Here is a 115,343-nt window from a genome sequence, read left to right as displayed (position 1 = left end):
ACAGAATACTTGACAGCATCTTGGGCTAGATAGTTTTCGGTTTCAGCCTCAGGAATCTCGTTGAATTCCATGGAAGCCCTGATGGCTGATTCGTAATATTGAGAAGCGTCAAGACCTATCCAATTGCGATGTGCTGCTTCAGCAATTGTGAATGCAAGTTCAGAATACCCCATCAAAAGAGAGGATTGGTTTTCAGGATCGCTATGATATCTTGCGTCAATAGGGGATCCATCTCCTGACAATATTTGATTGGTGTTTTCTGCCAATGGTTGAGCACCGCCCATTCCTTGATAAGCGTTGAAATTATTGTCTGCAAGATTTCGTCCGTTTGCTGTTTTATCTGCATAACTGAAAAGCCTTGGATCATTTTTAGATTTTAATCTATCTACGAATGATTTTTCCATATAATAGGCTGTTCTCAGGTCGTTGGAATTGAAGAATGGATATCTATTGCCCTCCAAGTCCAAAAATCTCAAAGCTCCATTGTCATGGTTGCCTCTCATTAATGGATACAATGTAGGATTGTTGATGATTTCGGCAAATCTTCCTGCTACATTGATATTTCCTTCTTTGATAGACATACTCATCAATACTCTTAGTGAAAAGGAATTTATCAACCTTTTCCATTTATCTTGATTTCCATTGTAGATGATATCTCCGAGGATTTCCCCACTTTCTGCGCTCAATAGAGAATTTGCTGTCTTCAAATCATCAAGTACCTGAAGGAAAATACTTTCTTGAGAGTCATAGGAGGGAAGGAAGTTACCTTCCTGTCCTTTTATTGCATCACTGAAAGGAACATCACCAAAAGAGTTTGATATTTTGATGATATAGTAAGATTGGAAGAACAAGGCCAAAGCTTTGTAGCTGTTATTGTTGGTTCGTTCAGCTTCTTGGCTCAATTTTAATACTTGCCTAAGCTGGCCATAATCTCCAAAACCAGCTCTTTGCCAGCCGTAATATTGATTGTCAGAAGCGGAGTTGGTGAAAATCAATTGTCTTGATGCCAATGCCGCACCAGTGCTAATGTTGTTAAATGCATTGGCTTCAATTGCTGTCAGGATCAAACTTGGCTCTGCTTGTACAGGCCTATTTGGGTCTAGCTGTAGTTCATCAAAAGATTGACAAGAGATCAATAATGAAAAAGCCAGGATTAGCGTAAGAATGTTTTTTGTTTTCATGACTTTGTTTATTAGAAGCTTACATTGATGTTAAAACCTACATTTCTTACTGACGGTGTTTGGAGGTTGTCCACACCTGAATCGGGATCGATATTTTTCACATTAGACCAAAGCATTAAGTTTCTACCTACCAATGAAATGGAAGCGTTTTGTAGTGAAGTTCTTCTCAAAAATTTGTTTGGAAACTGATAAGTCAAACTTACCTCTCTAAGCTTGATAAAGGATGCATCAAAATAATGTGTATACTCTGCATTTAGTGTTGTCTTGTTCCAAGCGATGTAATTTACAGCTCGCTCGTTTTCAGCGTAAGTTCTGGTGTCTTCCAGAATATTTCCAAAACTATCAAAGCTTACATTTCCTCCTGTCACGACAACCCCATCAGCCACATAGCTGCTGATGCCATTGTTCGCATCATCACGGAATTGGTTTACTGTTCCGGGATGTGTGCCACCCCACCACATTTTTTCATGGGTAGTAGAGTAGATAGTTCCACCGATTCGGCCATCAAATCCAAATCCAAGTTGAAATTGCTTGTAGTTAAAAGTGTTTTGGATTCCTAGGAGATAGTCAGGGTTTTGGAATCCCATCATCCTTTGGTAAGGATCCCTGATTGGAAATCCATTTTGGCCGATAATCAATCTTCCCTCTGGGGTTCTTTGATATTGGCTATTGGAAAAAAGTTGATCTGTTCTTTCACCAACTTGTATGTTTCCGAATCTATCAGAACCATCAAAACTTTCAGTCAACACCCTCTTGTAAGTACTTAAGTTCAGGCCAATATTCCAGTTGAAATCTGTTTTGCTTATAGGATTTGCATTGAGCATCAATTCCCAACCCTTTCTGGTGAATTCGGCACCATTTTCTAATCTGGTGGAATATCCTGAAGCTTCTGACACAGGAACTGAGATCAAGTTGTTGAAATCCCTAATTTGAAAATAGGTCAAATCCAGTCCAAGCTTTCCTCCAAAAAACCTAGAATCCAATCCAAACTCGAAACTGTCAGAAGTCTCAGGTTTTACGTCGGGATTGATCAAAGCTGCAGGAAATACCAGTGAAGGGCTACCACCCCAGTTGATACCTGGATTATAGGCTTGGATATGGCTGTATGGGTTTGATGAAATCCTGCCATCAGATACCTGTGACCAGCCACCTCTAACTTTGAGAAAGTCTATGGCTTTTGGGAAAGAGATAAAATCAGAGATCGTACCTGCAAGTGTTACAGAAGGGTAAAAGAAGGAGTTGTTGTCTACCGGTAATGTTGATACCCAGTCATTTCTTCCAGTAACAGTAAGGAAAATAGCATTCATAAACTCTAAGTCAACAGTTCCAAAGACAGAGTTTATTTGTTCTCGGGTCATTCTATTGGTTCCCTGCAATGGTTGTTCTGAATTTGCAACATTGTAGAAATTTGGGATAGCCAAGCCATCGGTATTCAGACTTTCACTTCTAAACCTGATGAACCTATTAGAAGCACCTGCATTGGTATTGATAGCAAAGTTTTCACCGAGTTGTTTTGTGTAGCTCATGATCAAATCAGTGTTCATATTTATTTGAGCAGAGTTATTTATATAAAAATTACCTCTAGACACTCTGCCATACTTGACATAGCTCTTGGGCTCTTTGTCTGATCGCTCAAGTGCGTAAACATTCATACCGGTCCTAAGGGTAAAAGTCAAATCCTCATTTGCCTTATAATCCAATTTCACTTGTCCAAAAGTGTTGTCTTTATGATAGCCCCTCAGGTATTCATAAGCTTGGAAGTATGGGTTGTTGTAGTAGGTGTTGTTGAAGTGTTTTTGTTGGAATCCTTCCTGTCCAGATACCCAGTAGTCTCTCAAATCCCTCACGTCAACATCAGTACCTGTCCACAATACCAAGTTATAGAGGTAATTTTCAGGTCCATAAGGTGTCTCTGGAAAATTCTCAGTGTATTGTCTATTGTAGGTCAAAGAAGCATCTGCACTTAGTTTTTCTGACAATTTGTATCCACCGGCCACAGTGAAAGAACTATTGTTCAAATCAGTGTTTGGAACCAGACCCCTTTGGTAAACATGGGATGCAGATAACCTAAAATTTCCTTGATCATTGCCAGATGTTACATTGATATTATTGGTTGAAATCAAACCCCTTTGAAAGAAATTTTCGATATTGTTTCTTCCTCTTGAAATGAATGGAATAGGGATTCTCTCTCCAGTAACAGGGTCTATTGGACTGTTGTATTGAGGTCTTTCCACAAAGCCGCTTTCTGTATTTGGATCAGGCACATCCATCCTTGGTCCCCAAATCCATCCAAACCCTTCAGTTCCACTTCCAGAGCCATTTACATAAGCATATTGGCCGTTATCACCATTCCCATAGGTAGTTTGTACTTCTGGAATCACAAGATAACTTGGTTGAAACATGGTACTTGAGTTTACCTCTACTGTTGTACCTTTTTTCCCTCTTTTAGTTGTAATCATCAAGGCTCCATTTCTACCAATGGCGCCATACAAGGCAGAAGCAGTGGCGCCTTTCAAAACATTGATACTTTCTACATCGTCAGCATTGATTTTCCAAAAATCATTGTCAGTACTGGGAATTCCATCTATTACTATCAGCGGCACAGCACCTCTCAGCCTTATGGCAGGGTCTTGAAATAGAGCAGTGGAATTATTGATTTGTAAACCAGCAACCTGCCCTGTAAGAGAATTGATGAGGTTTGGCTCTCTTGCTTTGTTTAGTTTATTGCCATCTACTTCCTGAACGGCATATCCAAGCGACTTGACACTCTTTTCTACGCCCAAGGCAGTCACAACAATACTTTCAAGATCCGTAACATCAGGGAAAAGTTGGATATCAAATGCAGATCTATTTCCTATATTCTCTTCTTTTGTAATATAACCAATGTAAGAGAACCTCAAGACATCATAAGACTCAGGTACGGAAATGTTGAATTTCCCATCGATGTCTGTAACAACCCCAATGCTTGAATTTTTCACTAAGACGGTCACCCCAGGAATGGGGTTTCCCAAATCATCGATGACACTTCCCGCCACCATTTTGTCCTGGGCAAAAAGCTGCCTAGGGTTTGACAATACCGATAACATCGCGATTGTCAATAAGAATAAACACTTGTAGAGATTTTTCATTAGCCCTGATAATTAATAGTTCTTATACTTTTACAAATTAAGCTTCGGACTATTACTTTACAGGGAAGTGGGGTTTATGAGATTATTAATTAAATGAACTGACAATTAATTTAATGTTAATTCAATAAATTGAACAGTTGTTCAATAAATAGAATTTGATTATTTTTTGCTTATTTTACTGCCATGGGATTATCGAATATTACAGAAATAAGAAAACGGGAAATTGTAGAGGCTTTTTATCAAACAGCAATAAAGGAAGGTTTGGAAAGCACATCGATTGCAAAAATTGCCAAAACGTTGAATATTCAGCCAAGTTTGATAGTACACTACTATAAAACCAAAGATGAGTTAATCACTGCATTGATAGACCATTGTCTAGAGCTTTATCTCAAAATCTTTGAAAAGGCGTATTTGACCAATGAGGATCCTTTAGACATGCTAGTTTCCTTGATCAATAGTATGTTTTCAAAAGATTGGAATGACCTTTTCGACGATGGTGTTTATTACAGTGCTTATGCAATGGTATTTAGAGAGCCTGCATTTAGGGAAAAGTTCAGCAAAATCCATAAGGAATTAAGGGTCAAGTTTAGTAGCCTTCTCAAAGACTGCGATAATACAGGTGCGATCAATTGCAAAAACCCAAATGAAACAGCAAACAGGATTTTTTTTCTACTTGATGGGACATATTTTTTTATCAATATGCTAAGTACTCAAAAGGAGCAAGACGAACACCTTAAACAAAGTAAGTTATTGTCTTTGGAAATGTTGGGATTGAAAAAATGAAGTATGGATCGCTAAATTGTTTTCATCAAGTTGCGGGTATTACAATCGATTATGGTATAGAGAAAGGAACTTTCATCTTTATAGAGTAGTAGAAAGACTTTTTTGTGCCAAGAAAATTGAACTATAACTTTTCAAACTTATAATTTATTCTTAAATTAAGAATAAATGGTCTTTCTGACCCATAGTCACCTATAATATTGTATGAATTTCATAAAGCTGTAGACTAGGCGTAGCTAACTGTGGATTGTGGACGATTCGCTTTATTATATAGGTAAAATTTTAGATACTGGTATTACTTGCGATATGCATAAGAAATAGTTATCTAAAATGAGACCAACATGTAAATTGACTATAATTATGAAAATAGCAAACAATGGATAATCGACGTGTAAGCTACTTAAGGGTGTTCAATTCAGGAAAGAACTTATATATATGCACTATTTAATTGGCTGTTGATGTTTATCGTGATATACTGATTGTCAAATAAAATCGAAGAAAATGAGCAGGTTAGAAGATTTAAAAACATATTCTATTTTAGATACAGAGCCCGAAGAAGAATTGGATGATTTGGCGCAAATTGCAAGTGCAATATTTGATACTCCTGTTTCTCTTATTTCTTTTATTGACGATAAAAGGCAATGGTTTAAGGCAAAAATTGGTATTGAATCAGACGAGAATAAAATTGAAGAAACATTCTGTCAATATACCCTTGGCAAACCTAATGATATTTTGATCATTGAAAATCCTGAGTTAGACAGTAGAGTCAAAGATAATCCAAGAGTTACCTGCGATGGAGGAATTAAGTTTTATGCTAGTGCTCCACTTGTATCTGCAATAGGAAATGTGCTTGGGACGGTTTGCGTAGTTGATTACAAAAAGCGTGTTTATGACGAGAGCAAATATCATGCATTAGATTTGATTTCGAAAAAAGTCATGAACTATATAGAAACAAGAAAGCAAATGCTTCAAAAAAACAAGGAGATCGAGTTTAGCGCTGAGAGATTAAAAAAATTAACAGATCTTGCCCCAGGAGCAATATTTAAGTTATCATTTAATGGTGATGGAGATTTGAAATTTGTTTTTATAAGTCAAGGAATACGGAGAATTATTCCATGTCTTTGTCCTGAAGATCTAAAAAAGGAACCAAGAATAATATTGAATTATATAGAAGGAGGGAATGTACTTTATGATCTTTTTAAACATTCTTACAACACCTTAGATCAGGTAGAATTTGAATTTAAGGTCATTTTAGACGATAAAACTGAAAAATGGTGTTGGATTAAAGCAAATCCTGAAAGACGATCTAGAGAAGAAGTTGTATGGTATGGGAATATTCAAGAGATAACTCAGAAAAAAATTCATTTAAACACTCTAGAAAAAATGCTTTTTGATATTTCTCATGTTATAAGAAAACCAATTGCCAATATGCTTGGAATAGTTACCATTCTAAAGTCTCCAGAAATTTCAAATAGCGAGAAGAGAGAATTGTGCGATATATTATATGATGAAACAACTAACTTGGACGAATTTATTTCAAGACTGAATATAGAGTACTACAGCTTGAAGGATAAGTTAAAAACCACTTGGCATGAAGGTTCCTAATTATTCACTGAGGATGTTCTTATTCAAAAACCTGTAGGCTGCAATTCATTTTTGTAAAAATCAGAATCTTGATGAAAGTGGCCATAGTTTCAGACTAATGACATTTTTATCCTTTATAGATGATCTTACTTGATTGTTGATAAGTAGTATTGCCAATCATTATAATAGACTTGCGCATAGCACCGGATTTGAGTTGTTGGTTTGAAGGAAGATTCACATTTAGCTAATTACCACCCCCTAAAAAAAGTATGAGGTTTGTAAGCCATATATCGTTGAAGATCGAAAACTATTGTTCTATTTTAGCAATAATTATAAATGTTAATGACCCCAATATCAAAATTGTGGTAACATAAGTTGCAATCAAGAATAACGGCTTGTTCACGAGTAAAAAAAAGGAACAAAAACTACCAGACTTATTAAAAGATCAGGATTGATAAGGATAGGCTTGATAAAACTTTTCATAATTGTTATTAAATAATAAATACATTTCATTGGGAATAATAGCCCGACATCTGATATGTTGTTTATCAAAATGATCTACAGTTCACCAAATAAAGTATTTACACTATCTTAAGAATCTAATTTTATGATAGCTGTTATATATCTAAAGATGCATAAAGAAAGAAGGGTGCTTGTTTGCACCCTTTCTAAATAAACACCATTTGAAAAAATGCATTTTGGTAATTTAGTATGAACATTTATAAGCATTTGCACTATTCAATTGAAGGAAATTGGATAAATAACTTTTATTATTATCCGTAATGACAGCAGAATGAAATTTAATTACAAATAATCTTGGGGATACCTAATTTGATCTTACCTTTTGTTGCCCAATCATTTTTCATTGTATCCTTATCGTGCGTGATTTTATGGATTTTTTATGGCAGCAAGAGCAAAAAGAAAGTCTAGTAAGACTTCGCATAATTGAAATGACATGGTCAAGTATTTCTTAGCATTCCAAATAGTTGGGGTATCATTTACATAATTAATCACTTTGTTATCTAACATCGTTTTAAAAATTTTTCTCGTTCAAAACTTACTTTCTTTGCAATTCGGAAAGGGTTTGGTCTCTTAATTCAATAGGTTTCGAATTAAGAAAAGTGTTTCGGTACGCTTCTTCATAAAAACATCTTTATAAATGTATTAGAAAGTAAGTCCGTCGATGCTATTCAGGTGTATCACTTCTAAAATAAGCTTTCCAATTTAACTTTACATAAAAAATAAATTTTGATGATTAAATCGATTTCCCTATTACTTCTATCCTTTTTAATTTTTTCCGTATCCTGCGTTCCCAACAAAAAAATCATTTTACTTCAGAATTTAGATGCCAATAACCGCATTGCTGATGGCGAGCTAATTCCTTACGAAATTATGGAATATAGACTGCAATACAACGATATTATAGATGTACAATTGACAACTTCTGCTGATATGAAAGAGAATGGATTTAGTCCACAATCAAATCAAATGAATAATAATAGAATGATGGGCCAAGCTGGTGGTGATATTTACTATATGACTGGCTATACTGTAGATAAGAATGGAAACATCCGTTTACCATTAATTGATGAAGTAAATGTTATGCAACTTACAATTGAAGAAGCAAGACTGAAAATTGAAGTAAAAATTAAAGAATATGTAAAAAATGAACTCTATGTCAAGGTTAAGCTAGGTGGGATAAGATTTGCAACACTAGGTGAGTTTAGAAGACCAGGGAAATATGTAGTTCTTCAAGAAAGGATGACCATTTTTGAAGCTATTGCCCAGTCTGGAGATCTAACCACTTTAGCACAAAGAGATGATATCCTCTTAATTCGCCAATACCCAGAAGGGTCGAAAATTCATAGGATCAACCTTAATGATAGAAACATCATTAAATCTCCTTATTATTTTATTCAGCCTAATGATATGATATATGCCGAACCTATGAAAACAAGAGAGCTTGGTGCAGGAGAGAATGCATCACAATCGCTTTCTCTATTTATCTCCTCTATTTCTGCCCTAGTACTTATTATAAATCTCGTTACCCGATAAGATTTTATGCAATATTTGAATCAATCACCAAATCAAAACTCAACGAATCAATCTACTAAGGAGGATGATGCAGATATCAAGGCAATCCTTCATTACAGCTTAAGAAAATGGCCTTACATTTTGATTTCAATATGTGTATGTGTAGCTATTGCTTTTTTAATAAATAGGTGGAGTACACCCATTTACCGGGTGTCTTCTACTGTTATTGTCACTGATGACCAACCTTCCCTTGGCCTTGATTTGTTTGAGGCATCGGGTTTACTACAGAGTAAGTCTAATTTGGAAAATGAAATTGGTATACTTAAATCTTATGCTTTAGCTGAGCAAACAGTTTCTAACCTTAATTTAAATGTTTCTTATTTTTCAGAGGGTATAGTAAAGAAGACACAACTTTATGGCAATGATAAACCAATAGAAGTAGATGTTGATTGGACTCATCCTCAATTGTTGGGTGGGAAATTAAAGGTTACTGTTGTTGGTAAAAATCAATACCGAATCAATATCGAAGAAGGCAACTTCTTAGTTTTCAATCCCGATGTAAACAATTCAAAAGAAAGTTCAAAGCAGCTTAGTCTGCTAAATGATATTTATAACTTTGGTGAGGAAATAGAAGGAGATTTTTTTAAATTCAAAATCAATAATCAATCAGGAGTAATAGGTAGTGTTATTTACTTTTATTTAAATAGTAACGCTACTGTTGCTTCGAGGTATGAAAAAGCAGTAAGTATAGCTCCTATCAATAAACAAGCATCCATACTTAGGATAAGTATTCAAACTCCCGTAATTGAGTTGGGGAAAGATTACTTGAATCAGCTTATGACATCTTATATTGATCGAGAACTTAAAAATAAAAACAGAGCTGCTGAGAACACAATTAAATTTATTGAAAGCCAACTTTCTGGTATCACGGATTCATTAACTTTTTTTGAAAACAGACTAGAACGATACCGCTCTGAGAATAGGATATTCAACCTTTCTGAAGAGGGCTCAAAAATATTTGACCGCTTGCAGGATATGGCTTTTAGAAAGTCGGAAACAGAAATAGCACTGAATTATTATCAAACGCTTTTCAACTATGTAGAAAATGATCAAATAGGTGAAATTATAGCACCTTCGATCATTGGGATTTCAGATCCTTTGTTAAACAACCTTGTAGTTAATTTGACAGCACTTCAAGCCGATTTACTATTACTTTCTGACAATTATTATGAGCAAACTCCTGCTGTTAGAGATATTAAAAGCCAACTGGAGAATACCAAAAAGGCATTAAAAGAAAACTTAAAGTCAGCTATTGAAAATAATCGGATTTTGACTGCTGATTTGAATCGGCGTATTGAACTTGTTGAAAAGGAAGTAAACATGCTGCCTGAAACAGAAAGAAGATTGCTTGGTATACAAAGACAATTTACTATTAACGAAAACATCTATATCTATTTACTAGAAAAAAGGGCAGAAGCAGAAATTACAAGGGCCTCAAATATTTCAAAGCATTCTATTCTAGATTATGCAAAAGCTGAATCAGGTATTGTTTCTCCTAACCATTCCAGAAATATGGCTTTGGGTTTTTCTTTAGGTTTGACCATCCCCATTTTACTTATATTCCTTAAGGTATTTCTTAATGATAAGATTGAAAATCCGAAATTATTGGAGGAAAAGCTAAGTATACCTTTTATCGGTCATATCGGAAGGGAAACTGCTCAGGATGCTCTATCTGTATTACACCATCCTATGTCAAGCTTTACAGAAAGTTTTAGGAGTCTAAGATCTGATGTGAACTTTCTTGCCCCCAATAAGGAAAAGATTACACTTTTGTTTACATCAGCTATTTCTGGTGAAGGCAAAACTTTTTGTGCCGCTAACCTTGCTGGAGTGTATTCTCTTATAGGTAAAAAAACTTTACTTCTTGGTCTTGATCTTAGAAAGCCTAAGATAGCACAGCTGTTTAATTTGGAAAATACAACTGGAATCAGTACTTGCTTGAGTACAGATACCACATGGCAATCCGTAATCAACAAAACGGACTATGAGAATCTAGATGTAATACTTTCTGGTCCAATTCCTCCAAACCCTTCTGAATTACTTCAACAAAAAAAGTTTACTCAAATAATGCAAGAAATAAAAGAAGCCTATGATATAGTGATTATGGATTGCCCTCCCGTTGGGATGGTATCGGAAACTCGAGAGCTTTTCAAATATGCAGATGTAAACTTCTTTCTTTTCAGACAAGGGTTTTCTCCAATTGCTAATATTCAAATGGCCAATAGTTTAATTGAAAAATCAGTTGTAAGTAAACTCTATGCAATACTCAATGACGTGGACGCCCAATCAGGCTATGGTTATGCATACGGCTATGGATATAGTGCTGAAGAAAAAATTCCGTGGTACAAACAATTTAAACTACTTTGACCTACAAATATGGTTAGTGTAAATTATTAGCTCATTTTGAATATCCAATGGTTTTTACTTTAAGTGGGGTAGAATAAATGAGCTAAGAATGTCTAGATAGACATGTACATCATTAAATAAATATTCTTGTTCAAGATAGACATTATATTAAAAATAAAGCTATCTAAACAGTAGGATTTCAATGGTTTTCAAAGCTTGATAGACAATTTTTTATTATTACTTTAATGTGATTTATTATTTATATTTTAATATTTTTATAATTACATTTAATTTACAAAATATTGTTTTTATTAAATTAAAGTATAAAATAATTTAATTATAGGTCCAGAAATGGCCATTTTTGTATTCTAGTTAAAACTAGAAAAAAGACGAAAAAGCTGTATAGCTTCGAGGATAATGTTCCGTAGATAAACAATTTTTTCGTCGACTATTTAACGTTAATTTCTAAGAGTTCAATCGGGCCTGTAAGTGATAGTTTAATTACAATTCTAATTAAACCGTTAGCAACTTTCGCGTTGTAGCTAAATTCTAAAATTTAACGAATTAATAATAGCTAAAGGGGTAAAGCAATACAAAGGATTATTTAACGAATAACGTTGAACAATTTCTTTAAGCACTCAAGAAAATATTACCCAAAATGAATTACCAATCAGCTAGGAACCAGAAATGGGACTGAGAGGGCGAAGCTGTATCAAGTCGCTTAGGTTTAATGGTAAATTGTTCAACTGTAGGTTAAGTTTAATTTTACTACAGTTCTATTTTAACGAATAACCGATTAACGCTTTTAATAATCAACAATTTTAAACTAATAATAAAGAGTTAGTTTTTGATAATATTTCTTGCTAATAAATAAATCATGCTCAAACCCATTCAAGAATCTAAAATTGCAATTATTGGCCTTGGCTATGTAGGTCTTCCTTTGGCAGTTGCTTTTGCAGAAAAGTTCAAAACAGTAGGTTTTGATATTAATTGCAAAAGAGTAGAGGAGTTGCAGAAAGGACATGATAGAACTTTGGAGATTGAGGACAAGGAGCTACAAACGGTACTGGTTAAGAATGCAGTTGATCTAGAGCAAAAAGGGAATGGTTTACTGATTACAGATGCCATATTACCCATATCTTCTTGTAATATTTACATTGTAACTGTACCTACGCCAACAGATAAACACAATAAACCCATCCTTACACCAATGCTAAAGGCCTCAGAGGCCTTGGCTAAGGTGCTTAAGAAAGGGGATGTTGTGATTTATGAATCAACAGTTTATCCTGGTGTAACTGAAGAGGAGTGCGTACCAGTTTTGGAAAGAATATCTGGGTTGAAGTTTAATGTAGACTTTTATGCAGGCTATTCACCTGAACGCATCAATCCGGGAGATAAAGAACACACAGTTACTAAGATTCTAAAAGTTACTTCTGGCTCTACACCTGAGATAGCAACATATGTTGATGACTTGTATAAATCTGTCATCGTAGCAGGTACACACAAGGCCTCCTCCATAAAAGTGGCTGAAGCAGCCAAAGTGATAGAAAATTCACAAAGAGATATCAATATTGCTTTTGTAAATGAATTGTCAAAGATCTTTAATCTCTTGGACATTGATACGCAGGAAGTGTTGGCAGCAGCCGGAACAAAATGGAATTTCTTGAATTTCAAACCTGGTCTGGTTGGTGGTCACTGCATTGGCGTTGACCCTTACTACTTGGCACAGAAAGCACAGGAGGTAGGTTACCATCCTGAGATTATTTTAGCAGGTCGTCGATTGAATGATTCAATGGGAAGGTATGTGGCAACAGAGGTGATCAAGCTGATGATGCGCAAAGACCTTAAAGTCATTGATGCTAAGATATTGATTCTGGGCTTTACCTTTAAGGAAGATTGTCCCGATGTACGCAATACACGTGTCATCGACATTTACAAAGAACTCAAAAGTTTTGATATGGATGTAGAAGTCTATGATCCTTGGGCCAATCCTGATGAAGTGATGCATGAATATGGGATAGAGATTAGGTCGGGTTCTGATGTTCCGGATCTTAACAAGTACTCTGCTGCTATTTTGGCTGTTGCTCACAAGTCATTTTTAGAAATGTCTCTTCAAAAATCCGAAAATATGGTCGTGTATGATGTGAAAAGTATACTACCTAAAAAGTTTGTAGATGGACGTTTATAACTTTTCCTTCAGAAGAGAAAGGTTTTTACTCACACTAAAGAAAAATGTACAACAATAAGCTTTATAATACTACCTACCATAACATTGATTTAAGTAAGCATGCTTTTTTAGTTACAGGAGGAGCAGGTTTTATTGGGTCAAATTTGGTTGAATACTTACTGCGCTTTGGAGCAGGTCGGGTACGTGTATTGGATAACTTGTCCAATGGGTATTTTGAAAATATCAAAGACTTTCTTGGGTTACCAAATTTTGAGTTTGTGGAAGGTGATATTCGAGACTTAGAAACTTGTAAACGTGCCGTAGAGGGAGTTCATTTTATCTCGCATCAAGCTGCTTTGGGTTCTGTTCCTAGGAGCATATCAGACCCTTTATTATCTAATGAAGTTAATGTTTCAGGTTTTCTGAATATGTTGGTCGCTGCCAAAGAATCACCCTCTCTAAAACAAATGGTCTATGCCGCAAGCAGCAGTACTTATGGTGATAGCCCAGTATTGCCCAAGGTAGAGGGGAATGAAGGGAATCCTTTATCGCCTTATGCAGTGACTAAGTTAGTGAATGAATTATATGCTGATGTTTTTAGCAAAGTTTATGGTTTCCATACCATTGGACTACGCTACTTCAATATTTTCGGACCCAAACAAAATGCCAATAATCCATACGCTGCGGTGATACCTATTTTCTGTAAGCACTTTATCGAAGGTACCGAGCCAATGATCAATGGGGATGGAGAAACTAGTCGAGATTTCACTTTTGTGGAAAATGCTGTACAGGCTAATGTGAAAATGATGCTGATTGGCGAAGATGCAGTGAGGCTTAGGAGTGGAGAGGCAAAAAAGCCTAGAGTTGAAGAAGTGGATGTGCTGATTAGCGAAGCCCTTAGCGTTTTAGCTACCTTGCCCTTAAGCAAACATGAGGTTTTTAATGTGGCTTGTGGAGATCAAATTTCACTCAACGAAATGGTGGAGATGCTTTGTGAGATCAGTGGAAAAAGAATAAAAGCTGTCTACGGTAACGAAAGGCCTGGAGATGTAAAACACTCTAAGGCTAGCATTGCCAAATTAGAAGGTGTTTGTGGGTATGATCCTAATTTTAGGTTTAAGGAGGGTTTGGAGATTGTGTATGAGTGGTATAATAATGATTAAAGTAAGAATCAAAATCTGACACTAAATACAAAGGTGTAAATCAAATTCTAGCAAGATCAAATAGTTCTTAGTCAATTGTCAACAGACCAATGATGATTGTAAATTAATAGCTAGTTGTAAGGAAGCGTATATACATATTAAACGAAATGTCTTTAAAAGATAGGTCTTTGATAATATGAAAGTGATACTGGTAAAAGTTTGGGTTGGGCTTCGGTTAAAAAAATAAATATTTAATTAAATTAAATTGAAGCTGTATCTAATGAAATTTTTCTCAAAAAAATTCTTTCCTGATTTTTTTTATTTCTATAAGCATTTAGGATATCGTATGATATTTTTATTGCTCACAAGCATACTTGTAGGATTATTGGATGGATTGGGGTTAACAATGTTTTTACCCCTTTTAGAATTGATGGCAGATGAGAATTCCACTGCTTCTTCAGAGAAATTAGGTCAATTATCATTTTTATTGGATGGATTAGAGCTTATTGGATTTCAACTCACATTGACCGTTGTCTTGGTCACCATGTTTGGGTTTTTTGTTTTCAAAGGGATTGCGACTTTTTTTGAGCGGTATGTTCGTGTTATTTACCAGCAATTTTTCATTGCTAAGATTCGATTGGAAATTATACAAGCATTGGCCAATTTTAATTACAATGCTTTTGTCAATGCAGATGCGGGTGCCATACAAAATACTATGAGTGGTGAAGTTGAGAGAGTTATGCAGGCTTTCCGAACCTACACTACTATACTTCAGCAGTTTGTAATGATTTTAGCGTACGCTGGCTTAGCATTTTTGGCAAGTCCCGAATTTGCGGTTTTGATCACTATAGGGGGAGTATTATCTAATTTTCTATTTAGTGCTCTTTACCGCAAGACCAAAATTCTTTCGTCAGAGTTGGTTGCCCGCAATAATACTTTTCAAGCGTACATTATTCAGGTTGTTGCCTTTTTCAAGTATTTAAAAGCTACAGCATCTATACAAAATTATGTTCGCTTTCTGGAAAAGAAAGTGCTGGACATTGAAGAGACAAACCGGAAGATGGGTGTACTCAATAGTATTATGATGGGAATGCGTGAGCCTATGATGATAGGAGTGGTTGTCAGCGTTATATTAATTCAAGTGAATATTATTGGGGGCGGGCTTGGAACCATCATTTTAAGTCTTCTATTTTTTTATAGAGCACTTACTTCTCTAACAGCTCTCCAAACATCCTATAATCAATTTTTAGGCTTTTCAGGTTCTTTGGCAAGCATGTCAGATTTTGTCGATGATCTGAAAGCAAATCCTACCCTAACGGGTGTAAAACCCTATAATGGTTTTAAAAATGAAATTTCTCTGAGGAACATAAGTTTTTGCTATTTGGATAACAAGCCCATCTTAAACAATGTCAATTTAACGATAGGAAAGAATCAGTCCGTTGCTTTTGTTGGTGAAAGTGGTTCTGGAAAAACAACGCTTTTAAATATCATTACAGGACTAATTGCTCCAAATATTGGCGAATTCTGGATAGATAATACAAGAGTAAGTGATCTGGACATTCAAAGTTTTCAAAAGAGAATTGGATACATTACCCAAGACCCAGTAATTTTTGATGATTCGGTATTCAATAATGTCACTATCTGGGATGAAAAGAATGCAAAAACTTTGGCTAGATTTCAGGAAGCAGTTCGGAAAGCACACATCGAAGATTTTGTAAGTCAATTAGAAAATAGAGAAGATTCTCGTTTAGGTAACAATGGTATTAGCTTGAGTGGTGGCCAGAAACAACGCATCTCTATCGCTAGGGAGTTGTACAAAGAAGTTGATTTTTTATTTATGGATGAGGCGACGTCATCCTTAGATTCAGAAACAGAACGTATTATTCAGCAAAGTATTGATGACTTAAAAGGGCAATATACCATCATCATGATAGCTCATAGATTGAGTACAATCAAAAATGTGGATCAGGTTATTTTCATGGATAAAGGTGCCATAACGAATTGTGGTACTTTCATGGAACTGATCATTAAAGAGTCAAGCTTCAAGGAAATGGTAAGCCTACAAAGGGTTTAACATAAAAGTCTAAATAAAATCGAAATTCTATTAATGATTTAATATGATGAAAAATAAAACGCTTCTAATCACAGGAGGTACAGGTTCATTAGGGAAAGCGCTTACTTCACATATATTAGAGCATTTCCCGGATGTTAGGAAACTCATCATTTTTTCAAGAGATGAGCAAAAACAATTTGAAATGGCTCAAGATTATCCTACAAATAAATACCCTCAAATACGTTTTTTTATTGGAGATGTTAGAGACAAAGAGAGGTTGGTAAGAGCCTTTAAAGATGTAGATTATGTTATTCACGCTGCGGCCATGAAGCATGTACCGATTGCTGAATATAATCCTGAAGAATGTTTGAAAACAAATATTGATGGAGCTAGAAATGTAATTGATGCTTGTTTGCAGACTAATGTTGAAAGAGTGGTAGCGCTATCAACAGATAAAGCAGCTGCACCAATTAATTTGTATGGAGCCTCAAAATTGGCTTCAGATAAGCTTTTTGTAGCGGCGAACAACATCAAAGGATGGAATCCAATAAAATTTTCTGTCGTGAGATATGGGAATGTCATGGGTTCTAATGGTTCAGTAATTCCTTTCTTCTTGAAAAAGAGAAAAGAAGGAGTTTTGCCCATTACTGAGCCAACCATGACTCGTTTTAATATCTCTTTGCAGGGTGGGGTTGATATGGTTATGCATGCGCTTGAATATGCTTGGGGAGGGGAGATTTTTGTTCCTAAAATCCCATCTTATCACATTATGGATGTAGCGGAAGCTATTGGTCCAGAATGTGAGAAAAATATCATTGGAATACGCCCTGGTGAAAAAGTCCACGAAGAAATGATCACTAGCTCAGATTCCTTTTACACTTGGGACTTGGGTAAATACTACACGATATTACCTTCTCACCCAAGATGGAAGGTTGAGGAATTTCAAGAGTGTTTTAATGCAGTGAAAGTCCCAGCAGGTTTCCAGTATAATTCTGGGGATAATACAGAATGGGAAACTGTAGATTCACTACGTGAGCTAATAAAAGAGCATGTTGACCCAAACTTTGAAATATATGATACCGTACGGTAAGCAACATATTACAGATGAAGATATTCTAGCTGTAGTTGAAACGCTTAAATCTGATTATTTAACTCAAGGTCCGAAAATCAAGGAGTTTGAAGAAGCATTTGCAAAATATATTGGTGTAAAATACGCAGTAGCGGTTGCTAATGGGACTGCTGCACTTCATTTAAATTGTTTGGCATTAGGTGTTCAACCTGGGACTAAAGTGATAACTACACCTATTACTTTTGCCGCATCTGCTAATTGCATTAGATATTGTGGAGGTGAAGTAGTTTTTGCTGACATAGAACCAGATACGTATTTATTGGATATCAATGCAGTTCGAAATTTATTGGAAAGTGCTCCAAAAGGCACTTTTTCTGGAATTATCCCAGTCGATTTTGCAGGTAGGGCTGTAAATTTAGAGCAGTTTAGAATTCTTGCAGACGAGTTTGATCTATGGATTATTGAAGATTCATGTCATTCTCCAGGAGGACATTTTGTAGATAGTAAAGGACATCGACAAAACTGTGGTAATGGGAATTTTGCTGATTTAGCGATTTTTTCTTTTCATCCTGTAAAACATATTGCTTCAGGTGAAGGAGGGATGATTACCACAAATGATGAAGATCTCTATAAAAAGCTTTTGATGCTCAGAACGCATGGTATAGTGAAAAGTGATGAGCTTTATACAAATCCTATAGAACTAGCAGGAGGAAAGGATTTTTATCCACTTTGGTATATGGAAATGCAAGAACTCGGGTTCAATTATCGACTAACTGACTTTCAGGCAGCCTTAGGATTAAGTCAGCTAAATAGAGCTGAAAAAGGACTTGAGCGAAGACGGGAAATTGCTGAATTTTATGCTCAATCTTTTAAGGATGATACTTTCCTCTCTGGATCTTCGGGAGTAATTCAAGGACATGCATATCATTTGTATGTATTAGAAGTAGAAGACAGACTGGGTTTGTATAATCATTTGAGAGAAAAGCATGTTTTTGCTCAGATTCATTATGTACCTACGCATTTAATGCCTTACTACCAACAGCTTGGGTGGAAATTGGGAGATTTCCCTAAGGCTGAGGCCTACTATGAAAAGTGTATCAGCTTACCAATTTATCCAACTCTGACAAATGAAGAGCAGATTTACGTTATTCAAATAATTAAAGAGTTCTATGCCTAATCTTTGTATTATACCAGCAAGAGGTGGTAGTAAACGTATTCCAAGAAAAAATATTAAGGATTTTCTTGGTAAGCCTATAATTGCTTATTCTATTTTAGAAGCAATAAAGTCTAGCCTTTTTGATGAAGTAATGGTTTCTACTGACGATAAGGAAATTTCTGAAATAGCTATAAAATATGGAGCAAAAGTTCCCTATTTAAGGTCTTCTATAAACTCTAATGATTTAGCCACCACTGCTGACGTAATAGAGGAAGTTTTATCTTATTATGCTGCTTCAGGTCAATGTTTTGAATTCGCTTGCTGCATTTATCCTACTGCTCCATTTGTAAGGAGTGAAAATTTAAATGAAGGTTTTCTCAAACTAATTCAAAAAAAAGCAGACTCAATTTTCCCCATAGTTCAATTTGAATATCCTATTTGGAGAGGATTAAGAAAAAATGAAAAGGAAAATGTAAGTATGGTTTGGCCAGAAAACATCAATGAAAGATCTCAAGATTTAGAACTTGTTTATCACGATGCAGGACAATGGTATTGGTTGGATACTAAATCATTCTTGAATTCGAAACAGTTATTTTCAAGTAATTCGTTAGGATTAGAACTTTCTCCATTGCAAGTTCAAGATATTGATAATTTGCATGATTGGAATATTGCAGAGTTAAAATATGAATACTTACAAAGTATTAAGTAAACAGATTTTTGAGAAGGGAGATTATTCCATTGTACCTATTAGGTTTGAAGATAGGTACTGGATAATGAAGTGGCGAAATGAGCAAATTTATCATTTACGTCAAAACAAACCTTTGACCAAAGACGATCAAGACAATTATTTTGAGAAAGTTATATCAAGCCTTTTTCATCAAGATCAACCTAGTCAATTGCTGTTTAGTTTTTTAAAAGGAGATAAGTGTATCGGTTATGGAGGATTAGTTCACATCAATTGGATAGATAAAAATGCAGAGATTTCTTTCATTATAGATACAGAACTTGAACAGAATTATTTCGAAAAATATTGGTTAGTATTTTTAGAATTGATTGAAGAATTAGGATTTAATATTTTAAATCTTCATAAAATTTTTACCTATGCTTTTGATCTGAGACCACAATTATATTCTGTTTTAGAAAAGGCTGGTTTTATCAATGAAGCAATCTTAAGTCAACATGCAATTTTTGAAGATATGGCTATTAATGTCTATATCCATAGTAAAAATAATATTAATCTTTATCTTAAAAAAGCAACTATTGATGATGCTAATTCCACATATCGTTGGGCTACAGATGCTAAAGTGAGAAATTATTCTTTCAACAAAGATTTAATAGAGTTTGATGAACACTACAATTGGTTTGTATCTAAAATCCATGATCAAAGTTGTTACTATTTTATACTATGCTTGGGAGGTCAAAAAATAGGATCAATAAGGGTTGATGTAAATTTTAAGTTCAATGAAGGCTTGATTAGTTATTTGATTGACTCAAGATTTCATGGAAAGGGTTTTGGTAAAGTTATTCTGAAATTACTTGAAGAAAGAATTTTAAGTGATTTAAGTTTAAAAAGTTTTGTTTTAAAAGGATTGGTGATGCACGAGAATATAGCTTCAGTTAGAATATTTGAAAAATTAAATTATAGTTTTTCAAAAATTAAAAACGGGGTGTATTCTTGCTCTAAAATTATTGAAATATGAAAATTGGAACATTTGACATTTCGTCAGAAAATTCAAAAGTATTGATCATAGCAGAACTCTCAGCAAATCACAATGGTAGTTTAGAAACAGCTTTAGAGACGATTAGAGCGGCAAAACGTTCTGGAGCTGATTGTATTAAATTGCAAACGTACACAGCTGATACTATTACGATTGACTCAAGAAAAGATGATTTTCTAATTAAAGGTACCATTTGGGACGGGAGAAATTTACATGAGTTATACAAAGAGGCATACACTCCTTGGGAATGGCATTTAGCATTATTTGAAGAAGCTGAAAAACAAGGTTTGATTTGTTTTTCTTCCCCATTTGATAAAACTGCCGTCGATTTCTTAGAAAGCCTAAATGTTCCGGCTTACAAGATAGCATCTTTTGAAATTACTGATATTCCTTTAATCGAATATGTCGCTTCTAAAGGCAAGCCAGTGATCTTATCTACAGGTATAGCTACTGTGGAAGACATTGAATTAGCTTTAGATGCTTGCAGGAGAGTGGGTAACCATGATATTGCTTTGCTAAAATGTACATCAAGTTATCCAGCACCAATAGAAGAGGCTAATATGGCTATGATTAATGACTTTCAAGAACGTTTTGGAGTTATTCCGGGATTATCAGATCATACGATTGGGAGTACTGTTCCAATAGTTGCAACTTGTTTAGGAGCTAAAATTATCGAAAAACATTTTATCCTTGATAGATCAATTGGAGGTCCAGATGCTTCTTTTTCAATGAATGAGGAAGAGTTTACTGAAATGGTAAATGCCATAAGAGAAGCTGAAACAGCAATTGGTATCGTTGACTATAATCTTACCGAAAAGCAGAAAAAAGGAAAAGATTTTAGTAGATCACTTTATGTTGTAAAGGATATAAAGAAGGGAGAGATTATTACTGAAGAAAATATACGAAGTATAAGACCAGGCTTTGGAATGCATCCGAAGGAGTTAAAAAACTGGTTGGGGAAAGAAGCGCCTAAGGATTTTGATAGGGGGGATAGGTTTAAGTTATAATTAAAATACTTTAGCAATGAAAAGAAAAAAAATTTGTTTTTATTGAAGAAAATCTAATATATTAGGTTTCCCTATTAAATATATGAGTATCGTTGCTTTTTTTAATAGACTTAAAAATCATTCTTTTTTAAAGGGTTTGAGCCTGCAGATTTTTGCTAGATTATTTTCATAAATACTAACTACTCCTTGGATACACATTTATTAATTGCAATACGCCTTTCCAAAAAAAGGCTTTTGCCAGCTATTGAGAAAAGAATACGATCTAAACCATCGCGTGAATTTATTATGCGGTGGGCGAGAGTTTTTTCACCGTTAAAAGATATTCCAATTAGTATAAATCATGATAAGCGCTTTTTTCTAGATGCATTTGCCTCACCAAATTCAAAAGCCCTTTCTGTTGTTAAAGAATTTGAAAATGCTGAAATATTAAACCAAGAATTATTTACAAAAGAACAAAAAACATCAAGTCTTATACTAAGTGCTAGATTAGTTTATTATACTTTATTAGCTCTTCCGGTACTTTTAAGAGTGTTTAAAAATAGAAAATCTCTGCTAAATGAAGTTGATTTACAGGTAATTATAGGTTATGCCAGTTACAAGTTGTTTTTGAAAAACAACAAAAAAATCATTCCAATTATCATAAGCGATATTACTCCAACAGCTCATATGCTTTGGGCAGCAGTAGTATCCTTAAAAAGGGAAGTTTTTTGGTGGCAGGATGATCACCATCATTATAATGGGTTTTCTGATGAGAATTATTTTCCTTATACAAGCACTTATGCAGCAGTCCTAAATCAAAAGGGTTTAGAAACCGTCTTAGAGAAGTCGCCAAATGCTAGAATTTTTTATCGTGATCAGACGGTGGTAAAGCCCCTTCGTGAAATCCCTAATAATCCAAGAGTAGGTATTGCAACAAATGCATTTTTTGAAGCTACCCCAGAACAAATTGAATTGTTAAAACAAGTAAAGAAAAAACTAAATATTGAACTTTTGAAAATACGGCTTCATCCTAATTCAAAATTGTCAGAAAATTCTTTTCCTGCAGCCTTGCTAAGAATTGCTCCAAAAAATGAAAGTATTGAATCCTTTTCTGATAGTGTGGACATTGCTATTGTTGGGAATTCAGCAGTTCAGTTAAGGTTATTGTGTGAGGGATTGCCAGTTATTCACATTTCAGGTTTGGATATTCATGGTTATGATAATTATAAATATTGCCAAAATGGCTTTTGTTTTGGATTGGAAGGTCTAAGTTTTCTTGATTTGAATGCTCTTCAAAAATTTTATACAAATCCTTTTATTGCTAATCTTCTCTTTGAATATGTGAAAATTAAGGATGTAGCACAATACGAACCACTATCAAAATTGAGTAAAAATAACCAATGAATAATTTAAGACAACAACTTGTTCTTTTTCGTAATTTTTTAATGTTCAAAAAGTTCGATATTCTTGCAAAGATCACAGAAAGCAGAATTCCAGTTGATGAAAAAGCCAATTTTCTAGTCTCTATAGCAAGTTACCCTAATAGAGATCATCTACTACCAGCGGTATTTCAGGCACTCACACGACAAACTGTTGTACCTAAAAAATGGATTTTAGTGTTATCAATTGAAGATTATTCTAATGGTTTGCCGGTTCACCTTAAAAAATTAGAAAATAGAGGAATTGAGATTTTGTGGGTAGAAGACAACCCCTATGCGGTTAAGAAATTGATTCCAGTCATTGAAAAATATCCTCTATTCGATGTTGTTACCCTAGATGATGATATTATTTATCACAAGACTTTATTATCAAACTTATTATTTCATAATGATGGATCTACGAAAAAAATAGTAGGTTATGTTGGTAAAGCCTTATTAAAAAGGGAACAAGAACTGAATATGTATTTTCGTGATCCCAAGCCTGCCGATTTGAATACAGATTTTAATCAAGTTTTTTTAATTGGTTGGGGAGGAATTTTTTATCCAGCAAGTTCTCTTCATGAAAAAGTCTTAGATAATGATGCGATACACAGAATTGTTCCAGGAAGAGGTTCAGATATTTGGTTTTGGGCAGCTGCTCATGCAAGTAACACACCACAAATTTGTATTGGAATTCCTCAAGAATATAATTTAGGAATTCCAATACCTCAAAATAATCAAACTAAACCTAAGGATTTACCTGGAAGTGATGCTCTTTTAAAAAGATTCCAGATGGCTATTGACTACTTTGGAATCAGAGAGAAACTTTTAGAGGAACTACCCGATTTTAAAAATGATCTTTTAGATAAATAAAAATGAATAGTAAAACCAAAAACTTCCTATACCTTTCATTTTTATCACCTGTATTAGGATTGTATTTATCAGTTAGAAATTCCGATGATAGATTTATAGTTTTTGCTGGTACCCTGTTTATGGGAATTGTTGGGAGTGTGTTTATATATATTGATGGCAATGATGGTCATACTCATTTAATGCATGTTTATGATTATTATATGGACATGTCGCTTTTTGTTTTTTTTAAAGATTTAGGAAGTCTTTTATTATTTCAGCCTACAGATATTGCTAATGATGTTTATAAGCATGTTATTTCGTATTTGGCGGGTGGTGTTTTTCGAATCCCTGAGTTAATTCATCTTTTTGGAGGCTTGTTATTAGGCTATTTTTTTACAAAATCTGTTTTGTTGGTTCTAGAAAATAGGCCCAAAGAGAAGCTCGGAATTTTACTGCTCTTGTTTATATTTCTTTTTCTTATAACTAGAAGTATTTCAGCATTGAATTCACTTAGAATGTGGACTGCCATGTGGGTATTTTTTTATGGTGCTTTAGCCTATGTAAAACGTGGTGAGACAAGGTATCTATGGATTATTGGTTTATCAGTTTTGATCCATTTTTCCTATCTTTTATATACGGTACCATTGATTGGAGCCATTGTTTTAAGAGAAAAAAGGATTATTGTGGTTGGATTATTTTTATTATCATTTTTTGTCAAATTGGGTTTTGATCAAGCTTCAGAGATAGTTGAAACTACTGGTTTATATCAAGATAAAGCAAAATATACTGTTGTCGATCAAGAGACTTTAGATCGAAGGGCAGATGAACAATCTGATAAAGGAAGTGCAAATTTTTATAAAGAATTTGGTCCAACAGTATATAAAAACTATAGTACTATTTTACTTGCATTCACTCTCATTCTTATTTATTTGAAAAAAACTGACATGCCTTATTTGGACTTCTTAATTGCTAGTGGCTTACTGATTCTTGCATTATCTAATCTTTCATCCACATCTAGTCCATCCGTAGAGGGGAGAGGTTATACCATTGCATCGACTTTTTTGGTTGCTGCTGCTATTCAGGTTTTATTTTTCAAGGATTATTTCCTTTATAGTGGAATAAGGTCACGAATAATTAATATGTCACTTTACACTTTCTTAGTTTCAGCAATTCCATATGTCCTTTTTCAATTATCCTATACATTGAATACTGTTTCGTTTTTTATTTTATTTGTCCCTCTTGGATCATGGTTATTAGGATCAGGGGACTTTTCAATCAGAGATTTCCTAATCTTTAATTTTTAGTTATGAATATACTATTTGTTATTGAGCAAGATTTTGAATTCAATACAGGAGGAGTTCAAATAGTAACTGAACGACTGATCAATCTTTTTCATAAAATGGAGCATAATTTAGTTTTGGTAAGTTTATCCAGTACAGATTTAGATCTTAGTCTAGATTTTCACAATGATTTTAAAATACCTTACTATAAAATATCAAAAGGGAATGAATTTCTGAAACTTCAAAAGTTGATATTAAAATATCAAATCAACCTGTTTATAAATCAAGTTGGATATGATCCAAACGTCTCGAAGTTATTATTTAAAGTCTCTAGAAATAAGGCGAAAATCATTAATTGTTTACATATCAATCCCTTAAACTTTTATGACAATCATGAATTTTTAACATCCAAATTCCTTAATGATAACGGTCTGAAGGCCTTTGATAATAAATTAGTGCATAAGTTTATCTTATATTATCATGTCGTAAAGCAAAGAAAAGAGTTAGGATACATTGTTAAAAATACAAATGCATTTGTGATGCTTTCTGAAAGGTTTAAGGAAGAGTTGTATCAACTTGTACCTGATGTAAAAAAATTCGATCATAAAATATATGGAATCAACAATCCATTTGAAGTACCCGATTTAGATATCTCAACGATAAAAAAGAAAAATGTTATCCTTTATGTGGGAAGGTTAGAAATCTCACAAAAGAGAGTGGACTTATTACTGGAAATTTGGGACAAGCTTCATAGAGTGTTGCCAGATTGGCAATTCTGGGTAGTGGGTCATGGCTCTGAAGAGGAAAATATGAAAAATTTTTGTTTGAAGCATCAAATGAATAGAGTCAAGTTTTTTGGAAAACAGAATCCAGATGAATATTATAAGCAAGCTAAAATATTTCATTTAACCTCTGCTTTTGAAGGGTTTGGAAATGTATTAGTAGAGGCTCAGTCTTTTGGTTGTGTACCTGTCATGTTCAACTCCTATTCTGCAGCACAAGACATCGTATTAAATCAGGAAACTGGAATTCTTATTGAACCTTTTAACATTGATGTATATGTTCAAGAAACACTAGATTTAATAGCTGATAAAGACAGATTAAAAAGATATGTAGAAAACGCAATTATACATTCTCATAACTATTCTTATTCAGTAACATATGAGAAATGGGTAAATGTATTTTCTCAACTAAATTAGTTTTTATGAAAAGTAAACAATCACTTTACTAAACAACTGATTTTTGATTTTTAAATCTTTATTTTAAACAGTTCTTAAAATCAATAAAATTTTCCCAAAAAAATATCTCTTATACATCCAATTAATAACTTATACATATATCCGTTTTCATACCAGTAGAATCTAAATAATTGAATTAACCTGTAATTTCGAACCAATATCAATAAATATCCAATATCTATTAGTATCAGTTTGCCAAAAAACAATCGTTTAATTGGTTAGTGGCATGTTTGCGGATAATCATAATAACTTATTTTAAAATTTAAATTCTTTAAAATTATGTTCACTTTACTAACTCCCACATATAATAGAGCTCATACTTTAGAGAGATTGTTTAATTCAATAAATAGTCAAACCTATAGAAGTTTCGAATGGTTAATTATTGATGATGGGTCTAATGATGACACTCAAATAATTATAGAAGGATTTAAACTTAAAGCTAATTATGATATTACTTATGTTTATAAAACAAATGGAGGTAAACATTCAGCCTTGATTGAAGCCAAGAAGTATTTGTCAAATGATTATATAATTATTATAGATAGTGATGATGAAATTCTTCCTGATTGTTTAGAAGTTTTTAAACAACATATTGAAAAAAATTCAAGGATTGAAGAGGTAAGAGCAAGATGTGTTAATTCAGATTTAAATTTGATTCAGAAATTTTATTTCCCACAGGATTTAGAATATATAGACACTACCTGGCATGACATGGTTTTAAAGAAACAAAATGATGAAGAACTTATATCTTGTTTTAAGCTACAATATTATTTGAGAGCTGTTAATTTGCCCAAAAAATTAATTTTTAGTGAACATTTTAACAGTTTTAGTGAGGTTTATTTTTGGTCAAGAATTAAAAAAGTTACAATACGTTATATAAAAGAACCGCTAAGGGTTTATCATCAAGATTCCGGGAATAGTATTATGAATAATACTTCCTTCAAAACAGGTCTGTACAATGATATAATACAGTTTAAATATTTTCTTGATGAGAACTATACCTATATTTTTTGGCGACCAAGATATTTTATTTCTCAGTATATAAAGTTGACAATAGCAAGCAGATTGGTTGGCAATGGTTTTTTCAGATCACATTTTTTATATGAGCAGGTTATAAATAGAATTATTTCTTTTTCATTATCTCCAGCCAGCATTTTATTTTATTTTAAAATGAAATATTTAGACAAAGGGTTTTGGCGTTAAGAAAAAACATAAATGGTTTTGTATCCAATCTAATCGGCAAACCAATCTTTAAAAAAGTTGTCATTATCGAGTCTGACGATTGGGGTACTATACGCATGTCTTCCAAAAAGGCTTTTGAGTCATTAAAAAAGAAAGGCTATCCAGTTGATCATTGTTCTTATAATAAAAGCGATGCTTTAGAAAGCAACCAAGATTTAGAAAACCTTTTTGAAGTATTAAATAATATAAAAGGCAACGATGGCAATCCCGCTGTTATGACTGCCAATAATATAGTCGCTAATCCTGATTTTGAAAAGATAAAGGATTCGAATTTTCAAGAATATTATTTTGAGCCATTTACAGAAACTTTAAAGAGATACCCTAAGCATGACAACGTGATGGAGTTATACCAACAAGGTATAAATGCTGGACTAGTTATGCCACAATTTCATGGTAGAGAGCATTTGAATGTAACTCGGTGGATGAATGCACTTAGAAATAATGCAAAAGCTGAAAAAGATGCTTTTGATAATAATGTCTTCAGTCCTAAAATCTCTCAATCCAAAGGGTATCCAAATGAATATATGGACGCTTTAGATTTTAATTCGAAATCGGAGTTAATTTTTCAAGAAAAATCAATTATTGAAGGTTTGGATTTATTTGAGAAAATATGGGGGTTCAGATCTAAAAGTTTTATAGCACCCTGTTATATCTGGCACTCAGACTTAGAAATGACATTGTCAACTAATGGTGTGAAATATTTTCAAGGGCTTGTGAATCAATTACAGCCCAAAGATGGAGATGGATTCGAGTACAAGAAAATTTACCATTATCAAGGGCAAAAAAACAAGCATGGGCAAAGGTATTTTATTCGAAATGCATTTTTTGAACCTACTATTGAACCTGACTTTGATTGGGAGTCAGATTGTTTAAGACGTATTAAGATTGCTTTCTCCCTCAAAAAACCAGCTATCATTTCATCACATCGGTTGAATTATATTGGTTTTTTAAATCCATCTAACAGAGAGTCCAATTTAAAAAGGCTTCAAAATTTACTATTTCAAATTAAGAAAACATGGCCTGAGGTGCAGTTTATGAGTACAGATCAACTTGGTCTGTTATATGATACCTAATTATGTGCGGGATTACTGGATTTATAGATTTTAATAACAACACCACGAAGGAAACACTTCAAGGCATGGTTTCATCCATGTCTCACCGTGGTCCTGACGATTCAGGAATTGAGCTGTTTCAAGAGAATAATTGTTTGATTGGCTTTGGTCAGGCAAGATTGAGCATTATTGACTTAAGTGATGCAGGACATCAGCCAATGGAATATAATCATTTCACTATTGTCTTTAATGGTGAAATTTACAATTACAAGGATGTTAGATCGGAGCTAGAAGCTATAGGTCATGTATTTTCTACCCAGACAGATACTGAAGTTATTTTACAAAGCTTTGAGGAATGGGGAATATCATGCGTAGATCGTTTTATAGGGATGTTTGCGTTTGTAATTTATGATAAGCAAACGAAAAAAATGTATGCCTTTAGAGACAGAGCAGGTGTTAAACCCTTTTATTATTACCATCATAAAAATTTATTCTTATTTGGTTCAGAATTAAAAGCTTTGATGGCTCATCCTTTCTTTGAAAAAACTATTGATACTAGTGTTCTGCCCAACTATTTTAATTACGGCTATATTGCTGCACCTTATACTATTTTTATAAATACACATAAGTTATTGCCAGGGCATATTTTAGAATTGGATATTACTACTCAAAAAATAACTCAAACAAAGTATTGGGATTTAAGAAGGTATTATTTGAAACCTAAACTAGACCTTAGTTATCCCGAAATTAAGAGTGAGGTAAAATCTTTAATGCAATCAGCTTTTGATTATAGAATGGTTGCTGATGTTCCCGTTGGGGTATTTTTGAGTGGCGGTTATGACAGCACTGCGGTGACCGCTTTGCTTCAAGGAAAAAGCAGCAAAGCACTTAAAACATTTACGATTGGATTTGAAGAAGGAAATAACGAGGCTCCATTTGCTGCAGAAACTGCCAAATATTTAGGCACTGATCATACTGAATATATTTGTACGACAAAGGAGGCACAAGAAATAATATCAACTCTATCTTTATACTTTGATGAGCCATTTGGTGACAGTTCTGCGATTCCAACTATTTTAGTAAGTAAGTTAGCTAAAGAAGATGTGACTGTAGCCTTGTCTGCCGATGCAGGTGATGAGATCTTTTGCGGTTATGATTCTTATTTCAATCTACATGCTTTTTTGCAGAAGTTAGATAATGTGCCGAAAATCTTTAAAGGAAATTGGACTAAGACATTAACTAAATCGATACAAAAAAATGGTTTTATTAATCAATCAAAAAACGCACATCATCTTACCAGTGTTTTAGGTGTTTTAAATGAAGAACCTTTACAAAAATCAGCTGATTTGTTCCAAGCTATGGCAGAAAAACCAGTAGGTTACATAGATAGTATTTTTAAGAAAAAAATTTCACCTTACTCTTCGAGTTTTGAAATCAATACATCGGGTTTTCAACATCCTTTGGAAGTTGCTATGAATATTGATTTTAATTCTTACCTCCCAAATGATATCCTTACTAAAGTAGATAGGGCTACAATGTCCGTGTCACTGGAGGGAAGAGAGCCTCTGTTAGATCATCGTTTAGCTGCTTATGTAGCACAGATTCCTATGAAGTTTAAGTCCGATGGAATCTCAGGCAAAAAAATATTGAAAGATATAGTACATGACTATGTTCCAAAAAGTATGATGGATAGGCCGAAAGCAGGCTTTAGTTTACCGATTTATACTTGGTTAAGAGGAGATTTATCTTATTTGCTAGATGAATACTTATCTAAAGAAGCCTTGGGAATATCAGGTTTATTCAATGTTGATTTTTTAATTGGTGAAATTGAAAAATTCAAGGAAAAAAAATTACACTACAGTCCTATCATTTGGTATTTGTTGATGTTTCAGATGTGGTATAAGAGATGGATTTTAAAAAATGAATAATCTAAAAAATCTTCCAAAAGCTAAGGACTAAATAACTCATGAATTTCAAAACGAAAATTCAAAAAAACATAGTCAGCATCCCTGGTTGGAGAACTAACAGGAAAATTGTGGTGATTGAGTCTGATGATTGGGGAAGTATTAGGATGACCTCAAAAGATGTTTATAACATACTTTTAACAAAGGGGTATCAGGTTGATAAAAGTCATTATAATCAGTTTGATTCACTTGAAAATAATGAGGATTTGAGCATGCTTTATGAGGTTCTTACAAAGCATAAAGATAGAAATAGTAGTCATCCTGTTTTTACATCTGTTGCAATAGTTGGTAATCCAGACTTTGAAAAAATTAAAGCATCAAATTATAAAAAATATTTTTTTGAGCCCTTTACTGAAACACTCAAAAAATACCCTAATCATGAACATGTATATGCCTTATATCAGCAAGGTATTCAGGAACGTCTTTTTGTTCCAGTGTTTCACGGTAGAGAGCATCTCAATGTACAGCGATGGATGAAAGAACTTCAAAATGGAAATTTATCAGTTCTTGATGCATTTGGAAATGGAGTTACTGGTCTTAATAAAGGAAAGTACGGAGAAAACCTACCCGATTTTCAAGCTGCTTTTGACCTAGATCAGGTAAGCGATATTGAATATATGAAAGAAGTTCTCAATGAAGGCCTGCAATGGTTTGAAAAACTATTTGGGTATAAATCAAAGTATTTTGTTCCGACGAATGGACCATTTAATAATTCATTAGAAGTGGTATTGCATGAAAACGGTGTGCAATATGTAAATACAGGAAAGAAGCAACTTGAACCTCTGGGGAATGGACAATACAAAACCAATATTCGTTTTTTAGGTCAGAGAAATAACCTTAACCAACGATACATCACACGAAATTGTTTTTTCGAACCATCGAGCATGGAGCATGGATTAAATAAAGATTGGGTAAGCGATTGTTTGGAAGAGATAGAAATTGCTTTTCGTTGGAAAAAACCAGCAGTAATCAGCACACATAGAGTTAATTATATAGGTTTTTTAGATGAAAAAAATAGAGAAAGAGGTTTAAGTCAATTAGATTTATTATTGAAAAAAATGATAGAACGTTATCCTGATATAGAATTTATGACTTCTGTTGAACTAGGAGATTTGATCAGTGCTAATACCAAAGAGTAAATGACATTAAAATCAAAAAAAATCCTCTTTATAATTCCTACAATGAATCCAGGAGGAATAGAAACTTACCTTCTTAGATTTTTAAAATTCATAAAAGATGATAGATCAATTGAGCCATATGTTTTAATAAGAAGCCTAGACCAAGGTAAGTTGTTTGAGCAATACAAGGTGTTGGGCATTCCTCTTTTTTTCCATCCCCTCGGATATTTTAATTTAAAAAACATTTTCTGGTTTTATGATTTTGTTAAGAGAAAAAAATTTGATTCAGTCTGTGATTTTAATGCCAACTTTGCAGGCATTCCTATGTGGCTTGCTAAACAAGCTGGAATAAATAATCGAATCGCTTTTTACAGACAGGGAAAGGATCATTTTAAAGTCACATTCTTAAGAAAGTTGTACAACAGCTTGGTTAAGAACTTAGTGTTTACTTCTAGCACACAAATTTTGTCCAATTCAAAAGCATCGTTGAATTTTTTTTTCCCAGGATGGCAAAAAAGCGAACGTTTTAAAGTCATTTACAATGGTATGAACGTGGATGACTTTCATTTTCATGAGAAAAATTTGAGCATTAGAGCTGAGCTTGGTATTCCTTTAGAGGCTTTTGTGATTTGCCATTCTGGAAGATTGGATCCTGCCAAAAATCATAAGACTATGTTGAAAGTGGCAAAACAATTAATCGAAAGAGATAAAAGTATTTTTTTTATTTTCTGTGGCCTAAGTACGGAAAAACTTCAAGATGAAGTGGATTCCATGGGGATTATGGGAAACGTAAAATTACTGAGTTTCAGAAATGATGTATCTGAGATATTAAGAACAAGTAATTTGTTTTACTTCCCCTCACTCACTGAAGGACAACCCAACTCATTGATTGAAGCAATGCTATGTGGGCTTCCTTTTGTTGCTTCAAATATTCCGCCAATAGTTGAGATTATGCCTGAAAGTCTAATGTCTTATCTGATTGATCCTTTAGATGTTGAAAAATCAGTAAGACTAATTTTTGAAGTTCAAGAAAAAAAGGATCATGGATTGACAGGAATTACTCAAAATTGGGCTAGAGGATATTTTTCTCAGGATTTGAGATTTAAGGAATTTTATAATTGTTTGATAAACTGAATATGAAAATTTTATTCGTTCATGACGGGCCAATGATGAGTAACCCATCGAAAACAGTTTTTTATGGGGTACATTATACGAATGAAATTGTGGATCGCTATTCCTATTTCGGTGATTCGGTAACTTTTTTAATGAGAAATATAGTTATTTCAGAAGCTGATGGGGGTCAATTTACACCTTTAACTCATCCAGCTTTTAATTTTATAGAAGTTCCAAATTTTAAATCTATCAGGAGTATACTAAGGCAGAAAGAAGCAAAAAGCATTATAGAAAAAGCAGTATCAGAACATGATGTTATAATAGCAAGACTTCCGAGTGCTAATGGAGTCATAGCCAAGAAATCAGCAGAAAAATTGGGTAAGCCTGTCTTAGTTGAAGTGGTGGCTTGTGTTTTTGATGCTTTGTGGAATTACGATTGGAGAGGAAAATTATTGGCTCATTACAAAATGTTTCAATATAAAAGGCATATCCGATCGGCCTCTCATGTAATATATGTAACTGAAAAGTTTTTACAAGAAAGATACCCTACTCAAGGTAAATCCGTTGGTTGTTCTGATGTAGTTTTACAGTATTTGAATAAAGAAATACTTGAAAAGAGACTTAGAAAAATAAGTAATTTTTCTGGTAAAATAGTTTTAGGTACGGTGGCGGCTATAGATGTGCCTTACAAGGGTCATGCAGATGTAATAAAAGCATTGAGCAGACTCAAGAAAATAGGGAATACTAATTTCCTATATAAAATTGTAGGACAGGGAAATCCTGAAAGATTGAATGCATTGATAGAGAAATTAAATTTAATTGAACAAGTTGAAATTTTAGGTTCTTTGCCTCATAAGAAAATCTTCGATTTTTTTGATTCTTTGGATTCTTACATTCAGCCAAGCAGTGTTGAAGGAATGCCAAGATCTGTAATAGAAGCGATGAGTATGGGTTGCCCTGTTTTAGCAACAGAACTAGGTGGTCATCCAGAGTTGATTACAAAGGAAGCTTTGTATAAACCGGGCGATATTATTAAATTAACCGAACTTCTAAGTGATTTTAGTAATCTTCCTTTGAAAAAATGGGCTACTGAAAATTTTAATCGTTCCTTAGATTTCAAATCGGACATTTTAAGTCAAAAAAGAATGCAGTTTTATAGTGCTTTTAAAACATTTGCTGATAGTAATTTAATAGCACCTACTCAGAAAGATGAAACCTAAAATCCTTTTTACTGCTTCAATAGCCAAGCATATTCTTAGGTTTCATCTCCCTTATCTTCAATGGTTTCAACAGCAAGGATATGAAACACATGTTGCCTGCAATGGTGATGAACAGATACCTTTTGTAGATGTTAAACACACCATACCATTTATAAGAAGTCCTTTTCATTTAGGACATTTTGTAGCCTACAAAGAATTAAAGAATCTGTTGCATTTGGAGCAATTTGATATGGTACATTGCCATACACCTATGGCTTCTGTTGTGACACGCTTAGCGGCAAAATCTTCCAGGAAGAAAAGTAGTACCAAAATAATTTACACAGCACATGGATTTCATTTTTTTAAAGGTGGGCCTATTCATAGTTGGTTGACATATTACCCAGTAGAATTGTTTTTGGCCAGACATACAGATGCCATAATTACAATTAACGAAGAGGATTTTCAATTAATCAAGCAAAAAGAAAATTCAACAACGAAAGTATTCAAAATCCCAGGAATTGGAGTAAGTCAAAAACGTTTTTTTCCAGTTAACTTAATTGAAAAAAAAGTAATTAGGAAGAAAAATAATTTCTCTCAAGATGATTTTATCTTAGTCTATGCAGCTGAATTTATAACAAGGAAAAATCATGAATTTATAGTTTCTTCTGTAGCAAATTTGATCAATGCTATTCCTAGTATAAAAATACTTTTTGCAGGAAGAGGTGAATTGCTAGAAGATGTTAAGGGAAAAGTTAGTCATCTTAAACTACAGGATTACATAAAATTTTTAGGGTTTAGAGAAGATATTGATGAAGTATTCAAAATGTCTGATGTAGGTATATCTGCGAGTAAGCAAGAAGGATTGGGCTTAAATCTGGTAGAAGAAATGATGTGCGGTTTACCAATCGTAGCATCTGAAGATAGGGGACATCGAGAAATAGTTGAAAATGACTTAAACGGGTATCTCTTTCCACAAAATGATGTGCACTTATTTGTAAAATGTATTCAAAAATTATTTGAAAATTCATTATTGAGAGATACCATGAGCTTGAATGCAATTGAAACGGCAAAGAAGTTTGAATTGAGTAATTCTCTAAATGAAATGTCTGTCATATATAAGCAAATTTTAAATAAGTAATACTCAATATATCAATTTTTGATTAAAAGAAGTATTGATTTTGTAATAGCTGGTTCTCTGCTAATTTTTACTTTCCCCTTACTATTGGCTATCGCATTATTACTTTATACTTCTCAAGGCGTTGTGTTTTTCACCCAAGATAGACCCGGTAAAGGGAATAAGATCTTCAAATTGGTCAAGTTTAAAACAATAACTGGTTTTCAAGATAATCAATGCAATTATTACATGATGTACAGCTCATTATTAAAATAGGCTGGTTTATTAGAATTTCTTCATTGGATGAACTTCCTCATCTGTTTAGTGTCTTTACGAGGAGATATGAGCCTGATTGGGCCCAGACTTCTTTTAGTTAAATATTTACCTATTTATAGCGCAGAACAAAGTAGAAGAAATCAAGTTCGTCCAGGAATTACGGGTTGGGCGCAGGTCAATGGTCGAAATACCATTTCTTGGTAGAAAAAATTCATTTACGATGGTGTGGTATGTGGACAATATTTCTCTTAGCCTTGATTTAAAGATTCTTTGGATGACTCTTGTAAAAGTTTTCAAAAGAGAAGGGTTATCAGCTCAAGGTCAGGCTACCGTTGAGGCCTTTAAAGGACCCAATGCCCAAACTTATCCAAATAATAAAAACTGAATTAAAATTAAAGTATAAATATCATGGAATTAAAGTTTAAAGAAGTAATCATAGAAGCCTTAGAAATTGAGGACAGAGAAATATTGATGTCAGATAAGTTTAAGGAATTTGAAGAATGGGATTCTTTGGCGCAGCTGACCTTGATAGCAGAATTGGATGATCAGTTTGGGGTCACCATCCAATCGGAGGATTTTAAAAAAATTCAAACTCTTCAGGAATTGTTTGACCATATTCAGAAAGTTCAGTAATGCCATTACTTCAGTTTGATCAAGTCGGTATAGTAGGGATGGCTGCGGCTGTTCCAGAAAATAAGGTGCTGACAAGAAATTATACCCATTATTTCCCTGAAGCTGATGTGGCTGATATTGCTGATAAAACAGGGATAGAAGAACGTAGATTTGCTTTAGAAGGAACTTGTGCTTCAGATTTGTGTCAGGCAGCTGCTGAAAAATTGATACAAGATCTTGATGTGGACAAGGCTGAGATTGACCTTTTGGTATTCGTTTCTCAAACACCGGATTATAGGATGCCCGCAACTTCAGTTTTGTTGCAAAACCGTCTTGGTCTTTCCAAGCAGACCATGGCTTTTGATTTGAACTTGGGTTGTTCTGCTTTTGTCTATGCCCTTTCTGTAGTCTATTCACTGGTTCAATCCGGACATATCAGAAAGGCTTTGTTGTTAGATGGAGAGACCCGTTCCAGGGCTTATCATCCCAAGGACAGGAGAGTAGCTTTTCTTTTTGGAGATGGTGGAATTGCCGCTTTGATTGAAAAGAATTCCAAATTCGGAAAATCTTTTTTTAGCCTTAATTCTGATGGGAGTAGGGAAGACTTGATCAAAATCAAATCGGGTGGGTACAGGTTCCCAAGTTCGGCAGATTCTGTCAAAGAGAAGGTAATAGATGAACATGGAAATATCTCTACGGATGAGCATGGCACCATGATTGGTTCCGATGTCTTTAACTTTGTAATCCAAGAGATTCCTTCTGATATCAAAAACATTCTGAGCCATGCATCTACAGAAAAAGGGGATATAGACTTCTTTGTTTTTCACCAAGCGAATGCATTTATGAACGGCTATTTGGCGAAAAAACTGAAATTACCTTTGGATAAGGTTCCTTCCTGTATCCGTGACTTTGGAAATACATCATCTGTATCTATTCCTTTAACTATTGTCAGCCAACTACAAGGCAATTTGGAAGGGCGTAAAAAACTATTGTTAAGTGGTTTTGGTGTGGGTATGTCTTGGGCCTCTGCTGTGATGGAATTTCAAGATTGCTTTATTAGCGACTTAGTTGAAGTGTAAATGATAGAACGCATCACCCGTCCCGATTCTCGTGATGGCTGATAAATAAATTGACCAATGATGCTCCTGTTTGTTTATGGTTAAGTTTAATTCCGTTCGGGTTTTAAAAATATTCGTTGATTCAACCCACATTTTTCACTTGCGGCTATAAAAAAGATTGGCCCAATTCGAAATCGGGCTTTTAAAATAAATCATCAATTTAGTTATATAAGTTCGTGTGTTTAATTTATAAATAGTCTCGGGATGACTTAGCAAATGTCTCGACTTTCGGTGCTAGTCGGATAGTCATAGACAAGAAAGTAAAAAAAATCTGCGTTAATCTGTTAAATCTGCCTCATCAACATTCCATTTTAATAAACACTCATTAAAACTCAATCATGCGATCACACAACCCTTTTACATTGACTGGTAAGACAATCCTTATTACTGGCGCTTCTTCCGGAATAGGCCAAGGCATTGCTGTAGCCTGTGCATCTCAGGGTGCTAAGGTTTTACTTTTAGGAAGAGATTTGGAGAGGTTGAAAGAAACGATAGCACTTTGCGAAAATGGTTGCGATCATGGAATGATAAGCTTGGATCTAGCCGATGATACCAAGATTAAAGAAGAATTTGAATCTTTCGTCAAACCCTATGCGCCGATCGACGGCTTTGTACATGCAGCGGGGATTTCACCGACAATCCCTTTTAAAGTGATGAAAAAAAATCAAGTACTTGAAACTTTTCAGCTGAATTTATTTTCTGCCATTACTTTAATTCAAACGTTATCAAAATCTGCATTGAAATCTTCGGAAGGCATGAGTATGGTGATGATTTCTTCTGTTATGAGTGAAGTAGGTGAAAAGGGGAAGTCACTGTATGCCATGACAAAAGCTGCCATGGTCGGAATGGTAAAAAGTCTTGCCTTAGAATACGCTGATAAAAATATTAGATTTAATGCTATTTCACCTTCTGTTATTAATACACCTCTTTCGTTGAAATCCGAATACAGAAAGGATGACGCTGCCATGAAGCTAGTTCAAAGTCAGCATCCACTTGGCTTAGGAGAAATTGAGGATGTGGCAAATGCTGCAGTTTACCTTCTGTCTGATGCATCGAAGTGGGCAACCGGTACCAACATGATAGTAGATGGAGGGTATCTTGCTAGGTGATTGGTATTCTTTAATCATTCATCTAATTCATGAGTGTTATGAATGAGTTTTTCCATAATCGCTTTTCATTTAATTATACTTTCTAATCAGCTGGTTTACATATTAAAAATTAAGTGCTGTTTGATTTCTACCTTTCACTGATTACAAAATAAAATCAAATGAAGAAAGTCATTATTGTTGGTGCTGGAGGTCATGCTGCTGAATTAAACGATTATATTTACCATGATAATACTTATAAAAACAGCACTAATAAATTGGAAGTAGTTGGCTTTATTGATGATGATAAAGTGAATTACAATAACTATTCTTTTTCAGCCCCTTTTCTAGGTGACATTTTTAGTCATGAAGTAAAAGAAGATGTTTTTTATCTAATGGGTATTGCTAATCTGAAATTCAGAAAGAAAATAGTGTTTGATTTGATTCAAAAAGGAGCACAATTCACTTCTTTCATCCACCCAGATGCCTTTATTTCACCCTCTTCAAGAATTGGGATAGGTGCTGTAATTGCACCTAACGTAAATTTAGGTCCAAATACAGATATTGGTATGTTCACTATGGTGAATAGTCGTTGCAGTATAGGTCATGACAGCAAAGTCGGTGATTTTAATTTTTTAAGTCCAAATGTATGTTTTTCTGGAAATACGGAAGTGGGAAAGGAAAATCTGTTTGGGATAAATAGTGCCACAATTCCAGGTATTAAAGTAGGCAATGGGAATAAAATTATGGCAGGAATGGTTTTGGATCGAAATGTGGGTGAAAATGAAGTGGTCTTTTTTAGGTTCAAAGAGAAACTTATTGCAATTTCTAAGTAGATATGTTTATTGGCACTGATATAGAGCATGTTTCTCGAATCCAAAGATTATTAGATCATAAACCTCGAATTATTCAAAAGATATTTTTTGATTCCGAATGTAAGTATAGTGATCTAAGAATGATTACCTCTGAATCACTTACAGGTATCTGGTGTGCAAAAGAAGCAGTATTAAAGGCTTTTGCACCTGTATTAACCTTAGAATTAAAGCAGATAGAAATTACGAAAAACCCTAAAGGATTTCCGGAAGCTATAATTCATCATCCAATTGCATCATCACTTTCCTTTCACCTTTCCATTAGCATATCCCATACCAAAGATATTGCTACAGCTACAGCTCTATTACACATGTTAAAATAATTTTTTTTGAGTATCCGCAATTATGCCTTTAATCAATTAGGCGATTGTTTTTTGGCAAACTGATACTAATAGATATTGGATATTTATTGATATTAGTTCGAAATCACAGGTTAATTCAATTATTTAGATTCTACTGGTATGAAAACGGATATACATATAATATTTTTTTTGCAATCATAAATCTTCCAACTATTTAAAATCCTCTTTTTAAATACCAATCATTTACTATTTTATTCCTTTTCAAACTTGAGCTTGTTTCATTTTACCAAAATTAAAGTTCATTTTATAATTTCGTCATGATCGACTAGCCATTTGTAAATGGCAAATTCTATTACTCTTATTTATTTCAAGATGAATCATAGAAAAATAATATTATTAGGGCAGGGGAGTACAGCTTTGGAGTTTTCTGAGTATTTGGAGGATTATGCGGCAATGTTGTGTTATGATTGGAAGATTGTAGGATATCTTATGGTTGAGGAAGAGGAAAATAGACTAGAGAATAACTATTTGAATTTAGGTTTGGCGAGCATGCATATTCCTAAAGCCGATTATACCTACTTGATGGTTTGTGATCCAAGCAGTCAATTTGAGGTATTAAAGCAATTAAAAGATTTAGGAGCGAAATTCATGCGGTTTGTGCATCAAGAAGCTATAATCTCAAAAGATGTGCAAATCGGCGAAGGAGTATTGATTGGTCCGCATGCCTATTTACAGAGGGGAGCTATTGTGGGTAATTTTAATTTGTTAGAAATGTTTTCTGTTGTCTCCATGTTTTCCAAGATGGGTGATTTCAATTATATCTCACCCAAAGTCCATCTGGGCATTGATTGTAAGATAGGAAATCAAAATAGCATTGGGATTAACATTTGTATTCCTAAGGGTAGGATATTGGGAAATCATAATTTGATTCCGTCTAGAGAACCAATGATGTTACGTTGAATATTTATATCAATTTCTAATTATTTTATAATTTAAGAAATCAATTATTTTTACTTTCCATTAAATAAATATGATTATTCGCTTCTTTCAATTTAGCATCAATTTTAAAAATTTAAGAATATTTCGAATCAATGTCTATTAGTAACTTGTCCGCCATGGTGGTTCGAATATCAATAAATATTTAAATCAAGACAAACAAGGTTATTTATTTATTGGCAAAGCTTAAAATAACAATATTAATTAATTCTCTTCTTGATCAAGCTAGCTATTCATAACAGTAAAAGAGGCTTTCATTTAGCATGGATAGCCTACTGTGAAGCCAATTGCATTCCCTACAAACTAGTAAACTGCCTTTCTGATGATTTGATTCAACAATTGCAAGATTGTCATGCTTTGCTTTGGCATCATTCACATATGCTTCCAAATGATTTGATTGCAGCCAAACCTATTTTAGCAGCACTTACTCAGGCATCCTTTCCCATTTTCCCGAATTTGAATACAACTTGGCACTTTGATGATAAATTGGGTCAAAAGTATTTGTTAGAGGTTTTGGGTTTACCATTTGTTAACACATATTTGTTTTATGATGCCTCTAGCGCCAAAGCTTGGGCAAAAAAACAACCTTATCCATTGGTCAACAAGTTGAGGACAGGTTCGGGCTCTAAAAATGTAAAACTCATACAAAATTACAGAACCGCAAAACAGATTATCAACAAAGCTTTTGGTAAAGGTTTTTCAAATTATAATCCGATTGGTAGCCTCAAAGAAAGAATATATCAATTCAAGCAAGGTCGAGTATCTTGGGTTACTGTATTGAAAGGATTATTGAGGTTTTTATATTTCCCAGCTTATGCAAGGATCTTAGGTAGAGAAAAAGGTTATGTACTTTTTCAAGAGTTTATTCCTAATAACCCTTCCGATATAAGGATTATTGTCATTGGGGAGCGTGCTTTTGGGATTACACGTTGGGTTAGAGATCATGATTTTAGAGCATCAGGCTCTGGTGATTTTTCTATTGATCCTAATTTGATACCCCTGTCATGTGTGCAAGATGCTTTTGAAGCTTATGATAAAATCAAGGGGCAGTGTATTGCATTTGATTTTGTAATGGATGGAGATTTACCAAAAATTATAGAAATCAGTTTTGGTTTTGATCCAAAAGCCTTTAGACCATGTCCTGGTTACTGGCAAAAAGATTTGTCTTGGGTAGCAACTCATTTTATTCCTGAGCATTGGATGGTTGACGATTTAATAAAACAGATCAATGCTTCAAAATAGATTACGCAATTTAAAAAATAATCTACTCAATATCCCCGGATGGCGAACTTCCAGGAGACTGGTTGTTTTTGAAAGTGATGATTGGGGAATGATCAGAATGGCTTCTAAGGAGGCTTTTTTTCGTTTAGAGAAAAAGGGATATGAGGTTTATCATTCTTTCTTTGACCAATATGATGCATTAGAGACCAATGAGGATATCGAACAGCTGATAGAGGTACTAAGCAGATTCCGTGACAAGCATGGTCAAGTAGCAAAGTTTACCATGAATATGGTCATGGCAAATCCTGATTTTGAAAAAATAAAAAAAAATAAATTTATAGAATATAGTTATGAGTCCTTTCAAAGCACCTTAAGTAGGTATTCTGACAGAGATAAAGTGATGCAGCTATACAAGGAAGGAATAGCTGCCGGAGTCTTCAGGATGCAGTTCCATGGGCGTGAACATGTACATATCAACCGCTGGATCACAAAGCTAAGATCAGGAGATCAATTGTACTTAGATGCTTTCAAGGAGGAGATGTATGCTTTGGAGGGTGGACATTTGGATGCAATGGCAATGTTTGAAAGTACTGATATCAGTACAGTTAGTATAAGTATCAAGGAAGGTTTGAGGTTATTTGAAGATACTTGGGGCTTTCCATCTACTAGTGTTATTGCACCCTGCTACACTTGGGGTGATGAGACTGAGCGGGAATGGGCAGCTGCTGGAGTGAAATACATTCAAGGAGCAAGGGCTCAAAAGAAGTCCTATATAGGAAAGGATCAAACTACGGTTAGTAGGCATTATATGGGAGAGCAGTCTAAGTATGGCATGATATATATGATTCGAAATGTCAGTTTTGAGCCCGTGACAGCAGCACAGAAAGATTGGGTCAATTCAGCGCTCAAGGAGGTTGATACTGCTTTTCGGTGGGGCAAACCCGCAGTAATTAGTACGCATAGGATCAATTATATTGGGGCTTTATTACCAGAGAATAGAAAAAGAAATCTTCATTTGCTTTTTCTATTCTTGGAAACTTTGCTTAAGAAATATCCTGATGTTGAGTTTGTCAGCAGCGATGAATTGGGACAACTAATCTCAGGTGATAAGCTTTAGTCCGAGATAATTTCTTTACCATAAACAAGGTTAGTTTTGCTATTACACTTATATCATTTTATTCATGCTCTTTATAGAGTTTTTCCTGTCAATTCTATTTACTACAGGGCCAATGTAAGAGAGTTGTTTGGTTGGGTAATGACTAGATTGGTATCTCCAGCTCTCTTGCCTATACATCAGCATTGTTTTGGAGAGATTCAAGGAGAATATATTATCTCTTTGACATCTTTCGGGAAGCGAGTAAATGAGGCCTTTAAAACAATTCTTTCTCTCAAATATCAGAATGGTGCATCTGCTAAAATAATACTTTGGTTAGGTGAGGATGAATGGAACTTTCAAAATATTCCATCTTCCTTAACTCTTTTACTTGATGAGAGATTTGAAATTCGGTTTGTTGAAAATCTTGGGTCTCACAAAAAATATTTTTTTGCGATGAAGGAGCATCCAAGTAAACATATCATTCTCTGCGATGACGATTACATCTATCCGCCGTCTTTCCTCAAGCTCCTGATCGAATCTCATAAGAAATCTCCTGAAAATGTTCACTGCTATAGTGCCAGAAGGATCAAGTATTCATCAAAAGAGGGATTTCTCCCATATCGACAATGGACATACTCGAGACCGAATGATCAGAGATTTTTATTCAAATTACTTCCTTTAGGTGGTGGTGGTGTTTTATTTCCGTGTGGGATTTTTTCAACTACAGACTTGAAAGAATTGCGAATGTTGATTGAAGAGTTCAAAACAACAGATGATTTATTACTTCTGGCTTTTTTGTTAACGAAAGGGAAGTATATTTATCAGTTAGATTATATCAATAAGCTGTTTATACCTTCTTATCCTCAGGGAAAATATCAATTTTTGGCCAAAAATAATCTTCCTTTTCAAAATGACTTGAATTGGAATAAATTGAATAAAAAATTTCAATTGTTTCGTTATTTCTCAAAATAAAAAGTTATAGATTTCCGCTTTCTTTACGGTAGCCAATCAAATGATGTAATTTTAAAGTTTATGAATGCACTAGTAATTAATCGACCAATAAAAAGTAACGATTATCTGCATTATATTTTTGAGAAATATAATTGGTGATTTTATTACGGGTAGTTATTTAACAAAAAGGTAATTGCTATTTTAAAGAAATTTTTATTCAGAATAGAGGATTTACTTTCGTTAATGATTTTTTCAAAATAATTGACACATCCTGTTTACAAAAAATTACAAAAATCAAAATAGGACATAGTTCTTAACCAATTTTTTGACATAATATATTTTACTTTGATCAAATTATTTAAATAACTATCAATGAAAAAATATTTAATACTTCTTTTGGCAGTAACCTTACTTGGAATGACTTCCTGTTTAGTAGAGGAGAACAATATTGGGGAAAATCAATTGAATGAATCAACGATTGATTTCTACAAAATGAAGATACTTCCATTCTTTGACTTTAGCTCAATCACTGATGTTAATTTGAGTGTACAATTCAAATTAATGGGTGGTATTCCTTATGAAGGAGCAAGCTTTGAAGCATACAGTGGTAAGCCTACTATAACTTCAGAAGGATATGATTTTTCTAAATCTGCAAAACACGCGTCATTTCATTTAGATAAAGAAGGAAACTTCTCTTCTCCATTGAAACTTTCCAAAAATATAAATACACTATACTTATATTCAAATTCTGCGGGTATTAATCAAGTGTTTGAAGTTAGAAGAAATGCTAAAAATTTCACACTATCTTATGAAATACCTAGTAATCTGAAGGCTATCAATATAAATCCGTTAGCTGCTAGATCAGTGCCTGGCTACAATACTTTTAGTACAAATGCATGGGATAACAAGGGACTTCCTTTTGGGATACACAACAAATTTATTCAAGCTGGTTTTTTAAATAGGTTAAATCTTTTATTCAGTGTTTCATCTGCGCCAGGGACGAATGGAAATAACATAACTTTTGGAAATGGTTTTACGGCCGAAGGTCGTGGAACAATAGTTGGGTTTGATGGTGGTCCTATTTATGAATATTTTCCTTCTTATGGACAAACTGTTGTTCTTCAAAACAATTTTTTATTGCCTGAGTCAACCTCAGTGGAGCTCACTTTTCTAGATTCTGACAGGGCTTTCAACCATGCATTAGGTTACAAATACAAAAAACCTGGTGATTTGAGTTTTACAGAGGTCATTACCTTTCCTAATACTGGAAAAGATACTCAAAATAACCCAGTTCTTCTCACGGGACATTCTATAAAATTAAAAGATTTATCAAATAATTCCACAAACTTTCCTGCTGGGACTGAGATAGGTTTGTTTGTGGTAGAAAGATCATTTAATCCTTCAACTGGCAGTGTAGATTCAGGTCAATTAAAAATATCACAGGATGAAATTGCTAACATAAAGGGAAATAATCAAAATATCACAAGGCGATTTGTAGCACTCAAATATCCAGAAGAAACTGCAAATATATCTATTGATCATCCTATCTCAACGACAAATTCCATAATCATGGGGTTTGAACAGCATTATAGGGAAGATTTTGCAACGGATGGGGGGTTTACAAATCAATTTACAGACAACCTTGGTTATGGTGATGTAAAAGTAATGTTAACTTTTCCAAGTTTGAATGTAGATCAATTCTCAAACTTAGCAGTTAAAAGTGTTGGTAATCCGCTTCCTAATATGCCTTATTATGAGTCGATACGTGGTGCAGAGCAATGGAACTTTACTTATCATCCAGCAGAAAATGCTTATACAAGGGTAATGTTTGAGGACAATTGGCCTAGTTTAGGTGATGCAGATTTCAATGATATGGTAGTTGATTACAATTATGTCGTAAAGACGGGTACTCGTTCCTTGGTTGGAGAGGTTGCTATGGATTTTAAGTTAATTGCTGTTTCAGCCGCACATAACAATTCTTTTGGAGTGAGGTTAGTTGGTATGCCAGAACATCACAGTATCGGCAAAATTAACAAAAATGGTACAAACGTAGGAGATCCTTCTCCAGAATCCATACCAAGCAGTTTTATAGTATTCGGGAATGTTAATACAATTTTAGGCAATGATTGTCTTAATACGCCGGATCGAACAAAAAATGGTGCTTGTGCTGAAGCGTTTGATGATGACTATAGATCTAGATTCTCTGTGTTTTATGACAAAACAGCTCTACTTACTGACTTCTCATTCGCTCCATTTATATATGTTAATGGAAATAGAGGAAGAGAAATCAATCTTATGGGTACAGTTCCATCTGCTTTAGCTGATGCTAGATATTTTGGGCGAGATAGTGACAATACAGGTACTGGTACTTCATATTCTACAAAAGCTGATAATAGTTTAGGTTTTGGAGAAGGTCTTCCTTGGGTAATACAAACGCCAGCCAAAATTGAATTACCTCAAGACCGTGTTCAAATCAATAAGGCTTATCCAGATCTTGTGCTTTGGGCGACTACTGGAAGCGTTCCTGGTGGTGGCGAGTGGTATTCAAATAAAATACCGGAATTTACCAATAGAAATAAGGGTTTAAGACCCACACCTTAATTTCTTTAAGGTTATTTTCCCATATAGTTAATGTATTTTAAAATTTTAAAGCTATCTGATTCTTTCGGATAGCTTTTTTTATATGATTTATAGCAATGTCATGCTGGTATCTATTTAGTAAAATCAGAGTTTTTTTCTCGCTGATTTTATTTTTAAAAACTGCTTTTTGATGATTTTTTTCTTGATTTTCTAGTATCAATATCCATTGAGTATTTATTCTGATTAGATAAGATTATATATAGATGGATTTAAAAAGAAGTTTGCACCTGATTTTTTTCATGTGGGTGCTATTTATTTACTTTAAATCTCATTATTTATTATTGCTTGTGGCTAAATTAGGTTAGACTTTTTACTGAAAATATCTTTGTGAATATCTACAATTGAAATATATGTTTTTCAGCAAATCAAGAAGTGTTACATTTCTTAAAGTTTCAAAACCCTTAATCTTTCTTTTAAGCGTTGGCATCGTATTTTTTGCTTGTGCACCTATGGATGTGGACAATATCCAACCTTTCCAATATATTATCAAAGATTTCGATGGGAAGATTACTTTAGGTATAGCAAACAAAAAAAAACCTGCTTTGACTGACTTTGAGCCAGGAGGTATAGAACTTCCCCCAGCTACCCTAGAACTGGTGGAAGATATTCTTACGGCTATCTTGAGAGATAATTTGAAAGATGAAAATGAAAATATATTGCAAGATTTTGCTTTTCTAAGAGATCCTGTCGCTATGGATAATAGGCTTAAGGATATTGATGTAAATGATATAGATAATATACTTGATACCACGATTCCATTGGAGGATATTTTTGCAGACATTTTTTTTCTTGTAGAGGATGTTCCGGGTTTGTTTCGATACCTCCCTACTTATATTCCCCCAAAGATTGATGGTATTATTTTTAATTTTTACGATATACCACCTAAGGTTAAAGGGCGGATTATTCCTGTTTTGTTAAACGACTATGATCCATCAAAATTAGTTGCGGTTAATAGTTCTCTTGTGACACCATGTGCAGTAGCAGTAGATGCTGCGTATAATGTGGCTTTGGGGAATTTGATTCTTGAAAGTGAGCGTCAAATCGCAGAGGCAGGTATTTTTTATGATGGAATAAGAGTAGAAATTGCAGATATAAAAAATGACCGCTTTGACTATTTATCGGATACACTTCAAGGAAGTATTGATGAATTGAGAAGATTGGGTATTGCAATTAATATAGCATCAGAAAACCTGTTACGAGAGGGGAAGATCAATGAAGAAATTTATTACGGCATCAAATTATTTATGGTGGCTTTCTTAGTCAAGTCTAGGCAGAATCTAATTATGTTCAATGATACAGTAATAGCAGCTATTGAAAAGATTGCTGATGAGGACATTGAAAGAGTAAATCAAGCTTACAATGACTTTCTTGATGATTTAGAAGATTTATTTGGGGAAGCAATGCAAGATTTAAATGGTATTAGAAATAGTGCACTAAATAACTGTCATAATCAAGGGGGAGGTTCATAATGACTATTAAAATTACAATGTTTAATTACAAGTGGGGTTCTATTCTTCTTTTTCTTGTTTGTTTGACGAGTACGGATTTACAGGCGCAAATAAAACTAAATAATCTATCTGTAGGTTCTTCTGTCTGGTTTAGAACTTATAATACTCCAGACGAGAGAGTTGCCTTAGTGAATCCTCCAGCTGAAAATGGAGAGTTAAATCCAATGTTATTCACCTCTATTATAGCTGAGATAGCATTGGGTGAAAAATATAATTTAGTATCAAGAGTAGGATATGGTACCAATGATTACAGTACCATTTTTACTGTTGGCAATTTGATACGTACTGAGTCTATAGCTCAAGTATTGATACCTCTTAGTCTTGGGATAAACTATAACTTTATTTCATCAGAGAATAATAATGCAGATAATTATTCCAAAAAAGCACATTTCTTTGCAGGTGCTGGATTCAATAGATTATTGATTCAACACAGTATTTCTAGGGTATTGAGTTCTGGTCCCGGCGGTTTTAATGATCGTTATTTTGTAGGAAATGACTTTGGTGTATATATTCATTCTGGGATCAGTAAACCTTTGAGTAAGTCTTTTGACTTGATTTTGGATGCTCGTTATAATGCTGGATATTATATTCATAGAGTTTATCCTGATGAATTGAATGGACAATACCTTAGAAAGAGAATAAGTGCTAATGGAATTGAAGCAGGACTGCGTTTAGTTTTTAATTTCAACAATAAATGATGAAATTCTTGATGCTTAGGGTGCTGCCATTGATTTTTATAGCATTATTTAATAATTCATTTGAGCTATTTGCTCAGTTTAATTTCCTAGGAAAACCAGGTTTAGTCATGACTCCTAGAGCGGCGCATGCTGACTCCACTGATCACTTCTATGTTGGGACTTCTTATATTCCTCTTGAGTATGGTCTAAATAATTTTATGAATAGAATTGGTGCAGAGGATTATTTTGTTGCCAATCTTGATTTCACAAAGAGGCTGCGGATAAATGCTGTTTTAACTCGACCTAGGGATATTCCTAGGATAGGGATTGGTGATAGGCATATTGATATACAGTTTGATTTACTTTACCAAAGAGGCTTGATTCCTAACGTGGGGTTAATAATCACACCAACTTTTGAAGGCTCTGCTTTCTTAAATCATAATGCTATTCTTGTCTCAAGATATTTTGATTTTAAAAAGGGAATAAGGCTAGAAGTTTCGAGTGGATATGGACTTTCTAAGGTCTTCATTAAACCTTTTGATAGCAGATTATTTCAAGGGTTTGAGAATAAGTACCAATGGATTGATAAATCCGTCTACGGCAATTATTATTTAGATGAATTCTTTGGAGGTTTACAACTTAGTTTTTCTAATGTTTTTTGGCTTTCTGGTGAATATGATGGCAGATTTTATAATGCGGGAGCAAGTCTTTTGCTTTTTAAAAAGCTTCATCTTAATACACGACTGTTAGGAATGGAGGCTTTTTCTTATGGTTTTGGATATAGGTTTTTATTGAAAGATTAATATAAATGGTGATTTTGCTGAGGTTCTTGGTTTTCTTTTGTGTCATAAGTGCCTCACTTTCGTTTGAGTTATCTGCACAAGACATCCTTTCCAAGTATGAAGAAAGTCTAATTGAAAATGGATTTGAACAGGTCATTCTTAATGCAAGTAATGACAAAAAGGAGTTTATTTTATATTTTGAACACAGAGGATTAAGAAATCCGCTAGATGCACTCAAATTGGCTAAAATTCTAGCAGACGAATTTGATGTACCTATTAAAAATTATATTCCACTGCATTTGGGTGTAGCTCTTGGTAATTTTATGTATGATGGGAAGGATTTTGTTGGTGTTGATTTGGTAGATACAAATAAGAGAGAATTATCCTATGCTTATAACGCAAACAAATACAAATTTAATTTTTATATGGTACCCGAGATTCAAAGTAGGTTTGGTTATTTTGAACAACCAGTCCAAAGTAAGATTAATTGGATAGTTGGAACTACTTTTAATTTAGGTCAAGGGTTTGGATTGCATACTGGGATATTGGTTCCGCTTTTGAACAATCTGGATAATCAAGAAAGAAACGTTAGATTGGCTCCCACGTTTTTAAGTACTTTTTCTAATTTTCTTTCTTTCCACTACTTCACTTCTTACACAGGATTATTTTATAATGATAGATATGGAATTAACCTTCAATACCGATACGGAGACCCTTCGAAACTTTGGAGTTTAGGTTGGGAATTGGCGCTAACAGGTCTTTATGTTTTACCTTCATCAGGTTTTTATTTTGAGGGTTTTAATGATGAAATGGTTTTGGTAGACTTTGAATACTATTTCCCTAAAGAAATGCTAACTCTTAAAGTTCAAGGAGGACAATTTATGGCTTTTGATAGGGGTGTTCGACTTGATCTTATTCGGCAATATGGTGCTGTTGATGTTGGATTTTATGGAGTGAAAACTCAAAATGGAACCAATGCAGGCTTTATGTTTCATCTACCCTTGATACCTAGAAAGTTATTTAGGTCTAAGAAAATAGAGTTGAGAATGAGCGAGTCATTTAGATGGTCTTATTTCTTTAGTAATGAAGGTAACATTGGTTCAAGAATTAAGTCTGGTCATATGCTTTCTGATATTACTAGACAGCACAGGCATCTCTTTATTCGCAATCAGTGAACTGGTATTTATTTTATTGGTTCTTTTTCATTACTCCATGAATAATTTTATCAATTGGTTTATGAATTAACCCATATCATTTACTTTTTTGTTTGAGATTTTTTTAAAGGGCTTAACTTGGTATCAATAGAATTATTCAACTGATTATAAGTTCGTTATGGTATTGCGTTTTCTTTTAAATGTAATCATCCTAATTAGATTTCTTATTGAAATCTTTTAGCTCCAAAAGCGTTTGAAATTTTCTTGTTCAATGTATTTCTAAGGTATACTGATCGGGGATAAGATATAGGTTTCCTCTCAATTATTGGGTCATTGTTAACAAAATTTCTTAAGCCATTTGACTACGCATTTCTGTCATGTTTCTCTTTATTCTATAAAAAAATTAGTGTCGTGTAATGATTTACAAATTATATATTAAAAGGTTTCTAGACTTATCAGTTTCACTGGTTGTACTTATATTGGTGTCTCCAGTTTTTATTTTCACATACTTAGCGCTTTTAATTTTAAATAATGGTAAGGTTTTCTTTTATCAGGAAAGACCTGGTTTGAATCAAGAACCTTTTTACATCATCAAATTTAAAACGATGAATGATAGGAAGGATAAATATGGAAAACTTCTTCCAGATAAGTCTAGGCTCACAATTGTTGGGAATTATGTTCGTAAGCTTTCAATAGATGAACTTCCTCAGTTAATAAATGTCATAAGGGGAGAAATGAGCTTGATTGGTCCAAGGCCTCTTTTGTATAAATATATACATCTCTATTCAGCTAATCAAAATAGAAGACATGATGTAAAACCTGGTATTACTGGTTGGGCGCAAATCAATGGTAGAAATAGTATCTCTTGGACCAGGAAGTTTGAATTGGATGTTGAATATGTAGATAATTTAAGCTTTCAATTAGACTTTAAAATATTTTGTCTTACAATTTTTAAGATAATTCAAAGAGATGGGGTCAATCAATCCTCAGAACGTCCTATGGAGCCATTTAATGGAGTGAATTAATGGAAGGTTTTAAAATTTACAATAGCTGTTTCGAAAGTTTAGTTTTAATGCTGAAGTCATGGTGATTTTATTAAATCCATTATTGTATCTCTTATTAGGTTTAACTGTAATTTGGTTTTCTAAACATAGAACGGGTGCTCTATTGTGGTTAGTTTGTTTATACTTTTTTAGTAACCCAATCATTATTAATTCCCTAATACAAAGAAAAGAAGCAGATTTCCCGCCTCTTGAATTTATGAATTTGGATCATAATCTAACCTACCACATTCTAGTGTTAGGAGCAGGTAAGAATGATGATCTTCGATTGGCAGGCAATCAAAGACTTTCTAAAGAAGTTTTAACTAGGTTGGTTGAAGGGATTAAATGGATGAGAAAACTACCAAATGCAATTTTAATTTGTTCTGGCCCCAAAGTGAATGGAGATAAGTCTCAAGCCGAATTGGTGAAAGAAACCGCAATGCTATTGGGCTTACCAGCAGAAAGAGTATCTATTCAGGAATTAGTGTACAATACAAGAACTGAGGCCGATGTTTATATCCAGCAATATGGAATTAATACACCGCTAATTTTATGTACCTCAGCATTACATACCCCAAGAGCAGTGAGGACTTTTGAACTTGCAGGTGTAAAAAGTGTAATTGCTTCACCCTCATCCTATCTCACACCCAATAAAAATACCAATTGGGGTGATTTTATCCCCGATATCCGAAGTTTTGAGAAGTGGCAAACTTACCTTAAAGAAATTATAGGTCTGTTTATTATTCATAAAATTACTTCAGAAAAAACAAAGAATAAAGCCATTTTAATTCAATATCCCAATTAAGAATCTTTATGGAGATACAAGAAAAAAAAATAATTAAAGAAAAAATATGGCATTCTAAACCCCACATGAGTGGGAGAGAATCAAAATATGTACAGGAAGCTTTTGAGACCAATTGGATCGCTCCATTAGGTCCAAATGTCAATGGCTTTGAACAAGATATAGCGAACTTTCTAAATAAAAGAAAGGATATGCAAGTTCAAACTGCAGCTTTGACTTCAGGGACTGCAGCTTTGCATTTAGCTATGGTTATGCTAGGGGTAGGTCCAGGGGATATCGTAATGGTTCAAAGTTTCACTTTTTGTGGAACAACAAATCCTGTTGTGTATCAAGGAGCTAAAATCGTGTTTATAGATTCCGAACTTGACACTTGGAATATGTGCCCTAAGGCACTTGAAGAAGCCATAATTTATCACAATAACTTGCATGCTAAAACTTTGCAGCTAGGTGAAATTAAAGCTATTGTTCCTGTTCATTTGTATGGAATGCCTGCCAAACTTCAAGAAATACAAGAAATATCAGACAAATATGCTATTCCTATAATTGAAGATGCAGCTGAGGCTTTGGGTTCTTATTACAAGAGAAGAGCATGTGGGACTTTTGGTGAAATGGCAGCATTAAGTTTTAATGGCAATAAGATTATTACCACTAGTGGAGGAGGTGCTTTAGTATCTAGGCATAAGCAAAACATTGAGCAAGCACGTTTTTTAAGTACACAAGCTAGGGATTCAGCAGTTCATTATCAACATTCTCAAATTGGTTACAATTATCGTATGAGTAATGTAGTAGCTGGAATTGGTAGAGGTCAAATGGAAGTTTTAGAAGCAAGGGTTAAACAAAGAAGAGAAAACAATAAGCGTTATAGAGATTTCTTTCAAGATATACCAGGTGTAACTTTTCAAAATGAGCCAAATCATGACTTCTTTAGTAATTTTTGGTTAACAGCCATCTTAATAAATCCCGAAATTACTGGGTTTACGCGTGAGGATGTTCGCCTAGCTCTCGAGGTAGAGAATATAGAAGCAAGACCCCTTTGGAAACCCATGCACTTACAACCAGTTTTTCATGGCTCTGCTTTTTTTGGTCAAGGTATCTGCGTAGATCTTTTTGAAAAAGGTCTATGCCTTCCAAGCGGATCTAATTTATCAGAAGATGATTTTGACAGGATTTTTTCTGTTTTGCATGAAATGTTTAAATAAAAATATAAGTGATGAAAATAACAGTAATAGGAACGGGCTATGTTGGTTTAGTATCAGGTGCTTGCTTTGCAGAAGTTGGAATTAATGTAGTCTGTGTTGATGTAGACCAAAAGAAAATTGAGAATCTTAAAAATGGCATCATGCCTATCTATGAACCTGGATTGGAAGAAATAGTGAAACGAAACTATGCTTCGGGCAGACTACATTTTACCACCGATCTAAGCGAAGCTATCAATGGATCAGAAGTAGCTTTTATCGCTGTTGGAACACCTCCAGGAGAGGATGGTTCTGCAGACCTCAGATATGTGTTGGCAGTTGCTCATGAAATCGGGACCAGGATGACTGATTTCATCGTGGTGGCAACAAAGAGCACAGTCCCAGTTACCACAGGGGACAAGGTACGTGCTATTGTCAAAGAGGCACTGGACAAAAGAGGCTCTGAATTGCCTTTTGCAGTAGCTTCAAATCCCGAATTTCTAAAAGAAGGAGCAGCAGTAGAAGACTTTATGAAGCCTGATAGAATAGTTATCGGGGTTGATGATGAAAGAGCAAAAGAGTTTATGAAGCGATTGTATAAGCCTTTCCAACTCAATAGCGATCGTATCATCTTTATGGACATTCCATCCGCAGAAATGACTAAATATGCAGCAAATGCCATTTTAGCTACTAAAATATCCTTCATGAACGACATTGCCAATTTGTGTGAATTGGTAGGTGCCAATGCTAATCTGGTACGCAAGGGGATTGGTTCTGACCATAGAATAGGAACAAAATTCATATACCCAGGAGTAGGTTACGGAGGTTCGTGCTTTCCAAAAGATGTGAAAGCAATTATCAAAACTGGGAAGCAATATGGCTACGAACTTAATGTACTTCAAGCTGTAGAAGAGGTCAATGATGCTCAAAAGCATGTGTTAGTTAAAAAAGTCAAGCAACACTTTGGTGATGATTTGAAAGGAAAAACCTTTGCAATTTGGGGCTTAAGCTTCAAGCCGAATACAGATGATATGAGGGAAGCTCCTGCAACAATTATCATCGAAGAATTGATTGCCGCTGGTGCCAAAGTGAAAGCCTACGATCCTATAGCTATGAAAGAAGCAAAGTACACCTATATAGGGAATAAAATCACCTATGCCAAAGACGCCTATGATGCCTGTGTAGATGTTGATGCCTTACTATTAGTGACAGAATGGTCAGAATTCCGCATTCCTTCATGGGAAGCCCTCGGTAAACTTCTTATCAAGAAAATCATTTTCGACGGTAGAAATATTTATGATAAAAATTATTTGGAAAAACTTGGCTTTACGCATTATGGAATAGGTATGTAAAGGAGAATACTTGCTTATTCTTATTGCAAAGCTTTCTAAGAAAAGCGATGCAGACTGGTAACAAAGCTCTGATTTATCAATGTTTTGATGGGGGTTTTATCCAGTGTTATAAATGAAAATCATATAGTTTTTATATTTTCCAAAATAGAATTACCATGTTTAAAATTAAAAATCTAAGAACAGTACCCAGACTGTTGATATTAATGCTGGATCTGTCTCTAGTAATTAATTCTGGTCTATTTGCCTATTTCATTCGATTTAATTTCAACACTAAAGCATTCGCTTCGTACGAAATATTTCCAAGTGTCTTGATGCTAAGTCTCCACATATTTGTCTGGATGCTTTTAACAAAGACTTATGCTGGAATAGTAAGGAATACAGGTATTGAAGATATACAACGGTTAGCGGGATTGTTTGTAGGCTCATATATATCTTATATATCCATCAATCAATTTTTTGATAATTTAGGCTTCGTTTCTGATTGGTTTATGCCCAATTCTGTGGCTTTGATAGGAGTTCTATTGGCTTTCATACTTCTATTGGCTTTTAGAATGTTGGTGAAATACTTTTTTCAGTTTATGAAAGGATCTAAGAATACCATTACAAAAAAACGAATTGTAATATATGGAGCTGGAGATGTGGGTACAATGGCCTATCAGGTTTTTGAAAATAATGTTTTGTCTGATTATCAACCAATCGCATTTATTGATGATGATAATTTAAAATCAGGAAAGCGCTTGTTTGGAAAAAGAATTTATCATGACTTACATGGTTTAAAGCAATTATTAGATACAGGAAGTATTTCACAAGTAGTTATAGCAATTGCTGAAATAAGTAAATTAAAAAAGAAAGCTATTCTTGATTTATGTGCACAATATCAAGTAACCTGCAAATTAATTCCACCACCCAAAGACTGGGTTGATTCAGAACTGAGTTTGAACGATGTACGGCCCGTAAAAGTCGAAGACTTATTGGGTAGAGAAGAGATCAAACTGAGTAATGAAAAAATTGAGTTTAGCATCATTGGTAAAGTTGTACTTGTAACTGGAGCGGCCGGTTCAATAGGCAGTGAGATATCTAGGCAGCTGATAAAATACAAACCTAAATTATTGATCCTATTAGACCAATCAGAATCTCCTTTGTATGATTTGGAGCAAGAATTAAAAGGTCAATTTGAGTCCGTTTCTAGAAAAATTGTCCTCTGTGATATTAGAGATAAAAGTAAGTTGAGAAAGATTTTCGATAAATACAGACCAAATATACTTTTTCATGCAGCAGCGTATAAACACGTGCCTATGATGGAGCAATTTCCAGAGGAAGCAATAGAAACCAATATTTTTGGAACCAAAAATTTAGCTGATCTAGCGGTTGATTTTGATTTGGATAAATTCGTAATGGTCAGCACAGATAAAGCGGTAAACCCTACAAACGTAATGGGCGCGAGCAAACGTTTAGCAGAAATGTATGTTCAGGCTTATGGAAACTATCTAGAATTCCAGTATGTTGCTGGCTTTACTAAATTTATTACCACGAGATTTGGCAATGTTTTAGGTTCTAATGGTTCTGTTTTACCACTTTTCAAAAAACAGTTAGAATCAGGGGGGCCTTTGACAGTAACTGACAAGGAAATTACTAGATATTTTATGACCATTCCAGAAGCTTGTCAATTGGTGCTTGAAGCTAGTATCATGGGAAATGGTGGTGAGATTTTCGTATTTGATATGGGTGAGCCTGTAAAGATTTATGATTTGGCGAAGTCTTTTATAGAATTATCTGGTAAGAGGTTGGGGGAGGACATTGATATAGTTTTTACGGGGTTAAGGCCAGGTGAAAAATTATTTGAGGAGCTTTTCAATGATTATGAAAAGATACTCCCTACGTATCATAAGAAAATCAATATTGCACAAGTGATGCCTGAAGATCTAATTAGTCTGCAATCACATTTACAAATATTGGAAGGTATGCTATTCAAGAAATCTAAGGAAGTGCTTGTGGATATGCTATCAGAACTTGTACCAGGATTTACAAGTTCTTCTTATCCAAGAAAAAATAAATTGGAAGACTATTGAGGGATTTATATTTACTCTCAAAACAATAAAAAAGATGTAGTTATTTGGTTTAGGTATTAAAAGCTGAGCTCAATGGGTTCAGCTTTTTTATTTTTTTACTCTTTAAAAATTGATTTAAAATAATAAATGATAATTGACAATGACAACAGAAAGTGAATTTTAGCATGAATCATGCTGATAATCGTCGGCGGTTGACTGTCAATAACAGCAGAATCCAAAGCATGTACTTAATTAGATTTGTAAATTGGTATGAAAGCGGATTTACGTATAAAAAAAAAATTCTTCGAAAAATATTAATAGACTACTGGAATAATTGTTATCCTTTACTCTTAGCTATCCAATTTTCAACTTTAAATCTCTACAATGATAATGATTGCGATTGTACCTTCAATAGGAAGTTTACCTGATTTTTTTTCTTTTTTAATTACTAATTTTCAATAATTTACTTAATTATTTAAATTAAAAATTAGTTTGAATAATTTATTAATTGATTTTTAAATAACATCTGGAAACCAATTGTCTACATTCTATTAAATAAATAATCAGCTATTTTAATAAAATGTAAACAATTGGCGCTGTATTGATAAATTGTAATAATAGCCAGACATGTACCATAAATTATTGATTCATCTCTGATAATATTTTAAAGTATCCCCTCCTTATAGGAATTATAGCACCAGATACCTTCAATTCTTTTGAATTGAATGATGAAATTTTTTCAATATTGACTAAGTAGGACTTGTGAGGTCTTATAAATAGTTCTTCTGGTAACTGTGATTGAAGATCTTTTAATATGTCTCTGACAATATATGATTTGGCTGATGTAAAAACTTTAGTGTAAAGCCCATCAGCTTTTAAGTATAAAATATCTCCTAGTGGAATAGGAACGACATATCCTTTGTCTCTAATTTTTAAGCTTAACTTACCCAAATCTTTTTGGGAAATAGCATAAGGTTTTGATTTTAATGCTAAATAAACGGCTGTCTTAAGACTTTCTACTTTAAAAGGCTTTAGAAGATAGCCATCATATACCAAATTAGAAATTCTATCAAGATAGGATTGATCAGAATATGCAGTTAAAAAAATGATTGGGATATTAGTTCGATCTTTGATTTTATAGCACAAATCTATCCCATCTATATTCCCCTGAATTTGAATATCCATTAGAATCAAGTCTACTTTGAAACTATCTAAATATGCTAATACAGAATTTGCTTCTGAATAAATACCAACTACCTCGTAACCAAAATTTTCTACTATTTCTTTTATGTTAAGTGCTAGCTCAACTTCGTCTTCTACAATAAGAATCTTCTCCATACAGCGGTAATTTAGCTTTTAATTGCTATTAAAATTCATTTAAATTATGTTAAGAACATAATTAAGTAAATAAAGTGGTTTATAAACTCCTAATTAAAGTCTTAATTTGCATGTAACTTATGGTAAACAGCGAAGCGATTTTAAAGGCAATAGGAAAGTCTTATTTTATCCTGCAAAGTAAGGATAAAATAAAAGAGGCTATCCCTTCTATCTTATCTCTACTTGGGAACGCAACTCAAGTAGATAGGGTATACATTTTTCAAAATTATAAAGGTGAAAATGATGAACTTCATTTCTCTCAAAAATTTGAATGGGTTGCTGAGGGTGTAGTTCCACAAATAGATTTTGAGGAATTACAAAATGTACCTTGGTCAGTTTTTCCGATTGTTGCTGAAAAATTAAGCAAAAATCAAGTTATCAATGAAGTACTTAATGAAGAAACCAATGGGAAAGATTTTTATGATACCATGTCTGAACAGGGTATTCTCTCGTTTTTATTTATTCCAATAATGGTTGAGAATAAGTTTTGGGGTTTTATTGGTTTTGACAACTGTTCTACAAAGAATATTTACTCTGATGAACAAGCTGCTGCACTTCACGCTTTTACCTCCACACTAGGATATACCATATTATCAAAAAAACAGAAAAAGCGACTGCTTAAAGCAAAGGAAAGTTATTCTTTTTTAATAAATAATGTTAGTGAAGTCATTTTCAAACTTGATAAGGAAAGTAAATGGATCTTTATAAATAAACAATGGAAAAATATTACATCTAGAACAGTTAGCTCAACCTTAGGAAATGCTTTTAAATCAGCATTTGCAGAAGAATATAGAGAAACGATCTGTGGTTTAATGAATCAATTGACTATTGGTACTATTGAAAAATTAACATTTGAATCTGAATTATTAATGAGTGAAGGAGGCTCAAAATGGGTTAAAGTACAAGTTTCTCCTCAATTTGATTTTTCAAATGAAATAGTGGCATTTACAGGTTCTATTATTGACATAAATCGAGAAAAGGAAGTACTGGCAAAGCTTGAAGAAAGTGTTGAGCAAACTAACGCAGTTATCAACTCTGTGAAGGATACTCTATACACTTTTTCAGGCGATTTAAAAAAAGTGCTTTTCGTTTCTAAAAACATTGAAGTTCTTTGTATCGATAGGGAAAAGTATATTCAAACAGAAAACTATTGGTATGAAATCATTCATCACGAAGATAGAGACTTTGTTAAAAATGAAGTAGATAAACTTTTTAAATGTGGTGTTTTTGATGCTGTTTACAGAATTGTAAACGACCAAGGTAAAGTGCTTTGGATTCAAGACAAAGCTTGGGCAGTGAGAGATAATAAAAGTAAAATAATAAAAATTCACGGAAGGTATACAGATATAACTGAGCTAAAAACAAAAGAACTTAAGCTAAAAAGTAGTGAAGACTCTTTAAGAAAACTTAATGATTTACTTCAAGCTGTCAATGATACTCAATTAAGTTTTTATTTAGAAAAAGATTTTCAAACTCCGCTCTATACCCTTTTGACTAAAATATTAGAAATTACTGGGAGTAAATTTGGGTTTATTGGTGAGATTTTATTTGATGAAAATAATTATCCTTATTTAAAGACCCACTCAATTACCAATATTGCATGGTCTGATGAAAGTGAGAAATTTTTTAGAGACAACTATCAATCTGGTTTAGAGTTTAGAAATCTTAATACACTATTTGGTAGATCAATATGTTCTGGAGAGTTACTAATTTCAAATGATGTTGAAAATGATTTGAGAGCTACGGGAACTCCGGAAGGTCATCCAACGATCAAAAAATTCATGGGAGTCCCTGTTTATAAGGGAGATGAGTTCTTAGGATTGATGGGTTTTGCAAATAAAGACTCAGATTATACAGAATCCGATGTAGAAATATTACAACCTTTAATTTCTGGATATGCAAATTTAATTAAATCTATTAGAATACATAAGCAAAAGCAGGAAGCAGAAAGGTTACGTATTGAATCAGATGAAATGTATAGGCTTTTGTCAGAAAATACTGGAGATATTATTGCTTTGCATGCGTTGGATTTGAAGTTTGAGTACATTTCTCCTTCTATTCATAAGGTGCTTGGTTATACTCCTGAAGAATGTGTTGGTAAAGCTCCAGAAGAGGTATTTGGCTTATCTAGCATTAATACACCAAATCTTAAAATAGTTAATAATTTTTCTACAGTTATTAATCATCAGCACAAAATTACAGGCAAAGTAGTTGCATTAGAAACTATAATTACGCCACTGACTGATGATAATGGTATGGTCTATTCTTACATGGCAACATCAAGAGATGTGACTGAAAGAGAAGCAGTACTCACAGAATTAAAGGAATCACTTTCTAGGGAGCAAGAACTAAATCAATTGAAATCAAGATTTATATCCATGACTTCTCATGAATTTAGAACACCACTTGCTACAATTATGAGCAGTACTGAAATTTTGGAGATTTTACTTAGTGATTTGAAGGAAGATCATTTGGAGAGTAAGACAAAAGTGCACTTAGAAAGAATAAATAATCAAATTCAAAGGCTAACAAGAGTAATCGCTGATTTGCTTGTATTAGAGAAAAATGCCCAAGACAAAATTGTAATTAGTAAAGAACAAGTTTCAATTAATCATTTTTTGAGAAATACAGTGGATCATTATTTTCCTGATAGTATCAAAAAAATTAAACTGAATTTACCCAATGAAGATAGGATTATTAATTTAGACCCATCGATATTATCGCATGTAATTAACAACCTAATAGATAATGCAATTAAATATTCTTTTAATGCAAGTAGGAATCCTGAAATTTCTTTAAATTTAAGTGAGAAAACATATCAGATTATAGTTAAAGATTACGGTTTGGGAATTCCAATTGATGATCAAAAATATATTTTTGGATCTTTTTTTAGGGCGAAAAATGTCAATACAATTAAGGGTACAGGTTTAGGTTTAAATATTGTCAAGGAATTTATTGAAAAACTAGGCGGAGATATACACTTTGAAAGTGTAGAAAATGAAGGAGCAAAATTCATAATAACATTACCTTATGAACATTAAAATATTATTAGTAGAAGATGAAGTAGAACTTCAGCAAAACATAAAAGATATTTTAGAAATTCATGATTTTGAAGTTTTAACAGCTGATAATGGAGTGACTGCCTTGGAGCTTTTAGATAAAGAAATTTTTGATATAGTTATTTCGGATATAATGATGCCAGAATTGAATGGATTGGAATTGTTGGCTAGAGTTAGAAATGATAAGAAGTTAATCAACTTGCCTTTTTTATTCTTAACAGCAATGGTTGAGAAAGATGATTTTAGAAAAGGTATGGAATTTGGTGCAGAAGATTACTTGACAAAGCCTGTACACGCTAAAGACCTTATAAATGCAATCAATATAGCAATAGATAAGAAAAAGAGTAGAGAGCTTTGGCTTAGTGATAGTATTGAAAAAGTACTAAATGATGAAAGAAATGTGAAATATCATGAGCTTAGGACCCCTCTTTTTGGATTAATGTCAATTTTAGAATTGGTTACAACTTCTATAGATACATTTGACTATGGCCAGCTAAAAGAGATTCTAGTTACTGCATATGATGCCTCTAAAAGACTTAATGAAAGTTTATTAAATCTGGCTAGATTCAATGATCTAAAAACCTATGAACCTAAGAAATCTGATGTTATTTCAATCAAAGCTATTTTGGAAGAATCACTTGAAAATCATAAAAATGAATACGTTTTTATTTCCAACCATGATTTCTCTTGTCAATTTGATATTAACACTTTAGGCTTCATATTCAATGAAATTCTAACAAACGCAAGTAAATTCAATTCTAAAGAGCAGATTTTTCTCTCTTTGAAAGAAAAGACTTTAATTATAGCAAACCAACAAAAAATTATCCATCATCCCTGTAATTTGGATATTTCACCATTTAGTCAGATAGATAGAAAGTACAACGAACAACAAGGATTAGGTCTTGGACTCTATTTAAGTATGATTTATGCTAATAGAAATGATGCTAGTTTTTCAGCTCACATAAGTGATGATTTGAAATTTATAATCACAATTACATTTAAATGATTATTATCTATCCAGTATATCTAAGATTGTTTCGTATAGTTTTGCCAACTCAAGTGGTTTATTGAAACTTGATTCAAACAAAGACTCGTGCCCGACTAATTGATCTAAATTTCCTGCTGTAATGGCTATAATTGGAAGGTCAGGTCTAACAACTTTAATTTTGTATGCTAAATCTATTCCATTTAATCTTGGCATCATAATATCTGTTACGACAATATCATAGGACTTGTCATCATCTTGAAATTGATTTAATGCATCTTCTCCATCATAAGTAACGACTACTTCTTCATTTTTTTTTAAAAAGAAATGTTTTAGAACCGTTCTAATTATCAAGTCGTCGTCTACTACTAAAATTTTCATCTGCTTTTTATTAAAATACAAGTTTAGAAAATATATTTTATTTCAAAAGTTTAAACCATTTAATTGTAAATCATGTACCACTAATTCAAAAAAAACAATTCAAATAGTGGTTCAATACCTATCCAATCTTTTGGATGTAGTTTTTCATTTACGATTTTTATCACTAGATATCATTATTTTTTTAAACATCCTTTTATTTATTTAATTCATGCAATTAATAAATTTCAAAAAAGAATGATTGTAAATAACGTTGTTTTAGTTGAGGATGAAAACGATTTGGCACAAAATATTAAGGAGATCCTAGGTTCTCTTGGATTTTATGTCTCAGCTGTATTCGATAATTCATTGGGTGCTCTTGAGTTTATAAAATTGAACAAAGTTGATCTTTTAATCTTAGATATTATGATTAACGGTGATATGGATGGAATCTCACTAGCAATGGAAATAAAGAAAAAAATAGATATTCCAATTGTATTTATCACCGCTTATTCTGAAAATGAAATTATAAAAAGAGTTATAGATGTCTCACCAGACGGTTATTTACTAAAACCATTTACGAAAGAAAGTTTGAAAACGACTCTCTTATTATCACTATCTAATTATAAAAAAAGAAAGAGTAATGAAGTCGATATTAAAAATGACGAAGTTACAATTCAGATACGTGATAAAGGTTTTATTTCTTTGATTCCGGTTTCGGATATCCTTTATGCTCAAGCGGATGGTTTATACACTAAAATAATTACAACAAAGAAAACTTTTATGATTAGGGATATTCTTAAAGATTTAGAGGCAAGACTTCCAGCCTCAATATTTTTGCGTGTACATAAATCATATTTGGTCAATATGAATTGTATTGATTCTTTTAATGGTAAATTATTGCAAATTAAAGATGTACAAATACCAATTAGAAGAGGTTTTTATAAAATATTGAGATCTCTTTTAGGAAATCATGTGGAAAATTGAAAAGAATCAAAGAATTGACTGAATTGATTTAATCAAATCATAAGTTTTTATTGGTTTAGTTAAATACAAGTCTGCGCCAAGTTCCATGCTTAAGTCTTTATCTTGGACTTCAATCTTAGCCGACAACAAAATGAATGGTGTTTTTTCTAAATAAGGATCAGCCTTAATTTTCCTCAGAAAGTCGTGACCATCCATTCTTGGCATCATGAGATCTGAGATAATTAAATCTACACTATTCTTCAGTAAAAAACTTAAGGCATCTTCACCATTTGAAAATTCTACTACTTCAAAATCATTCAGTTCCAAAATTTCTTTAAGATTTGCTCTTAAAACTTCTTCGTCTTCAACTAATAAAATTCTCTTTTCCAATTTTTAATTTGCTTATAACATTTAAATATAGTAAATTTTAAAGAAAAATATTTATATCTATAGAAATTTATAAATGGTATGTTTAAAAAGATTCATTATAATCATATTTTTTGCACTTTAATTTACTTTATTTTGCTATTGTAAGTTTCTATTTAAATGAATGGTTTTAATTGTATTTTAAAGGTTCAATATTTTTGATATACTATAATTAAATTGATTTTATCATTTTTAAATTTAGTAATATTGAGACTATTTACTTTGATAAACTAATCAAGGGTGATCTAAATTACAGATAAGTGAAATTAATATGTTTATTAATGATTAATAGAAAAACAACTCTGCTCAGCATATTGATTTTTTTATTTTATTCTATTTGCTTTTCACAAGCTCCTATTGAAAAAAAGAGCACTTTAAATAAAATTGATAGTCTCAATGACCTTAGTAGAGATTATTCTTTTGTTGATAACGTAAAAGCACTTCAATATGCAAATGAAGCACTCGAACTTTCCCTATTTATAGATTATAAAAAAGGGCAGGCATTTGCTTTTCGAAATATGTCTTCAGTTTACTCTTCTCAAGATTCTTATGCAGAATCAATAGAATACATCAACATGGCAGTCAATATATTTGAAGAATTAAAGGATGAAGAAGGGATTGCAAATTGTAATATTTCGTTAGGACATACTTTTGGAAGGTTAGAAGAAGATTCTCTTTCTTTTGAATTTCATAAAAAAGCCTACGATTATTTTTCAAATACCAGAAATATTAATAGGAAAGCCATTACTTCTCACAACTTGGCTAGAGCCCATTATGTCTTATTACGATTTGACTCCGCAAAAATACTTTTTCAAAACGCTTTGAAATTAAGTGAAGAATCAAATAGTCCTCAATTATTATCTTCTTGCTTAAGCTATTTAGGTGAAATTGAATTCAAAGCAAAACGATTTGATGCCGCCCAGGTTCTTTTTGAGGAATCACAAAAGATATTTACAAATTTAGGTACTGATGCACAAAAATATGCAACCATGAGTGCGTTTTATCATTTGGCTATGATCTACAGTAAGAATGGAGATAAAACTCGAATGATTCAGATGCTTGAAAATGCAACTCAGATAATAGAGGAGTTTGGTTTCCCCTTTTTTGTAACTGAAGTTTATAAAGAATTAATAGACTATTACTTTGAAGTTGGTGATATTACAAAGGTGAAAAACTACACAAATCAATATGCTAGAATAATAACTGAACTGAATCAAGTTAATTTAAAGGATAAAACAAAAATTGCACTTGATCTAATTCAGAGTAGGGATCTTGAAAAAATTTATAGCGAAAAGATCAAGTCGAGTGAAATCAATGAAAAAATTGTTGAGGCAAATTCAAAAGTTATAAATGTGTTAATAGGCACTTCATTTTTTCTTATTATACTTTTGTCAGTTATTGTATATCAATTTTTTCGAAATAAAAGAAACTCCCAAGCAATTACTTCCATTTATGAAAACGCTGGGACAGCTTTGGTTTTATTAAACCATAAAAGTGAAATTATTAAGTGGAATAGAGTTTCAACTCAATTATTGGGGGAAGTTTCAGAAAAATTAGTTGGTAAAAATTTCTTTAAAGAATTCATATCTAAAGATAGTCAATTAAAGCCTTTGGATCTCGAAAACTCTTATTTAAATGAATTTGAAATAACTACAGTTGATGGTAAGGCAAAAGAAATTAGCATAAGCTGTTCTCGTACTTTTATAAATGGAAATCCATTTTACGTTTTGTTTATATTAGATGCTTCGGAATTTAAGAGGCTACAAAGGCTTAATGATTTTTACCAGATTATTTTAGAAAAAAGCAATGAAATTGCAAAAATTGGTACTTGGGAAATGAGTTACTCAAGTTTTTTACATAAAGAGATGCCAATCATTTCAAGTCAAGTATTGGAAATTCTCGAAATTGAAGATGCTGATCCAGAAATTATGAGTCAATTAACATGGACAAGTTTTTTTAACTCAGAGGAGTCAATACAAAAATTGATGGCTGTATTTGAGGATGCTACAGAGAATAACAAGACTTTTGATTTAGAACTAAATTTAACATCTTATAAAGGAAATGATATATGGATTAGATTTATTGGTAGTCTGGAATTTGTTTCTAAGTCAGATATTAAATTGTTTGGTACAATTCAAGATATTACAGAAGTTAAAAATGGAATCAAATTAATAGAAGAGAATTTAAGTAGAGAACAGGAGTTGAATAAACTAAAATCACGTTTTATTTCTATGGCTTCCCATGAGTTTAGAACTCCTTTAGCTACTATTACAACGAGTGTTGAGCTTATTCAAATGAATATTGCAAAAATTGGAACTCCAAATACTAATGTTTTAGATAAACATGCTTATGGGATTTTGAATCAAGTAGATAGACTAGAAAAGACACTTGATGGAATATTGATGCTTGAAAAAACAATACAAGGAAAAATACAAACGAATATTACCGAAGTAGAGATAGAAAAGCTTCTGATAGAATTAATTGAAAATATTAATTTACCAGGAGACGAAAGAAAACCTATTTTAAACATTAAATCTGATTTATCCGCATTGTATTCAGATGAACACTTGCTTCATCATATTTTAGAAAATGTTATTTCAAATTCCTTAAAGTACTCTGTAGGAAAAGAGAGTCCTATAATCAGTGTACTCCAAGATGATCAAAATATTTGCGTAGAAATTCTGGATTTTGGAATTGGCATACCAGAATCGGATAAATCAGGTCTGTTTAATTCCTTTTACAGAGCAAAGAATACAACAGGAATCAAGGGCACTGGCTTAGGATTAAGTATAGTAAAAGAATTTGTTTCACTAATCAATGCAGAAATTGAAATTGACTCTGTAGAAGGAGAGGGGACAAAAGTTACTTTATTGATCCCATTTGACTCTTTTAATTACAATTAATATTATAAACCGCAATAATACCCAGTTTTTGATTTTGTAACTAATAATTTTGCTATTTTTCAGCTGTCGAAGGCTAATTAAACAAAGTGAATAAATATAGAAGTTAAATTATTTTAATTGGCTATTGGTGTAAAAGACGATATACATAATAATTCATCTGTTATCTGATTATTTTTTCTGCTTGTAAATGTTGTTTTGTCATTGGTAATAGCTACTCCTACTTTTTCGTTGAAAGCATCATATAATTCGAATTCATCAATTAGATATAGACCTTCACTCGCTAAAGCGTTTGAGTGATAAATTATTTCAATAGTACTTCCTCCCTTAATACTACTTGCTATGATGTCTCCTACATATGACGATAATCCTACTTCTGGTATTATGATAATATGTACGTCAATTCGTGATCCAACGAGTCTATTTATCTTCTTATAAATGTGGGTTTTAAAATATTCTCCAATTTGCCTTCTAATTTTTGCATCTTTGCTAAGGTTTGATTTACTGGCGAAGGCATCTTTGACTTTTGTAGGGCCTTCATAACTAGGTTCAGTTAAATGTTTAGCAAGTCCTTCACCAAGACTATAAGCCTGGTTTTCCCTTTTCAAGGCAGGATTGAAATAAATACCTTCAAAATCTTCTAAACCAAATTTCAAAACGATAAACTCTTGTTTATCTGAGATTTTAGATAGTGCATAGGCTGAAGCATATATGTTTGGAAATATTTCAATATTTACTATTTCGTATATTTTAGAAACCTCTTTTTCTCCATTAAAATATCTTATTTTTTTTTGTTTTTTTACTGAAAGATAATCTTTTATGTTTTGGTAATAGTCCCTGAGATTTAAACCTAAATTCAATTTAAATCTACTTCTTTTAAATTTAAACTTTAGAAGTCCAGCATAAACTACATAGCTAAGCCATGAAACTAGCACCTTATTTTCGGAAGAATTGAACTCACCAATTTTATAGGAATATAAACTGCCGAAATAAGTATTTGATAAATCGCTAGTATTGATTTGTAGGTTCTCCAAATCAAGGTTTTCTATGGTAACGTGGTTTGCTAACTCAAGACTTTTAAAGTTCGATTTGAATATTTCCATTGTTTTTTTTTATATTAATTTAAGAGTAAATAAAGACCAAAATATAAAAAGGTAAATGAACAAAAGAATAAAGCAAAGGAACTGCATCATAGTCTTTTAAAAAGCAATAAAACAAATATGAATAACATTAGTTCTCCTGAATTTGATTTTAAAATTTACGCTGTAATATTCATTTAATCCGTGTTAATATTTCACTTTTTTTGTATTACTAAGTAAATAAAATGACAAATTATGCTAATCATTTGAAACTTGAGTATCATAAAATTTTATTTAACATCAACTATTATTCTTTATTTTTCCTTGAATTCATGCATTGAAAAATAGATTTTTATGAATTCATATGTGAAGGTTGATTCCTTCATATACAATTTTTTGCAAACTCATATCAATTAGGATGTATTACTTTTTTAAGAGTGTTCTAAGCGATTTCTTTGTAAAAATGATAGATTTTAACATTTTTATTTATGTGCGGAATAGTAGCTTATGTTGGACGGCAAGAAGCGCTGTCAATTATTATCAAAGGTCTTAAAAGGTTGGAGTACCGCGGATACGACAGCGCCGGTGTAGCTTTGATTGATATTGAAGGCCTCAATATTTACAAAAAGAAGGGCAAGGTTTCTGAATTAGAAAATCATCTTTCAAATCAGAGGCCTTTAACTTCGAAAATTGGAATAGGACATACACGTTGGGCAACACATGGAGAGCCTAATGATGTAAATGCACATCCGCATTATTCTTCAAACGAGCGATTAGCAATGATTCACAATGGTATAATTGAGAATTACAATGTACTCAAAAAAGATTTAATGAATAAAGGCTACCAATTTCAAAGTGAAACAGACTCTGAGGTTTTTATGAAGTTCATTGAAGATTTTCATAAAAACAACAATTGTAGTCTAGAGGAAGCTGTCAGGCTTGCACTAAATCAGGTTGTAGGTGCTTATGCAATAGTAATAATAAACTTAGATGAACCTGATACGCTAATCGCTGCTAGAAAGGGCTCTCCATTAGTGATAGGTGTTGGAAAAGGAGAATACTTCTTAGCTTCAGATGCAACACCGATAATTGAATATACAAATCAGGTTATTTACTTAGATGACTACGAAATCGCAGTAATTCGTAATAACAACCTTCAAATCAAAACTATTGAAAATGTGGAAACCAACCCATATATCAATAAGCTTGAAATGGAACTTGAAGCAATCGAAAAAGGTGGTTATGAGCATTTCATGTTGAAGGAGATCAATGAGCAGCCAAGGTCTATTGCTGATTGTATGCGTGGTAGATTGGATGCAAAAAATGGCAGGTTAGTGCTTGGAGGTCTTAGAGACTATATGAACAAGTTCCAAAATGCGGATAGAATTATCATTACCGCATGTGGTACCTCTTGGCATGCTGGTTTGGTTGCAGAGTATCTTTTTGAGGAGTTTGCGAGGATTCCTGTTGAAGTAGAATATGCATCGGAATTCAGATATAGAAATCCAGTAATCAGTGATAAGGATTTTGTAATTGCTATTTCCCAATCAGGCGAAACTGCTGATACTTTGGCGGCCATCGAACTGGCAAAATCTAAAGGTGCAACTATTTTTGGTGTTTGTAATGTGGTAGGTTCTTCCATTGCTAGAGCTACGCACGCAGGATGCTATACACATGCGGGGCCTGAGATTGGAGTTGCTTCTACTAAGGCATTTACAGCACAAATTTCGGTCTTGACCATGATGGCGCTAATGCTTGGCTATCAAAGAGGAACATTGACAGAAAGTAAATACATACAGCTTCTCAATGAGCTGGAAGGAATTCCTTCTAAAGTTGAAAAAGCATTGACAATGAACAACAACATTGAAAAAATTGCTGCGATCTATAAAGATTCTAGAAACTTCCTTTACTTGGGAAGAGGATATAATTTCCCTGTTGCACTTGAAGGAGCGTTGAAGTTGAAAGAGATTTCTTACATCCATGCGGAAGGTTATCCCGCTGCAGAAATGAAGCATGGTCCTATCGCTTTGATTGATGAAGAAATGCCTGTAGTATTTATTGCTACTAAGGATACCTCCTATGAAAAGGTGGTTTCTAATATTCAGGAAGTAAAAGCGAGAAAAGGAAAGATCATCGCAGTTGTCACCGAAGGTGATATTGTGGTAAGAGGAATGGCGGACCATGTTTTGGAAATCCCCGAGACTGCAGAGGCTTTTGTGCCCTTGCTTTCAGTGATTCCACTACAGCAGCTGTCATATCACATCGCTGTGATGCGAGGATGTAACGTGGATCAACCACGAAACTTAGCCAAATCAGTAACAGTGGAATAAAGTGGTTGGTATAGATTATTTAGTAACATATAAATTGCTGGTTTATATGTTACTAAATGGAGGAGGGCGTTTGACTTTACGTTTTTATTTTTGATGTTTATAATTGAATTTTAAGTTATTAAATTTCTATTTAGTCCATCCATAGGATAATTGGACAAAATTTTCAACTTTTTTTCTTGTTTTTTTTTGTTTTTTTTCAAGTTTCACATTGCCATATAAAGTTATTTTAAATCTGCACACATCTAAAAACATATATAATTAGAATCCTAAATAGCATTAACTATTATCGTAATTAGGTGGACTTATAAACTTCTTAATAATTCAGGTTGACAAGAATAAAAATAGTACTTGCCATTATCCTATTTTGGGTATTTGGATCAATAAGTGCTCAAAATCGCTCATATTCAATTGAAGTTTCAGCGGTGGTCGTTGATAATCTTCAGCTCATTACTGTACGTGATCTAGATCTGATCAACCCTGCTTTGCAGGGGGATTTGATAATTGTCAACCCCCTTACCAGTACTTTTGCAGGACAGTTCAAAATCCTAGGAAGCCCAAATAAGTCAATTCGAATCAACTATACCATAAGAGAATCATTGGTAGAGCAAAATGATGGTATAGGTGTAGTGCAAGCTGTTTATTCAATGACGACTGCTGTAGAAGATGTTCAGGCCGCTAGCTTCTTGTTGCCACAAGGCACTGCGAATGTATCTATCGGACCGACAGGAGAGGTTTTCATTTGGTTGGGTGCTGAATTTGATATTTCCCAAGCCACACAGGGAAATTATCTTTCTCAATTTGTACTGGAATTTGAATATATATGACTGCAGGAAAAGCTATTCTTATTTTCTCATTTTCATTCATCCTTTTTGGATTTCCGGGAACTTCCTTTGGACAGCGGACAACTATTTCCACCTGGTCAGGAAGCGATGATGTTACAATTCGACCTATTGGTGTTGGCTATAGTAGTTTGAATTTTAATCAACGTTCGAATAAGATTACTTCGAATTCGGGTGCCATTTATGTTCGAAAAGAAGACGAAAACGTTGCGGTTTTCGAAATAGAAGCTCCAAGTGAATTTCATCTTGAAATAAATATGGATTATACCCCTTACATGGCTAAAGAGGGAGATTTTTCCAAAGGACAGTCTATTCCGATGTCCCTTTATTTAGCCTATAACAATCAAAATGCACCAAATGAAATCGTTGCAAAAAAAGAAAGTATTGATCTGCCTGTAGGGGTTACAAGTATCACGATTCCGGTAAACAGTAAGTATGTGGATGCTTTTATGGCCTCTAATTCGGAATATGGGATGAATTTCGAAAAACCCAAATCGCTGGTATACCTTTTTGTCTTTGGAACTTTGGGTCCGATCAGGTCAGTCTCCGCTGGAAATTATCATAGTCAAATTTCTATAAATGTAAATGTAGCCGGTGGGACGAATTGAGCATATTTTTCCTTTTATGATCTTAGCCTTTTTCATTTCAGGATTTGGAATGGCTCAAAATCAAACTCTTCGCATCAACATCGAATTACCCGCAGGTGTGGAGTTAAGATCAATGACAGGTGCGGAATCTGGCGCAGGCAATGAATTATGGTCGGATTTGTATGGGAAAAACTATGCTATGATAGCAGAGGACGGTTCTTTATTACCTTTGAGATGGATTATGATTCAGACATATGAAAACAGCCAATTTTTGCTCGAAATAAAAAATCAGGATGTACCTGGCAAGCCGACATTCATCTATTTTTTAAATGACAATACAAACAATTTACAGAGTGCTCAATCCTTGAAAGAGTTTCCAGCTTTGTTGAATTTTAATCAAAAGGGCCTGTTGATCAGAAATTTCAAGCCACGAAGAACTACTCTCAAAGCATGGTTAGGCTATTACGGAGAAAATCAACTTGAGTCTTTGCTTTTAGAGTATTTTTAGATTCCGATGTCCTATTGGGATCGATGGCAAAGGTTTACCTCTTGCGAAATTCATCAACTCAGATGGCGGAGTAGTTTAAAACCTTCCATTCTGTTCAAAAAGTGATTTTATTTACATTTAAATGCATTGTCTATTTTTACCTTTTTTAAAATCAAAAGAGGGAATTCTAATTTTTCTAATATTGCATCCCTGTTAAAAATAATTGGCAATACAGGACAGTTTACACAAAAAGCACTGTCTTTTGAGGTGTTAATTGTATAATCTCAAATCCAATTCGATTTCAAGTAAAAATAAAATGGCTGAAGGTTCAAAAATTCTTCAGCCTGGAATACCCAAGGCAGCCTTTCCCCACTTATGGACTACAACTTATACATTTTTGCTTCCGGTTCATTTTTATTATTGGGTTTTTCTATTCATATGCTTTTTACGAACATTGGTAATACCTATTTGAATAAATTGTTGGCTTCCATGATGCTGATGCGTGGGCTTCAGATGATATATTTTATTGCTGTCAATACTGAGCAGACCCTCATTGTTTCTGTGTTATTTAACTCTTTAGGGCCTTTTCTATTTGTATTTGGTGCTTTTTTGTATCTTTATGTGAGAGGTTTTATCAGAGATGAAAGCAGATTACAGAAAAAGGATTTGATTCATTTTATGCCGTTTTTATTTGCTTTCATTGATTCCATACCTTGGTATTTATTGGATGCTGCCACACGAGCTGATTTTATTTCCGATATGATCACCCATCGAGCTTTTTTTATCAAGAATACTTTTGTGATTTTTCCATATCATACGACTTCATTCATTCGAAACGGATTATTGTTGACTTATTTCATTTTAGTATGGCGCATAGTCCTCCGATCTGGGATTATAAAAAATAGGCGAAATAATCCGGTTTTAACGAATTGGATTTTATTCTTTGTGGTAATAACGACACTGTCAAATTTGAATTTATTGGTAAATTCTTTCATAAACATCTTCATAGGGTCTACAGCGAGCAATCTGTTTTTGAGTAATTTTAGGGTTTTTATTCAATCTACTATTTTGTTAGGTTTCCTTGGGTATCTTTTTTACAACCCTAAAGTATTGTATGGTTTTGTTTTCGTCTCAAAAGAATATGCTGTCCCAGGGAAATTAGCGGTCATAGAAACAGTTGATCTGAAACAGGAAAAAGAGCTTCTTGAAAATCAACAAACAGAAATCTTAACAAATTCCCGAAAACAAACTCCAACTATCCATGAAGAAGAAATAGATAGGCTAAAAGCGCAAATGATCTCGATAATGGAAACTGAACAGCCATTTCTCAACCCTGATTTTTCCTTGGGAGATTTAGCCTATCAAATGAGTTTACCTCAGCATCACTGTTCCTATATTTTAAATGAATATGTTGGCAAGAATTTTAGGGAATGGGTCAACGAACACCGTGTGAATTTTTTCATTGAACATTACCCAAGTTTGATAAATACTCAGACTATTGTTTCGATTGCATTAGCATCGGGATTTAAAAATAAAAATACATTTTACAGTGCTTTTGAAAAAGTGACCGGTCAAAAACCATCTCAGTATTTCAGTAAATAAAATTTAGTCTGTTTTTATCTGGAATATCCAGCATTCTTATCCCTCTTTTCCTTGACTCCGGTATTTCATTGATTCTGAATAGCTATCAGAAATCTTAGCTTTTTCACGAACTGGTACCCATTAGACAATCACAGATTGCATTTGTCTTTTTGTCCAACTATCCAATAGTTGGACAAATCTTGGCTGCTATTTCAATTTATTTCAAACTGACTTATTGACTTTTGTACATCCCTTTTTTCCTATTCGTGACTCACATGAAAATAATAAGGGGAACAGAAAGTAACTCCAATAATCAATTAAAATTTATTTCAAACTATGAAAACAACAATCAAAACCTTTATCGCCGCCATACTCACAATAGGCTTCGGTTCATTCGCCATCGCACAGTCCGCGTCAATCTCTGCCAATGCAACGGTAATCAGTGAAATTGCAGTTGCCAATGTAAACAACCTTAGCTTTGGTACAGTGGTGACTGGACAAACCAAATCAATAAATAGCTTTGGTGATGTATCTGTATCCAATGGGCCTGCTCTAGGTACTACCAATAGGGGTGAATTTACTGTCGCTGCGTCAGCAGGTTCGGATGTAAGGTTGTCATTTACTCTACCCAATAACTTGACTGGACCCGGTGCTGCAGTTTTGCCTATTGCTTTTACTTGGGAAGAAGGTGATTTTATGACCTTTGAAGAATACGGGATTAGGGTCATAACGCGGAGTGATGCTTTTTCATTTGTTGTTGACAACACATTCAGCTTTCCTGGAAATAGTTTCCCTACTTTTGAGGCGATACCGGGAACAAATTCAGTTAGGGTTTTCATAGGCGGTCGGGTAGATGCGACAAGCGCTACTGCAGGTTCCTATACAGGCACTATAACGCTAAACGCTACTTATAACTAAAATCTAGTCAAAAAAGACACCGATGGAAATACTGTCTTCTATCGGTGTTTTGATATTTATATCCCATGAAAATTATACTACTTTCTTCCCTTTTTGTATTGATTATTTGGTCTGCCGTAGCCCAGGTATCCTTAGCACCCACGACCGTATTTGCTGATGCCAATGGGATCGGTACGATGTATGTCTCCAATGGATCGGACAAGGCACAAGAGGTCAATATCAGTTTTCTATTTGGCTATCCCGGCAATGACCCCGAGGGAAATGTGGTGATGGTATATGATGATTCTATCCGGGCAGCGCAATCGGGTTTGGGAGATCGGATACGTACCTTTCCAAGGTCTTTTGTACTTGATCCCGGACAGCAGCAGACGGTGCGATTTCAGATCCGTCCTGATCGAAGCAAGCCTTCTGGGACTTATTTTACCCGTGTCAAAGTCCTTTCCGGTGAACAGACCTCTGCCGTAGAAGACCAAGCCACAGAAGGCATCAGTGCACAAGTCAGCTTCAAGTTGGAGCAGGTGATTTCAGCTTTTTATAAGACTGGTGAGACCAGTACAGGTTTGGACTTCAGTAAGTTTGAAGCCGCAAAAAAAGAGGACGCCATTGTAGTGCATTCGGAATTTACTGTTTTGGGAAATTCTCCCTATTTGGGAAGTATTGAGGCACAGGTACGTTCTACAGATGGAAAAGAAGTTGGTAGGCAAGAACAAACTCTGGCTTTATATTACGAAGGAATAAGAACCTTTAGCATACCTATTCCGGAAGACTTGGCATCAGGTACCTATGAGGTAGCACTCACTTTCCAGACCAAGCGTTCTGATATTTCCGTTTCCGATTTGGTTTTTGCAGAACCAATCGTTAAAAAGCTGACGGTCAGTTTTTGACCTTTTTATTCAATCAAAGAACCGGTAAGATTCTTAAACAGAGAGGAACTAGTGCCAATATCAAAAGACCGTGCTTTGCAGTACGTTTATGTACTAGTGCTCTTTCTCGTATTTTTTGCCCTACCCCATAGGAGCTATGGTCAGCGTCAACCGGATGAAGAGGCTCTTTTGACATTTTCACATCCTTCGATCGGACAGTACTATATCAGTGTGGTGTTTTTTGGGGAGGTCGCGTACCTACCCCTTGGAGAACTCCTTAGCTTGACGGGTATTCCATCCACACCATCAACCAATAAATTTGGATTGCAGGGATTTTACCCGAGCCCCAAGGAAACATGGATGATAGATCCCGTGGCTGGATTGATCAGTCTTCAGGGTAAACCCGAAACCCTCCAAGCAGATGATTTCTACTTGGGCGAGCAAGACCTGTACCTTCCTCCTGGTTATTTTAGCAAGATTTTCGGCTTGGAATTTTCGGTTAATCCCTTCAATCTTTCTATGACATTGAAATCTCAGTATGCGCTGCCTATTGAAGAAAAAAACAAGCGCGAAGCACTTAGAAAAAAAATCCAATCCAATGTTGGAGGGCAGGAGCAGTCGGCAATGCGCTACCCACTTGAGCGGAAAATTTTGGGGTTGGGGGTCTTAGATTACAGCCTCAACGTAGATAACTCTCCCGGAAGATCCAATGTAGGACTTCAAATGAGAGCAGGAGCGGAAGTCTTGGGAGGAGACTTTCAGTTCAATATGAACGGGAGCAAGAACAACTTAGGCCAGACCGTAAACCTATACGGATTGAGGTGGAGGTATGTTTTACCATCAGGTTTAGCCCCCGAAAAAAATGCTTTGCTAAGTAGTATCACATTGGGTCAAATCAGTACCTCAAGCCAGACTTCCAGTGCCCAATTGACGGGTTTTGCCCTCAGCAATAACCCATTGATTCCGCGGCGGGAGCTGGACGTCTTTGTGATCGATGGTTATACCGAAAAGGATTCCGAGGTAGAGTTGCTGATTGGCGGTCAGTTGGTGGATTTCATGCGTGCAGATGAGGTGGGCTATTACCGCTTCAATGCACCGGTTACCTATGGGACTGTCCGTCTTACCTTGAAAATATACACTCCGCAAGGTGAAATACTCACCGAGGAGAAGCAGCTACAGATTCCTTTTTCCTTCCTACCAAAAGGATTTGTAGCTTACAATATTCAAGGAGGTAATCTGATGAATGCGCCCGATAGCTTAGCTTCTCACCTGTTGGGACATGCGGATATCTCCTTGGGCGTCAGTAATGCGGTTACGGTTCGAGCAGGCATGAGCTATGGGGATTATTTCGGAGCAGGTAGGACCTCGACTTCTTTTGGTGTTTCCACGCGTCTTTTTCAGCAGTATTTAGTGGACATAGATTACTTACCCTCACGATTCTATAGGGTCAATGCGAGTGTTTTCTATGCAAACAATATCAATATCACCGCGAGGACAACAGAATATTTCTTTGACCAACAGGAGGTAAATGGAGGTTCCAAGCCCCTTAGAGATGCCAATTTGAATGTTTTTGTTCCCTTCCAGCTATTTGGGAAGTTTTCTGGGATCCGCATTGGAGGAGAAAACATCTGGTTGCCAAACGGCTACAGAGGTAGTCTTCAAGCAGATTACAATTATCAAATAGGCAGAGTTGCCACCCGATTCAATTACCGTGCGCAGCTTGTGGGTTCAAGGATTGCCGCTAATTTATCCCCTGAGTTTACCCCAGGGATGCTGATCAGTTCTGTGACTTACTCCCTACCTAGAAGTCCGGGTTTACCTGTTTTTATCAAAGGGATGTTTTTGCGTGCCCAAGCGGCATACAATACCCAAACATCTCAATTGTCTACAGTCAATGTGGAGGTTTCTCAAACACTTTTCAAAAGTGGGAGATTCACAACGTCTTATGATCGGAATATCACGAATAAAAGTGGCGCAATCCAGGTTGGGTTTTTGTACGATTTTAACTTTATCCGCTCCGCTTCACAATACACCGGAAGAAAGGGAGATTACGCTATCAGACAAAGTTTGAGTGGTTCTTTGGCTTTGGACAATCAGTCCGGCAAATTGCTTCCATCAAATCGAGAACAGGTTTCTCGATCCGGGATTTCGGTCCGGTTGTTTGTGGATCAAAACGAAAATGGAGTATTTGATGAAGGCGAAGCGATCATCCCCGCGAAAGGAATTCGCCTGGACAAGTCGGCCAATATGCTTTTGGGATCTGACGGAATTCTAAGAATCACCCAGCTACAGAGCTATTGGGACTATAGATTGGAGTTAGACATCAATGCCCTGCCAGATCCTACCTTGGCACCTAAAGAAAAGGTATTTGGATTTATGGCAGATCCCAATCGGGTCAAATCAATCGATATCCCGCTCTACCGTACCGGGGTTTTGGAGGGGACTGTCCTTAGGGAGACAGCTGTTGGATTCGAAGGAGTAGGAGGCTTACGGATAAGCTTGAAGCGCATAGGAGATGAAGAACCTTTGGATATGATTCGGACATTCTCAGATGGAGGCTATTATGCTTTTGGACTCTTACCCGGTAAATATACCCTAATGATAGACCCAAAGCAGCTGGAGTATATGAACGTAAGGGCAACGCCAGATTTATTGGAATTTGAAATAAAAGCCCTTGTGGATGGGGACTACCTAGAAGGATTGGATTTTGTATTGAAGGCGAAGGATTAGTTTAAATTAAATTGATAAAGGCTTTCTCTTTTGCTTTATAAATAATAGAACTCAAAGATTTTCTTGGGATTCAGAAGCCCTCTAATCCTTAGGTTCTGTAATGATCCTGGAGAAATTTTGAGGATCCTTCGGACCTCGTCACTTTTAACCCAATCTTTTTGCTCATTTTTCATGGGCTTGAACAGTTCTTGGAGATCTTTCAATAATTGATGCCTCAATTCTTCAAGATCCTGCTTGGTGATCAGTTCTATCTTTGTCATGTTTGGAAAATTTGATAGGGAAGCAATTAGGAAAAATAAGTTTGCAATTATTCACAATTAGAAACCACTTTGGGGAAAAATCCATTCTGATATATAATCGGGGTTTTTATTTCTTGGATTAAAATTGGAGATAGCTATTTTAAAAAATCACGATAAAACAAATATGATTTGCTTCAAAAATTTTTACTTAACTCTATTTTAATAATTTCATAAAAACGCTTTGGGTAAAAAAACGTTTGACTTTGCATAAATTTGAATAAAGTAATACTTTATTCTCAATGATCTTATCAGACACTGCACTCATCGAAAAAGTCAACAAAGGTAGTAAAAAGGCCTTCGAAGAGCTCTATGATCAATACTGGGAACTACTTTTTGACGCTGCATTCCAAAGGCTTAAGTCTAAAGATCTGGCAAAGGATGTTGTACAAGAACTTTTTATTGACCTTTGGAATAGAAAAGGTAAAATTCAGGTGAAGCAAAGTCTTAAAGTCTACCTGTTGACAGCTGTAAAATACAATGTATTTAAAGTGATGGATCAAATCAATTTGGAAGAATCCCTAAATGGACATGAAGGGATAGTGATGCTTCCTTCAGATGATATCCTACCTTTTGAGGCTTTGTATGAACAGTTGGAGGATGCTTTGGAAGATTTCCCCGAAATGGCTGGGAAAATCTTCAGGATGAATAAACTTCAGGGCATGTCTGCATCAGAGGTTTCTAAAGAGTTGGGTATAAATATACAGTCTGTACACAATTCAGTCCATAAATCAATGAAGCTTTTAAAAGAATCACTCAGATTTAGTTCAGGTTTTATTTTGTTTTTATAAGCCTTAGGTTATATTCAGAAAGTCCTTTTAATTTCTGTTTGATATTTTCTTTCAATCGACTTAATGTAAAATATCTGCAAATTAATCATATTTGACTTTTGTCGTTTTACCTTTTGCAATGATAAAGCCTCCAATGAATGGATTAACATAGAGGGAACAATCAACCTTTTTTTTTAACCTAACCTTAATCTTGTTTTAGGGTAGTTTCTTCGAATTCCTATCACTTGTAGGTGATGAAAGGAAAAAAACAAAATGATTCAAAAATCAAAGAATCACTTTTTAGATTCTTAAGAGGCAGGAAGCTTCAGGATCAGCAATACCAAGAACTGAAAGATTGGTATCATAGTTTGTATGCGGATCAAGATCAAATTGACTCTGAGGAATTGAAAAAGTTAAAGGAAGATTCTTTGATGGAAATTCGCAGAGCCATCCAGTTTCAGGAAAAAAAGCAATTTTCATGGTATAGTTTGACAGCCGCAGTATTCGCCCTCATATTTCTTTCTACCATCAGTATTTTTTCGATTTACTTTTTCGATTTGACGGATTCAGATAATAGAGGACATGACAATTGGATTACTTTGGAAAGTGGGGCGGGTGAGAGGAAATCCATTTTTTTACCTGATAGTTCAAAAGTGTATATTTCCGGGAACTCAACCATCAGTTATTCTGAAAACTACCTAAACAATAGGGATGTAAAGCTTGTTGGGCAAGCATTTTTTGAGGTTGTAAGCAATAAAGACAAGCCATTTATTGTGCATACAGAAAAATTAAACACCACCGTATTGGGTACTTCATTCAATATCTCGGCACGTAAGGGCGAAGAAGAAAGGGTGGATGTAAAGACAGGAAAAGTAAATGTCAAACAAAGGGAAGGCACAAAACAGACTACTTTGACTAAGGGACAAAGAGTTACGACACAAAATCGTCAGATGGTAACCTCTTTGATATCGAATAAGGAAGAAGTCTTTGCTTGGATAGACAATACCTTGATTTTTAACAATATAACCATCTCTGAAATGGCGGAAAAACTAGAAGACTGGTATGGGATAGAAGTAAGAACCAAAGAAAAATTCAATACCTGTAGGATTACTGGTAAGTATCAGGGTCAGTCTATAGATGAAGTTTTAAAAATCATCAATTATTCTATAAATCTTAAATATCAATGGGAAAATGAAAAATTAATTATTGAAAAAGTAACCTGCGAATAGCAAGTGGGACTGCTCCAACAGCCCCACTAAAGATGCTGCATCAAAATAAAATCCTTCAACACAACACACAAAACTATGAAAAAAAAATTACTGAACCTCTATCTATCCCACTGGTTCAAACAAATGATTGGTCTTAGCCTGATAATTGGGATATTGGGTATTGCAATTCCAACTTCGGCCAACAACCAACTTTCACTCAAAAAAGCCATTAAAATCAATACTGGTGAAAAATTGGTTACCGAAGTTTTTTCTGAAATAGAAAAACAAACAGACTATACATTCTCATATTCCAACAATGCCCTGAAAAGTGCCAAAGTGAGATTGGCAACGAAAAATCCAAGTATAGATGAGTTGCTCAAAACAATGGAACACCAAGCGAAACTTGAGTTTAAATTTATAGATGATACGATTGCCGTGATTGTCAATAATTCCACATCAAATTCCAAAGAGCCTATTTCAATCAATGGAGTAGTTTTGGATAAAATGACAGGAGAAACACTTCCCGGGGTAAATATCTTGGTGAAAGGCAAAAGTCAAGGTACAGCAACAGATATTGATGGCCAGTTTAGTTTGGAGCTGGAAGTAAATGATGTTTTGGTTGTTTCCTTTATTGGTTATGAGCCAAGAGAGCTGAAAGTCACTAACCAGACTGACCTGAGGATCATTCTTTCCCCAACTGAACAGGCAATGCAGGAAGTCATAGTCACGGCATTGGGGATAAAACGTGAGGAAGCTTCTTTGGGCTATGCCACACAGGCATTGAACACAAAGCAACTCACAGATGCCAGGAGTAACAACTGGTCCAATGCTTTGGCAGGAAAGGTGGCAGGGTTACAAGTTGTTGGGGCTGGTGCGGGTCCAATGGGTTCACAGCGAATCACCTTGAGGGGTGAAACATCGCTCAATCTCAACAACAATGAAGCTTTGATAGTGGTAGATGGTGTACCAATAAATGGTCAAATTTCAGGGACAGGCTTTGGCGGCCACCTTGGTTCGGACAGCCCTGTGGATTTTGGATCGGCAGTCTCAGATCTCAATCAGGAAGATATTGAAAGTGTGACAGTACTAAAAGGACCTGCCGCAGCTGCTTTGTATGGATCTAGAGCAGCAAATGGAGCGCTTATAATTACAACAAAAGGAGGAAAACAAAGCCAAAAAGGGATTGGAGTAAGTTTCAATTCAAACATCAGTACAGAGCGAACGGGTTTGAGATGGCCTGATTACCAATATGAATATGGGGAAGGAAGGACATCAGATTACTATTCCTATCTGGATTCGGAAGATGGTCCTAATACAAGTACAAATATCGCAGCGGGCAGGGCTTGGGGGCCAAGATTCAATGGACAGATGTACTATCAATACAATCCTGACCACCCAGAAGGAATCCCTTCCGAAAGAACACCTTGGAGGGCTTATCCCGACTACATCAAGGGCTTCTTCAACCCTGGTTACACCATTACCAATAACATCTCCCTTGAAGGCGCAACGGACAGAAGTTCTGCAAGGGTGTCGATTACCCATTTGAACAACTCGTGGATCATACCCAATACTGGTTTTGAAAGACTTTCGGTGTCTACGGCACTTGACCACAAAATCAGTGAAAAACTAAAGATAAACTCAAGGGTAAATTATGTGAACAAGAAAAGTGATAACCTGCCTATGGCTGGATATAATAACCAAACCGCCATGTACTTTATGATCATAGGCACCACACCAAGTACGGATATCAACTGGTTCAGGGATTATTGGAAGCCTGGTTTGGAGCAGATTGAACAAAAAAATCCATTCAACCCTGGGCCTGACAACATTTATCTTCAGGTATATGAAATGTTGAATACAATCGATAAGCATGGTGTTATTGGTTCTGTATCCGCAACCTATGATTTTTCTGATAAATTGAGCCTCATGTTAAGAACAGGTTTGGACTTGTCACATGAAAACAGAACCCAAAGAAGGCCATATAGTATGACCAAATACCCAAGGGGCATGTTTAGGCAACAGGCTGTATTTAACTATGAAATCAACTCGGATTTTCTGTTGAGCTACAATGATTCCTTTGGTCCTAATTTCAACTTTTCCTTTAATGCCGGAGGAAATACCATGTTCAACTACAATAATTTCAATGGGGTTTATGCAGACCAATTGGCTATGCCTGGCCTATATATGATCAGCAATAGTCTTGACCAACCTGTAGCAGATCCAAGACTTTTAAGACGTTCTATCAATTCGCTTTATGCTTCAAGTCAATTGGATTACAGGGGAATGATTTATCTTGATGTGACTGGAAGAAACGATTGGTCAAGTACTTTACCCTCTCAAAACAATGCTTTCTTTTATCCTTCTGTAAGCACAAGTATCATCCTTGATGAAGCTTTCAATTTGCCAAGCATGTTTTCTTTTGCCAAAGTAAGGATGTCTTTTGCGCAGGTTGGCAATGATACCCAACCCTACCAGACAGCAAGGTATTATGATCAAATCTACGCAACTAGCTTTACCAACAATGCTACATTGTTCAATGCCGATCTCAAACCGGAAATCACAACTGCTTATGAAGCAGGAATTGATTTGAGATTGTGGCAAAATAAGTTAGGAATAGATATTACTGCATACCAAAGTGACAGTAGAAATCAGATTCTAGCTATTCCATTGGACATTACCTCAGGCTACCAGCGGATCTTGACCAATGCAGGCTTGATTAGAAGCAAAGGTTTGGAGTTTGTAATCAATACAAAGCCAGTTACAAGACCTAATTTCACATGGAATACATCCCTCAATTGGTCATACAATAGAAGTTATGTCATTGAACTTGCTGAGGGTTTGACAAACCAAATAATAGGAGAACATTCAGTGGTAAGTTTGGAAGCTAGGGTAGGAGGTAGAATGGGTGACCTTTATGGTTTGGGATTCCAAAGATCACCAGAGGGAGATATCATCTACAACAGCGTCGGTCTTCCTGCACAACTTGATCCTGAAAGAAAAAAATGGGGGAATGCTTTTCCTGATTGGAGGGCAGGGATTCTGAACCAGTTTTCCTTTGGAAAATTTAGGGCTTCGGTTTTGTTTGATGGACAATTGGGAGGAACGGTTTTTTCAATGACAAGCCATAAATTGAACACACTTGGAAAAACCAAAGTAACACTTCCTGGAAGGGAAGAAGGCATAGTCGGTGTTGGAGTGGTAGATAATGGGGATGGTACTTTTTCACCAAATACAGTTCAAACCACAGCCCAGAGATATTATGATGAATACTACAAGCATTCCAATGTTGAGACAAATACTTTTGACGCCTCATTTATCAAACTCAGAGAAGCGCGGATAGAATATGTAGTACCTCTTTCATTTATATACAGATTCGGTATCCAACAAGCCTCAGTGGCACTTTATGGAAGAGACTTATTGCTCTTTACAAAATTTCCTGCCTTTGATCCAGAGGTAGCAATGCTGAATTCCGGATCTTTTCTTCCTGGAGTTGAAATGACCCAATTCCCTTCCACCAGAACAATGGGAATGAACCTTTCCATCAAATTTTAAACGAAACTAAAGATGAAAAAAATAATCCTATACTTTATTGGTTTACTGTTGCTGCATTCCTCCTGCACCGGTGATTTTGAAGAAATGAACCTTGATCCAAACAGGCCGACTGACGTCTTTCCAGGAGTGATGTTGGATCAGCTCCAATACAGGTTGGTAAATTCAAGTATTGGAAGGGCACGCGGGTTTTCACATGAATTGATGCAAATGACTGCTCCACGGCTAAGTATCAACAATGGCTTGCATAGGTATTTTGTGGAACCAAACAATTCATCAGGCTTTTGGGATAACCATTACAGATTGATGACAGATGCTGAGGATATCTATAAAATAGCAGAAAAACTTGATGCAAAAGCGTATATGGGAGTAGCTTTGATTTTGAAAACATGGAGCTACTCACTCTTGACAGATGCTTTTGGTGATATCCCTTATACGGAAGCCAATAGGGTCGAAGAAGGAATCGTGAAACCGATTTTTGATACACAAAAAGATATCTATATCAATTTGCTTCAGAACTTGGAATTGGCAAATGAGCTCCTTTCGCAATCCTCGACTTTTGTTTATGGTGGAGACCTGATCTATCAGACCGACGGTGCCGCTGGGATCTTAAAATGGAGAAAACTTGCAAATTCCCTGAGATTGAGAATGCTGCTTAGGATATTGAGCAAAGACGGCGAGTTGAATGTGCGCCAACAATTGGAAATGATCCTTTCTGATGGAGCAAAATACCCGGTATTCACTTCCAATTCGGATGATGCCATCCTCAGGTATCCAGGAAATTTCCCGTTTTTCAACCCATACTTTAATGCAAGGACGCTTGATTGGAGAGAAGGCACCTATTATACCGAATACTTTATCAATTGGTTAAACAGAAACAATGATCCGAGAAGGACTGTATGGGCAACAACCGTCAATGAAAATGGACAGAGGGTTTATAAAGGTATCATGAGTGGTTATCCCAGCAATGTGGAATATACCGTAAATGCCCACTCAAGTTATCGTGATGAACTCAAAACCCTTCCTGAACTAGGCATTGTCATGACTCATGCAGAAGTAGAACTGATAAAATCAGAATTAGCCTTAAGGGGATTTTATACTGGTGGAACAACAGAATTACACTATCAGCAAGGTATTGAAGCTTCAATGGAACAATGGGGTGTGGAAATGCCATCCAATTACCTTGATCAAGAAGATGTGAAAATTGAAGTGGGGGATGGGTTTGATGCCAAACTGGAAAAAATAATCCAGCAAAAATATTTCGCACACTACTTCAATGATTTCCAATCTTGGTTCGAAAAAAGAAGGACAGGTTATCCCATATTGCCAAGAGGAACTGGTATCCCCGTAGAAAATATATTCCCTTCAAGAATCACCTATCCTAATTATTTACAGGCCCTGAATCAGGAAAACCTTGAGATCGCAACAACAAGAATGGGCGGTGACACGCAAAATACCAAAGTTTGGTGGGAGAAATAAAAACTAATAATCATGAAAAATCATAAATCAAATTACCTACTTATTGTCCTGCTTTTTTTCTTCTCCTGTACCCAAGGAAATGATGAAAAGGCAGCATTGAAAACAGTGGTGATAATCATAGATGGCTTGCGGAAAGATTATATCAGCGAAAGTAATACCCCAAACCTTTATCGCCTTTCACAAGAAGGAGTTGATGGTCTCAACTCCCATTCAGTTTTCCCTTCTTTGACTAGGGTAAATTCAACTTCTTACGCTACTGGAAACTATCCTGCCAGACATGGGATCCTGGGCAATACAATCTACCTTCCCAAGGTAGATCTGATAAAAGGTATAAATACAGGTGATGCCAAAGAACTGATGAAAGCAGATAGCCTGGAAAATGGGAACTTGATAAACACTAAGACTTTTGGTGAATGGGTTGAGGAAAGTGGTCTTGCAGATTTCACAATCTACAGTACTGGGACTACAGGACAGTCCTTCCTTCTAAACCAGCGTGTAAAAGGAAGAGGTATCATCAATCCGGAATTGATTCTTCCAGCATCATTGCGTGATGAAGTGATTGCAAAAATCGGAGAAATACCAAATAGGGAAAGACCAAATTTGCCGAGGCATAAATGGGTTACTGATGCTTTTATCAACTTTGACCTCAAGTCCGATAAATCCTCCATCAGTACTATTTGGTACTCTGACCCAGATGCTACAGCACATGGTACAGGGATAGGCTCTGAAATGACCATGGCCGCAATAAAAAGCGTAGATGCCCAAGTAGGAAGGATTCTTGAAAATGTCAAATCCAATGGAATGGGAGAAAGGTTCAACATCATTATATCTGCAGATCATGGTTTTTCAACACATATAGGAGAGGTTTCACTTGATGAATTTTTCATTCAAAAAGGGTTGAAACTTTCAAAAGAATCTGACGATGTGATTGTAGTAGGTGGTGGGGTCTATGTTAAGGATAAAAATTCCATTCAACAAATTGTCGAAACTTTACAGGAAGAAGAATGGATTGGAGCTTTATTTACTGAAGCTAAGCAGGAAGGGCAAATGATAGGGAAGGTGCCAGGAACATTTTCTCATGATGTAGTCTATTGGAATAATAAGGAAAGGATGGCAGATATATTAGTAGATGTAAACTGGAATGATTCGATCAATGAATTTGGCTATAAAGGTTTTTCTTTCAATAGGGGAAAAGCTGGACATGGATCATCGAGTCCTTTTGAGATGCAAACTCCTTTTATTGCCTATGGCGCTGCATTCAGGAAACAATATGCAAATCCACTTCCAACTGCTTTGATAGATATTATGCCTACCGTTTTACACATCCATGGGATCAAGACTGACGGTGAAGTGGACGGAAGGGTTTTGGCTGAGATACTCATTGGTAATACACAGGAATATAAAGCCCCTAACCAGGAGATATTTGAAGAGGGAAATACATTGGCAACCCAAACTTACAATCTGAAAGTTTTCCGAAGCAGTTGGGACGGCAAAGCTTATTTCGATTATTCAAAAACAGAAAGAAAGCGAAATTGACCTTCTAGATTCTCAATCTTTACTCTTTAGGTTTGAAATCCATAAAAAACTATAAAAATTCTAGCTTGCCGATCTTTGATCTAGGCACTTCAATTGGTTTTGCAAGTATGAAAGATTAATTGTCAATTGAAGACTGAGGATTTTTCTTCGGTCTTCAATTTTTTTGAATATTGACCAAATAATTTTGTGTTTTTCATTCTGTTTTTCAAATTTTTATTGACAAGGTCAAAATTGATTTTGTTGTTATATTGAAATATCCCTGATAATTTAACATCATTAATAAGCTAGACTTCAGCTGGCATAAATTAAGCAAATCTGAATACGAACCAAAAGTAACAATCAAAGGAAAGGAGCTGGTAGAAAAATACTAATGGGTAGTTTAATAATTAAAAATGGAAGGATGCAAGTCAAATTTCATGACAAGTGCAATTTCAAAAGCCTTAAAAATCATCTTAAGAATCACCTCTAGAATCCCTTTGTTTCTTTAAAAAAACAGAAAGCAGATTGGATTTCGAACTAATATGAATAATTTTGTAATGATGTAACATGCATTTTATAAGTTGTAAACATCGAATTATTCACCTCTTTCTATAAATGTCTGGATTTAATTTATTGCTTCTAATAATTTCCTCTTTTTATACTTTATTATCTTTTATCTATCTCGTAAAAAATAATGGATTACGATATCAAGAAAAGTTGCTGGCTCTAACTTTATTGATATATTCCTTATTTTTTATGTCTAGGATCATTTGGTTTGACTTTGGTTTAATTTTAACAAATGTCTATTTCCTTGGTATATTTAGTCCGATAATGTTTTTGCCGGCACCCTTGTTTTATTTGGCAGTAAGGAATATCAGTGAGGGGACTAATGAATTTTATAAAAGAGACTTTATACATTTTCTTCCTGCATTGCTGAGTTTATTGGATTTATTACCCTTTTTCTTTTTTTCCATCGAAGAAAAGGAGCAAATAGTGAAATTGATTTTGAGTTCACCAGCAAAAATTAATTTTTATATAACTGGAATAATACCTAGCATTTATGTTTTTTCAACAAGATTGGTTTTGACTATAATTTATTTTGTGTTTTCTCTTTATTGTTTTTTGAAGTCCAAACGAATCAGGTTACTTGAGCATGATGGTTATAAAAAATGGCTTTATACTACACTGATCTTTATACTTTCTTTGAAGGTTTTGATGATTTTATTATCATTTTCCTCTTATTTTATTCAATTGTCAAATCAAGAATTCCCAAAAGTTCGAAAAACTCTGATAGTTTCGATTTTGGTTATTATTTCTATCTATATTTTCAGGATTTATTCTACACTCAATTTTAGTTTTATAAAGAATACGCAAAATCAACCTCTGAAGAAAAAAAGTAAATCTGTTGTTAAATCAAGTTCCATCCTGGAGGTTGATCCTACTCCTTTTTCATCTGAAGAGATTGAGAGTAAATCCAAATTGAAGGAATTGATAGAAACTGATTTGATATATTTGAATAACAGTATTACGGCAAAGGATTTAGCTAAACTATTAAAGATTAATACAAGAGAATTACCAGCTCTTCTACAAAGTGTCTATGGGTGTACTTTTAAAGATTTAATAAATCGGCTTCGTATAAAATACGCTTTAAAAAAAATTGATGATAATTTTCTGGATACCCAAACCATAGAAGCACTAGGTCAGGTTTCTGGGTTCAATTCTCGAATTACTTTTTTCAATGCTTTCAAAAAAGAACAAGGTTGTAGTCCAAATGAATACTGGAAGAGATATCAAGATGGGGAGGGTACGGAGCATTTATAGATTAAAAAAGCGCTTGTATAAATCAAGATTTTAATTCGGGAAAAGTGTATCTTGTTTTCTTTCACTTAAATTTCAAAAAACAAAACCTATACTAGGATGTCAATAATTTAGAGTGTTTCAATTGTTATATTTTTGCTCAATTCTTTAACAATTCGACGAGATATTAATTTGGATTTTTATTTTGAGCATGATTTAAACCTATTTTCTTTTTTAGACTTCAATTTTCACGATACCTATTTTGTATTTCATTTTGCCAGAAATGAACTTCTCTGACTATGTGTTTCAAAAACCGTTTTTGAAACATGCATAAGTTGAAAGTGCGTGGAGAAATGGTGTGATTTACGGGAAATTAGTACAAATTCATACGGTTTCAATAACATGTTGAATTTTGAAATCAATTAATTCCACCAGAAATAGGTCCACAAATTATCCCAAAACTTATATAAAGTAAAATGAAGAAAAATCTACTCTTGCTCACGTTGTTATTTTTCATTCCTTATTTGATTCAGGCTCAAGTTGGGATAGGAACAGAAAATCCACATGTTTCTGCAGCATTAGAAATTGAATCAAGCACTAAGGGGCTATTGATTTCCCGGATGACCTCTATTCAGAGAGAAGCAATTCAAAATCCGGCTACAGCTTTATTGATTTTTCAAACAGACGGTGACGTCGGCTTTTATTATTATGATGGAAATTCATGGATATTGTTGAAGAATTTTTCCCAAGAGAATGCAGATTGGAATGCTATTGACGGTGGGGCTAAAATTTTGAACAAACCACAGATATCTAAAGCAGGACTTTCAGGAGAATTTTATGATTTGAAAAATATTCCTGAATTAGTTTTTGTTTCAGACACGTCAAAAATGTTGATGACATATTTAACACTGTCTAAAATTCAACCTATTCTTGATTTGAAAACAGATAGAGCAACTTTTGAAGCTGAGATCATAAAAACAAATCAAACGGTAGCTATAAATTCAGAAAACATCACTTTGAACAAAGGCGAGATTGATGAATTGAAGATCGTTACAGATGAAAACAAAGCAGATATCTTGACGAATACATCTGACATCCAAACAAATGCTAATAACATTCAAACCAATACCTCCAACATTTCCACCTTGGAAACTGCAGTATCTGAGAACAAATTGGATATCAAAACCAATTCGGATAACATCTCTTTGAACAAAGGCGAGATTGATGCTTTGAAGATCGTTTCAGATGAAAATAAGGCAGATATCTTGACGAATACATCTGACATCCAAACAAATGCTACTAACATTCAAATCAATACTACCAATATTTTACAAAACACTGCAGACATTTCCACTTTGAAAACTGTGGTATCTGAGAACAAATTAGATATCAAAACCAATTCGGATAACATCACTTTGAACAAAGGCGAGATTGATGAATTGAAGATCATTACAGATGAAAACAAAGCAGATATCTTGACGAATACATCTGACATCCAAACAAATGCTAATAACATTCAAACCAATACCTCCAACATTTCCACCTTGGAAACTGCAGTATCTGAGAACAAATTGGATATCAAAACCAATTCAGATAACATCACTTTGAACAAAGGCGAGATTGATGTTTTGAAGATCGTTACAGATGAAAACAAAGCAGATATCTTGACGAATACATCTAATATACAGACGAACGCTACTAACATTCAAACCAATACCTCCAACATTTCCACTTTGGAAACTTCGGTATCTGAGAACAAATTGGATATCAAAACCAATTCAGATAACATCACTTTAAACAAAGGCGAGATTGATGTTTTGAAGATCGTTACAGATGAAAATAAGGCAGATATCTTGACGAATACATCTGACATCCAAACAAATGCTACTAACATTCAAATCAATAGTACCAACATTTCCACTTTGGAAACTGCAGTATCTGAGAACAAATTGGATATCAAAACCAATTCGGATAACATCACTTTGAACAAAGGAGAGATTGATGCTTTGAAGGTAGTTACAGATGAAAACAAGGCAGATATCTTGACGAATACATCTGATATTCAGACAAATGCTACTAATATTCAAACCAATACTGCAAACATTTCCACTTTGGAAACTGCAGTATCTGAGAACAAAGTGGATATCAAAACCAATTCAGATAACATCACTTTGAACAAAGGCGAGATTGATGCTTTGAAGGTAGTTACAGATGAAAACAAGGCAGATATCTTGACGAATACATCTGATATTCAGACAAATGCCACTAATATTCAAACCAATACTACCAACATTTCCACCTTGGAAACTGCAGTATCTGATAACAAATTAGATATCAAAACCAATTCGGATAACATAACTTTGAACAAAGGAGAGATTGATCTTTTGAAGATCGTTACAGATGAAAATAAGGCAGATATCTTGACGAATACATCTGAAATCCAAACGAACGCTACTAACATTCAAACCAATACTACCAATATTTCCACTTTGGAAACTGCAATATCTGAGAACAAAGTGGATATCAAAACCAATTCAGATAATATCACTTTGAACAAAGGCGAGATTGATGCATTAAAGATCGTTACAGATGAAAACAAGGCAGATATCTTGACGAATACATCTGATATTCAGACAAATGCCACTAATATTCAAACCAATACCTCCAACATTTCCACCTTGGAAACTGCAGTATCTGAGAACAAATTGGATATCAAAACCAATTCGGATAACATCACTTTGAACAAAGGCGAGATTGATGCTTTGAAGGTGGTTACAGATGAAAACAAGGCAGATATTTTGACGAATACGTCTGATATACAGTCGAATGCTACTAATATTCAAACCAATACTACCAATATTTTCCAAAACACAGCAGACATTTCCACTTTGGAAACTGTGGTATCTGAGAACAAATTAGATATCAAAACCAATTCGGATAACATCACTTTGAACAAAGGCGAGATTGATGCTTTGAAGATCGTTACAGATGAAAATAAGGCAGATATCTTGACGAATACATCTGAAATCCAAACGAACGCTACTAACATTCAAACCAATACTAACAATATTTCCACCTTGGAAACTGCAGTATCTGATAACAAATTAGATATCAAAACCAATTCGGATAACATCACTTTGAACAAAGGCGAGATTGATGCTTTGAAGATCGTTACAGATGAAAACAAGGCAGATATCTTGACGAATACATCTGACATCCAAACGAATGCTACTAACATTCAAACCAATATTACCAATATTTCCACTTTGGAAACTGCAGTATCTGAGAACAAATTGGATATCAAAACCAATTCGGATAACATCACTTTGAACAAAGGCGAGATTGATGCTTTGAAGATCGTTACAGATGAAAACAAAGCAGATATCTTGACGAATACGTCTGATATACAGTCGAATGCTACTAATATTCAAACCAATACCTCCAACATTTCCACCTTGGAAACTGCAGTGTCTGAGAACAAATTAGATATCAAAACCAATTCGGATAACATCACTTTGAACAAAGGCGAGATTGATGCTTTGAAGGTAGTTACAGATGAAAACAAGGCAGATATCTTGACGAATACATCTGACATCCAAACGAATGCTACTAACATTCAAACCAATATTACCAATATTTCCACTTTGGAAACTGCGGTATCTGAGAACAAATTGGATATCAAAACCAATTCGGATAACATCACTTTGAACAAAGGCGAGATTGATGCTTTGAAGATCGTTACAGATGAAAACAAAGCGGATATCTTGACGAATACATCTGATATACAGACAAATGCTACTAATATTCAAACCAATACTGCAAACATTTCCACCTTGGAAACTGCAGTATCTGATAACAAATTAGATATCAAAACCAATTCAGATAACATCACTTTGAACAAAGGCGAGATTGATGCTTTGAAGATCGTGACGGATGAAAACAAGGCAGACATACAAATTAATTCCTCAGCAATTTTAGCAAATACCGGTGAAATCACCTCTTTGAGCAATGCGGTATCTACAAATATTTCAAGTATTCAAACCAATGCAACAAACATTGCGCTCAAGGAAAATAGTGCAAACAAGTCAGCAGACATTACTTTATCAGATCCAACAGACACATTGTTTCCTACTGAAAGGGCTGTGAAGACTTATGTGGATGGAAAGGTTATTGATTTAACAACATACGTTAGTGGAGTCTTACCCATAGTGAATGGAGGTACTGGTTCAGGTACTAAAAACTTTGTTGATTTGACAACAAACCAATCAATTTCAGGACGTAAAAACTTCCAAGCTGATGTTGAGGTTAATGGAGTTCTTGTGGGTAGAGGAAATCATAATGAGAATTCTAACACTGCTTTGGGCTTAGGTGCTTTATCTTCGAATACAGGTTATGCAAACACAGCATTAGGTAGAGGAGCTTTAGCTTCAAATACTTCGGGAAATAGTAATACTGGAGTCGGTTATATACCACTTGTAAATACAACTACAGGATCAGATAATGTAGCAATAGGGGGACAGGCATTAGCAACAAATCAGACAGGTTCAGGAAACATTGGTATAGGAACAAATGCAAATGTTTCAGAAGGGAATCTTTCAAATACAATTGTAATCGGGCATAACACTACAGTTACAGCAAGCAATACTATCAAGCTTGGAAATGACTTTATTACTGATTTAAAAACTTCCGGCAAGCTCACAACAGGAGCAATAACATTACCAAATACAGATGGCATAGGAGGACAAGTACTATCGACAAATGGATCAGGGATAGTGAATTGGGTAACTCCTGCTATAGCAACAAATGATGATTTTGTTGATTTGACTTCAGATCAAAATATAGCTGGAATGAAAAGCTTCAATTCCAATTTACTTGTAAATGGAATTTCAGTTGGAGGTAGTTCGGGAATGATGGGCAATGAACCTACTAATACATTTTTAGGATATGAGGCTACTACAGGAGCATTTGGAAACGAATCGGCTGCAATTGGGAATAGGGCGAGTGCCACTGGTTCTCAATCTATAGCTCTTGGATCCAATGCTCAGGCTAATCAAACTCAAGGAATTTCGATTGGCTATTATTCATCCATAGGTTCAGGATATGGTTTTGCAATCGGGAGTTATTCCAAATCTAATGCAATGTATTCTGTTGCCTTAGGCCCATTTGCCCAAACCCAAGGAGATTATTCAATTGCCTTGGGGTATGAAGCGAAAGCAAGTGGTCAAAACTCTATGGCCTTAGGGAAAAATGCCAATGTTGACACAGAGAATACCATCCAACTAGGAAATACTGCTATCACTGATGTCAAAACTTCAGGAAAGCTTACAACAGGAGCAATTACATTGCCTAATACCGATGGTGCTGCGGGACAGGTTCTAACTACAAATGGAGCAGGAGTTGCAGATTGGACTACTCCAGGTGCTTCTGTGTCTTCAAATAGAACAGTTTTGACTACAGTCACTATTGAAGCCACAGAGCTCAACAATTATGATGTATCTGATGTTACTGTCATTTTTGTTAAACCTGCTTCATCTTGGACAAATATTTATGGTTTAAAAGGCGGAGTTTTAGGTCAGTTCATACATATCTACACTGTAAACAATCAAACTACGAATTGCTGTAATGGTATCGTATTTCATAATTTCAATAGTTCTAACAATACAGGAACTCAAAAATTTGTGGCACCTGGAGCGATATTAGTCGATTCCAATTCAAATACAACCCTTGTTTTTGATGGAACTTATTGGAGAGTATCTAAAGTAGGCGGGATGTATTAATTCCTAAGAAAATAATTTGACGGTAGAATAGATCCTGAAATCAAATAGATTTTTGAAGGATTCTATCATTTGAAGCAAGGCTATCATTTATAATGGACAACTAGTTCGTGGAGATAATTAATTACTGGTAAAAAGAAATTGTTACAGTGTAATTGAAGTCCTTGCTTAGTGTTTAAATAATATGATTATCCGCTTTCTTGCACGTAGCCAAACAATAAATTGTCGAATGAAAGATTTGTAATTCTGTATACTCTGAGCTATTTACTGCTGACGAATATCCGCAACTTACAAAGCTACTTCTCACGCTACGTGCAACAATGCAGTTACTCATTTTAAATAATTTCTATATTAATACACCCTTCTTTTATTTAGTTAAGTAAAAATTACTTTGTAGAATATGAAAAACTACTTCAAACTATTTTTGACACTTACCATTTTATTCTTCATTACTGCAGACCTTTTTTCGCAAAGTCTAACTTTGGTTAGCGATGCGAAAATAAGTTTGAAGCAGGAAGATGTTATTTTATCAGCTCCTTCTATAAAGCTATTTGATACAAGTCAGATTATCCAAGCAGAAAAGGTGAGGCTCACCCAATCCGATTTTATACAATTATTGAGTGCAAATGCATCATTGAGAACAAGAGTCTTAAAAAATGGTGAAAAAGCACACATTCAGGTTGGTATTGGAAGCAAAGCTGATATAGTAATTATCAACAGATCTGCATCTGGAGCCTATTCAATTGGTATGGATAGGTTAAATGATTCTGAGTCACTTCCATTTTTATGGAAAATCTCATCTTTAAATTCTAACATGTCTGTTGATATGGTAGATTTGCAATTTTTTTGGGATAAAGATGCAGAACCATTGGATTTTCAACTGAAATCCTTGATGAAAAGAGAAGGGGAAGATTGGATGATGGAATACGATCAGGAAATTCAAGATACTGATGTCCAACTTAGAAGGTTTTCATTTATAGATTCTAAACCTACTGCTTTCACAATTGCGACCAATAGATTGGATTCCGATGAAGATGGTGTACCTGACATCATTGAGATAAGGGAAGGGACTGACCCTAAAGATCCAACTGATTACTTGGATACAGATGGAGATAAGGTTCCTGATTACATTGAGAATATTCAAAATACAAATCCGTTGGATCCCATCAGTTATTTGGATTCAAATCAGGATGGAGTACCTGATTATGTTCGGGATAGGTCGCCTATCATGTTCATTAATCTTTCCAATGTTCAGATTCCTTGGGGATTCTCCAGTATTGATACCGTACTGCCGGATTCACTGATAGCTGTGTTGGGATCAGGGAAAATAATTAACATGAATATCATTTGGGATAAATCCAATTTGGATATTTTCAAAAGGGGTATTTATGATGTTTCAGGCAGCTTTGAACTGTCACCAGGACTTTTTGATGCCTATCAAATACCATCAAATATGCAGATGGAAGTCTTGCCAAAACCTGCACCTGAAGATATACGCTTATCAAATAATGTCTTTGATGCTGAAAAATCAGGCAATGAAGTAGTTATTGGAAGCTTAACTGTCCTTGATCCATTTGATAATCAGCATAATATTCAACTTTCAGGTTTGGCTTTTGATAATGTCTATTTTGAAATAAGGGATGGAGTTTTGTTCTGGAGTTCAGAGTATAGGGCAGATGGGCAAACTAGATTCAGAATTTTGATAAGCGTCCATGACCGAGATGGGAATGTCCTCGAAAAAGAGTTCACGATCATAAGAAATAGGATGTCTGTAAGTGACATTGAGATTGTGAATACATTTACACCAAATGGAGATGGAATGAATGACACTTGGGGAGTTCGTGAATTAAGGTTCTACACAGGAGTAACACTACAAGTTTTTGAAAGAAGTGGAAAACGCGTTTTCTATACTCAAAATCCAGATGATAGATGGGATGGAACTTTCAATAATATTGAACTGCCTATAGGTACTTATTATTGGACCGTAGAAGTAGAGGAAACAGGAGAGATAAGAAGGGGGATGTTGAATCTATTGAGGAAATAGGAGTAAGGATCAAAATAAAGGGAAAAATATTGTAATGATGTTTTTCTCCTTCACTTTGATCCTTCGAAATAAAATATAGGAACAGCTCAATTAATTGGGAAAAAACCATGAAAAAAATATATATACTTTGCTTTTGCTTTTTGTTTGTCTTTGAGCTTTATGGACAATCTAGGAAATACATTTCACAGTTTAGCCATTTGCAGAGCTATTTCAATCCAGGTCTGACTGGCTATGAAGGATCCAATTTTAGGGGTTTTGTCAGGAATCAGTGGGCCGGGTTTGAAGGTGCACCGAAAACATACTTTGCATCATTGGAAATCGATGTAGCAGATTTTTCAAAAAATTCAGATCCTGATAAAAATGCCTTGGGGATAAATATTCTTCATGATCAGTTTGGACCATTTGTTGAATCTGAATTGGTAGCAAGTTATGCTTCAAGGATTCAGGTAAGTGAAAAAACCTTTTTGAGGTTAGGAATAGGCGTGAATCTCAACTCAATCAGGTTGGATGGGACCAACCTAAGTACAGAGCAAGCTTTAGATCCCTTGGTAGGGCAATATATCAATGGCTTTGCTGATATGCGGGTTTTGGATTTTAATATTGGAATGGCTATAACTAATGCCAATTGGTACATTTCCTATGCAGTCCACAATGTCAACCAAGGATCGATCAGTTCTGGTGATATTTTTATGGATCGTAGACCTAGGGTAGGAGTTCTTCAAGCAGGATATAGGTCTGCTTTGAGTGAAAATCTGGCCGTGGCTACCAATTTTATGTATAGATCCCAAAGGGATTTACCGGAGAATATTGAGTTTAACTTCAAGGTGTTGATGATGGATAAAATATGGTTGGGAGCAGGCCATAGGATTGATTATGCCAATAATTTTCAATTGGGAATCATTTTCCCTGTGATGCGAATTGGCTATGTCTATGAGTTGCCAATGGTAAAATCATTCCTTTTGCCAAATACCACACATGAGTTTTTGGCTGTAATTCCACTTTTTAGAAAAAACACCAGAGAAAATAAGCATGAAGTATTGATTTGGTAAAGAAAAATAATTGACGTGAATTTTCTTGGTAATGATTGAATTGAAGGCAGTCAATAAGCAAATCAAATATTGAGAGCGAAATTTGTTGAATCCTTTCCCGGTACCGAATTACCCGTACGACAGTTTATCCGCCGCGGCGGATGGTTTAAGCCGAAAAAGGGATGTTAAAGCAGTATTTTGATTACTGAAAAAATTGTTGATCAATTACAAAAAAAGCCTCCAATCAAAAGATTGAAGGCTTTTTTACTAGAGTAGAGAGTGGGGGATTCGAACCCCCGGTACGGAATTACCCGTACGACAGTTTAGCAAACTGCTGGTTTAAGCCACTCACCCAACTCTCTATTTTTGGTGCTCACGATATAAATACTATGAACAAAATTAGTTAGACGATTAAACTATTCCTTGATTGAAACATTTTGACGTCTAATTCGATGCAAATATAATGGAATATTTTTCATATAAGCAATATTGATTTCTGTTTATATGACTATTGAAATCAAAAAAATCACAAGTATTTATTAAGCGTCTGTTTATCAATTAGTAAATTTTACAGGGAAAATGTTAAATATTTTTTCGCCGATGGATTTTTCTATTTGACCTTCTAGTATCTATCATTTTTTTACTTGATTATAGGCTTCTTTGCCAGTAGCTTCAATTCCAAGGTAGATTGCTCTGTTACATTCAATATCTGTGAATCTCTAAAATCAATTAATATCGGAGTTGAGTGTAAAAAGATTTTTTTGTCGTAACTGGTGAAGTTTCGTACTTACATGTATTTAAATCTAAATCAGCTTTTTTACTCATAGTTTCAAAATTTGATATGTTTTGTGTAAATTGAGACACTAATTCAAATGAAAACAAAATTTTAATTAACTATTGGTAAAATATGGCGTAATTATAATTTTAGCCAAACGAGTTAAAAAAAAGTTGAAAATCATGAAAAATACCAACTAGTGGGTATTTTTTGGAGTATTTAAGTTGCTTAATTTTACCATTGTCTAAGGATACACAAGGTAAGTTTTTTTTAAGGCGAATTGTTAAATTACAAAAGCTTTGAAATGTGATTGAAAACTTAATTTTATATAATAATATCTGAATTTGAACGAAATATTATAAAAGCATGGTAATAGAATCTCTCCACGGCATTTTTACAATTGTGACGAATGAAATTAATCATGATCAACTATTGGTCAGAGCCAAAAACAAGGAAGAATTAATGCGTATTTTTGATGAAAAAAGGATCTGTAGGTGTACAGAGGAACAAAACGACTATTGTGTTCAAATGTGCAAACAAGAATTTGCAAATACTTTGATAATGATGATCAAGGAAATAAATTACTCGGATTTTAACAAAGTATTGTTTGAAATTAACAATGTTTCTAGCAAGGTATTAGCTTAATATTGATCAACTTACAAGTAATTTATAAAGATCATGAATCCATTCATGGTCTTTTTTTGTTCTAAAACGTTATATATTTCAGATATTCACGTCTCAATCAAACTTTCAACATGGATTTCGTCGCTGATCTTTTAAAAATAGTACTGCCTGCTGCTTTGGTGATTTATGGAATGTATCTCACTGTAATCTCTTTTTTAAACAAAGAAAGAGAAAAGTTACTCGTCAGCCTTAAAACTCAAAATACACAGACCATATTGCCAATTCGTCTTCAAGCTGGTGAAAGGCTTTGCTTATTGCTGGAAAGAATTACACCAAATAACCTAGTAAGAAGAGTTAATCAAGCCGAATTTTCGGCAAGGGATTTACATACCCAATTGCTTCATGAAGTGAGGGAGGAGTTTAACCATAATTTGTCCCAACAAGTATATTTTTCTGATGAAACATGGGAGTCTGTAAAGCGTGCTGTTGAAGGAGTAGTCACGATAGTAAATTCTTCGTTTCAAGATATGAATGAGGAAGCAAGAGGAATTGATTTGGCAAAAAGAATCTTCCAAAGAACTTTGGATGAGAGAAATGATGGCATTCAAATTGCCCTATCTAAGGTCAAATCAGAAATAAGAATTTACTTTTAATTCAAAATCATGGCTTCGATAAAAGATAAATCAATAAGTTTTTACCAAAAAGCAAGAATGCTTTATTTGGAAAAAGCAGAAATCATTGCCGGAGAGGAGAGTAAGCTAAAAGATTTACTTCAAAAAACATCTAGTAGAATCAAAGACCTTTCAAACCATCCAAATGTAAAAACGGTGATAGAACCGATAATGGTTTTCAAAAGGATGATAAATGCCCATAAAAATGGTACACACAAGTTATCTACAAAAACACTCGGACTATTGGTCTTAGGACTGTTGTATTTTGTAATGCCAATAGATATTATTCCTGATTTCCTACCATTCATAGGTTTTGCAGACGACGTGTCAGTTGTAATCGCTATTTTTAATTTATTGAAGAATGAAATTGAAGATTTTGAAGCTTGGGAAAAAACGCAGCTTAAATAAATTAAGAAAAACATAAAAAAAATGAATAAACTAGCGATAATTTCCGGAACATCTGGATTGATTGGAATGCAACTTTTACACGAGTTACTGAAGGGATCCACATATGATACGGTCATTTCCGTTGGCAGAAGAACTTTAGCTTTAAAACATGACAAATTGATTCAGTTGGAAGTGGATTTTAAAGAAATCATCAATTTGGATTGGGAAAGTAAATTAAGAGATGCTGATTTGGGGGGTATTGTTTTCCCCATAGTCCAGGCTATAAAAGATAAAAAAGTTGATATCCATGCATTTTGTGCTTTAGGGACTACCATCAAAGCGGCAGGATCAAAGGAGAAATTTTACATGGTCGACCATGATTTTGTTTTCAATTTTGCAAAATGGGTTTTTGAATTAGGGGCAAAGAGATTTATGTATGTTAGCGCTATGTCTGCTAATCCACAATCTAAGATTTATTATAACAGTGTCAAAGGTGAAATTGAAGAAGACCTAAAGGTAATTCATTTTGATTATTTGGGCATTTTCCAACCTTCATTACTTTTAGGCTCGCGTTCTGAATTTCGACTAGGAGAAGAAGTCGCGAAGATTTTGTCCAAGCCAATTTCTTGGCTGAAGATTTTGAATAGCATCAGGCCTATCTATGATTATAAGGTCGCCAAAGCCATGATTTTTCATGCAAATGAAGCGAAGAATGTAAAAGTTGAAGTAGTTCAATCAAAAGAAATGCAAGCGTTTTAAGTTATGATTGTAGTGATACAAAGAGTCTTAGAATCTTCAGTTAAGGTAGATGGGAAAATTTGTGGAGAAATTGGAAAGGGTCTTTTAGTACTTCTTGGAATTGAGGATGCTGACAAACAGGAAGATATAGATTGGTTATCTAAGAAAATTGTCAATTTGAGGATTTTTCCAGATTCTAATGAAGTCATGAACAAAAGTGTTTTGGACATTGAAGGAGATATCCTTTTGATTTCCCAGTTTACATTGCATGCAAGTACAAAAAAAGGCAATAGACCTTCATATATCAAAGCTTCGAAACCAGATTTTGCAATTCCTATGTACGAGAAGTTCATAGAAGCTTTGCAAAAAGAATTGGGTAAACCTATTCAGACTGGGATTTTTGGGGCAGATATGAAAGTAGCACTGATCAATGACGGTCCTGTCACAATAAATATTGATAGCCAAAATAGAATTTAGCAATTGAACTTATGAATTTGAATTCAAAACAAATCACAATAGAACAAGCCCAAAAGGATGTAGATCACTGGATAAAAACCGTAGGGGTAAGGTATTTTGGTGAATTGACAAATATGTCAATTCTGATGGAAGAAGTAGGGGAGCTTGCCAGGATTATGGCACGAAAGTATGGAGAGCAGTCTTACAAAGAATCGGATAAAGGTGGGGATTTGGCTGATGAGATGGCAGATGTGCTTTGGGTGTTGATCTGCCTTGCCAATCAAACAGGGGTGAACCTGACGGAAGCGCTAGAAAAAAACTTTGAAAAGAAAAATATTAGAGATAAGGATAGGCATCAAAACAATGACAAATTGAGGTAAACACTTTTCAGTTTCTTTAAGTTAGTAAGAAATGAAAAAGGAACATTTACCTTCAAAAATTTGCATAGTTTGCAACAGACCATTTTCTTGGAGAAAGAAGTGGGAAAAGAATTGGAATGAAGTCAAATATTGTTCTAAAAAATGTCAAGGAAATAGAAGGAGTTCCTCTTAAAAATGACTTGACAAAGCCTGTTTTCACATTGATTTTTTATGTTTAATCTTTAATAATTTTACTATTTCAATGAATTTTGCCTTCATTTTTTAACTTGTGGTATTAAATATTAACTTTGTCTCAGAAACAAATTTTTGATAATGAGTAACCAAAATATTATACCCAAAACTAGCTGGGTAGCAGTACCAAAAAATTCAGATTTCACTATTTACAACCTGCCTTTTGGAATATTTGAAACCAAAAGAATTTCTGCTAGAGCAGGAATAGCAATTGGTGACAAAATTGTTGATCTTTCGGTGCTTCATGACGAAGGTTTTTTCTCAGATATTACCCAATTACCAAACGATATCTTCCTCAGAGATGCACTCAATGATTTCATAGCGCTAGGTAAATCAGTGACCCGCAAAGTTAGGGAGCGAGTGCAGGATCTTTTGGAAGAAGAAAATGAAAATTTAAAAGAACATCAATGTAGGGGAAAGGCAATGGTCAATCGAAAAGAAGCGATCATGCATCTTCCTGTAAAGATTGGGGATTACACAGATTTTTATAGCAGTATCGAACATGCCACCAATGTGGGCACGATGTTTAGAGATCCGGATAATGCACTTTTACCTAACTGGAAACACCTACCTGTTGGATATCATGGACGGGCATCATCTATCATTCCTTCTGGTATACCAATCACTCGTCCCAAAGGACAATTCAAAGACCCAAATATGGAATCGCCCGAATTTGGCCCGAGCAGAAGGTTGGATTTTGAAGTTGAATTAGCATTTATCACAGGGAGAGCCACCAAAATGGGCGATTCTATCAAAACAGCAGATGCAGAGGATTATATTTTTGGTTTTGTTCTTTTCAATGATTGGTCAGCAAGAGATATTCAAGCTTGGGAATATGTACCACTAGGGCCATTTCTTGGAAAAAATTTCGCTTCAAGCATTTCACCTTGGATTGTGACTTTGGAAGCTTTGGAATATGTAAGAATCGCTGGTCCAAAACAAGATCAGGAAGTGCTTCCATATTTGCAATGCGAAAAGGATCATGCTTTTGATATTACACTAGAAGCATATATTCAACCTGAAGGTAAAAACCTAAATAAAGTCTGCAAGACAAATTACAAATACATGTACTGGAATATAGCCCAGCAACTAGCCCATCACACTGTCAATGGCTGTAATATCAATGTCGGTGACATGTATGCTTCAGGTACTATTTCGGGATCCACAGAAGATAGTTACGGCTCTATGCTGGAGTTGTCTTGGAAAGGAACCAAACCTGTTCAGTTGGAAGATGGTGAAGAGCGGAAGTTTATCGAAGATGGAGATACCGTCATCATGAAAGGCTTCAGTGAAAAAGATGGAATCAGAGTGGGTTTTGGTGAAGTAAGTGCAAAAGTTTTACCTGCAAATTGACCTTGAAAAATTTTAAATTACTTTAGAAAAAGAGCCCCAAGAAAATTAATTTTTGGGGCTCTGTTTTTAGTTTGCAATTGCTATTTTGACTTTGATTTTTTTCAATTTTTCTTGATTTACTTTTCTGAGGACTTTCTCTGCCAATTCTCTTTTGACAGCGACATAAGCCGAAAAATCCAATATACTGATGACTCCAATATCTTTTCCATCAAGTCCACCCTTTTTGGTCAAAAGACCTACAATATCTCCTTTGCTTATTTTGTCCTTTTTTCCAGCACTAATGTACAGACACTCGTAGGCAGGGAGCTCTGGACTGATAAAATTTTGTGAAGGATAAATTTCTTCTACTTCTTTGTCGATATACTCAGGAAGCATTTCGTCATTTGCCAAAATCAAATAACCTTGACCTTCAGCATGCATTCTTGCGGTTCGGCCATTTCTATGGGTAAATGCTTCTACCTTTGGAGGAAGCTGGTAATGTACTACGTGCTTGATTTCAGGTATATCAAGACCTCTGGAAGCCAAATCTGTCGCTATCAGTAGGTTATGTGCGCCAGATCTAAATTTGATCAGATTTTTTTCTCGATCAATCTGCTCCATTCCTCCGTGTAAAATTCCATGGGGAAAATCAAAATCAGTCAATAAAGTGCTTATCCTATCTACAGCATCCCTGTGATTACAAAATACAATGCAGGCCTCGTTGTTGAACTCTGCAACCAAGCGCATCAAAGTTTCAGCTTTCTCAATGCTTGGTGTATTTACCAGTTTAAGTTCTAGCTTCGAATCGTCTTCGTCTTGTAAGTAGTTGACTGTTTCAGGGTCACTGAAAGGGATAAACTCTGGAAGTCTGTCCATTTTGGTCGCTGATGTCAGAAAATATTTAAGTGGATTAGACAACGGTCTTAGGATATTCCTGATTTGATCATGAAAACCAAGCTGTAGGGATTTGTCAAATTCGTCCAAAATCACAACTTTTATGGCACTTGGGTCAAAGGAATCTCTCTCAAAATGATCTTTCAATCTACCGGGAGTTCCTATCACAACAGCAGGTCCTTCTGCTAGACTGTTTTGCTCTATCTTCATAGAATGGCCACCATAGCAAGTGCTTACCTTGAAAGCAGTTTTCATACTTTTGAAAACTTGCTCAATTTGTATGGCCAATTCTCTGGACGGCACAATTATCAGTGCTTGTACGGCCCTGAGATCTGATTGCAGGAAATCTAAAAGTGGAAAAAGATATGCCAAAGTCTTACCAGATCCAGTAGGAGCCAGAAGCATAAGGTTGTCATGTTGCTTTGCTTTGTCAATGAAATCCAACTGCATTTCATTGAGGGCATTTATCTGAAGGTGATTGAGTATTTCTTGGGTCGCTTCCGTGTGATTTGTCATGCGGCAAAGATAAGCAATCCTACTTCATTATTTTTTGTATTTTATTTTTACATCAGCTACGCCTGCATCTATTAAGTCTATTTGTTTTGCGGCTCTTTTTGATAAGTCTATAATCCTTCCACTTACAAAAGGACCTCTGTCATTGATCCGTACTGTAACTTTCTTACCATTAGTTTGATTGATGACTTTCACTTTTGTCCCAAAAGGTAATGTTTTATGTGCTGCTGTCAATTTGTTTTTTCTGTACTTCTCTCCACTTGAAGTAGCTTTTCCATGATACTTATCATTATAGTATGATGCTTTCCCTACCTGAGTTGCTTTTTGGCTGCATGATGAAAATGTCAAGGCTAGAATAAAACAACTGATTATTAATCGACTCATAGAATTTTATGTCTTTTTTTTATTATCACAAGAACAATGCCGAGCAAAAAAATAGAGGCTCTTTTTGAGCCTCTATTTTGTTTTTGATAAGATATCAGAAATTTATCAATTTGATTTCACTTCATGTGAGTAGTGTTCCATAGTTTTTAAAGTAAAATCACAATGATTATTCCTCAATAGACTCAAAAGTTAACACATAGATGGTAGGTGTAGATCCAGTGGTTTCTAAGCTTTCTCCTTCTACATCATTTGCAGCATATTCGAAAGCTAGACAATCTGTTCCACTAACTTCAGTGACGATGTATTCAAAAGCAATACTGTTTTCCTCGTCAAGAACTAAAGAGAAATCCAAAATTCCATCAAGGCTTAGTTCGGTTAACTTAGAAGATTCAAAATAAATTGCATCATCTGAATCTAACTTTACTTCTATAGTAGCAGTTTCAAGCTCATTTTCTGAATTGAGATATGTAATTATCACATCCTCAGAATCCCATTCGCTTTCTTCTCCAAACACATTATTGCCTTCAGCGTCATTTACCATTACTTTAAACGAAACAAGATTTTCATCGGTACATGGGTTTTCATCATCATTACAGCTACTGAAATTGAGTACAACAAATGCGGCTATTAATAATGTTGGTAGTTTTCTTAGTAAATTCTTCATAATCCTTTTTAGTTTGGTTTGTAAAATGTTTGTGGAACGCTCACGAAGCCAATACGACAGCATTACTCAAAACGCTACAATAAATGTTTAAAAAAAGTCAAAAAATGTCATAATACATTGAATGTTAGTGTTTATAAAAAATATATTTTAATAAATTAATGTGTTTTTAAATTTAAAAATATAATTTTTTTTATTTAAGTACATTTCATTTTTTAGCATATTTGTTTTCTTGTCATCAATCGTCGTAACTACTTCTAGAAGAAGGTTAATTTTTCTTTGGACACTCTAAAGTAGAATCCTCCATAGCTCAAGAGTCTCTAATGGCACAAATAAAAATAGCAGCAGTTCTAAAAGCGGATAGACAGATTGTTTAATTATTCTCTTAAAAAACTTAGAATAATTTCTTTTACTTTCTAAACTCTTTCGAAAAATTTTCAAATCATTCAAATCTTTGTGTATTTTTTTTATATTTAAGCTCTAGAATATTCCAAATCACCTTCCCAATAGCACTATCACCTCTACATAGATAATGAAGAAATCATATACAATATTAATTTCTCTCGTTCTTTTGATGTTAGCATTTTCATTCAAAAGTCAAACAGAAAAATTTGAACCTTATCAACAAGAAATACCCAATACTACAGTATCATTTCACATGACCCCAATTCCAGAAGGCAGCTACGTGATGGGGAGTCCCCAAAGCGAAGTGGGACATTTTGAAGATGAATCACCAGAAAGAGAAGTTGAGATCGATGCATTTTGGATGGGAACACATGAAGTGACATGGGATATTTTCGAAATGTTTTTGGATAAGGATTATGAAAAAGCAATAAGTACACAACCATTGCCAGAAAATGTAGATGGCCTTAGCAGACCGAGTACACCTTATTTGGATATGACATTCGGCATGGGCAAGGAGAACAAACCTGCAATTGGTATGACCCAATATGGAGCAATCCAATTTTGTCATTGGCTATATAAAAAGACAGGGATTTTTTATAGATTACCTACTGAAGCAGAGTGGGAGTATGCAGCAAGGGCAGGATCGAGGAGTAGGTTCTTTTTTGGAGATGATAATAGTTTACTCGAATCTTATGCTTGGTATGAAGAAAATAGTGGTGGTACTACTCATGAAGTAGGAAAAAAGAATCCAAATCCATGGGGACTGTTTGATATTATTGGAAATGTAATGGAATGGACATACGACCAATATGAACCTTATGAAATAACTCAAGGAATTCTCAAAAATCCCGTCAAAAATCCTGAAAACTTGTATCCAAGAGTACTCAGGGGAGGACATTATGAAAGTACTGATAATGAATCAAGAGTAGCCAAGAGGTTCATGTCAGATCCAATATGGAAACAGCTTGATCCTCAGATCCCGAAAAGTAAATGGTGGTTTCCCGAAGCGCCATTTGTGGGGATACGCTTGGTAAGGCCATTAAAAACCCCTTCACTTGAAGAAATTGAGCAGTATTATAACAAACAACCTATATCAGATTACTAAAATAACCAAACCATGAACCAAAGAAGAAATTTTCTCAAGACCTCTGCATTACTGACTGGAGGTGCCCTGATAAATCCGTATTCATTTGCCGGTGCATATGCATCGGGTACAGATACCATCAAAATAGCCTTGATAGGATGCGGTGGAAGGGGAACAGGTGCTGTTTTCCAAGCTTTCGAAACAGGGTACAACATCAAACTTGTGGCCATGGCTGATGCGTTCAGAGATAGACTTGATCAAAGTTTCAAGCCTATTTTAGATAAGTATGGGAAAGACAAGGTTGATGTTCCCGAAGATAGAAAGTTTGTAGGTTTTGACGCATACAAGCACGCTATCAAAGAAGCAGATGTTGTAATCCTTGCTGCACCTCCAGGATTTCGCCCTGACCATTTCGAAGAAGCTGTCAAGCAGGATAAACAGATTTTTATGGAAAAACCTGTGGCAATTGATGCTGTGGGGATTAGGAAAGTGCTAAAAGCAGCAGAAGAAGCGAAAAGTAAAAAGCTTAATGTAGTGGTTGGATTGCAGAGGAGATATCAGGATAATTATATTCAAACAATCAATAGAATCCATGATGGTTCCATAGGTGAAATCGTTTCAGGACAAGTATATTGGAATGATGGGGGAGTTTGGGTGAAACCCAGAGAGGAAGGACAAACCGAAATGGAATACCAAATGAGAAACTGGTACTATTTCAATTGGCTCTGTGGTGACCATATAGTGGAGCAGCATGTACATAATTTAGATGTAGTAAACTGGGTGAAAAGAGGATATCCGGTCAAGGCAGAAGGAACAGGAGGTCGGATGATCAGAACTGGAAAAGATCACGGAGAGATATTTGACCATCACTCAGTGACATATACCTATGAAGATGGTTCCGTAATTTTAGGGGAATGCAGGCATTTTCCTGGAGCCCATAATAGGGTTGATGAGTCTTTTCAGGGAACAAAAGGAAGAGCATATCTCAGCGCTGGGAATAAAGGATTACTATGGGATGCCAGTGGTAACCAAATTTATGAACATAATGGACGAGGAAATAAAAACCCATATCAGAAGGAACACGATGAACTTTTTGAAGCAATAGTCAATGGGGATTTTAAATTCTCAGATGCAGAAAATGCTGCAAAAAGTACCATGACAGCAATTATGGGAAGGTATGCAACTTATTCTGGAAAAACTGTTTCATGGGAAGATGCTATTAATTCAGAATTGGATCTCATGCCTGAAAAATTGGCTTGGGATGCTGATCCAAAAATCCTCCCAAACCCTGATGGATTCTATCCTTTTGCTTTACCAGGTAAGACTAAAGTGATTTAGGCTATGATGAAAAGAAGAAAATTCATTAGAAACGTTTCTTTGGGGTCAATTATAAGTGGGTTGACTGGTTTTGATTTGATTGCTGGGGAAAGCAATGCGCCTGAAGTGGATAAGTTTAATTTGGATTATGCACCACATTTTGGGATGTTTCAAAATCATGCAGGAAAAGACCTGATCTCCCAACTGGATTTTATGGCCGATCAGGGTTTTCTATCTCTGGAGGATAATGGGATGTTGGGAAGGTCAGTCGAAGAGCAGGAGAAGATTGCAAAAGCACTTGAGAGACTTCAGATGACCATGGGAGTATTTGTCGTAGATGGCGGAGATAATTGGAAAGTTTCGCTGACTACAGGAAAGTCAGAGTTTTTGGAAAATTTTATCAATACTTGTAAGAAATCTGTAGAGGTTGCCAAACGTGTCAATGCAAAGTGGATGACTGTAGTCCCTGGTTTCTATGAAAGAAATTTGCCTTTGGGCATACAGACCGGAAATGTCATTGAAGCGCTTAAAAGGGGTGCTGAAATTTTCGAACCCCATGGTTTGACCATGGTACTTGAGCCTTTGAGTGATACTCCAGAACTATTTCTAAGATATTCAGATCAATCCTATGCAATATGCAAAGCTGTGGGAAGCCCTGCATGCAAAATCCTTTATGATGCTTACCACATGCAGCGTAATGAAGGTAACTTAATACCAAACATGGAAAAATGCTGGGATGAAATTGCCTATATCCAAGTTGGTGATAATCCTGGAAGAAAAGAACCCGGAACTGGTGAGATCAATTATAAAAATGTTTTCAAATTTTTAGCCAATAAGGGCTATGAAGGAATAGTTGGTATGGAGCATGGAAATGCTTCTTCTGGAATAGAAGGAGAAAAAGCATTGATCAAAGCATATCGTGAAGTAGATCAATTTAATAACTAATAAATATTTGAGATGAAAAAAGAATTTAAATTTGTGATAGCTGGGTTGCTGGCTATTTTTTTGAATACGGTCATATCATATGGACAGCAGCGGGAATCAGTTTCGGTGATCCCTCATCCATTGAATGTAAGTTTGGGAACAGGCTCTATAGAGATTCAAAATGGCTCCTTGGTGTTTGCCGAAAGTACCGGGCTGAGAAAATCAGTTTCACTTTTCAATGATTACCTTAAAAATAGATATCGTGTAAACCTTAACGTTTTATCCCAAAAACAAGCCAACACGCTTATTTCGGTTTATCATGACAAGGAACTTGATTCGGAAGCTTACCAATTGGTAATAGATCAAAATAAAATTGAGATAAAAGGGGGAGAAGCTGGTGTTTTTTATGCTTTTCAGACTTTGTTACAATTGATCGAAGAAAACGATGGTAAATTGACAGTTCCGGTTTTGGAAATTGACGATAAGCCTGAGTTTGGTTATAGGGGATTGATGATTGACGTCAGCAGACATTTCAGGACGCTTGACGAAATGAAGCAAATAGTAGATTTGATGGCACATTTCAAATTGAATAAACTTCATTGGCATTTGACAGATGATCAGGGTTGGAGATTGGAGATCAAAAAGTATCCAAAGCTTACAGAGATCGCAGCATGGAGAGATGAGACAATTATCGGTCAATATGGAAATTTCAAACCATTTATATATGATGGAATCAAGCATGGGGGTTACTATACTCAAGACGAAGCAAGGGAGTTAGTGCAATATGCTGCCGATAGAAAAATAACAGTAATTCCAGAAATTGAACTTCCAGGCCACACTTCGGCGGTATTGGCGGCATATCCTGAGTTGGGTAGTTTTGAGGTGAAAGATGGTGTTGTTCAAAAAGGAAGTATTGCAGCAAAAGATGCAAAGGGCAATGCATACAACAATGAGATTTACCCGAAAGTACCGGGTTATTGGGGAATTCTTTACAACATATATGGACCAAAAGAATCTACTTTTAAATTTTTGGAAGATGTCTTGACAGAGGTGATGGACATCTTTCCAAGTGAATATATCCATATTGGAGGGGATGAAGTTCCCAAAGATCATTGGAAAACTTCTGCGATTGCACAAGAATTCATCAAGAAGAACAAATTGAAAGATGAGCACGAGCTGCAAAGCTTCTTTATAAGAAGAATCGAGAAGTTTTTGAATAAGAATGGTAGAAACTTGATTGGTTGGGATGAGATTTTGGAAGGTGGGTTAGCACCAAATGCTACCGTGATGAGCTGGAGAGGTGAAGCTGGCGGAATAGAAGCAGCCAAAATGAACCATGATGTGATCATGAGTCCAAATAGTCACATGTATATTGATCATGGTCAAGGACCACAGGCTGACGAACCATTGTTTATTTGTTGCTTGTTACCTTTAGAAAAAGTGTATAGCTACTATCCAAGACCAGAATCACTTACTGAAGAGCAGCAAAAGCATGTTTTGGGCGTACAAGCGAATATGTGGACAGAATATGTGCCTTCATTTTCCAAAATGCAATACATGGTTTTCCCAAGGCTTTTGGCTTTGTCTGAAGTGGCATGGTTGCCCAAAGATAAAAAAGACTATGATGAGTTTTTCACCTCCAGACTTCCAAAACGATTGGCGGAACTTGAAAATCAAGATGTGAATTTTAGAATACCTGAAGCCAAGATCGAAATTTGGGATGCAGATGGAAAGAAATCAATTAAAATGACACCAAGTGTAAAAGGAAGCAAAATCTATTACACTTATGATGGGCATCTTGCTGATAGAACATCGCAATTGTACAGAGGTGAGTTTTTGATGCCAAAGCCTGGTGATGGGCAAGGGCCTCTCAAGTTGAAATATATCATAGTTACCCCATCTAATCGTGCAAGTGGTGTTTATTCCTTAGAAGTAGAATAACCTAAATCTCTCTTTTTTTTAAGCCCTGATAAGCTACCGCTTGTCAGGGTTTTTTCATTTTATTTAAAAAATAAAATGAAAATTTTTAAATTTCGTTTTATATAATAATGAAAGTTTTTATATTTCGATAAATTCCGAAACCTTTCACCAAAAGCTGTGAATATTACAGGGAAAAATGAGGTTTTTGATCGAGGTCTATATCCAAAACAGTTTGTATGGGCATATTTCTCAAAATATATAAAGGTAAATTGCTTTTATTAAGGAAAAATAAAGTAATCCCTCTATAAATTAAGAATTAGGAAGAAAATATATAACATAAAGATTCGAAAGAATAATGCTTTTACAACAGATTGATTGGATCATTTTGATTAGCTTTTTTGCAGTTTCGTTAGCGATTGGCTTGTACACTGCAAAGAAAGCTTCCAAAAGCCAAGAAGAGTATTTCAATGCAGGAGGTACGATGTCTTGGTGGCTTTTGGGAATCTCTATGGTTGCCACTACTTTTTCTACCGATACCCCAAATTTGGTTACAGATATTGTCCGTAAAAATGGGATTTCTGGAAATTGGGTTTGGTGGAGTTTTTTGTTGACTGGAATGTTGACCGTCTTTTTCTTCGCAAAACTATGGAAAAGGTCAGGTGTATTGACTGATATTGAGTTTTATGAAATGCGCTACAGTGGTAAAATCGCTGCCTTTTTGAGAGGTTTCCGCGCTATATATCTAGGAGTTTTCTTCAATGTCGTGATCATCGCCTCAGTTTCTCTTGCTGCAATAAAGATTGGTGGGATTTTATTGGGGATTAGTCCATTACAAACACTTTTGATTTCCGGTGTCGTAACAGTTATTTATAGTTCATTAGGAGGTTTGAGGGGAGTGGTTTTGACAGATTTTATCCAATTTGGACTTTCTCTTGGAGGTGCTATTGCGGCAGCTTATATAGCAGTAACTCATCCTGCAGTGGGAGGAATGGAAAATCTATTGGCAAATCCTGAAGTAAGCAAAAGATTGAATATTTTGCCAGATTTTGGAAATATGGAATTGGCAGTTATGGTCTTTTTTATCCCTTTGTTTATCCAATGGTGGTCTGTATGGTATCCAGGAGCAGAGCCAGGTGGTGGTGGATATGTAGTCCAAAGAATGCTTGCTGCAAAAAATGAAAAACATGCCTTTAGCTCAGTTTTGCTTTTCAACATAGTGCATTATGCAATCAGGCCTTGGCCATGGATCATCGTTGCATTGTGTTCCATTATTGTATTTCCAAATTTATCAGACATTAGCGCAGCATTTCCCAATACTGCTTCAAACATAATCCAAGATGATATAGCCTATCCAGCGATGTTATCTTTCTTGCCTGTGGGACTGATGGGCTTGGTCGTTACCTCACTTGTGGCAGCGTATATGTCCACTTTGTCCACTCATTTAAATTGGGGAGCATCATATGTTGTCAATGATTTCTACAAAAGATTCATCAACCCAAACAGTTCACAAAAAACACTCGTGAATGTTGGACGAATTGCTACCGCCACTATTATGCTGTTGGGTGGACTTATTGCCCTACAACTGGAGAATGCGCTGCAAAGCTTTAGCATTCTACTACAAATCGGAGCTGGAACAGGACTATTGTATATTTTGAGATGGTATTGGTGGAGAATCAATGCGGCAAGTGAACTGACAGCTATGATCGTTTCTTTCTTGGTGGCATTGTATTTTTCATTTGTCCATAAGCTTTACTTCGATCCTTTACCTACTCATATAGAATTGGTTATAGGTGTTGCTGTTACCACATTTAGTTGGGTTTTAGTAACTTTCATTTCAAAGCCAACAGATCAGCAAGTTTTAGTCAATTTTTTGACTATCACAAAAGTTCCTGGTAGAGGTTGGGCTAAAGTTCGTGCCTTGGCAAAGAAAGATTCTGGGATTGAAGTGGATGAGAATCTGTTTGGATTCCAAAAAGCTATCTTTTCTTTTGCCATAGGAGTTATTGCAATTTATGCCTTACTGATTGGGATAGGAAAAATAGTATTAGGAGAACCAAATCTTGGGTATGCGCTGATCTTTGGATCTCTGCTAGCCTTTGCTGTTGTATATAAATTAATAGACAAAGAATAACCAAAAAACAATGATATCAACAACCTACTTAAACTTAGACCACCAAAAAGCCGAGAAAGTTGGTGCACAAGAAACCGCAAGGGAAATTGCGCATCAACCTCATCTTTGGTTAGATGTATTGAATTTGATTGACACAAACAAAAGTCATATTTCAGCATTTTTAGACCCAATTTTTGAAATCCCCAACCTCCGAATCATTCTCACTGGTGCTGGCTCTTCGGCATTTATTGGTGAAGCAGCACAAGGTTTGGTTCAGAAGAATACAGGGAAAATTACTCAGGCTCTTGCTACTACAGATTTGGTAACCCATCCTGAATTGTTTTTCGTGGATGATGTGCCTACGCTTTTAATTTCATTTGCTAGGTCCGGCAATAGTCCTGAAAGTGTGGAAACGGTGAGACTTGCTGATTTACATGCAGGCAACCTATATCATTTTATCATCACTTGCAATGAAGAAGGTCAGTTGGCTGAATATGCGAGGCAACATAGATCCAATACTTTCTGCTTGCAATTGCCTGAGGAAGCAAATGATAAAAGCTTGGCAATGACAGGTAGTTTTACTTCAATGTTGCTTTCAGTGTTGCTGATTTCAGATTTGAAGGGATTGAATTTGAAGAAAGAAGAAGTTGGATCAGCCTCTAAGTATGCTGAATACATTTTAAATAATTTTCCTTCCAAATTTCAAAAAATAGCTGATTTGGACTTTGAAAGAGTCATATTCTTGGGTTCAGGACCATTATTGGGGATTGCACGAGAATGTCATTTGAAACTTCAGGAATTGACTGATGGTCAAGTTATCTGTAAGCATGACTCATTTTTGGGTTTTAGACATGGTCCAAGAGCTGTATTGAACGAAAAGAGTTTAGTAGTATTCCTGTTTTCACATGATGCACATGTATATCAGTATGAAAAAGATTTGGCTAAAAGCATTTCCTCGGATCTGAGAGGAATTCCTTCCATTAGTTTTGGAATTCAAGAAAAAGATGATTTTGATTCCATCCTGAGTGTTTCGAATAGCTCTATAGATAGTAATGTTGGTGATTTCAATATGTTGGTAGCTACGCTAATTGGTCAATTACTAGGATTTTACAAATCGTTGGCTTTAGGTCTTCATCCTGATAGTCCTTCTGTAAGTGGAGCTATTTCTAGGGTAGTTCAGGGAGTGAAAATTTATAACAAGCATTAAAATGATTTTAACTGTCTGTCCAAACCCGTCCATAGATACTTTTGCTTATTTGCCTTCGATTAAATTGGGTTTAAGCAACAGGATTGAAAAAATAAAGGAATTTCCTGGTGGTAAAGGGATTCATGTTGCATTGGCACTCCAGGAGCTAGGTGCGGATGTGGAGTTGATGGGTATCTGGGCAGGAGCAACGGGGAGCTGGATAAAAAAATCATGCACAAATCTGGGAGTGAAGTTATCAGGGATTGACATTCAGGGATCTACTAGAAAATGCTTCACATTTATCACAACAGAATCAGAATCAGATCATACTGAAATTCTAGAGCCTGGTCCGCAATTGAATGAAATTGATTTCCAAGAGTTTTTGGAAAATTATAAAAACTCACTTCGAAAAGCCTCAATGGTTTGTATTTCTGGTTCTTGGCCAAGTGGGAGCCCTCAGGATGCTTGTCAGCAATTGGTGAAGTTGGCGAATCAGGGAAATGTAAAAGTCTTTCTGGATTGTACAGGGGTACAGTTGGAAAATGCCTTGAAAGAGGATGTTTTTGGACTTCATTTAAATGAATCTGAATACTTGGAAGCCTGTAAAGATTTTGGTGATGATGCTTTTATGAAAATTGAATGCTTGGCATTGACGAAAGGAAAAGAAGGTTTGGAGCTAAAGTTTAATAATAGCCAAATTCAT

87 protein-coding genes, 1 tRNA gene and 1 pseudogene (2 of these 89 running past the window's edge) are annotated in these 115,343 nt (G+C 34.8%); 78 read left to right on the top strand and 11 right to left on the bottom strand.

The genetic code is table 11. The features are described from left to right. Both MM213_RS01185 and MM213_RS01180 read right to left on the bottom strand, forming a co-directional pair. A protein-coding gene (locus MM213_RS01185; RefSeq protein ID WP_241409470.1) for a SusD/RagB family nutrient-binding outer membrane lipoprotein crosses the window boundary here: on the bottom strand, window positions 1-1,181 show its 5' portion. 268 nt of this gene lie to the left of the window's left edge; 1,181 of the gene's 1,449 nt are visible here — the first part of the coding sequence; its start codon is at window positions 1,179-1,181; its stop codon lies off the left edge, out of view. Window positions 1,182-1,192: 11 nt separating this feature from the next. After that, window positions 1,193-4,309: a SusC/RagA family TonB-linked outer membrane protein gene (locus tag MM213_RS01180; RefSeq protein ID WP_241409469.1), complete on the bottom strand. Its 3,117-nt coding sequence runs from the start codon at window positions 4,307-4,309 to the stop codon at window positions 1,193-1,195. A 183-nt stretch (window positions 4,310-4,492) separates the two neighbouring features. Between MM213_RS01180 and MM213_RS01175 the strand changes: the two genes are divergently transcribed. From MM213_RS01175 to MM213_RS00965, 43 genes and pseudogenes are all read left to right on the top strand, one after another. Further along, window positions 4,493-5,092 carry a TetR family transcriptional regulator gene (locus MM213_RS01175; protein ID WP_241409468.1) on the top strand — a complete coding sequence of 200 codons (600 nt, stop codon included), beginning with the start codon at window positions 4,493-4,495 and terminating at the stop codon, window positions 5,090-5,092. 498 nt (window positions 5,093-5,590) lie between these two features. Beyond that, entirely contained in the window at window positions 5,591-6,694 is a 1,104-nt protein-coding gene (locus MM213_RS01170; RefSeq protein WP_241409467.1) for a hypothetical protein, read from the top strand. Window positions 6,695-7,924: 1,230 nt separating this feature from the next. After that, window positions 7,925-8,728, top strand: a complete 804-nt coding sequence (locus tag MM213_RS01165; protein ID WP_241409466.1) for a polysaccharide biosynthesis/export family protein — start codon at window positions 7,925-7,927, stop codon at window positions 8,726-8,728. A 6-nt stretch (window positions 8,729-8,734) separates the two neighbouring features. Then, entirely contained in the window at window positions 8,735-11,134 is a 2,400-nt protein-coding gene (locus MM213_RS01160) for a GumC family protein (protein ID WP_241409465.1), read from the top strand. A gap of 856 nt (window positions 11,135-11,990) precedes the next feature. Further along, the gene (locus MM213_RS01155) at window positions 11,991-13,301 is read left to right on the top strand and encodes a nucleotide sugar dehydrogenase (RefSeq protein ID WP_241409464.1); all 1,311 of its coding nucleotides are present in this window, start codon (window positions 11,991-11,993) and stop codon (window positions 13,299-13,301) included. Window positions 13,302-13,345: 44 nt separating this feature from the next. Beyond that, on the top strand, window positions 13,346-14,443 hold the full coding sequence (locus tag MM213_RS01150; protein WP_241409463.1) for an SDR family oxidoreductase: 1,098 nt from the start codon (window positions 13,346-13,348) through the stop codon (window positions 14,441-14,443). 259 nt (window positions 14,444-14,702) lie between these two features. Next, window positions 14,703-16,496: an ABC transporter ATP-binding protein gene (locus MM213_RS01145; protein WP_369413869.1), complete on the top strand. Its 1,794-nt coding sequence runs from the start codon at window positions 14,703-14,705 to the stop codon at window positions 16,494-16,496. A gap of 43 nt (window positions 16,497-16,539) precedes the next feature. After that, the gene (pseB, locus tag MM213_RS01140; protein WP_241409461.1) at window positions 16,540-17,565 is read left to right on the top strand and encodes a UDP-N-acetylglucosamine 4,6-dehydratase (inverting); all 1,026 of its coding nucleotides are present in this window, start codon (window positions 16,540-16,542) and stop codon (window positions 17,563-17,565) included. Then, the gene (gene pseC, locus MM213_RS01135) at window positions 17,549-18,721 is read left to right on the top strand and encodes a UDP-4-amino-4,6-dideoxy-N-acetyl-beta-L-altrosamine transaminase (RefSeq protein WP_241409460.1); all 1,173 of its coding nucleotides are present in this window, start codon (window positions 17,549-17,551) and stop codon (window positions 18,719-18,721) included. Before pseB ends, pseC begins: the two co-directional genes overlap by 17 nt. Continuing rightward, entirely contained in the window at window positions 18,714-19,409 is a 696-nt protein-coding gene (gene pseF / locus MM213_RS01130; RefSeq protein WP_241409459.1) for a pseudaminic acid cytidylyltransferase, read from the top strand. Before pseC ends, pseF begins: the two co-directional genes overlap by 8 nt. Beyond that, entirely contained in the window at window positions 19,384-20,400 is a 1,017-nt protein-coding gene (locus tag MM213_RS01125) for a GNAT family N-acetyltransferase (protein WP_241409458.1), read from the top strand. Before pseF ends, MM213_RS01125 begins: the two co-directional genes overlap by 26 nt. Next, window positions 20,397-21,425, top strand: a complete 1,029-nt coding sequence (gene pseI / locus MM213_RS01120; RefSeq protein WP_241409457.1) for a pseudaminic acid synthase — start codon at window positions 20,397-20,399, stop codon at window positions 21,423-21,425. Before MM213_RS01125 ends, pseI begins: the two co-directional genes overlap by 4 nt. Before the next feature lie 186 nt (window positions 21,426-21,611). Further along, window positions 21,612-22,808 (top strand): hypothetical protein, encoded by a 1,197-nt coding sequence (locus MM213_RS01115; protein WP_241409456.1) that lies wholly within the window; start codon window positions 21,612-21,614, stop codon window positions 22,806-22,808. Further along, entirely contained in the window at window positions 22,805-23,695 is an 891-nt protein-coding gene (locus MM213_RS01110; protein WP_241409455.1) for a hypothetical protein, read from the top strand. The genes MM213_RS01115 and MM213_RS01110 overlap by 4 nt, the downstream gene beginning before the upstream one ends. 2 nt (window positions 23,696-23,697) lie before the next feature. Further along, complete coding sequence (locus MM213_RS01105) at window positions 23,698-24,978, top strand: hypothetical protein (protein ID WP_241409454.1); 1,281 nt, start codon at window positions 23,698-23,700, stop codon at window positions 24,976-24,978. A gap of 2 nt (window positions 24,979-24,980) precedes the next feature. Further along, complete coding sequence (locus MM213_RS01100; RefSeq protein ID WP_241409453.1) at window positions 24,981-26,153, top strand: glycosyltransferase; 1,173 nt, start codon at window positions 24,981-24,983, stop codon at window positions 26,151-26,153. Between the two features lie 318 nt (window positions 26,154-26,471). Then, window positions 26,472-27,395 (top strand): glycosyltransferase family A protein, encoded by a 924-nt coding sequence (locus MM213_RS01095; protein ID WP_241409452.1) that lies wholly within the window; start codon window positions 26,472-26,474, stop codon window positions 27,393-27,395. Continuing rightward, window positions 27,386-28,507 (top strand): hypothetical protein, encoded by a 1,122-nt coding sequence (locus tag MM213_RS01090; protein WP_241409451.1) that lies wholly within the window; start codon window positions 27,386-27,388, stop codon window positions 28,505-28,507. Before MM213_RS01095 ends, MM213_RS01090 begins: the two co-directional genes overlap by 10 nt. A gap of 2 nt (window positions 28,508-28,509) precedes the next feature. After that, on the top strand, window positions 28,510-30,414 hold the full coding sequence (gene asnB / locus MM213_RS01085; RefSeq protein ID WP_241409450.1) for an asparagine synthase (glutamine-hydrolyzing): 1,905 nt from the start codon (window positions 28,510-28,512) through the stop codon (window positions 30,412-30,414). 38 nt (window positions 30,415-30,452) lie between these two features. Then, a complete protein-coding gene (locus MM213_RS01080; protein ID WP_241409449.1) occupies window positions 30,453-31,589 on the top strand; it encodes a hypothetical protein in 1,137 nt (378 codons plus the stop codon). Between the two features lie 42 nt (window positions 31,590-31,631). Beyond that, the gene (locus MM213_RS01075) at window positions 31,632-32,702 is read left to right on the top strand and encodes a glycosyltransferase (RefSeq protein WP_241409448.1); all 1,071 of its coding nucleotides are present in this window, start codon (window positions 31,632-31,634) and stop codon (window positions 32,700-32,702) included. Window positions 32,703-32,704: 2 nt separating this feature from the next. Beyond that, on the top strand, window positions 32,705-33,901 hold the full coding sequence (locus tag MM213_RS01070) for a glycosyltransferase family 4 protein (protein ID WP_241409447.1): 1,197 nt from the start codon (window positions 32,705-32,707) through the stop codon (window positions 33,899-33,901). Beyond that, window positions 33,891-35,018, top strand: a complete 1,128-nt coding sequence (locus MM213_RS01065) for a glycosyltransferase family 4 protein (protein WP_241409446.1) — start codon at window positions 33,891-33,893, stop codon at window positions 35,016-35,018. The genes MM213_RS01070 and MM213_RS01065 overlap by 11 nt, the downstream gene beginning before the upstream one ends. 18 nt (window positions 35,019-35,036) lie before the next feature. Further along, window positions 35,037-35,474: pseudogene (locus MM213_RS01060) on the top strand (sugar transferase). Between the two features lie 204 nt (window positions 35,475-35,678). After that, a complete protein-coding gene (locus MM213_RS01055; protein WP_241409445.1) occupies window positions 35,679-35,903 on the top strand; it encodes an acyl carrier protein in 225 nt (74 codons plus the stop codon). Further along, the gene (locus tag MM213_RS01050) at window positions 35,903-36,961 is read left to right on the top strand and encodes a 3-oxoacyl-ACP synthase III family protein (RefSeq protein ID WP_241409444.1); all 1,059 of its coding nucleotides are present in this window, start codon (window positions 35,903-35,905) and stop codon (window positions 36,959-36,961) included. The genes MM213_RS01055 and MM213_RS01050 overlap by 1 nt, the downstream gene beginning before the upstream one ends. 377 nt (window positions 36,962-37,338) lie before the next feature. Further along, window positions 37,339-38,109: an SDR family NAD(P)-dependent oxidoreductase gene (locus MM213_RS01045; RefSeq protein ID WP_241409443.1), complete on the top strand. Its 771-nt coding sequence runs from the start codon at window positions 37,339-37,341 to the stop codon at window positions 38,107-38,109. Between the two features lie 158 nt (window positions 38,110-38,267). Further along, window positions 38,268-38,921, top strand: coding sequence for an acetyltransferase (locus tag MM213_RS01040; protein ID WP_241409442.1), 654 nt, complete (start codon window positions 38,268-38,270; stop codon window positions 38,919-38,921). A gap of 2 nt (window positions 38,922-38,923) precedes the next feature. Continuing rightward, window positions 38,924-39,280: a holo-ACP synthase gene (locus MM213_RS01035; RefSeq protein WP_241409441.1), complete on the top strand. Its 357-nt coding sequence runs from the start codon at window positions 38,924-38,926 to the stop codon at window positions 39,278-39,280. Between the two features lie 351 nt (window positions 39,281-39,631). Then, the gene (locus MM213_RS01030) at window positions 39,632-40,219 is read left to right on the top strand and encodes an LbetaH domain-containing protein (protein WP_241409440.1); all 588 of its coding nucleotides are present in this window, start codon (window positions 39,632-39,634) and stop codon (window positions 40,217-40,219) included. A 252-nt stretch (window positions 40,220-40,471) separates the two neighbouring features. Continuing rightward, window positions 40,472-41,497: an ATP-grasp domain-containing protein gene (locus MM213_RS01025; protein ID WP_241409439.1), complete on the top strand. Its 1,026-nt coding sequence runs from the start codon at window positions 40,472-40,474 to the stop codon at window positions 41,495-41,497. Next, window positions 41,484-42,593, top strand: a complete 1,110-nt coding sequence (locus tag MM213_RS01020) for a hypothetical protein (RefSeq protein ID WP_241409438.1) — start codon at window positions 41,484-41,486, stop codon at window positions 42,591-42,593. The genes MM213_RS01025 and MM213_RS01020 overlap by 14 nt, the downstream gene beginning before the upstream one ends. Window positions 42,594-42,629: 36 nt before the next feature. After that, window positions 42,630-43,544 (top strand): glycosyltransferase, encoded by a 915-nt coding sequence (locus MM213_RS01015; RefSeq protein ID WP_241409437.1) that lies wholly within the window; start codon window positions 42,630-42,632, stop codon window positions 43,542-43,544. A 351-nt stretch (window positions 43,545-43,895) separates the two neighbouring features. Further along, window positions 43,896-46,124: an LruC domain-containing protein gene (locus MM213_RS01010; RefSeq protein WP_241409436.1), complete on the top strand. Its 2,229-nt coding sequence runs from the start codon at window positions 43,896-43,898 to the stop codon at window positions 46,122-46,124. Between the two features lie 389 nt (window positions 46,125-46,513). After that, window positions 46,514-47,632 carry a hypothetical protein gene (locus MM213_RS21050; RefSeq protein ID WP_241409435.1) on the top strand — a complete coding sequence of 373 codons (1,119 nt, stop codon included), beginning with the start codon at window positions 46,514-46,516 and terminating at the stop codon, window positions 47,630-47,632. A gap of 17 nt (window positions 47,633-47,649) precedes the next feature. Next, window positions 47,650-48,369 carry a hypothetical protein gene (locus MM213_RS01000; protein ID WP_241409434.1) on the top strand — a complete coding sequence of 240 codons (720 nt, stop codon included), beginning with the start codon at window positions 47,650-47,652 and terminating at the stop codon, window positions 48,367-48,369. After that, the gene (locus MM213_RS00995) at window positions 48,366-49,151 is read left to right on the top strand and encodes a hypothetical protein (RefSeq protein WP_241409433.1); all 786 of its coding nucleotides are present in this window, start codon (window positions 48,366-48,368) and stop codon (window positions 49,149-49,151) included. Before MM213_RS01000 ends, MM213_RS00995 begins: the two co-directional genes overlap by 4 nt. A 5-nt stretch (window positions 49,152-49,156) precedes the next feature. Beyond that, entirely contained in the window at window positions 49,157-50,305 is a 1,149-nt protein-coding gene (locus MM213_RS00990; protein WP_241409432.1) for a YjbH domain-containing protein, read from the top strand. 395 nt (window positions 50,306-50,700) lie between these two features. Next, complete coding sequence (locus MM213_RS00985) at window positions 50,701-51,309, top strand: sugar transferase (RefSeq protein WP_255806893.1); 609 nt, start codon at window positions 50,701-50,703, stop codon at window positions 51,307-51,309. 58 nt (window positions 51,310-51,367) lie between these two features. Further along, a complete protein-coding gene (locus MM213_RS00980; protein ID WP_241409431.1) occupies window positions 51,368-52,132 on the top strand; it encodes a YdcF family protein in 765 nt (254 codons plus the stop codon). Window positions 52,133-52,140: 8 nt separating this feature from the next. Further along, window positions 52,141-53,328 (top strand): aminotransferase class I/II-fold pyridoxal phosphate-dependent enzyme, encoded by a 1,188-nt coding sequence (locus tag MM213_RS00975; protein ID WP_255806892.1) that lies wholly within the window; start codon window positions 52,141-52,143, stop codon window positions 53,326-53,328. 11 nt (window positions 53,329-53,339) lie between these two features. After that, complete coding sequence (locus tag MM213_RS00970) at window positions 53,340-54,656, top strand: UDP-glucose dehydrogenase family protein (RefSeq protein ID WP_241409430.1); 1,317 nt, start codon at window positions 53,340-53,342, stop codon at window positions 54,654-54,656. Between the two features lie 155 nt (window positions 54,657-54,811). Next, window positions 54,812-56,725, top strand: a complete 1,914-nt coding sequence (locus MM213_RS00965; RefSeq protein ID WP_241409429.1) for a polysaccharide biosynthesis protein — start codon at window positions 54,812-54,814, stop codon at window positions 56,723-56,725. A gap of 618 nt (window positions 56,726-57,343) precedes the next feature. Here the strand turns inward: MM213_RS00965 and MM213_RS00960 are convergent. Then, window positions 57,344-58,042, bottom strand: coding sequence for a LytR/AlgR family response regulator transcription factor (locus MM213_RS00960; RefSeq protein ID WP_241409428.1), 699 nt, complete (start codon window positions 58,040-58,042; stop codon window positions 57,344-57,346). Between the two features lie 119 nt (window positions 58,043-58,161). Here MM213_RS00960 and MM213_RS00955 point away from each other — a divergent pair, with 119 nt between their 5' ends. Both MM213_RS00955 and MM213_RS00950 read left to right on the top strand, forming a co-directional pair. Then, window positions 58,162-61,122 (top strand): PAS domain S-box protein, encoded by a 2,961-nt coding sequence (locus MM213_RS00955; RefSeq protein WP_241409427.1) that lies wholly within the window; start codon window positions 58,162-58,164, stop codon window positions 61,120-61,122. Next, complete coding sequence (locus tag MM213_RS00950; RefSeq protein WP_241409426.1) at window positions 61,112-62,146, top strand: ATP-binding response regulator; 1,035 nt, start codon at window positions 61,112-61,114, stop codon at window positions 62,144-62,146. Before MM213_RS00955 ends, MM213_RS00950 begins: the two co-directional genes overlap by 11 nt. Window positions 62,147-62,149: 3 nt before the next feature. Here MM213_RS00950 and MM213_RS00945 read toward each other — a convergent pair whose 3' ends face one another. Next, window positions 62,150-62,506: a response regulator gene (locus MM213_RS00945; RefSeq protein WP_241409425.1), complete on the bottom strand. Its 357-nt coding sequence runs from the start codon at window positions 62,504-62,506 to the stop codon at window positions 62,150-62,152. Window positions 62,507-62,740: 234 nt separating this feature from the next. Between MM213_RS00945 and MM213_RS00940 the strand changes: the two genes are divergently transcribed. Beyond that, on the top strand, window positions 62,741-63,469 hold the full coding sequence (locus tag MM213_RS00940; protein WP_241409424.1) for a LytR/AlgR family response regulator transcription factor: 729 nt from the start codon (window positions 62,741-62,743) through the stop codon (window positions 63,467-63,469). A gap of 6 nt (window positions 63,470-63,475) precedes the next feature. Here the strand turns inward: MM213_RS00940 and MM213_RS00935 are convergent, their stop codons facing one another. Beyond that, a complete protein-coding gene (locus MM213_RS00935) occupies window positions 63,476-63,838 on the bottom strand; it encodes a response regulator (RefSeq protein ID WP_241409423.1) in 363 nt (120 codons plus the stop codon). Window positions 63,839-64,155: 317 nt separating this feature from the next. Between MM213_RS00935 and MM213_RS00930 the strand changes: the two genes are divergently transcribed. Then, window positions 64,156-66,777 (top strand): ATP-binding protein, encoded by a 2,622-nt coding sequence (locus MM213_RS00930; protein ID WP_241409422.1) that lies wholly within the window; start codon window positions 64,156-64,158, stop codon window positions 66,775-66,777. Window positions 66,778-66,890: 113 nt separating this feature from the next. Here MM213_RS00930 and MM213_RS00925 read toward each other — a convergent pair whose 3' ends face one another. Further along, entirely contained in the window at window positions 66,891-67,877 is a 987-nt protein-coding gene (locus tag MM213_RS00925; protein WP_241409421.1) for a hypothetical protein, read from the bottom strand. Window positions 67,878-68,341: 464 nt separating this feature from the next. Here MM213_RS00925 and glmS point away from each other — a divergent pair, with 464 nt between their 5' ends. The 8 genes from glmS to MM213_RS00885 all read left to right on the top strand — a co-directional run bounded on the left by glmS (window position 68,342) and on the right by MM213_RS00885 (window position 78,188). Further along, complete coding sequence (gene glmS / locus MM213_RS00920) at window positions 68,342-70,183, top strand: glutamine--fructose-6-phosphate transaminase (isomerizing) (protein WP_241409420.1); 1,842 nt, start codon at window positions 68,342-68,344, stop codon at window positions 70,181-70,183. A 326-nt stretch (window positions 70,184-70,509) separates the two neighbouring features. Then, on the top strand, window positions 70,510-71,007 hold the full coding sequence (locus tag MM213_RS00915; RefSeq protein WP_241409419.1) for a hypothetical protein: 498 nt from the start codon (window positions 70,510-70,512) through the stop codon (window positions 71,005-71,007). Beyond that, window positions 71,004-71,630 (top strand): hypothetical protein, encoded by a 627-nt coding sequence (locus MM213_RS00910; RefSeq protein ID WP_241409418.1) that lies wholly within the window; start codon window positions 71,004-71,006, stop codon window positions 71,628-71,630. The genes MM213_RS00915 and MM213_RS00910 overlap by 4 nt, the downstream gene beginning before the upstream one ends. Before the next feature lie 16 nt (window positions 71,631-71,646). Next, the gene (locus MM213_RS00905) at window positions 71,647-72,117 is read left to right on the top strand and encodes a hypothetical protein (RefSeq protein WP_241409417.1); all 471 of its coding nucleotides are present in this window, start codon (window positions 71,647-71,649) and stop codon (window positions 72,115-72,117) included. A 354-nt stretch (window positions 72,118-72,471) separates the two neighbouring features. Continuing rightward, window positions 72,472-73,698 (top strand): helix-turn-helix domain-containing protein, encoded by a 1,227-nt coding sequence (locus MM213_RS00900; protein ID WP_241409416.1) that lies wholly within the window; start codon window positions 72,472-72,474, stop codon window positions 73,696-73,698. 315 nt (window positions 73,699-74,013) lie between these two features. Beyond that, window positions 74,014-74,595: a hypothetical protein gene (locus MM213_RS00895; RefSeq protein WP_241409415.1), complete on the top strand. Its 582-nt coding sequence runs from the start codon at window positions 74,014-74,016 to the stop codon at window positions 74,593-74,595. A gap of 65 nt (window positions 74,596-74,660) precedes the next feature. Further along, window positions 74,661-75,479 (top strand): fimbrial biogenesis chaperone, encoded by an 819-nt coding sequence (locus MM213_RS00890; RefSeq protein ID WP_241409414.1) that lies wholly within the window; start codon window positions 74,661-74,663, stop codon window positions 75,477-75,479. A 51-nt stretch (window positions 75,480-75,530) separates the two neighbouring features. Next, entirely contained in the window at window positions 75,531-78,188 is a 2,658-nt protein-coding gene (locus MM213_RS00885) for a fimbria/pilus outer membrane usher protein (protein WP_241409413.1), read from the top strand. 35 nt (window positions 78,189-78,223) lie between these two features. On the opposite strand, the gene MM213_RS00880 is transcribed toward MM213_RS00885, so the two are convergent. Beyond that, entirely contained in the window at window positions 78,224-78,448 is a 225-nt protein-coding gene (locus MM213_RS00880) for a DNA-binding protein (RefSeq protein WP_241409412.1), read from the bottom strand. A 278-nt stretch (window positions 78,449-78,726) separates the two neighbouring features. Between MM213_RS00880 and MM213_RS00875 the strand changes: the two genes are divergently transcribed. From MM213_RS00875 to MM213_RS00835, 9 genes are all read left to right on the top strand, one after another. Beyond that, complete coding sequence (locus MM213_RS00875; protein ID WP_241409411.1) at window positions 78,727-79,275, top strand: RNA polymerase sigma factor; 549 nt, start codon at window positions 78,727-78,729, stop codon at window positions 79,273-79,275. Between the two features lie 233 nt (window positions 79,276-79,508). Further along, entirely contained in the window at window positions 79,509-80,483 is a 975-nt protein-coding gene (locus MM213_RS00870) for a FecR family protein (RefSeq protein ID WP_241409410.1), read from the top strand. Between the two features lie 75 nt (window positions 80,484-80,558). Then, on the top strand, window positions 80,559-84,014 hold the full coding sequence (locus MM213_RS00865) for a SusC/RagA family TonB-linked outer membrane protein (RefSeq protein WP_241409409.1): 3,456 nt from the start codon (window positions 80,559-80,561) through the stop codon (window positions 84,012-84,014). Between the two features lie 12 nt (window positions 84,015-84,026). After that, window positions 84,027-85,490, top strand: coding sequence for a SusD/RagB family nutrient-binding outer membrane lipoprotein (locus MM213_RS00860; RefSeq protein WP_241409408.1), 1,464 nt, complete (start codon window positions 84,027-84,029; stop codon window positions 85,488-85,490). 12 nt (window positions 85,491-85,502) lie between these two features. Continuing rightward, window positions 85,503-87,026 (top strand): alkaline phosphatase family protein, encoded by a 1,524-nt coding sequence (locus MM213_RS00855; RefSeq protein WP_241409407.1) that lies wholly within the window; start codon window positions 85,503-85,505, stop codon window positions 87,024-87,026. A 972-nt stretch (window positions 87,027-87,998) separates the two neighbouring features. Beyond that, the gene (locus tag MM213_RS00850; RefSeq protein WP_241409406.1) at window positions 87,999-88,826 is read left to right on the top strand and encodes a helix-turn-helix domain-containing protein; all 828 of its coding nucleotides are present in this window, start codon (window positions 87,999-88,001) and stop codon (window positions 88,824-88,826) included. Between the two features lie 452 nt (window positions 88,827-89,278). After that, window positions 89,279-94,579 carry a beta strand repeat-containing protein gene (locus MM213_RS00845; RefSeq protein WP_241409405.1) on the top strand — a complete coding sequence of 1,767 codons (5,301 nt, stop codon included), beginning with the start codon at window positions 89,279-89,281 and terminating at the stop codon, window positions 94,577-94,579. Window positions 94,580-94,976: 397 nt separating this feature from the next. After that, the gene (locus MM213_RS00840; RefSeq protein ID WP_241409404.1) at window positions 94,977-96,620 is read left to right on the top strand and encodes a T9SS type B sorting domain-containing protein; all 1,644 of its coding nucleotides are present in this window, start codon (window positions 94,977-94,979) and stop codon (window positions 96,618-96,620) included. A 107-nt stretch (window positions 96,621-96,727) separates the two neighbouring features. Then, complete coding sequence (locus MM213_RS00835; protein ID WP_241409403.1) at window positions 96,728-97,669, top strand: PorP/SprF family type IX secretion system membrane protein; 942 nt, start codon at window positions 96,728-96,730, stop codon at window positions 97,667-97,669. Window positions 97,670-97,921: 252 nt separating this feature from the next. On the opposite strand, the gene MM213_RS00830 is transcribed toward MM213_RS00835, so the two are convergent. Then, window positions 97,922-98,010 (bottom strand) — tRNA-Ser (locus MM213_RS00830). Between the two features lie 1,168 nt (window positions 98,011-99,178). On the opposite strand from MM213_RS00830, the gene MM213_RS00825 reads away from it, so the two are divergent. The 7 genes from MM213_RS00825 (at window position 99,179) to fahA (ending at window position 103,263) form a co-directional block, all read left to right on the top strand. Then, the gene (locus tag MM213_RS00825; protein WP_241409402.1) at window positions 99,179-99,700 is read left to right on the top strand and encodes a DUF7935 family protein; all 522 of its coding nucleotides are present in this window, start codon (window positions 99,179-99,181) and stop codon (window positions 99,698-99,700) included. Between the two features lie 9 nt (window positions 99,701-99,709). Next, window positions 99,710-100,126: a YkvA family protein gene (locus MM213_RS00820; RefSeq protein WP_241409401.1), complete on the top strand. Its 417-nt coding sequence runs from the start codon at window positions 99,710-99,712 to the stop codon at window positions 100,124-100,126. A gap of 21 nt (window positions 100,127-100,147) precedes the next feature. Further along, the gene (locus MM213_RS00815) at window positions 100,148-100,864 is read left to right on the top strand and encodes an NAD-dependent epimerase/dehydratase family protein (RefSeq protein ID WP_241409400.1); all 717 of its coding nucleotides are present in this window, start codon (window positions 100,148-100,150) and stop codon (window positions 100,862-100,864) included. A 3-nt stretch (window positions 100,865-100,867) separates the two neighbouring features. Further along, window positions 100,868-101,320: a D-aminoacyl-tRNA deacylase gene (dtd, locus tag MM213_RS00810; RefSeq protein WP_241409399.1), complete on the top strand. Its 453-nt coding sequence runs from the start codon at window positions 100,868-100,870 to the stop codon at window positions 101,318-101,320. An 11-nt stretch (window positions 101,321-101,331) separates the two neighbouring features. Next, a complete protein-coding gene (locus MM213_RS00805; RefSeq protein WP_241409398.1) occupies window positions 101,332-101,679 on the top strand; it encodes a nucleotide pyrophosphohydrolase in 348 nt (115 codons plus the stop codon). Window positions 101,680-101,710: 31 nt separating this feature from the next. Beyond that, window positions 101,711-101,851 (top strand): DUF2256 domain-containing protein, encoded by a 141-nt coding sequence (locus MM213_RS00800; protein WP_241409396.1) that lies wholly within the window; start codon window positions 101,711-101,713, stop codon window positions 101,849-101,851. Between the two features lie 140 nt (window positions 101,852-101,991). Further along, the gene (gene fahA / locus MM213_RS00795; protein WP_241409395.1) at window positions 101,992-103,263 is read left to right on the top strand and encodes a fumarylacetoacetase; all 1,272 of its coding nucleotides are present in this window, start codon (window positions 101,992-101,994) and stop codon (window positions 103,261-103,263) included. A gap of 66 nt (window positions 103,264-103,329) precedes the next feature. Here the strand turns inward: fahA and MM213_RS00790 are convergent, their stop codons facing one another. The 3 genes from MM213_RS00790 to MM213_RS00780 form a co-directional block, all read right to left on the bottom strand. Then, window positions 103,330-104,652, bottom strand: coding sequence for a DEAD/DEAH box helicase (locus MM213_RS00790; RefSeq protein WP_241409394.1), 1,323 nt, complete (start codon window positions 104,650-104,652; stop codon window positions 103,330-103,332). 27 nt (window positions 104,653-104,679) lie between these two features. After that, complete coding sequence (locus MM213_RS00785) at window positions 104,680-105,033, bottom strand: septal ring lytic transglycosylase RlpA family protein (protein WP_241409393.1); 354 nt, start codon at window positions 105,031-105,033, stop codon at window positions 104,680-104,682. A 166-nt stretch (window positions 105,034-105,199) separates the two neighbouring features. Beyond that, on the bottom strand, window positions 105,200-105,697 hold the full coding sequence (locus MM213_RS00780) for a hypothetical protein (protein ID WP_241409392.1): 498 nt from the start codon (window positions 105,695-105,697) through the stop codon (window positions 105,200-105,202). Window positions 105,698-106,226: 529 nt separating this feature from the next. Between MM213_RS00780 and MM213_RS00775 the strand changes: the two genes are divergently transcribed. The 7 genes from MM213_RS00775 to MM213_RS00745 all read left to right on the top strand — a co-directional run. After that, window positions 106,227-107,204, top strand: a complete 978-nt coding sequence (locus MM213_RS00775) for a formylglycine-generating enzyme family protein (RefSeq protein WP_241409390.1) — start codon at window positions 106,227-106,229, stop codon at window positions 107,202-107,204. A 12-nt stretch (window positions 107,205-107,216) separates the two neighbouring features. Beyond that, window positions 107,217-108,521 carry a Gfo/Idh/MocA family protein gene (locus MM213_RS00770; protein WP_241409387.1) on the top strand — a complete coding sequence of 435 codons (1,305 nt, stop codon included), beginning with the start codon at window positions 107,217-107,219 and terminating at the stop codon, window positions 108,519-108,521. A gap of 6 nt (window positions 108,522-108,527) precedes the next feature. After that, window positions 108,528-109,445: a hydroxypyruvate isomerase family protein gene (locus tag MM213_RS00765; protein WP_241409785.1), complete on the top strand. Its 918-nt coding sequence runs from the start codon at window positions 108,528-108,530 to the stop codon at window positions 109,443-109,445. 12 nt (window positions 109,446-109,457) lie between these two features. Beyond that, the gene (locus tag MM213_RS00760) at window positions 109,458-111,365 is read left to right on the top strand and encodes a beta-N-acetylhexosaminidase (RefSeq protein WP_241409385.1); all 1,908 of its coding nucleotides are present in this window, start codon (window positions 109,458-109,460) and stop codon (window positions 111,363-111,365) included. A gap of 334 nt (window positions 111,366-111,699) precedes the next feature. Next, window positions 111,700-113,475 carry a sodium:solute symporter family protein gene (locus tag MM213_RS00755; RefSeq protein WP_241409383.1) on the top strand — a complete coding sequence of 592 codons (1,776 nt, stop codon included), beginning with the start codon at window positions 111,700-111,702 and terminating at the stop codon, window positions 113,473-113,475. A gap of 10 nt (window positions 113,476-113,485) precedes the next feature. Next, window positions 113,486-114,661 carry an SIS domain-containing protein gene (locus MM213_RS00750; RefSeq protein ID WP_241409382.1) on the top strand — a complete coding sequence of 392 codons (1,176 nt, stop codon included), beginning with the start codon at window positions 113,486-113,488 and terminating at the stop codon, window positions 114,659-114,661. A gap of 1 nt (window position 114,662) precedes the next feature. After that, window positions 114,663-115,343 carry the 5' portion of a 1-phosphofructokinase family hexose kinase gene (locus tag MM213_RS00745; protein WP_241409380.1) on the top strand. It continues 216 nt past the right edge of the window, so only the first 681 of its 897 coding nucleotides appear in the window; its start codon is at window positions 114,663-114,665; the stop codon falls past the right edge of the window.

Source organism: Belliella alkalica (assembly GCF_022549785.1).
In the GTDB taxonomy this organism is placed as follows: Bacteria; Bacteroidota; Bacteroidia; order Cytophagales; family Cyclobacteriaceae; genus Belliella; species Belliella alkalica.
The sequence above is the reverse complement of the archived record's forward strand: the minus strand, read 5'-3'. Positions and strand labels throughout refer to the sequence as shown.

Coding starts and splice junctions, on each gene's coding strand:
- MM213_RS00765 (WP_241409785.1), top strand. CDS start 108,528: ATGAAAAGAAGAAAATTCATTAGAAACGTTTCTTTGGGGTCAATTATA.
- MM213_RS00925 (WP_241409421.1), bottom strand. CDS start 67,877: ATGGAAATATTCAAATCGAACTTTAAAAGTCTTGAGTTAGCAAACCAC.
- MM213_RS01175 (WP_241409468.1), top strand. CDS start 4,493: ATGGGATTATCGAATATTACAGAAATAAGAAAACGGGAAATTGTAGAG.
- MM213_RS00870 (WP_241409410.1), top strand. CDS start 79,509: ATGAAAGGAAAAAAACAAAATGATTCAAAAATCAAAGAATCACTTTTT.
- MM213_RS00970 (WP_241409430.1), top strand. CDS start 53,340: ATGAAAATAACAGTAATAGGAACGGGCTATGTTGGTTTAGTATCAGGT.
- asnB (WP_241409450.1), top strand. CDS start 28,510: ATGTGCGGGATTACTGGATTTATAGATTTTAATAACAACACCACGAAG.
- pseI (WP_241409457.1), top strand. CDS start 20,397: ATGAAAATTGGAACATTTGACATTTCGTCAGAAAATTCAAAAGTATTG.
- MM213_RS01160 (WP_241409465.1), top strand. CDS start 8,735: ATGCAATATTTGAATCAATCACCAAATCAAAACTCAACGAATCAATCT.
- MM213_RS00980 (WP_241409431.1), top strand. CDS start 51,368: ATGGTGATTTTATTAAATCCATTATTGTATCTCTTATTAGGTTTAACT.
- MM213_RS01170 (WP_241409467.1), top strand. CDS start 5,591: ATGAGCAGGTTAGAAGATTTAAAAACATATTCTATTTTAGATACAGAG.
- MM213_RS00930 (WP_241409422.1), top strand. CDS start 64,156: ATGATTAATAGAAAAACAACTCTGCTCAGCATATTGATTTTTTTATTT.
- MM213_RS01080 (WP_241409449.1), top strand. CDS start 30,453: ATGAATTTCAAAACGAAAATTCAAAAAAACATAGTCAGCATCCCTGGT.
- MM213_RS00890 (WP_241409414.1), top strand. CDS start 74,661: ATGAAAATTATACTACTTTCTTCCCTTTTTGTATTGATTATTTGGTCT.
- MM213_RS01065 (WP_241409446.1), top strand. CDS start 33,891: ATGAAACCTAAAATCCTTTTTACTGCTTCAATAGCCAAGCATATTCTT.
- MM213_RS00960 (WP_241409428.1), bottom strand. CDS start 58,042: ATGGAGAAGATTCTTATTGTAGAAGACGAAGTTGAGCTAGCACTTAAC.
- MM213_RS00880 (WP_241409412.1), bottom strand. CDS start 78,448: ATGACAAAGATAGAACTGATCACCAAGCAGGATCTTGAAGAATTGAGG.
- MM213_RS00990 (WP_241409432.1), top strand. CDS start 49,157: ATGGTGATTTTGCTGAGGTTCTTGGTTTTCTTTTGTGTCATAAGTGCC.
- MM213_RS00875 (WP_241409411.1), top strand. CDS start 78,727: ATGATCTTATCAGACACTGCACTCATCGAAAAAGTCAACAAAGGTAGT.
- MM213_RS01035 (WP_241409441.1), top strand. CDS start 38,924: ATGTTTATTGGCACTGATATAGAGCATGTTTCTCGAATCCAAAGATTA.
- MM213_RS00760 (WP_241409385.1), top strand. CDS start 109,458: ATGAAAAAAGAATTTAAATTTGTGATAGCTGGGTTGCTGGCTATTTTT.
- MM213_RS01070 (WP_241409447.1), top strand. CDS start 32,705: ATGAAAATTTTATTCGTTCATGACGGGCCAATGATGAGTAACCCATCG.
- MM213_RS00770 (WP_241409387.1), top strand. CDS start 107,217: ATGAACCAAAGAAGAAATTTTCTCAAGACCTCTGCATTACTGACTGGA.
- MM213_RS00945 (WP_241409425.1), bottom strand. CDS start 62,506: ATGAAAATTTTAGTAGTAGACGACGACTTGATAATTAGAACGGTTCTA.
- fahA (WP_241409395.1), top strand. CDS start 101,992: ATGAGTAACCAAAATATTATACCCAAAACTAGCTGGGTAGCAGTACCA.
- dtd (WP_241409399.1), top strand. CDS start 100,868: ATGATTGTAGTGATACAAAGAGTCTTAGAATCTTCAGTTAAGGTAGAT.
- MM213_RS00910 (WP_241409418.1), top strand. CDS start 71,004: ATGACTGCAGGAAAAGCTATTCTTATTTTCTCATTTTCATTCATCCTT.
- glmS (WP_241409420.1), top strand. CDS start 68,342: ATGTGCGGAATAGTAGCTTATGTTGGACGGCAAGAAGCGCTGTCAATT.
- MM213_RS00815 (WP_241409400.1), top strand. CDS start 100,148: ATGAATAAACTAGCGATAATTTCCGGAACATCTGGATTGATTGGAATG.
- MM213_RS00860 (WP_241409408.1), top strand. CDS start 84,027: ATGAAAAAAATAATCCTATACTTTATTGGTTTACTGTTGCTGCATTCC.
- MM213_RS01100 (WP_241409453.1), top strand. CDS start 24,981: ATGAATATACTATTTGTTATTGAGCAAGATTTTGAATTCAATACAGGA.
- MM213_RS00855 (WP_241409407.1), top strand. CDS start 85,503: ATGAAAAATCATAAATCAAATTACCTACTTATTGTCCTGCTTTTTTTC.
- pseC (WP_241409460.1), top strand. CDS start 17,549: ATGATACCGTACGGTAAGCAACATATTACAGATGAAGATATTCTAGCT.
- MM213_RS01145 (WP_369413869.1), top strand. CDS start 14,703: ATGAAATTTTTCTCAAAAAAATTCTTTCCTGATTTTTTTTATTTCTAT.
- MM213_RS01110 (WP_241409455.1), top strand. CDS start 22,805: ATGAATAATTTAAGACAACAACTTGTTCTTTTTCGTAATTTTTTAATG.
- MM213_RS01095 (WP_241409452.1), top strand. CDS start 26,472: ATGTTCACTTTACTAACTCCCACATATAATAGAGCTCATACTTTAGAG.
- MM213_RS00900 (WP_241409416.1), top strand. CDS start 72,472: ATGGACTACAACTTATACATTTTTGCTTCCGGTTCATTTTTATTATTG.
- MM213_RS00820 (WP_241409401.1), top strand. CDS start 99,710: ATGGCTTCGATAAAAGATAAATCAATAAGTTTTTACCAAAAAGCAAGA.
- MM213_RS00840 (WP_241409404.1), top strand. CDS start 94,977: ATGAAAAACTACTTCAAACTATTTTTGACACTTACCATTTTATTCTTC.
- MM213_RS00985 (WP_255806893.1), top strand. CDS start 50,701: ATGATTTACAAATTATATATTAAAAGGTTTCTAGACTTATCAGTTTCA.
- MM213_RS21050 (WP_241409435.1), top strand. CDS start 46,514: ATGTTTTTCAGCAAATCAAGAAGTGTTACATTTCTTAAAGTTTCAAAA.
- MM213_RS00800 (WP_241409396.1), top strand. CDS start 101,711: ATGAAAAAGGAACATTTACCTTCAAAAATTTGCATAGTTTGCAACAGA.
- MM213_RS00750 (WP_241409382.1), top strand. CDS start 113,486: ATGATATCAACAACCTACTTAAACTTAGACCACCAAAAAGCCGAGAAA.
- MM213_RS00950 (WP_241409426.1), top strand. CDS start 61,112: ATGAACATTAAAATATTATTAGTAGAAGATGAAGTAGAACTTCAGCAA.
- MM213_RS00865 (WP_241409409.1), top strand. CDS start 80,559: ATGAAAAAAAAATTACTGAACCTCTATCTATCCCACTGGTTCAAACAA.
- MM213_RS00895 (WP_241409415.1), top strand. CDS start 74,014: ATGAAAACAACAATCAAAACCTTTATCGCCGCCATACTCACAATAGGC.
- MM213_RS00785 (WP_241409393.1), bottom strand. CDS start 105,033: ATGAGTCGATTAATAATCAGTTGTTTTATTCTAGCCTTGACATTTTCA.
- MM213_RS00835 (WP_241409403.1), top strand. CDS start 96,728: ATGAAAAAAATATATATACTTTGCTTTTGCTTTTTGTTTGTCTTTGAG.
- MM213_RS01125 (WP_241409458.1), top strand. CDS start 19,384: ATGAATACTTACAAAGTATTAAGTAAACAGATTTTTGAGAAGGGAGAT.
- MM213_RS01030 (WP_241409440.1), top strand. CDS start 39,632: ATGAATCATAGAAAAATAATATTATTAGGGCAGGGGAGTACAGCTTTG.
- MM213_RS00755 (WP_241409383.1), top strand. CDS start 111,700: ATGCTTTTACAACAGATTGATTGGATCATTTTGATTAGCTTTTTTGCA.
- MM213_RS00805 (WP_241409398.1), top strand. CDS start 101,332: ATGAATTTGAATTCAAAACAAATCACAATAGAACAAGCCCAAAAGGAT.
- MM213_RS00845 (WP_241409405.1), top strand. CDS start 89,279: ATGAAGAAAAATCTACTCTTGCTCACGTTGTTATTTTTCATTCCTTAT.
- MM213_RS01020 (WP_241409438.1), top strand. CDS start 41,484: ATGCTTCAAAATAGATTACGCAATTTAAAAAATAATCTACTCAATATC.
- MM213_RS00825 (WP_241409402.1), top strand. CDS start 99,179: ATGGATTTCGTCGCTGATCTTTTAAAAATAGTACTGCCTGCTGCTTTG.
- MM213_RS01010 (WP_241409436.1), top strand. CDS start 43,896: ATGAAAAAATATTTAATACTTCTTTTGGCAGTAACCTTACTTGGAATG.
- MM213_RS01055 (WP_241409445.1), top strand. CDS start 35,679: ATGGAATTAAAGTTTAAAGAAGTAATCATAGAAGCCTTAGAAATTGAG.
- MM213_RS00955 (WP_241409427.1), top strand. CDS start 58,162: ATGGTAAACAGCGAAGCGATTTTAAAGGCAATAGGAAAGTCTTATTTT.
- MM213_RS01045 (WP_241409443.1), top strand. CDS start 37,339: ATGCGATCACACAACCCTTTTACATTGACTGGTAAGACAATCCTTATT.
- MM213_RS00940 (WP_241409424.1), top strand. CDS start 62,741: ATGATTGTAAATAACGTTGTTTTAGTTGAGGATGAAAACGATTTGGCA.
- pseF (WP_241409459.1), top strand. CDS start 18,714: ATGCCTAATCTTTGTATTATACCAGCAAGAGGTGGTAGTAAACGTATT.
- pseB (WP_241409461.1), top strand. CDS start 16,540: ATGATGAAAAATAAAACGCTTCTAATCACAGGAGGTACAGGTTCATTA.
- MM213_RS00775 (WP_241409390.1), top strand. CDS start 106,227: ATGAAGAAATCATATACAATATTAATTTCTCTCGTTCTTTTGATGTTA.
- MM213_RS01165 (WP_241409466.1), top strand. CDS start 7,925: ATGATTAAATCGATTTCCCTATTACTTCTATCCTTTTTAATTTTTTCC.
- MM213_RS00905 (WP_241409417.1), top strand. CDS start 71,647: ATGATCTTAGCCTTTTTCATTTCAGGATTTGGAATGGCTCAAAATCAA.
- MM213_RS01075 (WP_241409448.1), top strand. CDS start 31,632: ATGAATCCAGGAGGAATAGAAACTTACCTTCTTAGATTTTTAAAATTC.
- MM213_RS00995 (WP_241409433.1), top strand. CDS start 48,366: ATGATGAAATTCTTGATGCTTAGGGTGCTGCCATTGATTTTTATAGCA.
- MM213_RS01150 (WP_241409463.1), top strand. CDS start 13,346: ATGTACAACAATAAGCTTTATAATACTACCTACCATAACATTGATTTA.
- MM213_RS01050 (WP_241409444.1), top strand. CDS start 35,903: ATGCCATTACTTCAGTTTGATCAAGTCGGTATAGTAGGGATGGCTGCG.
- MM213_RS00790 (WP_241409394.1), bottom strand. CDS start 104,652: ATGACAAATCACACGGAAGCGACCCAAGAAATACTCAATCACCTTCAG.
- MM213_RS00780 (WP_241409392.1), bottom strand. CDS start 105,697: ATGAAGAATTTACTAAGAAAACTACCAACATTATTAATAGCCGCATTT.
- MM213_RS01105 (WP_241409454.1), top strand. CDS start 23,698: ATGAATAGTAAAACCAAAAACTTCCTATACCTTTCATTTTTATCACCT.
- MM213_RS01000 (WP_241409434.1), top strand. CDS start 47,650: ATGTTTAATTACAAGTGGGGTTCTATTCTTCTTTTTCTTGTTTGTTTG.
- MM213_RS00975 (WP_255806892.1), top strand. CDS start 52,141: ATGGAGATACAAGAAAAAAAAATAATTAAAGAAAAAATATGGCATTCT.
- MM213_RS01180 (WP_241409469.1), bottom strand. CDS start 4,309: ATGAAAAATCTCTACAAGTGTTTATTCTTATTGACAATCGCGATGTTA.
- MM213_RS01155 (WP_241409464.1), top strand. CDS start 11,991: ATGCTCAAACCCATTCAAGAATCTAAAATTGCAATTATTGGCCTTGGC.
- MM213_RS00965 (WP_241409429.1), top strand. CDS start 54,812: ATGTTTAAAATTAAAAATCTAAGAACAGTACCCAGACTGTTGATATTA.
- MM213_RS01040 (WP_241409442.1), top strand. CDS start 38,268: ATGAAGAAAGTCATTATTGTTGGTGCTGGAGGTCATGCTGCTGAATTA.